The organism is Rhodopirellula sp. J20-39 (genome assembly GCF_057365095.1).
This window is the reverse complement of record NZ_CP195123.1, coordinates 7,255,119-7,370,461: the sequence shown is the minus strand read 5'-3', so window position 1 is coordinate 7,370,461 and position 115,343 is coordinate 7,255,119. Positions and strand designations below refer to the sequence as shown.

The following is a 115,343-nucleotide window of genomic DNA, read 5'->3' as shown; positions in this document are numbered from 1 at the left end:
TTGGGAACTTCGGTGCACCGCCGGTATATGGGAACTCGTCGAATTTCTCTCCGCCGCCGATGACGCGTGGGTCGCCAGTTGCCTCGAGTTCACTTGTCAGTTGGTTCGAGAGTCTCTTGAGAACCTCGGCATATTCAGGATTGGCGGCGAGGTTGTTTTGTTGAGCCGGATCCTTTGCGACATCATAGAGTTCGAATTTGGGGCGCTTTCCAAAGGAAAGATCGTAGAGTCTTTGGTGTTCAGCATCCTTCTTTTCGTTGTCGAACATGTAGGATTTCGTCGGGCCGTTATCGGTGTCGGATAACCACGCGTTTTTGATGTGGGCGTTCTTGTAATCACGAGTACCGGCGGGCCAGCGATCGGGTTCGAAGTTGTGAATCAACAAAAAGTCTTCGTTGCGAATCGCCCGGCAGGGATAGCCACCATTGTCGGTTCCCGCTTGGCTGGGGACGTGTCGTTCCTTGCCAAACAGAACGTGCTTACGACTCGGGTCGATCCATCCGCTGCGATGAGCCGACAGCAACGGAGCCAAACTCCGGCCGGTCATCACGCCTGGAATGACAACGTTCGCGATTTCCAAAAACGTGGGTGCTAAATCGGTGCTGCTAACAAAGTCTTGCACCCGGTGTCCGCCCTCGAAATGTCCGGGCCAGTGGATTGCTAGCGGGACCCGAGCCCCTTCGTCATAGATGTTGCTCTTGGCACGCGGGAACGGCATGCCGTGGTCGCTGGTCATGACCACGATGGTGTTGTCCAGTTCACCGAGTTTTCGGATTTGGTCGATGTGGTGACCGGATTCGCGGTCGAAGCGTTGGACCTCAAAATAGTAGTCCGCCACATCGCTTCGCACTTCTGGCGAGTCCGGGAAGTTGGGGGATAATTCGATCTCGTCTAGCGGTATGCCGCTTTCGGCGCCGGAGCCTTCTTTGTAGCCGCGGTGTGGATCAGTCGATCCGAACCAAAAACAAAAGGGTTTGTCGGTGGGACGCTGCTTCAAGAATGTCTTGAAGTCTTTGAACTTGTCGCCGGCAGGGTTTCTCGGTCGGTCGCCGTTTTTTCCCGGTGCCCAGCCCTTGCGGGTGTAACCGACGAAGTAACCATTCTCTTCCAGCAGATCGGGATAAACGGGAATGCTTTTGGCGAGCGGTCCGTAAAGGTTGGCTCCTGAATCGAGTCGCCAGTGCCATTGGCCCGTTAGGATTGCGGCACGCGACGGAGTGCAAGAAGGTGCGGAGACATAGGCGTGTTCAAACAGGATGCCTTCCTTAGCCAAACGATCGAACGTCGGAGTTTTGACAACCTTGTCGCCGTAGGCACCAGCGTGAACTCCCCAGTCATCAGCAATGCAGAAAAGAATATTGGGGCGCGGCTCGGATGCATGCAGAATTCTTGGCATTGCCAACGAAATGCAAATCACGATCACTCGGCTAAAATGGTTTGGCACAGTCGTTCCTAAGGGGCAATGGGGAATGTGGCACCGCTTCATGGAAACGCAGAGCGGCGGACACTGGTCGTCATTGTACTCGCCTCATCATCCATTCGTGCTTTACCGAAGGGTGTGAAACACTAGGCGAGTGGTCTTGCCTAATAGGCTATTGAAACAATACATCGCATTGTACGAGGTCCCTATTTGCGTGGGCGGTATGTTCAGTGTGCTTGTTCAGTGTTGTCGATATGTTCTTGCCGCGAGTATTCGTCTGCTGTGCTGCCAGTTGCTTGATTGTGTTGCTGTGTGGGATCGGGGGATGTCAGGTGTTGAAGCCTGTACCGATACCGGAGGCGGGTTACCACATCGCGCCGGAGTTGGTGGCGGCAAACCGCAAGCCAATCGAAATTGGGCAACCGCAACCAATCATCGACGCGGTGGGTTGGGTGTGGGGAATTCCTGACAAAATTCTTTTGTGGGATCGACGAGTTTCACGCCACAAAATATCGGAGCCAACGCTGCTGACGGTTGCCGAGTATGTTCAAGAAAACAACTTGCCGCACGTGAAAGTGCGAGCCAACCAGTACGCGCCTTGGCAGGATTGGAAGCGGCTTCCCAAGAACAAAACGGTGGCTTGGCCCTATCGCTACACCTTAGGCGTGTTGTCGGTCGCGGGCGAAGCCATCTTCCCTGGACGTATCTTTGGCGGCGATCATTACAACCCGTTCACACAAACGGTGCACCTTTACAGCGATGTGCCTGCGATCGCCCTGCATGAGCTAGGACACGCAAAAGACTTCACCCGTCGAGAGTGGCAGGGTACTTATGGACTCGCGTATTTAGTGGTGCCGTTGTGGCACGAGACACTTGCTAGCCAGGAAGTAATGGCCTACTTACACGCTCATGGTGACAACGCCGGGTTGGCGGAAGCGAATCGGATTTTGTATCCCGCGTACGGCACCTACGTTGGGGGAGCAATAGGAGACTTCGTCCCCGACTATGCGGTTCCCATCTACTACGGTGCGGTGATCGCCGGTCACATCAACGGGCGAATTTTGAATCGGGATCTGCCATCGAGTACAAGCTCGCATGGGTATGTCACAGCACAAGTTGCGTCGACTGAAAATCGGTCCATGGTCCATTTGACCAACGCGATCGATCGCACCGGATTTGACTGGGTTTCGCAAGACAATGCGTTAATCGCGGACACGCAATTGATCGAAGACGCGCCCTTGTTTCGGTAACGCGTTTAGCATGTTTGCACAACCATTGAGGTTGTCGATCGTATGTAGCCGTAAGCAAACTACTTAGCGACGACGTTTCTTCTTCTTTTCACGTCGATCGTTTTTGCGTTTCGTTTTGTAATTCGGTTTACGGCTATTCGTTTCCGTTCGGCTGGGTTCACCCGGTCGTGACGCTGTGTGGTTCTTGACGACCGATAGGTAGAGCTGCCGATCTTGAAGATCCACTTTGTCGACCCGAACGGTCAGTTGGTCACCCAAACGGAACCGGTTGCCTTGCTTGAACCCGATCAGCATTTGACCGCTGCGTTCGAACCGATACTTGTCATCGGGCAATGTTGTGACTGGAACAAAGCCATCGACCGGTAGCTTGGTGCAACGAGCGTGAATGCCGTCGGCAAACACACGGCTGATGACGGCTTCCAGTTTCTCCCCTATCTTCTTTTTTAAGAAGTGGAGCAGCTTGAGTTCAATCAGTTCCCGTTCGGCTTGTGCGGCGTTGCGTTCGGCGTCGCTGCATTCGTGGCCGAGCTTGACCAGTTCGGCGAATGAATCGTCAGGCGTCGATTTTTCCTCCAACAGCTTTTGCACAAGCCGGTGTACGGACAAGTCAGGGTAGCGACGAATCGGACTGGTGAAGTGGCAATAGTGCTCCATGTCCAATGCATAGTGTCCTTCACGATGCGGTCCATAGACCGCTTTGTTCATGCTTTTCAGCACGGCGAAGTTGACTGCGTTTTCCAGCGGCGTTCCTGCAACCTTGTCCAGCACTGCTTGGATTTCAAAGCGGCTTTCGACATTGTCGATTCCGAGACCAAGGTCTTTGACGAACGCGGTAAGCATGCGTAGCTTGCGACGCTCCGGCGGGGCGTGAATTCGGTGCAGGAAGTTCAGTTCCAGCTTGTCGAGCCAGAAGGCAACCGCTTGGTTGCCCGCCAACATGAACTCTTCGATGAGCTGGTGGCTTTCGGTGTGTTCGACAAGATGTGCCCCCCGGACCTTTCCTGATCGATCCAGTTCAAGCTTGATATCAGGCATGTCCATCGACAGCGAGCCGGCTTTGAAACGCTGCTTGCGCATCTTCATTGCCAGTTCATGCATGTGGTCGAGCAGCTCACAAACGGGCTGCCCCCAGTCATCGACGAACGACTCGCGAGCTGATAGGTATTGGTCGATTTGCTCGTAGTTAAAACGTTTGTCGCTGCGGATCACTGCATTGTGGACTTCGGTGTGCGTGATCGTCAGGTCGTCAAGCATTTCGATCTCAACCGTCTTGACCAATCGCCGTCGTTCAGGCTGCAGCGATGCCAAGTGGTTTGAGATGATCTCGGGAATCATCGGGATGACGCGATCGGGCAGATACACGCTGGTCGCGCGAAGTCGGGCCTCCACATCAATCGCTCCACCGACATGCACGAAGTGGCTGACGTCAGCAATATGCACCCACAACCGCCAGCGACCGTTCTCTCGCTGCAACGAAATGGCATCGTCAAAGTCGCGGGCATCAAAGGGATCGATCGTGATCGTTAACAGATCGGTGAGGTCCTTGCGACCTTCGGGCAGGACGTCTTCGTCGAACTCATCGGCGCGGACGCGGGCTTCATCCAAAACGGCTTGCGGGAACTCATCCGGCAATCCGTATTGTCGCATGATCGACAACGTGTCGATGGCCGGATTCTTGCTGCTGCCGAGTCGTTCCAAGATGACGGCCTCGCCACCGTGGCCGCTGTCGTCGGGGAAGTCGACGATTTCGACGAACACCTTGTCGTCGTCGACCAAGGGCAGACCGCGCACGTCACCGACACTAACGGGCGTGTCGAAGTGGACACCGTCGAGATAGACGACGGGACCTTCGGGCAGTTCAGCAGCGGAATCGGAAGAGCGATTGTCTTGGTAAGGTCCGGTTTCGGGAGCAATCGCTTTACTGCGGAAGGTGCCGGTGTACTGACGACGTTCTCGCTGGATGACGGCGACAACGACACCTTCGACGCCGCCCCGTCGTCCCGGGCTGATTTGGACCTCGACCAGATCACCTTCCATTGCCCCGCCGGTCGAACCGGGAGGGACGAAGACGTCTTCGGGCACGTCATCGGTGACGCCTGTACCACCACTGGATGGGCGTACAAAGCCGAAGCCGCCACCCATCGCGCGACGAAACTTGCCACGAATGCTGTCGCTGGCACCGCCCACTGCGGCTGCGGCAACGACAAGGTGGTTGCCGCCATAAACCAGCCGGCCTTCTAAAACGAGTTGTTTAATGACGCGGCGAAGTTCGCGATACTCGTCTAAATCGAGTTTTAAGTGGGTCGCGATTTGCTTTGGCTTGCTCGGGCGGTATTCCGCTGCGTGGACCCATCGAAGCAAACGATCGGTCAATTCTTGAGATACTTGCATGGCTCAAGGATAATCCACCCCGGCGGTGGAAAGTAGCAGGCATTTGCGAAACGGATCGAGCCAACTTACATCGCCATGGGCAAAATCGATGACATGATGATTGTGGTGATCAAGCCACCAAGTGAAAGCGTCGCTAGCAAGGGCGTCCACGACCGCAAGGCTTCCCCTTCGGTCAGACCACCCATCTTGGTGAATACCCAAAAACCGCTGTCGTTCATCCAACTTCCCATTAGCGACCCGCTGCCGACCGCGGTGGCGACGTAAACCATGTGAAATGGCGGTTGAGTATCGCCCAGGATTGCCGCGATCATTCCTGCCCCAACGATCATGGCGACGGTGCTGCTGCCTTGGGCAACCTTCAAAACAGCCGAAATTGCCCATGCGAGGATCAGGATGGCCACCCCAGCGGCTTGTTGGCCCGCAAAATAGTCCTGGATGGTTTGGCTAATCCCGGTCTGACTTAACATCGCTCCGAAGGCACCGCCCGCTGCGGTAATCAGGATGATGACTCCGCCGCTCATCAATGATTCTTCCACGTCGACGCCCAGTTCACGCCAGGTCAGCGAGCGGACAATTTTGAAAGTTAACATTGCCGAAAGGGCGGCCAGTAGCAATGCGAAGTTTGGATTGGACCACAGACCCAGTGACTGGGCCGTCTTTCGCATTGGGCTTTCCCAACGGTGTGGAGCGATCAACTCGGGGTAAGCCGCATCCAGTAGAGCTCGATTCATACGGCGACGATCGACTGGCTTCATCCGGATCTGATCCGCTTTCATCAGTTCCGTCGTGACTTCCGGTGTTTGCACATTGGCGAAAGCGGATGAATCATAGAAATCCTTCGCGAGCAGTGCCTCGTTGATGATGCCGACGATCTGTTGTTTTTCTTGATCGTTTTCCGGTGATGTCTTCAGTCGATCACGGTCGGCATCCGTCAGTACGGTGCTTTGAAGGATTTGTCCGGCGGGTGACTTGCGAGTCGCGTTGGCGAATTTGTCGGCAAGCATATCGAAGTTTTCGATGTCCGATGTTAGCAAGGCTGCTCGGTCTTCCCCATCGGCAAAAGTGGTGGCCAAGGTTCCGGCACCGATCAAGACCACAGGCAAGACAACCGGTAAAAGGGAAGACCATAGACTCGGCAGTTCGGATTCTTCGAGTGGCTTGTGTTTGTCTTCGTTGGCACCTAGCGGACGCATGGGAACCGGCATCTTTTTGTCTGCGATGATGGAAAAACACAATCCCAAGATCGCTGACGGGATCGCGACGGCGGCTCCAACCAACATCATCATGCCAATGTCGACACCCAGGATCGCTGACACCAACAAAGGACCCGGTGTCGGCGGAACGAGCGTGTGCGTGATCGCTCCACCGGTAGCGATTGCCATCAAGTATCGCAGGTAGTTTTTGTTGGTCCGGCGATGCAAGCTGCGGGCGAGCGGGACCAGCAAGTAGAACACGGTGTCAAAGAAAACAGGGATGGCCAGAATGAAGCCACTGATCATCAGTCCCAGCGAGGCCTTCTTTTCGCCGGTAGCATTAACGGCGGTTCGAACGATCCGGTCGGCGGATCCACTGTCGAGCATGCACTTGCCGATAATAGCGGCCATCGCGATCACGATTCCGACGCCCGCTGCCGAGCTTCCGAACGCCGATACCACCGCATTCATTCGGCTTCCTGAATCGGCCCCAGTGTCATAGCCAACGAGCAGGCTGACGATCAGTGCAGAAATGATCAGAGCCAGGAATGCGTTCAGCTTTAGCCCAATGATCAGGCCCAGCACACTGACGATCCCAATGATCACAAAGACGATCGGTGTGGAGTCAACGGTCGTTGCAAGGCTGTCCGCGGCACTACTCGATGCCACGTCTTGTGCGAATACGGAGCCGCCGCAGCAGATTGCTACGAGCACCAATACGAGTAGAAAACAACGTCGAAACGGCTGGGGGATTGGCATCGGTGAAATAGCGTTAGATGTGGGGAAGGATCGGGCTGGTTTGCCGCATTGGCTTAAACTACCCCGGGCCAAGTGACCTTGCGGACGCTGCAGTTTAGTACAAGCAGATGACGCTGTGTCGTTTCGAGTCATCCGTAGCGAAAAGTGACGCAATCGTAGCGTGGTCGAAGACTTGTTAGGCTTTTAAGCTGTTAACGCTGACTGTCTCTCTTTCATTTACGCTGCAACTGTTCGGAAAAGTCCTCGCCATTGACCGCTGATTGACACGCATTTGGTAAACCAAACTTTGCTTGGGTGTGAAAGTCACGAAATGCGTTCCCAAATCATGCAGCCCAATGGTTCTTGTCGCGGGTAGTGCGATGACTTGGGTTGCGGTGTTGTGTCGGTAACGACCGCCGGAACGTCAGCAGTTTCCGTCCATTGCTTTTTTGTCTTTCGCCAATGTCTCAATCCAGTACATCCTCGTCCCGTCCGGCATCGTCAGACCGTCCCGTACCCACGTTTCGCGTCGAGGTGGCTAAAGAACAATTTGTCTTTTCAGCCGCCCACTTCATCACTTTTGCTGGTGACATTTGCGAGCGGATCCACGGGCACAATTACGGGGTCAAAATCAGTGTCGAAGGTCCACTGGACGAGAATCAATACGTTGTCGATTTCATTGCGTTGCGAGATGCGGTTTTGAAGGAGACGCAGGCTCTGGATCATCACGTGATCTTGCCTCGTGACCACAAGGAAATTCTCGTCACGCAGGACGAAACGGAAACAACAGTCCGCTTTCGCGAACGCCGCTGGGTTTTCCCGAATGAGGACGCGGTCATCATGCCAGTCACCAACACGACGGCGGAAGAGATTGCTCGCGTGATTGCGGAGAATGTCCGCAGCCGCACGCGAGAGCAGTTCGGTGAGTCACTGTCGATGATCGAAGTCGGCGTCGACGAGAATTGCGGGCAGTGGGGCGTGTGCCGAATGCCTTGGTAAAGCACCCATTTCGATGGAAGCGGGCTGAGTTGTAGTGAAGTAGGGCCGGTTCCTACCGGCCACTCCCGGTTGAGCGTGCAAACAATTCACTCGACGCGTAACCCGTTGACCACTAGCTCCAGTGGTGTCGTTACAACCACATTCTGGCCGGTAGGAACCGGCCCTACGTGGTACAATTCGGTGATGCCAAACTGGAGTGAAGTAGGGCCGGTTCCCACCGGCCACTCCCGGTTGAGCGTGCAAACAATTCACTCGACGCGTAACCCGCTGGCCACTAGCTCCAGTGGTGTCGTTACAATCACATTCTGGCCGGTAGGAACCGGCCCTACGTGGTACAATTCGGTGATGCCAAACTGGAGACGTGCGATAGTGAAGTAGGGCCGGTTCCCACCGGCCACTCTCGGTTGAGCGTGCAAACAATTCACTCGACGCGTAACCCGTTGACCACTAGCTCCAGTGGTGTCGTTACAACCACATTCTGGCCGGTAGGAACTGGCCCTACGTGGTACAATTCGGTGATGCCAAACTGGAGACGTGCGATAGTTCCTGGCGGAACGTTCTTCTTTACCGTTGTGACCGATGGGCGTCGACCCATCTTTCAATCGGAGGTCGCACGCTCGATCCTTGGAAATGTGATGCGTGAATGCATCGCAACACATCCTTTCGATTGCCGCGCAATCGTTTTGCTGCCTGATCATCTACATGCGATATGGTGCATGCCGCCTGGCGACGCCAACTATTCTGGACGTTGGCAATGGATCAAGACGCAATTTACTCAGCAGTGGCTTGATGCTGGTGGCTCCGAATGCGAAGTCAGCGAAGGGCGAAAGAAAGATGGACGGCGTGGAGTCTGGCAGCCCAAATATTGGGAGCACACGATCGAAGAGGTCGAGGACTTTGAAAGCCATTTTGATTACATCCACTTCAACCCCGTGAAGCATGGGCATGTGCGGTGTCCGGTCGACTGGCGTTGGTCAAGTTTTCACCGCTGGGTGAACCGGGGTGTCTACTCAAGGGATTGGGCATGCGGAGATCGAAACCCCAAACTGGACTTTGGCCCTATAGAAAAGACAGTGGGAGAGTAGGGCCGGTTCCCACCGGCCACTTTCACTTAAGCGTGCAAACAATTCGTTCGACGCGCAACCTGCTGATTGCAACCTCCAGTGGCGTCGTTGCAATCACATTCTGGCCGGTAGGAACCGGCCCTACCGACTAGACGCAGCGTACTGGGAGGCTTCGCTCCCGTCGCCTCAAATGCGGCATCGCCCGCTTGGACTGAATCGGTGATGAACGTCAAGCTCAGCCGGCCAAGTGGTGTGACTTCTCCCGTAGGGCCGGTTCCTACCGGCCGCAAGTCATTCGTCGCGGCCGGTGGGAACCGGCCCTACTTCACTGGGGCTGAAACAGATCAATTTCCCATTGGCGCAAGGGAGAGTTTTCGGTTCTCGTGGTCAACAGGGGCATTCCATTGATTCCAGCGATGACCATGTAGCCTCTTGATGTGCTGCGATATCGTGTCTTTCCGAACACAATTTCCTGATCCGTCCAGGGGACTGGGTTACGTATTGTTTTGCGAAGTAGATCCACGATGACCAACGCAGATTTTTCACGGGATCGAACACGAATCCATAGGTTCCTTTGAACGTCCAGTTGGTGCCCAGTGATTTCTGTTTCCTGCGGCACTCGAAAGTAATAACACCCATTCTCCTTCATGCCCTCAAATTTCAAATCCTGGACGATTACAAAGTCGTGAGAGGCGTCGTTGTGTTTTGCTCTTGCACCTAACAACACACATTCGGTTCTACCCACACCGTAAAACACATCGTGACTGCCTGGAAAGGTGGCAAACTCATCGACGATAAAACGACGGATTGTTTCCATAGCGGCAACTTGAAACTTGTATTCTGCCACTGGAACTCTAGGCGAATACCGGTTGATAATAGAGAGCGAGTACTCGCCCACTTCATCCAGTGTGCAGTAGTCACTTAGGTTGAATGTCATTTCGATCGGAACGCTTTTCGGCAAACGAAAGAGATCAGCCGACGCGATCTTAGTGAGATTGACCGTGTTCAAATGGAAGTACCTTCCAGTCCATTGCAGATCATTCACTTCTCCATTTGGGTCACGCAACAACAAATGGACGGCATCCGGTGCCCCAACACGGTCCATCCGAAGTCGGCCATCGGGATCAAGCAGCCCTTTCGGGTCGGGAGCGGCATGGCTAGTGTACCGAATTCGTAGCGGCACAGCACCACCCAACGGAAAAACGGAGTGTTGATTTACTATTTCGATGCCGTAACTTAGGCGTGAACGAGGATCTTCTGAGAATCCAATCGACACCGGCATAGCTATAGCAAAGATCGCGATGTAAATGCAACTTGACATGCTATGACTGGGGTTCCTAGCAGTCCTGCTAGATGATGGCAACGCAATCATTCTACTGCTCCTCTTCCTGGCTCCGGTACATCATGCGTGAGATCGATGTCCAGGTGGGACATAGGAGTGCTTTCGGTGCGTGTTGTCAACAAAGGCTTTTCCTTAGTCCCGGCAATCACCATGAAACCGGGAACCGATTTCTGCATGCGTGTCCACCCGAAAACTACTTCTTGATCTGTCCATGGAATAGGATTGCGAATTGATCCACGGAGTAAATCCACGATAACCAATGCCGATTGCCCGTTTCTTTTCAAGTGAAGCCATAAGCTTCGCTGTCTATCAAGCTGGTAATTGGCAATCCGTGAGTCTTCAGGCACTCGGAAATAGTAATATCCGTCTTCCTTCTCATCGTAGAACTCTATGTCATTTACCACAATGAAGTTGTCAGCTGTCTTTGTGTTTTTCGCTTGGGCATGCGCAAGAGTAAGGTTGAGCGTACTAACCCCAGAAAGTACTTCGCCGTCGAATCCACCAGGCACTACAAATCCCTTCACTTTGAATGTTCTTAGGGTGTCGAGTTCTGCAATTGCAAATTCGTGTTTTGCAAATATGAAGCCCCTGTTTGTTGGATCCGTCAGTTCGATGACATATTTTCCAGGAACCAGGTCATCGAAATACACCCTTAGATCAATCGACATTCGGATTCGTGATCCGACCGGCATAAGAAAACCATCGCTCTGGGGGGGGAAGCTGTCTCCGGTTGTAATAAAAGACAACCTCTTACTTTGACGTGATTCGCGACGGTTACCATCAGGATAAATAAGCTCTATCCTGAGATATTTAGGAACCCCAAAACGCCCCATCACGAGTGAGCCATATCGTTCTAGCTTAGTGTTTTCTGCTGATTTAACGTTATTGGTATAATCGAAAACAAACGGTACCGGGCCACCATGGGGAAACACCGATTGTTGACTAACGACAAGGATATCGAAGCTGAGATCCCGTGGCATTTGCTGAGCAAATACGCAGGAGGTTAGTGGAGCAGGCAACAGAATTAGGAAGGCAAAGTAATATTGAATTGACACTGGGATGCTTTTTCGCGGTATAAAATACGCCATTCTGAGTGCGACTTCTGCACTCTCCAGGCGGCGGAGTCCCCCAGATATCTCCTGCCCTACGAATCAGAGAAGAAAAGGTGTCGGACACCGTTTTGGGGGAATGGGCAGATCCGTTCATCGTTTGAGTTTCTTTGGGCGGCCGCGCGGACGCATCGTTGATTCAAGTTCGAACTTGCGTGCAATGGATTCCACCCATGTTTCCTGACCAAACGGAACGCCGCGCCGGAGAAGAAAAGGTGTCGGACACCGTTTTGGGGGAATCGGAAAGCGAGGTGGAATGGGTCAACCGGCCGGCCAGATCAAACGTCCAGCCGTAGTCGGCCAAAACGCCGGTGCTGCCAGTCCCACCGTGCGTCAAGCCGGTTAAGCGTCCAGAGTCGTCATAAACGTAGTCGCTTTGCACGACCAGGTCCGTACCGGTCAGGTCCTCGTAACGCTCGACTTTCGCGAATTGATCGATGGCGTTGTAAGTGAAGTCAACACGTTTGCTATCGACCGCATTGCCGCCACTGACACCGTGTTGTTGGATCGAAGTCATGCGGTGCAGCGCATCATAAGCAAAGTCCGTGACGAAATCGTCGGTCGAATCCAACGTAGCGGAAAGCTGGGTTCGACGCCCGGCAAGATCGTATTGGCTATCCGTGGTCACGATCGGCATCGCTGTTTGGGTGAGGTAGTTTCGAACGGTTTGCGTCCGTCGATCCAGATCATCATAGACGAAATCGTAGCTCGCTTCATCACTATCGACACCGAGTAAACGGTTTGCGGCGTCGTAATCAAAATCACGAGATTCCTGTAGTGCCCCTCCAGCGTACCAGCTTTCCTGGATCATCCGATCCAGGGCGTCATAGGAATACTCAATCACTCGACCATTGCGATCCGTGCGGCCGACCAAGTTGCCGTTGGCGTCGTATTCGAAGTCACGCCAGTGGCCAAGTTCATTGGTATCGCGAATCACACGATCCAGGTCATCGTACGTCCACGTGGTGGTGTTTCCTTCGGGATCGGTCAGAGTCAAACGATTGCCGGCATCATCGAAGGTCCAACTGATCGTGCCGCTGAGCGGATCAGTCTGCGAGACGCGGTTGTTGTGAGCGTCGTAGGTAAACGAGACCGTATGGCTAAGCGGGTCGGTTTGCGACAACAGGTTGCCCATTGAATCGTAGCTCCACGAACTCACCGGTCGTGAGCTCAGGGCATCGGGTGCCGGCCCGGTCATGGTCACCAATCGGCCCAGATTGTCGTAGGCAAAATCGGTGGTCCGGCCAATCGCATCGGTTGAGGCAATCCGCTGGCCAGCATCATCGTAGAGGAATGTTTCGACCGGCGCGGACAGCGGGCCGCCGGCACCATCGGGATCGGGTCCGGTGATGGACACGAGTCGGTTGCGAGCGTCGTAGGCCATCGTGGTGACGTTGCCCAGCGGATCGGTTTGGCTGATTTGGTTACCGACCAGATCGTAGGCGTAACTGGTCACCGGCGCGGGTAGTGGCCCGCCGCCATCGGGGTCCGGCCCGGTAACGGAGACCAATCGGTTCAGTCCGTCGTAAGTGAATTGAGTTTGCCGGCCCAGCGCGAGGCGTGAGATCGCAGCGCTGCTATGTCGTCGCTGAACTAACGAGCCACTTTCCAGACGATCGAAACGATTCGGGCTGTCTCATCCCGACAAGGCATCGAACCGTGCTCGTCGGGCCAAAACACGAGAGAAGCAGTCAAGGTCATACCGCAAAGCGATCCAAGAAATTGAGTGCAATCCAGCCTTGAAAACCGAAAACCCAGCCTGACCCCCACGAAGCGTTCCCATCAAAGGAGCTTAACAAGACAAGATTGCCTAATCAACCAATTCGGTGTCCGACACCTTTTGCCCCCCCGGTCGATCCAATTTGGAGACCGACGTATCGGCCAGCCCGATAGATAGTTGGCGTGCAGCGGTGACTTAATATTCCAGTGATACAAACTGCACCATCGCCAAAATTCCGGACTTTCGCACAGATTCGCGGTGAAAGCATTTCGTTCAACATAACGACAAACCGTTAGGAAATGCTCATCACTTTGGACAGGAAACGATTTGAAACGCCCCTGGTACAAATGCCCCTCCCCGGCGGAATGATAGTGAGCGTGATATCGCTGGGTGTGCGTCAGGATCAGCCACTGCGCAAATCGGCCCATCTCACCATCGACGTTAGGACTGACAACCAAGTGCCAGTGATTCCCCATGATGCAAAAAGAGAACAATTGTACGTCAAACTTCCCTACCGCTTCGCAAAGGATCGACTCAAAGGCATCGTAGTCCTGATCCTTGTGGAAAATAGGTGCGCGGAGGTTTGCGCGGTTCAACATGTGATAGCAATGTCCCGCTGCATCTGCTCGTTTTGGTCGTCCCATCAAAGGAGCTTAACAAGACAAGATTGCCTAATCAACCAATTCGGTGTCCGACACCTTTTTCTCCCCCAACCTGATGATGCAACCACGTGAGCAACTACGGGCACGACTGGCTATCGGAGATAACTCGTTTGAAACGAAGTAGTTAAAGGAATGACTGTGCCATTCATGGGTGGCACCTACCATCCCTCGGTGCAGTGAATGGTTTATAGACTAATCGGTACCGGAAGCCTTACTCTTCTCCTCCGGAATTCGCTGATTTATTTGATGGCTTCTTCCCATGAACAGTAGGAGAACAGATATACTTAGTGGAGCAGCAAAGCAGGCGATTCCAGTCACCCCATTCGATAACTGAAAATATCTCTGAAAGAAAAGAGCGTTTCGAAATACGAGTACAAGAATAAACGCGTAGGCACCGCTCGATATCGCTAATTGAAATCGTAAACCTCGGTACAGAAACACGCAGATCGGGATGTAAACAACAGTTAGCAATACGGCGAAAAACAAGTTCATCCCCAGTCGCATCGGCATAGAGAACATTGATCTCCCGCTGTAGGCAGAGTCAAGCAACTCTGCGGTGATAAGGCCAGAATTAAACGCCAAAACACTCAGTACTAATGCTATCGCCGGTGACGTGGATCGTATTTTCGCAGGCTTGCTTGATGGCTCGTGACTTTCGGCTGGTGACAAGTAAGGGTTCAAGACTAATCGTTGACCTTCGTCGGCCCTTCACCACCAGGCTCCGCTACCCACCAGTCTCCCCAATTCCAGATCGCGTATAAACCGTCACCAGCATAGACGGGAGCTCCCAAGATGTTCGCAATGTCTTGCAGAAATTGCGAATCAGCACCTGTATAGCAGGTGCGAAAGTAGACATTGGACGGTTTCTTTCGAGCCAGTTCGTCAAGAAATTCCCTTAAAGCACCGTTCTGTATGTTCGTCGAATTAAACGGACCGCCAGAACTGGTGCTTCCATGACCTACGATTTGCACCTCACCTATATCGTCAGGATAGTGGTCACGGAGAATCTCAGTGACATATTGCCATTGTTTCGAGGACATTCTGGCATCAATCGACAACACCTTGTCATTGACCAAACATTGATAAGAGCCTCCCCAAAGCGGTCCAAACGCTTCACTGAATGGATTAACAGGATCAAAGAAACCGCGTCCATAATCAAAATTGATCGTAAGCGATGGCGCCTTTGTCTCAGCTGCTTGCTTCTTCGGTTTCCCAATACGAATCGCACCACCGGTTATTGGCAAACCTCCCCCGTCAATCGGAATCGGACCAGCATCCGTAGACGTTCCGAAAGGAAGCCCGGTCGGACCGTATTGCGGCGGTTCCAATCCACTCGGATCGGTCTTCGTCGTCGGTTGGTTTCCAACCATTCGATACAGGTTCGCATCCCCTGCGGCAAAGCCGATCGGGTCTTGGCTGAGCCACGTTCCCGTGGCCGGATCGTACCAGCGAGCGCGGTTGTGTTGGAGATCAATATCGGCGTCCCACTCGCGACCCGTGTAGCCGAACAGGTGGTCAACCGCGGGGGCCGAGTCGCTCGCGATCTCGCCGGTCGATGTGTACGTCAAGTGCTTCGCGACCGTGGCGACACCCGTGGTGGCGTCATACTCGGCAAGATCCACGACCGTGTTTTGATGGTCCGTCAACGCCCACAACGTCGTTCGCTGCCCCGTACCCGGCGTGATTTGCTCGTCAGCCAGAATTTGATCCACAGCGGGGCCGTGCAGATAACGGTTCGTCAAGGCACCGGTTTCATCCAAGCGAAGGATCAATTGGTCCCCCGCATTGCCCCGTTCACCGCGGAGCCCGTCATAAACATAGAACTCCGTATCAGTGACGCCGCCACTGGTTACTTCCTTCCAAATCTTTTGGTCCAAGGCGTCGTAGCCGTACTGCACCGTTTGAGTTGTCACACCCAATGAATCTTTCTCGACAACCGAGACCAGGTTGTTATGAAAGTCCCACGTGTACTCGGTCGTCTCGCCGGTGGCGATAAGAGTCTTGAGCGTGCGGTTGCCTTCGGCATCATACTGATAGTTGTACGTGCCATCGGAGAGCAAACGGTTGTTGTCGCCGATCGTCGTCGAGACGTCGTCCCGGTTCCCGTTCGAGTCGTAACTGTATGACTCATCCGAGGGCGGCGTGGTTTGGCCGGACGTGGTTGAATACGTCGCCGAGGTCAGCTGGTCAGTATCGTCGTAGCTGTACGTGACATCGCCATCGGAAAGCGAGGTGGAATGGGTCAACCGGCCGGCCAGATCAAACGTCCAGCCGTAGTCGGCCAAAACGCCGGTGCTGCCAGTCCCACCGTGCGTCAAGCCGGTTAAGCGTCCAGAGTCGTCATAAACGTAGTCGCTTTGCACGACCAGGTCCGTACCGGTCAGGTCCTCGTAACGCTCGACTTTCGCGAATTGATCGATGGCGTTGTAAGTGAAGTCAACACGTTTGCTATCGACCGCATTGCCGCCACTGACACCGTGTTGTTGGATCGAAGTCATGCGGTGCAGCGCATCATAAGCAAAGTCCGTGACGAAATCGTCGGTCGAATCCAACGTAGCGGAAAGCTGGGTTCGACGCCCGGCAAGATCGTATTGGCTATCCGTGGTCACGATCGGCATCGCGGTTTGGGTGAGGTAGTTTCGAACGGTTTGCGTCCGTCGATCCAGATCATCATAGACGAAATCGTAGCTCGCTTCATCACTATCGACACCGAGTAAACGGTTTGCGGCGTCGTAATCAAAATCACGAGATTCCTGTAGTGCCCCTCCAGCGTACCAGCTTTCCTGGATCATCCGATCCAGGGCGTCATAGGAATACTCAATCACTCGACCATTGCGATCCGTGCGGCCGACCAAGTTGCCGTTGGCGTCGTATTCGAAGTCACGCCAGTGGCCAAGTTCATTGGTATCGCGAATCACACGATCCAGGTCATCGTACGTCCACGTGGTGGTGTTTCCTTCGGGATCGGTCAGAGTCAAACGATTGCCGGCATCATCGAAGGTCCAACTGATCGTGCCGCTGAGCGGATCAGTCTGCGAGACGCGGTTGTTGTGAGCGTCGTAGGTAAACGAGACCGTATGGCTAAGCGGGTCGGTTTGCGACAACAGGTTGCCCATTGAATCGTAGCTCCACGAACTCACCGGTCGTGTGCTCAGGGCATCGGGGGCCGGTCCCGTCATGGTCACCAACCGGCCCAGATTGTCGTAGGCAAAATCGGTGGTCCGGCCAATCGCATCGGTTGAGGCAATCCGCTGGCCAGCATCATCGTAGAGGAATGTTTCGACCGGCGCGGACAGCGGGCCGCCGGCACCATCGGGATCGGGTCCGGTGATGGACACGAGCCGGTTGCGAGCGTCGTAGGCCATCGTGGTGACGTTGCCCAGCGGATCGGTTTGGCTGATTTGGTTACCGACCAGATCGTAGGCGTAACTGGTCACCGGCGCGGGTAGCGGCCCGCCGCCATCGGGGTCCGGCCCGGTAACGGAGACCAATCGGTTCAGTCCGTCGTAAGTGAATTGAGTTTGCCGGCCCAGGGAGTCGGTTTGGGAAACCACATTGCCGTTCGCATCCAGGGTCGTTTGGTAGACAGGCGACGAGAGCGAACCGCTTCCATCGGGATCCGGTAACGTTTGAGTGGTTGTTCGGGCAAGATGATCTATCGCTGTTGCAGTGACGCCACCCAGTGGGTTGGTGATTGATGTTTGGCGACCGAGGGAATCGTAGCCAAACGACCATACTGGAGCCGCCAATGGGCCGGCCCCATCGGGGTCGGCTGAAGTGATCGTTGACAACCGGTTTAGGACATCATAAGTCATCGTGGTCGTACGACCGAGCGAATCGGTGCGTGAGACGAGGTTGCCAGCGGCATCGAAGCTTTGTGAATCGATTGTAAGTTGACCGTCCCCATCATGATCGGGACGCGAGACCTGAATCGCGCGGCCGAATTCATCGTTCTGATAGGTGGTCACCCGACCGAGAGGATCGGTATGACTGATCATGAATCCGTTGCTGTCATACGCAAACAATTCCACGGGCGCTGCCTCGGGACCAGCCCCATCGGGATCGGGTCGCGAGATTTCAATCAAGCGATCCAGTCCGTCGTAGACATATTCAGTGCGTCGGCCAAGTTCATTGATTTGGGCGATGAGGTTATCGCGGGAATCGTATTCCCGTTCAATAGAGGCTTCGTCGGATGTGCCTTCGGCAAAAATGGTTTCGATCGGTAACCCGCGTTGGTTGTAGACAATGCGAGTGACCCGACCGAGCGGGTCGGTAACAGTTGAAAGCAGTCCGGCCGGCGGATCGGTACTGACAACGGGAGCAGGAGTGTAGGTGTACTGAACGGTGGCATTGATCCCGCCGACATCGGCCACGGCCTGAGAAACCAGCCCAGTAGCCGGGTCAACCGTAAACTGGGTGAGGTTGCCCAGGGGGTCGGTGTGGCTGGTGGGCACGTCGAACGTGGTGTGATAGGTCCACGATTCAACTGACCCATCGGGGTAGGTTACCGACGTGAGGTTGTTGTTCGCGTCGTAGCTCATCGATGTCACGGGGGCGGTCAACGGGCCGGCGCCATCGGGGTCTGGGTCGGTTCGCTTCGTCACCAACCCATCGGCATTGCGTTCAAAGGTGGTTGTGTTTCCGTCGGCGTCGGTAACCACAAGCGGATTTCCGAAACGATCCAGTTGGAACGCGTTTTCATTGCCCAACGCATCGGTGTGGGAGCCACCGGACTCTCCAGCAAGCAACAGTGAAGCGGGGTTGGAAGACGTGCCGACACCGCCGGCAAGATCGACCAAGCCATAATCTTGTGCTGCGCTGACGTTTTCTGTCTGGCCATCGACGCGAGTAATGCTCTGCAGCATTCTCATCGAGTTGTAGGTGTAGGAGCTCGTCTCCCCATTGGGATCGGATTGCGATACTAGAAGACCGGTTTGGGAGTCGTATCCGAAAGTACGTTCAGGCCGTCCCAGCGGACCAGCTCCATCAGGATCAGTACCGGTCACGCGAGTCAGTCGCCCGGAGACATCAAACTGAAAATCAGTTTTTCGACCGCTATCGTCAGTAATCGAGGCGATGCGACCTCCGACGTAGGCAAGCACGGCGATGCGTCCGACCGGATCGACGATCTGTGAAAGCTCGTCAATTTGCCCATCGCCATCAGCGTCCGTGTAGCTGTAAAGCGTTTCATTACCCAGCACATCGTTGCGGCGAGTCATCACGCCGATTGAGTTGAACTTGGCCGTGTTTCCCAGGCGATCGGTCAACGAGTAACCGCCCGAGACGCTGCTTAAGGTTGTTGTAGCCATCGCTCCAGTGGGAGACTGGAACGTCCCATCGCCGTTGTCGGCAAAGAAGTGCGAATTCCCGTCCCCTTGATTCAATAAGACGCCTTCCGCTTGGATATCAAGTCGGTCAAGTCCGTTCATCGCCCAGTCATTTCCGAACTCTGTGTCTTGCCGATCGTTGATATTTTGGAAGCCTTCATAGGTCCGGGAACGAGTTGAAGGCTGGCCTTGACCGTCGACGAAACTCTCGACGATCGTCATTTGCCAATCATGGCGTCCGCTCGACAAAGAGGGCGCATCGGCCTGCAACGCGAAGCGGTAATACTCGCCCGCCACTACCTGGGCGGTCGAATAATGAACCGCCGGACCGGTGACTCCGCCGAGCGTGAGTTGGGCTTGGATTCCGTCGCGTGTCAGTGTCGTGTCGTCGAAATCGACGTCGACGGCGACCACCGGTCGTTCTGTGGCGTTTGTCTTATGGTTGAGTGTTAATCCGCCGCTTGCGGCAACCTTGCTGTTGATTTTGACTTCCAGGCCACCGGTTTGGCTGTTGGCACTGGTCTGCCCGCCACCGCAGGTGCATGTGCATGAACAGTACTGGGCAGCATCGCTTTGGATGTCATTATCGAGAATGGTCCCGGTCGCGGAATCCACCGCAAAGGAGCCGAAGGTGGGCTGGGACAGTGCCACCGTCATCGTTTCGGTTTCTTCCGGATCGTAATCGTTGACCACGTTGATCGTAATTGTTCCGGTTGTACTCCCCGGCTCGATGGTCAGTGTGCCGGACGCAGACTCGTAATCACCCGGGGCCAATGCCGATCCATCCATGGTGGTGTACTGGACACTAACCGGGACAGTGGTTGGTTGCGACAACGTCACTGGAAACTGCAGTGTTGCTCCATTCTGCTCCAACGTTTCCGCCGGGCCAATTGAAATGTTCACGCTCGGTGGCGGGTCATTATCGACAATCGTTCCCGTGCCGCTGCCGTCACCGATATAGGCCCCCTGCGGGTACGAAAGTGTGACGTAAAATTCTTCTTCGTACTCGGCGATTTGGTCGTTTGTGATGGGGACCGTTATGGTGGCTGTTGTTTGGCTCGGGCTGAAGCTGACACTCCCGCCAATGCCGCTGTAATCGCTACTTGCTTCGGCAGTCCCGTCTGTAAGGCTATAAGAGGCCGAAACCGGGCCGTCGTAGGCGTGCGATAGCGTCACCGGGAAGGATGCGGTGCCGTGTCCCTCGTTTACCGTGACATCGCCGATCGAAATTGTCGGTGGGGGAACCAGGTTCACGTCGAACACCATGTCATCGTGATCCGGCTCCTTGCCTACGTGCTTGCTGGTCACCAGGTCCTCGACACTCAGGCCGTTGAAATGGGCATAGTTATCTGAGTTCAGGCTGCTATAGGGGTACCACGTTCCGTCGGGGCTGACCAAATACACCGAGAAGTAAGGCCAACTGTGCGGTACGTTCACCGACTCGGTGTAACCGGCGTTGGTTGAATGATTTGAAACCTCCGTTCCGTTGAAAATAAGTATGCTGTCCGAAATCGCTGAGCTGCTCGCATCGCCTGGGGTATCAAGGCGGCGAATGTAAAGCTTGTTGGTGTAGCCAGCCTCGCGGACATTCCAAACGAAGTCGTAACGAAAGCCGCCTTCCCAGACCAATCCGCCGCTTCCGCCGCCGTCTTGGATCATCGAGCTAGAACTACTCTCGAAGAATCGCATTGGTAGGTTGTCATCGTATCCCGACTCCGGGGCCACGATGGCTTGTTTTCCTGAGTTACCCGATGAAGACCTGAAGCTTGAAGCCGAATTGGCGTCTGGTGCATCGGATTGCGGCCCGTAGACAACCCCGGCGATTGGCTCGCCGGCAGCCGGAATCAGCACATCGCTTTGGATTTCACTGTCGTCATCAAGTTGATAGACGTTTAGCTCGTATTGCCGCCGAACATCCGTATCGGCTGAAATGAGCAGTTGATAGTCGCCCGGCAGTACATCGGCAACGAATAGGCTGCTTGTCGAACCTCGCCAATTGCCAGTCAGGTATTGAACATTAACGATGCGTCCGGTTTGGCTGACAAGCTTTACCAAATCGGGATCCAATCGACCGTCACCCTGACGATCGATCAAGTGAAACGCGAGTTGAGACTCAAGGTCTTGCCGTTCGTCTTTTCGTGAGATCGTAATATCAAATTTATCGACCTCGCCTGAATCATTCAGAATTCCGACAAACTCCGAAAGCAACTGATCTTCATGCGTGACTGTGCTGTCATTGCTCAAGATCGTCACTGTTGGCTGGGCAATGAGCCAATCTTCATTAGTCGAACTCACCACGCGAACGTCGAAAGTCTCGTCATTGAGGTCCCATGCATCTTCCACGATGGGGATTTCAACTTCGGCAAACTGCTGCCCAGGCAAGAAAGTGATGTCTCCTGCGAGCGGAAGGTAATCTTCGCCTGCCTTGGCTGTGCCGTTCAGTGTGTGGTAACTCACGGTCAACGGTTGATCCGTTTCGCCGATCAATTCAAACACAAGCGTAGCAGTTTCTGAACGCGGATCGACCATGATGTCTGGGACGGAAATCTGTGGGCTTGAATCGTCTTCGTTTACATAGCCTTCTGCCTGAATCCCATCTAGCGTTGCATTAATGGCGCGGTTGAGCCTGCCGGAAATGCTTTGGCCTGCTTCCAGCGGCAAACCGGATGGCCATGAAACCTGGACGACTTTACGGGTTTCCTCTGGCAAGAACACGACGGTCTCAAAATGTTGCGTCGTCCCCGCCCGCCCGTCGTTGAAATTTAATATTCCATAGAAGTCGACGCTGACCGTTTTTTCGCTGCGCTGCACTAGTTCAATTGTGAAATTCGTTGCGTTTCGATTGGGTAGATCTAGCGATCCAACGATTTCCACCGTGGGTATCGAGTCCTGGTCCTGGAGCGTGACCGTCCCGTGCGCCTTCGTGATCTCAATTATTTCGTCGCCAGTGACGGCTGAATCGAGCACCACATCAAATAGTTCGGTTGCTTCGTCAATAAAATCTTCGTTGATGAACACGCGAATCGTAGAAGAGCGATGTCCCGCAGGAATGACGAGTTGGCCATCTTGCACGGCCGCAAAATCTCGACCTCCTACCGCTGTTCGATCGAGTGTCCGATAGGTGACTTGGACTGGTTCGTCAGTCGGTTCGGTGAGTGAAACGGTTAACGTTGCCCATGTGCGGTCTTCGCCTGCCCGCTCGCCCTCACGGATGGTGATATCTTCAATTGAAAGCGAAGGAAGAGTGTTTTCTTCGGGGACGACACGGTGCCAAGTCCCATCTTCTGACTCGACGAATCGTGAAGCGTACGTGGTGTCGACATCGCCGGGGGGAACCACGGCGTTGACGACGTCGTCGCCATCAGCACCATCCTCGACAACGGGAACAAAACCAGCGGCGGTATGTGACACACTCCGCCTTTCATTTCGTCTCGCCATATTCAGGTCGAACATGGTAATGCGACCGTCTCCGTTTGCATCCCCGGCGCGAAGCGCATCGGTAGCAACACCTCCATAAGCTGCTTGCAGTATTTCTAAATCATCCCTGTCCGTGTCTGCGTCGCCGTCGACATCGCCGACCAAAAAGGAGGAAAGAGAAAATTGTGCTTCAGTGCTGATTCCAACGCCTGAAACATCAATTTGATACTGACCATCAGGCAAGTCCAACAGGACCACGCTAGATCCAACCTGGTCATTGCGACTGAAGACCGGCTCTACAATTCCACCGTCTGCACGGTGAAACACAGCTGGTTCAGGCTGCCATGATGAATTGCCGCCACTCTGGACAACGAATCCAAGCAAAGCCGATTCTCGGCTGATGTTTAATTCGCTACTCGTAACGACGACATCCAGTGATTTGTTGCCGTCGTTCCCTGCTGGATCAAGCGTCCCGATGAATTCAGCAAACGAGCCACCCACCGGTTCAGCCGCAAGCATGCAGCGTGCTTCAAGCGATTCAAGTAATCTTTTTCGATTGACTCGCCTGCGTTGGCCCTGACGCTGCTGTGGTTTTCGTGCCCGTAAGAACCGCATGCTTAATCTCACTCTTGTTAGTCAGCTTGCTGCACGCGAAACGCATGCAGCAATGTCGATCGAAACGTCGGATATCCACACTGGCAAATGCCCCGCCAGGGGGTTGGCGTATTAACCTACGAGGTTTGAATTTGGGATGCAATATTCTCGCATTCAAAATTGCCACTTTTCTTGGATTGGTTTATCGGTGATCAGTCCATTTGGTTAACTTAACTTTGTGCGTTAGCCGTACACTACGAATTGCGGAACGGTTATATTCAAGCCGGCCAAACCTTTCGGTTATTGCACCTTAAAGTTCGTCGCTCAGAAAAACTAAAAAGCTTGAATCGATGTATAGAGATAGGCTATTGCGCAGACTTCAATTCCAACGGTTGAACGACCGATTGCCTCTAGCGGGAGTTCATGGCTTTGTAACCCTTGATCAAACTCTGTCATCGGTTGAGTCAATAAAAGCAGACTTCGCCACGAACAAGTCGATGGGAACGCTCAAGATCGAAGGGAGTTCAAACACCGGAGAAATCAAGAGTTTTTCTTATCCCATCAGCAATCAAGCCGGGCCCCAGGGGGCGCCGCAATTGAGCGAACCGTCTGACGATGACACTTTGGCCGTTCGGAACGGAACGCAACCCGAACTATTGATTGCCGATGAAGCGATCCAACTCCCGTTGTCGGTTGCCAACGGCGTAGTGCAAGTGGACGGGGTGGCAACCGTTTACGGCATGAACGATCAGGGAGCACCGGCTTGGGTTGATGTCGTTATTCAGTCTCGCCAAGTTGGGCCAGTCCAGGCATTATTCGCTCCAAGTAACTGGGAGCCATCGGAAGCGTTTGTCGGCGAAATAGCAGCTGACAGTCTAAGCGTTGACGGAAATGACGAAGTGCTCTTCACCGTCCTGTACCTCCACAATGATGTGTCAACACTTGGCTACTGGAACAAGCAAACCGCAACCCAGGTCAACGCGATTGGAGTCGTCAGTGGTGTGGACATCGCGTCATCACGAGGGGTCACCGTTGCGGGTACCGATGAGGGGGCTGACATTCATTTTCAAGGCGATCTACAGGCGAATCTGATTAAGAATTCCGCGACGGAACTTGGGCCGACCGGGCAATTGATTGACTTTGGACAGTTTTTAGCGGATCAAGGCGTGGTGCTAAGCGACTTTGGTTTTAGCAAAATATTAACCGTCACTGATGTGGCTACCGATGGGATGACTGAGCTCTATCTCGCAGGCACCGCGATTACACCTAGCGAGCAGTTGGCTCCATTTGTGTTTTACGCTGTCAATGCGACTCCTTTCACCAATCCATCTGATCGATTTGATGTAAGTGGCGACGATGCAGTCACGGCATTCGACGCGCTTTTATGCATTAACCAATTGAATGCACTTGAATCCCCTGAACTAGGTTTTGCATCGTCGCCGGCAAAACCATTTGTCGATGTGAGTGGAGATTTGCTACTCACTGCTCTTGACGCACTCCAGGTCATCAACTTCTTGAATGAATCGGAGTCAGGCAGCAGAGAACCGCTGCCAATCGCAGCTAGTAGCCTAGCAACACGGGTCGAACTCATGCCTCATGTGCTGAATTCTGAACTCGCTGCCGTTGGGCTCTCAGAACTCAACACGATCGAACCATCCATTCGAAAGATTGGCACCAAAGGACCGTTTCAAGCCAGCATCGCCGCGAGTTTGCTCCTGCATGAGCCCAGTCGAGCCGGCGAGCCTGCTGGCGATTCCGGGGCGCGGACGCCACACTACCGACGGAAGAGGCAATGAGGAGCCTGAGATTGTTGGAGTAATGTGTTTGCAAAGTTCAGAAGGATGGACACTGAAATTTGGGATTGAGTTCTAATCAATGGCAGAGAACTATATCAAATCGTGCGATAATTGTGGAAAGCAAATTCGCATGTCCGAAATGAGCAATGGACAGTGGCTTCCGTTTGAGGCTGATGGTAGCGGAAAACATAATTGCTCTAGCGTTAGTACTGCTCGCTCCCGTGCGCAAACAGAAATGCGGCAAGGCACACCGTACGCAGATCCTAAGATTAGATCGGATCGCCCAATCGATAGGAGTAGCGAAGACTATGCACCACCCGAAACGGGGCCTATCCCGGGGCGGTTGGGTTGTGGTTGCTATTTGGTCGCTGTGGTCATCGCTATTGGTATCGTCGGCCTGTGGAGGCAGTTGGTAGCGGGGTAACCATCCCATGCACCGCGTTTGGGGGTGCTGCAAAATGAACGAACCAAGGAATCGAAATGGCCTAGCTGCTTCTGGTTTGAGCGGTAAGTCCTCGACAAATGAAATGACAGGACTCGTTTGGCGTCAATCCGTTTGTCGCTAATCAGCCGTTTTGGCACTAGCTACGGTTTCCTCGGATCAGCCGTCAAAACCGAGGAAGACAGTCAAGCGGCGAATGGTGGAATATTCACTAATTTGGAGTTGTTGATCTGATGCCATTACGGCATTGCAGCATGTTTGAGGAGACTAGCAGTCAAAGGTTTCGAGGCTTTGGACGCCATGGCTTCACGGGGTATTTGACTCTCGTGGCCTTACTGTAAGTCACGAGAGGTATTTCCGGCTTTGGAACATTTCTTGCGATACTTAAAGGCGAGCTTCGTTCTTGATGGCATCCGCTTCGATTGCCTCCGGCCAGTGCTGAACTTACCCGGAGGCTTGAAGTGATTATCGAGTGGTCCGTTAGCTGCCATGGATTCTCCTCTTGTTGTCTCGACAGCAACAAACTCCGGTGTGCTGCATCTATGCAATGAACCGAGACTTCGGTGCAGAAGTGCTTGGCAGTGAAGTTGAGCTGCGTTGCGCCGATGCAGGGCGACTCTGCACCAGTGGAGACCAGGTTTGCGTTGATGCAGAATCACTTTGCACTGGTGTTGCACTTCGCTGCACTGATCCAGGGCCGCGCCGTGGTGATGCCGAGTGGCATTGCATGGATGCAGCATGCGGCTACCGCGCGGTAAGGCCGCTGTGCACGAGGTTTTAGGTGCCGCAGCGAGCCTTTAGGTGCCGCAAGGCCGGAATGATCGTCTCAACCGACGGTCATCCCATGATTCCAGGAACCAGTTTTGATAGCAAATGTTTGACCGGGCGTTAACGGAACCCCACGTTGTCGGGGGTCCGGGAGTGTTTCTTGGCCCGCGTGATTGCTCTATCGCAGCAAACTTTCGCACCGTTTGGGTGTGACGCTTTTGCACGGGGATTCGAGGGCAGTTGCATCTACATACAATCCCCTTCGAAAAGGAAACCTGATATGCGAACGAGCTACTTACCTTCCACCTTGAATGGCTTCAATGATTTCTGCCGCGACTTCTCTACGGAGATTGCCAAGGATCCTACTGGCTACGGCCTGACGCAAGCTGACGCCGAAGATTATGCAGCGTTGCAAACGGCGTTTGAGACTGCTTACGACGCTTCGATCAGCCCGATGACACGGACACCTTACATCGTGACAACGGTGCGCCAATTACGCACCGAATTGACCAAGTTGACTCGTCGTTTGGTGGACCTTTGCCAAGCTTCGGCGGATATGACCGACGCGAAGCGACGGGCGCTAGGGATCACAATTCGCAAGAGTCCGACCCAACATCCGGTCCCGCAGACGTATCCATTGATCGAAATTCGTGCCCAACGTCACAACACGGTCAAGTTCAACTTGCGTGATGTGGAATTAAGAACCGGTCGTGCTCGTAAGCCCGGCGGCGTGACCGGTGCAATGGTTTATACACATGTGGGCAATCACGCTCCGGCTCAATTAAGTGACTGGACACTGCACGGCACCGAAAGCAAGACGACTTGTGAGATCACCCTGCCCGATTCCACTCCGTTTGGCTCGACCTTGTGGATCGCTGCAGCGTGGTTAAATACTCGCTTGGAATGTGGGCCTCTGGGCGATCCAATGTCAACTCGACTGGGCGGCGGGGTTCCGCAACTTGCCAGCGAAACAAATCTGGTCGCAGAAGTCGTTTAGTGGCATTGTGAAAATAGAGATTGATCAGGGGGAAGCTCGGCGAGCCGAACTTCCTTCTGATGTTTGTCTTATTTAGCTGCATGCAGCAGCATTCCGTAAAGAATCGACTGTTCTTGTTAGGGAGTCGGTTACGAGTTTTGTCGGTTGAATGCCTTGGTAGAACACCCATTTCGATGGAAGCGGGTTGAGTTGTAGGTCGTAGCTGTCTGAGTCTAAGGTCGTTTCTTCTTAAGTGCAGATCGTCGCCAATTCGTAGCTGGCCGAGGCCCTCGGTCAGATTTGCGATGCTGCGGACTGAGAGGCCTCAGTCCGCACGTGTTGGGAAACGGCTCCGCGTGCGCAGCGATTTGCGGACAAATTTGGGAATTTCGACCGGGTTGTCCAGGCGGACGCCCGAAGTGGGATTTCGGCTTCTTAGCTATGTCGACTCAGCTTGGGAGGGCGGTCGGACCATGGAATCGTCAGTTGGTTTGCGATTTTAGTAGGATTTTGCCAGAAATCCGCTTCGGTGGGCACATTTCGCCTTTTCGGGGTCGGGCGAACAGGCGAAATTTCAGAGACAGGGCTGATCGACCGATCTATCCTGTACATCAGTCGTTTTCCACCGCTCGCTCTCGATAAACCAGTCACCGCGATGCTTCAAACCGCCGAAAATCACAACGCTGCCATGACCGACCTCGCGTTTCAACGCTGCATCAACCCAAAATGCGGCGCCACCTACGAAACACACAGCGTTCGTACCGCCTGCGATAAGTGTGGTGATTTGCTGGACATTGCGTACGATTGGGACCGCGCCGCCGTGCCGGATCGGTTGAGCTACTTTGAGTCGATGTGGAGTCAGCGAACCAACCCGGTTCGTTTTTCGGGCGTGTGGCGATTTCATGAATTGTTGCCCTTCGCCCCACAAAACAAAATCGTCACCGTCGGCGAAGGCCAGACGTTGCTGCAACAGGCCAACCAAGTCGCCAAATACGTCGGGATGAACGAAGGGCAGTTGCATCTTCAGTACGAAGGCATGAACCCTTCGGGCAGCTTTAAAGACAACGGCATGTGCGCCGCCGTCACGCATGCGGCGATGATGGGGGCTAAACGTGCGGCTTGTGCCAGTACCGGAAACACGAGTGCGTCACTGGCTCTTTACTGCAGTGCAACGCAGTTAATGAAGGCCGTGATCTTTATAGGCAGCGGTAAGATCAGCTACGGCAAGCTCAGTCAGGCTTTGGATTACGGAGCGTTGACGGTTCAGATCGCCGGTGACTTTGATGATGCCATGATCCGTGTTCGCCAAGTTGCCCAAGAGTTGGGCATTTACCTGGTCAACAGCGTGAACCCATTCCGGTTGGAAGGCCAGAAGACGATCATGTACCGCGTGCTGGAAGCACTTCGCTGGGAAGTGCCAGACTGGATCGTTGTGCCTGGAGGAAACCTGGGGAACAGCAGCGCGTTTGGTAAGGCGTTTCATGAACTGAAGGAACACGGGTTGATTGACCGCATTCCACGACTAGCGGTGATCAATGCCAGCGGTGCCGACACGCTTTATGAATTGTTTGAACGAGGCGGCGTTCGCTGGAACGGCGGCGATGTCAACATGCAACCGATCGTTGAGCACAACGACCGCATGGACCGCGAGGGAATGCGAGCGGACACGATCGCCAGCGCGATTGAAATCAATCGTCCCGTTAATCTGAAGAAATGCTTGCGAGCATTGGATTGGATGGACGGTGTGGTGCGCCAAGTGGATGACCAAGAAATCCTGGACGCCAAGGCAAAGGTTGCTGCGGGTGGCTATGGATGTGAGCCCGCCTCGGCAGCCAGTGTGGCGGGTGCGAAGCTATTGCGTAGCGAAGGCGTGATCGCCCCCAGTGACAGAGTCGTTTGTATCTTGACCGGCCATGAGCTGAAGGATCCAACGGCGACGGTGGCTTATCACACGACCGACCAAGAGTTGTTCAACGAAACCCTCGGCAGTCGTGGTGTGACGAAAGCGAGTTTCGCCAACCGGGCCGTAGCGGTTCCAAACGACCTGGACGACATCATCAAAGCGATCCAGCTCTATTCGTAACGGGCAGATTCGTAACGGGCAGTATTCGTAGCTGGCAGTATTTGTGGCGGGCAGTATTTGTGGCGGGCAATGTGGCGACAAGTCGCCGCGTTGAGCCTGGAGATACCTCGCCCGCTTATACCGTGCCCGGCTTGGACATGCGTCGGCGGGTTCTGGAGTTCCCGAACCAAGGCTGGACGCCGACGCACAGTGCGATGAACACTGCGCCTGCGTAGAAGCCGATGTCGACGTCTTGATGATCTTGGAAGACAAGGGCCCCCAGCAAGATGCCGTAGATGGGTTCCAGGTTGTTGGCGAAGTTGATCGTGAAGACGGACAAGCGGTTGAGCAACTCGACGTATTCGCTGTAGGCATACACGGTGCAAACCACAGCCAGGATTATCAGGTATAGCCACTCGATTCCATTGGGCATGCCATACTCGGCAGCGTCGGTTGATCCGGCAACGACGGACAAGACCATCGCTAACCCGCAAAAGATACTGGCACCGGACATCTCGTAGGCGACGATGATGCGGTGGTCTGCTTGAGTCGCAAGCATGCCGTTGAAGATAGAAAACAATGCCGCGACTACCGCGCTGAAGATTGCCAACGTCAGGCCAGCGGGAAGGTTTGGATCGCTTTGAAACGATTCGCCCCGGAAGATCCAGTAGACCGCCGCAACAATGATCGCTCCGAAGAACAATTCGTCCCACCGGATTTTGCGACCGCGGATCAGGATGGGTTCTAACAACGCCGTCCACAATGAAATGGTTGCCATCCCGACCATGCAAACGGAAACGTTGGCAACCTTTGCGGAGGCGAAAAAGGTGACCCAGTGAAGCCCGATCAACGCTCCGTTGGCCACCATCGGCAATGACCGTTTGCGGCTAATTGAGAGCCGGCTGCGTAGCATGGCACCGATCACGAGTGCAGCGATGACGCTGCGAATGAAGACCACTTCCAGCGACGGAAGTTCGATCAACTTTCCTAGAATCGCGGTGAAGCCCCAGAGCAAAATAATGCAGTGCAGCTTGAAGTAGTCTCGACGACGTTGGTGATGGGGCAACGCGAGAACTCGTTACGCAAAATGTGGGGCAATCAACAGAAACAGTATTTTGGCCGGGGGCCATACTATTGATGTTGCAATTCTGTTGGAGCCGCGATTGAGAATTGTGGGCCAGAGGTGAGAAGTGCGGGCTAGAGGCCAGCTTCGCGATACTCACCGATCCACGATTGCAGGTCGGCTTCGCTCATGTAGCCCACTTTGTCGTCAACGATGGAACCGTTGCGAACGAGCATTAGGCGGGGAATGCTACTGATTTGGTACTGTTGGGCGAGTTCGGGGTTTTCATCGACATCGATTTTCAGGACTTCCACATCGGCCGGCAGGCTTGCGCTAAGCGAGTTCAGTTCCGCATCAACTTGTCGGCACGGTCCACACCAAGTTGCACCAAACTTGACCAGAACTAACTTGTCTTGACTGACCACTTGGTCAAATTTGGCGGGCGAGATTGCAGCCGCCGGTTCCGCTGGAGCGGGGCATCCCGTTAGCGAAACACAAACGAGCGAAGCGGCGAGAGCGACAATGGCGTATGAATTCATCGGATGTTCGGAGGGCGAGCGGGGAGGGATGAAGCTGGACTGGAGATTGAATGCAACAGTCCGCCGGCGGGAAGTCTTGGCTTACCACACTATTAAGATGAACGTCGGGTGGAAGTGCCCGCCAGCTTCCCAGCTTAGCAGACCGTGGGGGGTGTGGTAATCAATTGACTTGCAACGCAACTTGCGGAATAACGGTGCGGGGGGCTGAAAGTCACAACGCGGTAAAGGTCGCGGTTGGTCGCCTAAGCAACGAGCGAAGAACAAGTGTCGAACAGAAAGGGTGGCAAAGGCTTCCAGCATGTGTTTTGCACAATCACAGGCTGGAAGCCTATGCCACTTATTTTCCGCTTTGTCCTAACGCAAATACAGGCCTAACGCAAATGTGCGAAAGGTGACCTCGCGAACCAAAATCGGAAGTTGGCGTCTACGCCACCCACTCGAATACTTCGATTCAGACAATGACCGCGACTGTTTGGGCCGCGACTGTTGGGGCCGCAGTGGATTGATCAGCTAGGCAAGGGCAGCGTTGGTCGCCTAGGCCTTAATTAGCATTTTGGCCTGGGCTGTCATTTGGATCCCTGCTGTTGGCTGGATCCGATCGTTTACCTGGGTCCCCAGTACTCATTTGAAAGGCTTCCAGTGAATTGGGCCCTGCTTGATTGCTGGACCCAGGCGAATAGCTAGACCCAGATTACCAACTGGACCCTAGCTGCCAACTGGACCAGGCTGCCAACTGGACCTACGAGTAGAAGTTGTAGGTCTTGTTGTACGGGTCAAAATCCGCATCGGTCAGTCCGACATTCACCTGGAGGTTCAGGTAGTTGTACTCTTCAATCACGCTGCCAGGCGTGCCAGCGGTGGTCGGCCAGTCGTAGGCAACATAGCGAATCGGCATGTTGAGCTGGTCGTCCATGAAGACTTGAGCTTGATAGAATTCGGCGTCCGGATGACGGGTCGGTTGTGTCACTTCGAGGACTGTGCAAACGCGGTCTTTTAGCTTGGCACCTTTGCGGAATTCGCAAGTGACGTCTTCGTGACGCATGGCTTTCTCGCCACGTTCGATCAGTTTGACGATCATGTTCTCGACGCCGATTTCGGTCAGCGGATAACGCTGGCCACGCATCGCGAGCATGCCGTCGACGGGTAGGTTCACGGTGGGCAGGAACCGGCCTTTGAAACCGCCTTCGTGTGCCACCAATTTGCCATCGTTACGGTTTTCGACGTAGATGACTTCACGGCCTTTGACCGCGGCTGGTTTCAAGAAACCGATGTAGACGCTGAAAGGCTGGACCAGTTGTCCGCCGGACACTTTCCGGTTGCGAACTTTCAGTTGCATGTATTCGTGGTCGCCGGTGGTTTCACCGATGCGTTCGCGTTTAACCAAGATAGCGGTGTAATCGCGGATTTCGGCCTTGGAGACTTCGAGCGATTCTTGGGCCATTTGCAGCCCGCGACGAAGCGCTGTTTTGCCTGGCGAGTCCATTGGCACGGATGTCGATTTTGGAATCGACATCGCCGCGTTGGCGACCCGGTGAACTGGGTTTGCCCATTGCGGCTCTTGGCCGAATGATCGCGAAATGGTGGTGCCGGAAATGAGTCCAGCAGCAAGTCCCAAAAATTGGCGTCGTGGCGTATTCATGACAATCCGTTGTGCGAAGTCTAATGCGACGGTGCATCCATTCCCGTCAAGCGTCCTCCCGAGTTATCGACACGGGAGCGACCGCAGGGATAGTGAAGTGGTTTGTGCACCCGTTGATCGGGACAACAAGCAAAGCTTCCCATATCCGGGCAATCCGCTAGTGTCGTGAAACTAACAGGAAAGAGCCGTGTCGGACTAGACGAATCGTGCAGGAAGCGGCAATTTTCGCCATGGTTCGTGGCGGATTCAGTTGACTTGGGCCCTAGCGGGTGGCTAGCTTGAAGGGGTTAGGCAGTTTTGCTTGACCGGGCCTGGTGTTCATCGCTGCTCGAATTTAGATGCTTGAACCAAGAAAGTTGTCCCATGAAACGAAATTTCCTGAATCAGCGTTTGCTGTCATTCGCAGCAGTATTATTGGTGGCCACGGTGACCGTTGTCGCCAGCGAACCGATGACTTCCAGCGAACCGGCGTCGTCGGGTGAGAACAAGGCAGCCAGCGAGTTGGATTTGACCGGTGTCAAATGCGTCGTGGCACCCAAGGATGTCCAGGCCAGCAAATCCGCTGACTACAAAGGTGGAAAGGTCTATTTTTGTTGCGGGGGCTGCGCTGGCAAATTTGCCGCCAACGAAAAGAAGTACGCCACCCAAGCCAACCGCCAATTGGTTCAATCGAAGCAGTTCGAGCAAACCGGGTGTCCGATGAGCGGCAACAAGGTGAATCCAGAAACCTTGATTACCGTTGACGGCGTGAAGGTTGGGTTCTGCTGTGAGCATTGCCAAGCAAAAGCCGAAGCGGCCGATGCTAAAGCGAAATCTGATATGATCTTCGGTGCGAAGGCATTCAAGAAGGGCTTCAAAAAGAAAGCTGAAGATTCCTGAAGTTGAGTTCGCCAAAACTAAATTGGGCCGAATGAACGGCCCACGATCGAAGCCGCAAGGAGCGTCCTTGCGGCTGTTTTTTTGCGCCCCGGTCGGTTTCGCCCGACGGTCTTGCTGATCGAATGGTCTGGCTGACTGCAACGATCGCAGGAACGAGCGGCAATTGGGACGAGCCGGCAATGGCGTCGCGTTGGCAACCGGGATTGTCGCTGTCGCGGATTTTTCGTTACGAACCAGGCTGCCTTTGCCTGATTGAATATGCGAATTCCGTTCTCCTATCGCCGCTGTCACGTTTTCCCGATTGTTTTCGGCGGGGCAGTTGCTGTTCTTGTGTCTGGGTTTGCTCAACCCGTTCGGGCTCAATTGCCTTCTGGGATGACCAAGTCGCGGTGGGCGATGGAGGATCCTGACTACGCCGTGAAATATGCCGACGGGGCTGAGAAAACAGACATCCCTGGCAAGATCAAGCAGGCTGCCGATGCGCGCTTCTTGAAGGAATCCTCAGGGCTCTATTTTTCCGGTGGACTGACCGCGATCGGCGAATCAAGCAACCCTTTGGGAAGTCTTGAACTGGGCTACACCGGTTACCGGACTTCCTATTTCACCAATCGAATGGGTCTGATCGCGGCCGCCAACGATGATGACTATTTCTTGGGCGGTGAAGTCGGGATGCGATTCCAAACGCCTACACGTTTAGCGCCGTTTGTCGGTCTCGGGTTATTCGCGGGTGTCTCGAGCACGACCGAGTCCGCTGAAGATGACCACATCGACAATGACGATGATGGCAGTATCGATGAATTCGGTGAGGAAGAGCAATCGTTTGACGGTGCGTTGATGGCTGTCTATCCAGAAACCGGGATCCATTTCTGGTGGACGCCGCGGGTTCGGCTGAGTGGATTTGGACGCTACCTCGTCACCACGGAAGGCCGCGACGCAAACTCGTTGTATTACGGTTTCACGATCGCGGTCTTTTCCAAATAGCTGCAAACGCTAACTGGCAATGCCGGACGCCTTGTAGTCGGACGTCCTTGGTGTTGCGTTGACGGGGACGGTGCCGAGAGTTTTCGACTACGGTCGCGGTGAGTCGATAACGGATGTGGCCGCTTGACTGGTCAAGGCGGCAAAACGCCGCTTATGGATCTCTGCCAAGATCGATCGTTTCTCATCATTCGTAGCGACTGACCAGCGACCGATCTCGTTAAGAGATCGGAGGCATCCGATGCAGACGTCTTGTGAATCGATTTGGCAAACTCCAGTACACGGCGATCGCGGCACAGTTTGCGTTGTTCTGCTGGATCGGCTCACAGGCTCAGCTCGATTCGTTGGGAAAGCTCGTTGTCCAGGCCATCCCATTCACTGAGCACACTGTCGGAGGCAGACGGTGTGATTTCCATTTCGGCGAATAACCCATCACCGTTGGTGGGCTCCACTTGACCGACAACCTTGGCTTCGGACGCCTCGACGGTTGCAATGTCAGTTTGGCTTCCCAACGTTAACGGTTCAGCCGATGGGCTGGAGGTGATTGCCGTAGAGGTGACTTGCAGTTCGTCGCCCTCCGATCCGCTGTCAGGACTCTCATCTTGGCTGTCGTCCTGGCTTTCGAGATTGTTGAGATAATTGATCACCTGCAGTGCATCGAGAGCGGTCACGTGTCCGTCACCGGAAACGTCGTAGAAGTGCCCCACGATTTCGTCGATCGTCTTGGGGTCAGGAAGCTTAGCGGGTTCACCAGTATTTATACGGTTGATGACTCGGAGTGCATCAAACGAAGTGACCTTTCCGCTCGCATCCACATCGGCACGCAGCAGGTAGTTTTGCCACGGTAGTTCCGTCGAGACACTGACGTCGATTCCGCCACCTGTCAAATGCCCGGTTAGACGACCGTCATCCAGCGTCGGAAGTCCCAACTGCCAATCACCGGAAAGGCTGAGCACTTGGTTGGGAGACGTGACCAACTGTGGTGGCGTGTCACCAAACCATTCTTGCAGTTCATTGGAGTTCAGCTCAAAGCGGATGGAGGGACTGTTTGCTGCGTCCGTCGATCCCAGGACGATGGTTTCGAAACGAACGGCGCGGTGCCGAAGCCAATCCACTAGGTTGATTGACTCTCCGTCGGCGAGATCGTTGGGGGCAATGACGAGGGTATCGCTTCCGATGCCACCATCAATCAGGGTGAAGTTATTCGTTGATGCGATGACAACGTCGTCGCCACCGCCCGTGTTGATTTGGATCAAGCCTTGAGAGCCGACGAGCGGATTTATTGTGATTTGTTGTGCGGCGTCGTTCAGGTTCAGGATCACGTCGGTGCCGGGATCAAACTCAGCGAACACGATGCCGGTCGCGATGTCGCGTAGTCGGGTGATCCCTGCATCGGTAGTTAATTCCAGTTCACTGGGTTGATAATCCTGAAGGGATACCCAGGCGGTCGCATCGGCAAATGCATCGTTATCGGCCGATAATCGAATCGGAATGACCTGAGTTGGGTCCAGGTCCAAATCGATCAGCCCGGTCATGGTGACCGTTTGCGGTTGGTCCCAGTTTTCGGGTGTGAAGGTTAGCTCCGTGGTGGTGATTTCAATCTGGCCAGTCGCGATACCGCTATCGGTTGCCGCGTTGGTAATCGTCACAACCACATCGCTTTCAGGGCGAGCTTCGAGTTGAACCGAGAAGACTTCGGCGGTTTCGGTTTCGCCGAGATCGAAGTTGTCTTGGGAACCAGCGACAAGGATGCTTGGCAGATCATCGTTGACAACGGTCAGTGAAACGCTGGAAGCCAGCAGCGTGGATGGGCTGACCGGCGTCGCGGTCACGTTAATTTGCGAATCGGCTTGATAGCGGGCATTGTCGATCACGGTGATAGGCACCCGCACGCGGTCCACGCCAGCGGGGAAGGTGACCGTGGATGGAACCGTTGCGACATCAGGATTGTCGACCTCCAGTTTCACCGTCAATTCGCCACTCACGTCGGCGGTATTTCGGTGAATCGTGACCGACGGTGCCGCGGTGGGATCACGATTGACAACCACGTCGTCAATCGCGAAGTAGGCGGGCGTGTTCATGCCCCATTGGCCGACGTCGGACGATGTCCAGCTAAATTGAAGTTGTGACGCACCAGCCATGGATGACAGGTCGATCGTTGTCCAATCGTTGACGATGTAGTCCAGCGAGTTGTCATCAAAACGGTAGTCGGCTAGGTAGAAATCTTGGGTGGCGACTTGGGCGTTGTCCGCGTCGAAGCCGGTGATCGTCAACAGCAAGAAGTCGGGATCGTCGCCCGATTCCCCGCCAAACTTCTTGGCAAAGGCATCGCCCTGCAACATCGAAAGAGCGGTGTAGGTGGTGTTGGTGATCGAGATCGATTCGAACTGGGCCCCCTCAAAGGACTCCGGTAATGAAAGCGTCGGTGAGCCACCTCCACCGCCAATCGCGAACGTGGACGAGCCGTTTGCGCCACCGCCGGGTACCGCATCATCGACGTTGGCGTAAGCAGCGAATTGATTCCCGAAGCCTGCGGTCGTGACGTCGGTAACGTTCGATGCCGACCATCCGCTCCAGCTATTCCACGCCGGGTTATAAGACGTTGGGAACTGCAGCGAGCCGGCCTCAAAACCGCCGCGTTGGTCGGAGCCGTTGTTGAATGATTCGGCGGCGAAGCTTGCGCCAATATCCTCAAAGTCAATCGTTTGCGTTCCGCTGGCTTCGGCCAACGTGGTGTCCGAAACCGATACCGTCAGTGTGGCATCGGTGTCGTCGAGCAGGTCGATCGAATTTTGAGTCGAGTTGAAACCTTCTGCTGTTGCTGTAATTGTCAGTGATTCCGGTAGTTGAGCGAGGCTGTCTTGGAACCAAACCAAGGGGACGTTCACGCTAGATTGACCGGGTTGGAAGGTGACCGTAGCCGGTAGGCTGACGCGGCTTGAGTCCTCACCGAGCGTTACTTCGAGAGCTTCCGTGTTGTCGGCGTCTTGGCGAGTGATCGTTAGTGAAGGTTGCGATGCGGTTGGTGCCAAAGCCACGTTGTCGATTGCGAAATAGCCGGGCGTGTTCATCCCGAAGTCGCCGTTGTCGGACGACGATAGTTGCATCGAAAGAGTCACTGCATTCCCGATGGAACTGACATCGACGCTGGTCCACTGATCAACGATGTAATCCATGCTGTTGTCAGCGAAGCGATAATCGGCCAGGTAGAATTCGACTTGTCCCAACGAATTTCCTGCAGCGTCGAGGCCCTCGATTGTCAGCAGGAAGTAGTCTTCGTCGTTGCCGCTTTCGCCGCCGAACTGTTTCGCAAAGGAATCACCATCACGCATTGATAGAGCGGCGTAGGTGGTGTTGGTGATATCGAGCGATGCAAAGGGAGCCGATGATGCAAGCCGATTGATTTCAACCGCCGAACTCGCAAAGCCGATTCCGTAGGTAGATGACCCGTCGGCGCCCATGCCCGGATAAGCCGAGTACTGGTTGAAGAAGCCAGGCGTTGTGGAGTCCGTGTCACGACTGACGGAAAAGCCGGACCAGGAATCGAAACCGAAGGCATTGCTAAAGGAGTTTTGGAATGACAAGCCGTTGTCTTCGAAGACCCCGGCCGCACCCGCGTTGTTGTCGAATTCACCTAGTTGCAGACCACGGCCGAGTGCTTCAAAATCGGCCGTGACTGATGCGTCGGATTCGCTGAGTGACTCGCTGCCGAAGCTGATTTCGAGATTGCCAAGATCAGCGTTGTTGACCGTCAAAGTCGTCGTGGCCGATACGAATGAGTTTGCGTCAGCGGTAATCGCAAGGGTTGGGTTGAACGCGGCAATGCCATCGCTCGAGATGGTGTACGACGCGGTGGCTTCGCTTTGGCCACTGGCAATGGTGATCGTGGCTGGGCCGGTGAACAGGTCAGTAGACTGACCGTTGAGCAACGCGGTGATGTTGACCGTTTGAGGTTGGTCGGTTTCAACGCCACTGCGCCGAACAAGAACGTCAAAAGTCGTGCCTTCTAGAACGGACGTGATGGGATTGCCGGTGTCGTCCAACACCGTGACTTGCAGGCTTGCTTCGTCGTTGTCGGTGATTTCGATTTGGAAAGTTGACGATCCAAAGCCGGTTCCAGAGGCTTGAATGCTGTAAGCCAGTTGCGTGTTTTGCAGCCCATCGTCGATGACGCCAACTTCCACTTCAACGCTTGCTGCGTTGGCTGGGATTTCCACCGTCGCCGGTAGGGTGAACGGGCCTGCATTCAGTGCGGTGAGTGTGACCGTAACGGCATTGCTGACGTCAACAGTGTTGCGACTAATCGTTACCGTGCCCGTTGTTTGTGGCGAGTCCTCGCTTAGTTGCAAGTTTGCGGGGCTGGCTTGCAGGACAGCGGTGTCGTCTTCGGCGATGTTGATATTGACGCTGTCGGATTCTCGGCCAGAGACGCTTGCGGTGATGTTGACGCTTAGGTCGCCGGTGACTTGAGCGTCGTCGAGCACGTTGATCACGACGGTGGCTTCCCGCGAACCGGCTGCGAAAGTTGCAAAGCCAGGCACGCTTAGTAACGAAGTGGCATCGTGGGTGATCGATACCGACAGCGGGCTACTGACGTCAGCATCATTACGAGTTAGGACCAATGAAACCTGTTGTCCGGATCCTTCGGTGACGTTCACGGTAGCGTCATCAAACGCAAGTCCAAGTACTTCATCGTCCTGGATCGTTAATGACAGGGTTGTCGGAAGCAAGTTTTCCGAGGTCGCAACCAATTCGAGTGTTCGATCGGGTGAGACCAATCCATCATTGGTTGGTGTGATTTCGAACTCAACGAACGATGCTCCCGCAGGGATCGTCACGGTTTCGGGGAAGCTGACTTGGTCGGTTCCCTGGCCCGCTAAGCTGATCACCAATGGCAATGATGTGTCGGCTGTCGGGCGAGACACGCGAGCGGTTACCGATTGATCTTCGGAGGTGCTGGATCGTTCCAGGTCCATGGGGACGGTCGGTTTGACGAGCGTGACGTCATCGACGGCAAAGTAGGCGGGCGTCGTGATACCGAACTCATTCGTGCCGGTGGAGTTCATGCTGAATTCGAGCGACCGAGCGTCAACGAGCCTTGATACGTCAACGAAAGTCCATTCGTCGATGATGGTGTCTTGGCTGTTGTCTTCGAAGCGGTAATCAGCAAGATCAACTGTGACGCTGCCGACCGAGTTCCCGTTCGCATCCAGGCCAGTCACGATTAGTTGAAAAAGATCAGGCTCGTTGCCGGAGTTGCCTCCGAATGGATCAGCAAAACTGTCACCGTCTCGAATCGAATAAAAGGCGTAGGCCGTGTTGGTTACATAGAACGAATCGAATTGCGAATTGCTGGCGGGGTCGAGTGTGATCGTTGGCGGCGGCGCTGGGTCGGACTCTTTCACGTCGAAGAACCCGACAGCATAGGTGGGCGAATCGTCGTGCCCAATGCCCGTGATAGCACTGTATTGATTCAGGTAGTTGCTGTCGCCAAGGTTGGCGGTGTTGGTGCTTTTGGAAATTGCCCAACCAGTCCAAGAGCCGAAGCTTCCATAGTCGGTGTAGTTGTTGTTGAGCGAGATTTCGTCTTCGGTGAAGCCGTTTGTTGCTTGATTAGAGAATGACCCGTCGTTAATCGTATTGCCGATCGTTTCGAAATCGGTCGTTGTCTGGCCGGTCGTGGCGGCATGCAAGACTGCGACACCGTCGACGTCTAAACCAGCGGATTGAGCCGTTGGTGTGGGGTCATAGATGAAGTTGCCAAGAGAGTCTTGGGCTGACTCGTCCCCAATGATGTCAACCAGACGCACGTGGGTGACTGCCGTGACGTCGAGGCCGCTTTCACCACTGAGTTCGCTTAGGTCAAACGGAGTGCCAAATCCACCACGGTACTTGCCAGCAAGATTGTTCAGGTTGGTGGGATCTACGCTGCCGAAGGAGTTGACAGGCCCGTTCGTAAGTGAAACCGCATCAAAACGAAAGAAGTTAACGCCGTCGGAAGAGACTTCAACAAATCCCAGTTCCAAAAACGTGTCGGAGAATGAGTTTTCAAAGACAGCGAAGTCGGCACCCATCCCGTCACGAATGGGAGTTTCAAACGACAAGGTCAGTGACCCACCGCTGCCCAGTGACACGATGCTTCCGGGCAATCCTTCGGCTGGGCCGAGTGCGTTGCTGGATTGCTTCCAAGTCTCGGTGAGGTTGGCACCTTCGGTGTAATTGGTGACCGAAGTGGCCCAGCCCACGATTGCCGAATCATCTTTGGCGATCGCCGTGGAACCGACTTGGCCGGCGGCAGGGGCATACGGTCCCGCAGCAAGCAATTGGCGGTTTTCCAAGGATTGCACTAGCAAACGACGCGACACTGGACGGCGCGATGCGGTTTGACGACGAGTAATCGCTTGACGGTTTTTGAATCGCTTATGCATGTTGATTATTCAAGGTGATAGGTTTCGTGGCCGTTGCGCGTGCAAAAGGCCGCCAGGATTTCGAGGTCGATGTGGTCTGTCAAAAAGTAAGTCGATCCATCACATCGAAGTGACATCACGCCGGTCGGATGAAAACTGCGCATGTCGTTTTCAAAGACGGGTGCTTGATTGATGCCAAAGGCTTGGTCGAACAAATTGCGCCCGTTGATCCACTGACCATCGGGGAACGCAGCGTCTTCAGCGATCATCACGGTGTTGGAGCTGCCATCGAGAATGTCTCGGAAACCCAACGCACGATCGTGCAGCATCATTCCGTTAGGAGGCGTGTTCCGCGATACGATCCGTTCGCCATAGATGCCGCCATAATCGGTGACACCCATGCCGCCAATACGAGGTTCGGATCGCGGCGTGGACGGACAGATATAGGCCGCCACCATTTCGGCTGCCGCGTCTAGGTTGGCGGGGTCGTCAAACGGTCGATTGAAATCGATCCGCTCGGCCAACGCCGCCTGTTCCAGGTACGGCAAGATGAATGCGGACCAAGCGAATTGTTTTCCATCGGCCACTTGCGGTCGAACTTCGATGGCGCCAGGTGGGAACTTTCCAAAGGCGGCGTGATAGTTATGTAGGCCAAGGCCGATCTGGTGCAAGTTGTTTTGACAGGACGCTCGCCGCATCGCTTCGCGGGCGGCCTGGACGGCTGGTAACAACAGCCCAACGAGGACGCCAATGATTGCGATCACGACCAACAGCTCGACTAGAGTGAAGGCGGATCGACAGCGACGAGAGTGCACTGAAAGCATTGCGGACAAGATCACAGAACGATTTGTGCGATGACAGGCAGCGCCCATCAAAGTACAGATTCATCCCAACAGGAAAGGAAAAAGTTCCTGACGTTGACCTCACCCAAGAAGGTCGCCCAGAGCGATACCACGATCACCCAAAGCAGACGTCCAATACAAGGTAGGTCTTCTGACTCCCGATGCTTCCCACGTCTCGCCTTCTCGCCGCGAAGATCGGAGTGCTGTGAGCACTCGCAACCGGACCGGCAATGGCCAAGAAGAGATTTGGGTCCAGAACACGAATTGGCAAGCCACTAAAATCAGCAAACCATCCCGTCTTCAGGGCATCGGATACAGCGGCCGGGCCGTCTCGGAATCTCACCGAAGTTCCCTGTTCTCGTGACAATCAAGCTTGATCGCCACGGCACCCAGTATCGTTAGGTAAGGAGTATTGATAGATGGGGATCCGATGTCAACGCAAAACATTTCAGCGGTTCGCGTTGGTCGAAGTCTGCGATTGTTTAGAAAACGGTGACATTTACGGCCAATTTGCTCACTTTGGGGAGTGGGGGCCGGCGTTCGCTACTTGGTCCGGCGGCGTGGATCGGCACGCAGTGGGTAAACGTGGGCCTGGAATTTCCCGTTGAGGGCGTCAGACTGTTGGGCGGCTTAACAGGACATTTTGGTCTAAGGAGGGTCTAGCCCGTTCGAATGAAGAATATCGATGCGGCGGAAGACCATTCGCCTTGGCCAATGCGAAGGTTCGATGGTGTGAAGGTTGGATGAATTGTCCGTCAATTGGTTGCTGCGATCACGACCGATGGGCGTATAGTACGGCGAAGAACGGCTGCGTTTGGGGTGATCGCCCCCGAATCTTTTGCATGGCTTTGCGAGATTCTATTGGTCAGTTAGCGTGACGCCCGAAATCGGCACCTACTGAAATTCCTGGTTCCCGCCTCCTGTCCCGCAACTTCTGAGATGCTCGTTTGGTGAACACGCTTTTCCTGCCTGAACTTCGCGAGATGCTTGCCTTCGGCCAAGAAGCTGAATTGCAAGAGTTTTGTGTTGCCCTGAATGCTGGTCGAACGGCAGAATTCATGGAGGGGCTCAACGACAAAGAAGCCTGGCAGGTCTTGCAGTATGCGTCGCCGGATCGTCGTGCCGAGATCTTTGGCTATTTCGACGAAGAGCGACAACTGGCGATGCTGATTGCCGAACCAGCAGACGAAACCTCGCTGTTGATCGAAGAGATTCCCGAGGATGACCGGGTTGACCTGATTCATGAGTTGCCGGTCGAAACCGTCGATCAAATTCTGCCGCTATTGCCAGCGGTCGATCGTCGCAACATTGAGCGTTTGCGATCTTATCGGGAAGGCACCGCCGGTGCGTTGATGACCACCGAGGTCGCTAAGTTGGCTGAAAAGTTGACGGTGCGAGAAGCCCTTGATGAACTGGGCCGCCAAGCCAGCGATCTGGAGACGATCTATTACCTTTACGTTGTCGACGACAACAACGTGTTGCGAGGGATTGTTTCGACGCGGCAGTTGGTTTCGTCGTTGAAAGAACCAACCTTGACTCTCGGCGACATGATGGAAACCGACGTCGTCGTGGCGTTGACGGGTGAAGACCAAGAGTCGGTTGCTGAAAAGGTAGAACGTTTTAACTTGCTTGCGATTCCCGTGATCGATTCCGGGCGTCAAATGCTGGGTATCATTACGCACGATGACGTGATTGACGTCGTTCGTGAAGAACTTACCGAAGATGCTCAACGGATCGCGGCGGTGGCGCCGTTGGAAGATGATTTCTTACGCATCCGGTTGGGGCTGCTCGCTTATAAGCGAGGAATCTGGCTGACGATTCTGTTTTTTGCAGCTTTGTTGACTGCGTTTGCTTTGCGAATGTATGAAGCTGAACTGGAAATCTATGCATGGCTGGTTTGCTTCATTCCGCTGATCATCAGCGCCGGCGGCAACTCGGGAAGCCAATCGGCGACACTGGTGATTACCGCGATGACGGGCGGCGAAGTGGTTCCCGGTGATTTGCCGAAAGTCTTCGTGCGCGAAGTATTTGTGTCGCTGATGTTGGGAAGCTTCTTGTCGTTGATCGGGTTTCTAGTTGCGTTGTTTCTCGCCCCCAGTGCATGGGATGCACTGGTGATCCCGATCACATTGTTGTCAGTGATCGTTTGCGGGTGTTTGTGCGGCGTGGTGCTGCCGATGATGTTCAAGCGATTGGGGCTGGACCCTGCATTGATGAGCAATCCGTTTGTGGCCGGCATCGTCGATATCTTGGGGATTGTGATCTACATCAACGTCGCCCGAGTGATGCTGGGTTAGCTCACCGAATCTAGAAAAGCCAGGGCAGGGCAGCTGTCAAGTCTGGCTGCTTCGTTGGCTAGGTCAGGTCTTCGAAGTCGATGTCGTCCAGCGTGGTGCTGGGCGTTTGAGATCGACTGGGTGCGCCGGTTGCATCGAGTGGTAAGTCACGGTCTTGATTGCCGATCGCTTCGTCGCCGGGCTTCATGCCAGTGCTGGCTATCGCGTCAATCTCATCGGCGGTTGCCTCGCGTACTTGAAGCTTGCCACCGTAGAGCCGAACCACCTTCACCCATTGTCCCGCATCGATCGGAAGCCCAGTACTGACCGCGGTGGTCTTGTGCCCATTTACCTTAACTTGGCCGCTAGGTAACAAGCTCGAAGTGGCTTTGCCGAATTCACCCACCAATTCTTCCAGTGGGATCCCGTCAAGAGTTTTCGCTGGTGGGCCAGTCGGATCGGTTTCCAGTGCATCTCGGTTCAGCATCGAGCGGCCCAGTCGAGTCTTGGGCCAAACGTAAAGTGCGATCGCAAACAGAATCGGTGTGGTCAATAAGTACACCAGCAATAGCGTTGCGCCAAACGGAACGCTAACGGTGAAACCGATGATGACCGACGTGACCGCCACTACAACAGCGATCGCACCAAGAAGTCCGCCACTGGGGATGAACAGCTCAGCCAACACGAGCGCATAGAAAACGATTAGTAGTCCGAAGGCGTAATAGTTGGGCACTACGGTTCCACCGCTTCGACGACGATTCGGCTTCCTAACACTTGCAGCACTCGCACTTGTTGCCCAGGTTCCACCGACGACCCGTCGCTGACGACGGATACCAACGTGTCACCAAAACGGGCTTTTCCCGAGGGCCGCAATCGAGTGGCGGCGACGCCGGTTTGGCCAACCAAATGATCGTAATGGGCGATGCGTTCGACCTCTTCGAGTGATTCCGGTGGAACGTCCATCGCGAGTCCTGTGGCGGTAGCGGCTCTGGGTAAGAAGGCTCGCATGATGAATAGCCCGACGACCATCCCGATCATGGCCCCCATCGCCATGCCGATACCGTTGACGGCCTCCGCGGTTTGATAGGCATTCCGCGGCACGACAAAGGTTTGGCTCATCAGTACCACGCCCAGCACTGTGAGGACTAAGCCGCCGATCCCGAAGATCCCAAATCCGGGCAGCACGAAGATCTCTATCGCCAGACAGGCAATGCCGAGACCAAAGGCGAGCAGTTCGGCCCATTCCGCGGTGCCAGCAAGGAACTTGGTCCAAAAGAAGAAGGCAAAGCAAAGCATCGCCAGGAAGCCGGGAATGCCCAGTCCCGGAGCACTGGCCTCGGCTGATAAAAACATGAACCCAAGCAACAGAAGGGCGAAGGCCATCCCGTCATTGCGACCGATTTGTTCCACCCATCGCACTAAGCCTCGATCGGATAATTGCGGCGGGATGGCGTCCAAACCGATGGTGGCGGCCGCTGCGGATAATGTTTCGGATTCCGCTTCGGCAAGCCCAAGTTCGATTGCGGCTTGAGCACTGAGGCCTTCACCGAGTTCGATTCGCTGCTCACGCTTCCAAACACTCGAAACGTCTTCCGCGGGTGCAGCGTCTGGATCACCGTGAGCGGCTTGAGCGGATTCGGCTGCGAACTCCGCCGTCAATTCGCTAGGGACTGCGTACCGTACCCGACCCGTACGTCGATGAACGTAGCGATGCACGGCCAATTCTGGATTGAGCAAACCGCGAATGAGCGTTTCACTTCGGCCGGTCGATTCGGCGATCAGTGCGATGAGTTCTCGCTGGCGATCGACATCTTGGGCATCGATCGCTTGGGCGCCGGGTCCGCCCAAGGTTGCCTCGGGGTGCATGCTGAGTGGTTGGCAGGCTAGGGCAAGCAACACGGCATCACCCCGCGCTTCATGGGAAACGAATCCACCGACGCGGCGAATCGACGAGCCAGGGTCCGCCGCGACAGCTGCCATCGATGCGGTACCCGGAAGGTAGCCACCCGGTGAATCGATTTCGAACAACCAAGTGTTGGTTTCAGCTGAGTCGACCGTGGCAGCTAGATTGGCCTGCCAACGCCGAATTCGTTTGGCATTGATGGGTCCGCTGACTTTCAATAGGACCCCAACGGTTTGTTCGGTCGAGTCAACCGACTCGCTGCGAAGACGCGAAAGGCCCAGATGGTCCGCGACTTCGTTGGCACTGGTCACGATTGTAGTGGCCGCTCGAAGTTGTCGCAGTTGATCAGCCGAAAGGGTCAGAGGAGCTCCAGCGTCCGCCCAGATGGTTTCTTCGAGAATGTCGCCTGATTGCCTAAGCTCGGCGAGTTTGGGGCCGGTAGCGAAGAGCACCTTGCCATCGGAAAGTCGGACCCTGGCCAGTTCGGCATCCGAGTTTAATAAAGTCGCAACAACCGCATCGGGTAACAGCCCACGTCGTTTGGCGATCGATTGATAAATCAAACGGGTGGTCTCATCGATCGACCCGTTAGTCGATGCAGCGTTGCCCATCGAGCCCGCTTTCGAAACGACCATGGATTCGCAAGCCAACGCAACCAGGGTTTCGTGTCCGGTGACCACGCCGTCAATCCAAGCGATGCACCGGATGCGACGAAGCTCTTGTCCAGAGATCGCTCGGGCAAGCTTCAGCGCGTCTTCCAGTGTCGTGTTGCTGCTGGTGGAGGCGGAATTGGGTTGATCAAGCAATGGATCGTTCGGTCCTGAGCCGGCGAATCGCAGCACGACCGTGACGCGATCGTCTCGGCTGGCTTGAGCCAAGCGGTTCAGTTGCCCCAGTGTTCGTTGCACTTGGCGAGCAGACAGCGGGCTGGGGATTTCGATTTGAAAGCCTTCTCGCTGACGGTCCGAAACTTGGGATTCGGGGCCTTGATCTTCCTTGGGAGGGGCCGATGCCGGTTGTGCGTAAGCGGGCTGCGCTATTCCGGTTAGGAAACAGAGAAGCAAACAGGCCGTTAGAGCGATCAATCGAGTCATGGCAGAATTATAGGCGAGTCGTCGATCCGCGACACCAGAATGGGCTTCGTTGGGACGCGATTGAGTGAGTTGATCGTGGATGGGCTAGCCGCCGAGGAGGGAATGCACACGGCCGAGCCAAAATCAGATGTCCTGCCGTCCACTTATCTCGTCAGACGATCGAACACCTCCATCTTAAGACAGGTCCAGCTCACCGGAATTGAACGCGCCCGCTGAACTAAGCATGTCCGCCGAGCCAACTGCCGACCTAAACGCAGTGTTGCAAGTCTGGTCGACAGAGACATACGTTGCCGGGCGGGTGCGAGTTGGGTGGCAATTGAGAGCGGTTGCGGGATTTGGTCTCAATGGGAGGCGGTTTCCGTTTATCGCTTGCCTAATGGTTGTCTGGCGACCGTTCCGCTACGCTGGCGTAGTGACTATACTTCGGCCTATTCCCCTCCAACAGCCTTCCTAACTCTCACCCCAATCAGCTCATGGACAATCGCAAAAAACTTCTTACCGCTGGCATTTTAACGCTGGTCGCTGCCGGAATAGGCTTTGGTGTGCGGGGCGGTTTGCTCGAAATTTGGTCTGCCGAATTTGGCTTCACCATGACTGAATTGGGCAGCATTACCGGCGGCGGGTTGGTTGGATTTGGAGCCGTGATTTTGTTCGCTGGCTTCATGATCGACACGATCGGTTACAAGCGATTGTTGATGATTGCGTTGGTTTGTCACGTCATTTCCGCCGTGATGTTGTTTGCCGCGACGCCCGTCTTTAACGCCAGCGGGAAAGACGCGGTGTACACATTGCTGTACTGGTCGATGTTTATCTTTGCGGTGGGCAACGGGATCTGTGAGGGTGTCATTAACCCGTTGACGGCGGATCTGTTTCCGAAAGAAAAGACACACTACCTGAACATTTTGCACTCCGGTTGGCCGGCTGGTTTGGTGATCGGCGGTTTGATCGTGTTCGCCAAGGGAATCGTTGCCTGGGAAATCTTGATGGCGACCTTCTTGGTGCCTGTTGCGATCTACGGGTTCATTATCCTGTTTGAAACGTTTCCCAAGACGGCTGCCCAACAAGGGGCGACTTCTTATGGCGGAATGCTATCCCGTTTGCTCGGCCCGTTTTTCTTGATCCTGTTGCTTGCCCACGCTTGCGTTGGATACGTCGAATTGGGAACCGACAGCTGGATCAATAAGATCACCGGCAGCATTCTCAGCAGTGCCACGTTGGGAACCGCCCTGTTTATCTACACGTCATTGTTGATGACCGTGCTACGATTCTTCGCCGGACCCATCGTTCACAAGATTTCGTCGTTGGGTTTGTTGTTGGTCAGTGCCTTGATTGGTGCAGCTGGTCTTTACTTGATCAGCATCGGCGACAGCGTTCCGTTCATGTTCTTCGCTGCGACGATCTATGCGGTGGGTAAGACCTTCCTATGGCCGACCATGCTGGGCGTGCTGGGGGAACGTTTCCCACAAAGTGCCACGATCGGAATGGCGATCATGGGTTGCGTCGGAATGCTTTCCGCCGGAGCTCTCGGTGGACCGGGGATTGGGTACAAGCAAGACTATTTCGCTTCAGGTCAACTCCAAGAACAGTCGCCTGAAACTTTCGAGCGGGTGAAGGCACCTAACGAAAACACGTTCCTGTTCTTCCCCCCGATTACTGGGATCGATGGTTCCGCAGCGGCAATGCTGGGTGACAGCGGTGCAGCAATTGACAATGAACGCGAAATCGCGGGCGAGGCTTGGGAAGGCGAGAAGTTCGACGAACTTCGCAAGCAATACGATTGGTGGCAATCCAACAAGGAATTCGCCGCGGTTGATGCGGCTCCAGTCGCCGAAGCTAACCTGCACGGCAGTCGGATGGCGTTGCGGGTGACCGCGCTAGTGCCCCTGACGATGGCACTGTTGTACTTTATCCTATTGTTCGGTTTCAAACGGACCGTCGTCGCACATGACGAACCGGTCGAAGAACAGTCGGCGACTGACGACGAGGAACCACCAGCTACCTCATACTAGGACGTGAATTGTCATTTCTCGGATTTGTCTGCAAGAGTCTATTTCGACGTCCCTTCCGGACGTTTTTGACTCTTGCAGCGCTGGCGACAGCGATTGGTTCGGTGATGGCATTGGTCGGTGTGGCGGACGGGTTTGCGGATTCGTTTCGCAGTGTCTATGAGTCGCACCGAGTTGACGTGGTCGTGTCACGGCAAGGTTCTGCGGACCGCTTGAGCAGTTCGCTTAGCGATGATTTCGCAGAGAAGATTGCCGCAGTCGACGGTGTGCAGAAGGCGGCAGGTGTGTTGCTGGAAACCATGTCGATCGAAGACCGACAAATCTACGGCATCCCCGCGATGGGGATGCGGACCAATTCGTGGTTGTTTGCCGATTATGGTCTCGAGCCGGTGGCACCAGAGAATGCCACCGACCCAGGGGATGTGTTGTATTTGGGCCAAAATCTGGCTGATCGAATGCAGGCATCTGTCGGGGACGCCGTCGATCTTTTTGACGAGCCTTTTACCGTTGGCGGTGTTTTTCAAAGCGGTAGCGTTTGGGAAAACGGCTCGATGATCTTGTCGCTGAAAGCATTGCAGCGATTGACCGGGCGTGAAGGACAGTTGACGTATATCAACGTGGTTCTAGACGACACTGTGGATCAATCGGCATTGGATGCGGTTGTGCAGCGGATCGAGTCGGTGGACCCGAAGTTACTGGCTTTAGCCACCGACGAGTTTGTGCGAACCGATACCCGGATGCAGATGGCCTCTTCGATGGCGTGGATGACATCGGCAATCGCTTTGCTGGTGGGAGCGATCGGTACGCTCAATACGATGATGACCAGCGTGCTGGAACGCACCGGCGAGATCGGTATCTTGCGAGCAATCGGTTGGCCGACTCGCCGTGTCGCGGCGATCATCTTTTGGGAATCGGTATTTCTGTCTCTGGTTGCGACTTTGGTCGGCGGAATTGGTGCCGCTGCGCTGCTTTATCTGCTTTCCAACCATGCCGCCGCGGCGGGGATCCTGCAGCCGTCGATCGCCCCATCGGTTTGGCTGCGAGGTGCGATCATTGGATTGGGGATCGGCGTGATCGGTGCATTGATCCCGGCGTATCGAGCGACTCGGTTGCACCCAACCGAAGCGCTTCGCCACCAAGGCTAGATATTGCTGAAGTCCAGGCCTCAGCCTGTTTTTGATGAGCTGTGAGCTGTGAGCTGTGAGCGGCACGGTACGGTACTGGGCCGCCTCGTAATTAAAAGAACTGGTAGTCCAGTGGTGAATCGAAGGCTGATTCATAATGTTCGATTTGGGTCGGACGCGGTTCGTTCGTGGGCCACCAAACGGCGACGACGTCGAAGCGGCAGGAGATGCCCAGCAGCTTTTTCCGCTTCAGGTAACGCATCGCTGCGCGGGCAATACGGGCTTGCTTGTTCTCGTCGACTCGGTCCGCCGGATGACCGGGCCGCAGGGTGGCGAGGGTTTTGACTTCGACGAACACAATCAATCGTTTCTTGACGTTCATGGCGATCAAGTCGATTTCGCCGCCGCGATCGCTCTCGCTTTCGGCAATGACTCGCAATCCCTTGATGCGCAAATACCGGGCGGCGACTTGTTCACCACGACGACCCAGGCGAGCTTCAGGATCAAAGGTGCCGTATCGCCAATCGAGATAACGGTCGTAGAAACGCGTCAGCATGCGATCATTGATTCAAGTAATAGAGGACCATGCCGGCGAGGATTTTGGCGGCGTCGTCGGTGGGATAGCCGGGGCACTGAATGGAGTTCTGGCTTTCCAGTGCACAACTGAGATCCAACGGTGAATAGAACACGTTGTTGGACCGGTCAGTCTGGATCACCTGGATGATGGGTGGGTCGGTACGCTGTTGGATGGCGATGGGTGTTTGCGTTTGGGGTGCTTCCGCCGGACTACCAAAGACGCGTTTCTGTTGCGGGGTCCGGATCTTGACTCGGGTGATATCGTAGCCACCGAATTGCGGGCTAAAAGCGGGGTGATCGGGTGGTAATGGATCCAGTGAGTCGTTGTTGGTGAGGGATCGCAATTCCTTTTGGATCGAATCGGCAAAGGCCTCGTCGCCGCAAATCGGACTGGCGAAAATCATACCTTCGCGATCAATGAAGTTCTTTAGCGCTTGCCGAGCGGTCGCGTCGAGCGTGAAGGCGGTTTGTCCGGTCATGTAAAGCACACCGACTCGGTTGAGGGATTCGTCGGTTAAGGCGATTGGCTCGTCGATCGAAATGACTTCGATCGCCAGTTTCTCTCGAATGATCGCGGCGGCGTTGGGAAGGGCCCGGCTGACTTGGCGTTCTCCCGCACCCAACGCAGCCATCGCGATCGGGATCGCTCCACGCGTGGGCACCGGTGCGACGGCGGCTTGGGTTGCACGACCGGCGTCAAGTTTGTCTTTCAGTTCCCGACCGGTTGCGTACGCCAATATGTTTTCACCTACTGTGATGCCCGCTTTGACTTGCCCCGCAATCGCTTTGGGCAGGTCGAGGTTGCGCAGCAATGGACCGCCGTAGCCCCAGCGACACATCAAGCTTTGGGGTGAATAGAAAATGGGCGTGCGGCAACAAGACTGTATGCCTTCAATCGAAAATTGATTTCCGCTCTCGGAAAGTACGATCTTAGGGTCCACAAACTTTTCCGCGAACCAAACCGGATGCGTTGCTGGCAGGGGTTCCAGCGGTGATTGTGGATACCATTGTTTGCACAGTTCCGTCACGCTTTGACGAAAGGCACGATCATCCCCACATCCATCGCCAGCCAGGGCATCGAATAGAATCGTACCGCCTTGGTCGAGGTAGTCACCGAGACGCTTGATCAACGCGGCGTTGAAATCGAGCCGACCACGTGACGCGATGACCAGCACCGGAGTTTGCAAAAGGTCATCGGTGGTGGCTTGTTCCGCGGAGATGTTTTGCCAAGTGAGCTCACGCAGCCAGTCCTTTTCGACATGATGCACCAGCGTTTGCAGGCTGCCCGCGTGCGGTTGGGAGCCGGCCGAGTCGGCGCCTCGCTTGATTGCAATTTGATCGCCAGTGGCGACTGTATTGTCGCGCGTCGATGGGTGATCGAGTCGGCCGATGACGACTTGGCGTTTTCCTTTGGCAAGAAAAAGTAAAGCAAACGAAGTGGCTATATCTCGATTGGTTTCGACCGGACCACCGCCTTGCCAGAAACCTTGGAAGTCGTCCTGGAGCGAAACCAGTCGCTCGGCACCCTCGCGGTACCAGTCACGGTCGCCAATCAATCGTCGTCCCGATAGCCGCCCCACTCGCTCGACGGCATACAGGTAATAAAAATAGCTGAGCAGTTCGCCACCCGGGTTGGCTCGGACGGTAAACACCGTGCTAAGGAAGTCCATGCCACGCTGAACGGTGTCGTCTGAGTCGCTGTTGCCGCAGCAGTTGAGTTGTTGGTTTTGGTTGTCCAGATCGCGTAGGCTGCCATTGCAGATGATGGTTGATGCAATGCCGGCGCAAGTCATGGACCCCGACGGAGTGGGACCGCCATAAGACCAGCCGCCTCGTCGCAGTTGAATTTTCTTCCAGTATTCGGCGGCGAGTTGGAAGATGGTCGGGTCCACTTCGATCCCCAGGTCCGCTGCCGCTCCGAGAGCGAGTACGGCGAATTGGGCATTGGAGGGATCGCCATTCCCACGACCGTTACCGTACGTCCAGGCACCCGCGAAGCGTTCGCCAGCGGCCTTTTGTTGAGCGGATAACCAGGCCACGTTACGCCGAATTCGAGGAAAGTCCTCCGGTTGGCCAACTTGGCAGAAAACCAACGTTTGCAACGCAACGGAATAGGTCTGTTTGGGCTCAAAGCCGCGTAGGTATTCCAGGGCCTGGATCAGGTTGGGATCTTGGCGGGAAACTCCGGCGTTCACCCAAGCGAGGGTACACAACGCCGATAATCCACAAGATTGGCCACCGTATTCGTTCCATCCGCCTTGGGGCTTTTGCGTTTTGCGAAGATATTCAATCCCCCGGTCGATGGAACGTTGTACTGTCAGCGCGTCGATTTCTGCGCAAGCAGGGTTGCAGGCCATCGCAAACGCCCAAACCAACAGTGCAAGCATCAAAAGCCGAGACTGGATTCCCTGTCGAAGTGACCGGAATCCATGCCGAATCGGATTCAGGTTTCGGGCTCGAAAGCCTAGACTGGTAAGGCATCGTTGGTGTTGAGTATCCGTTTTTCTTTCAACCATTGTGTCGTCCTGGATGACTGATTCGCCTACGCCTTCTAAAAACACGTCGCCGGTGCCGACCCCGCCGCCGGTTCGTGACGCTGGGGCAGTGTCTCCCAAATCGAACCCAACCGCAAACGCGGGTGCCAAACCTCGGAACCTAGCCGACGTGTTGCGAGAGTTTGCCGAGCATCAACAAAAGATGCGAGACGAACTGGGTAAAGTCATTGTCGGCCAATCCGAAACGATTGAGCAACTGTTAGCTGCAATTTTTACACGCGGGCATTGTTTGCTCGAGGGTGTGCCGGGGCTCGCCAAGACGTTGATGGTCAGCACGCTATCGGACATTCTGGACGTGTCGTTCAAGCGGGTGCAGTTCACGCCAGACTTGATGCCGTCGGATATCACCGGGACGCAGGTTCTTGAAGAAGACGAATCGGGGCGCCGCAGTTTCCGCTTCGTAGAGGGACCGATCTTTACGAACATCTTGCTGGCTGACGAAATCAACCGGACGCCACCCAAGACCCAGGCTGCGTTGCTGGAAGCGATGCAGGAACGACAGGTGTCGGTGGGACGCGAAACGCATACTTTGCCCGATCCGTTCTTTACCATTGCCACCCAAAACCCGGTCGAACAAGAGGGGACTTACCCGCTTCCCGAAGCTCAGCTCGACCGATTCATGTTCAACATCAAGATCGACTATCCGACCGCGGAGGAAGAAGAACGTATCCTAACGGCGACGACTCGCGGTGAATCGGTGAGTGTGAACAAGGTGATGTCCGCTCGTGCGATTCTGACCTGCCAAAAATTGGTCGGCAGTATCGCGGCGGGGCCATTGGTGATCCGCTATGCGTCGCAGTTGGTGCGTGCGACTCGGCCCAGTGACGAGTCGGCTCCGGAATATGTTCGCGAATTGGTCGACTGGGGAGCAGGGCCGCGAGCAGGGCAAAACCTAATCGCGGGTGCGAAAGCAATGGCCGCCATGCAGGGTCGATTCAATTGCGAACCGGCCGACGTTCAAAGGGTGGCGTTGCCAGTCCTGCGGCACCGGATTGCGACCAATTTCCAGGCTCAAGCCGAAGGCATGAATACGGATGCCATCATCCGAAGACTATTAAAAGATATCGCCATCCCGGAACCACCAAAAATGACCGGGCAGAGTTCACCACGTCCAAGTAAGTAATGCATGACCTCGTCGTCAACGAATCCCTATCAAGTCAGTTCCGTCGAATCGGCTGCGGGGACGAGTGTCGAGGGATTAGATGATGGGGCCACCGAAGTCTCTTTTCGGTTGACCAAAGGTGTACTGCGACACGCGGTCGATCACTTGTTGTTGCACCGGCATCCACTGAGGTTGTCGATTGGGTCGTTGCTGATGATCTTCGGCAGTGGTGCTGCGATCCTTTGGGCGGTGTCGCAAGGCACGCTGTTCTTTCTGGGTGTTTTCGTCGGGACGATGGCGTTGGTGACGCTGATTTACACCGCTTTGGTCCATCATTCGAAAACGATCATCCGAAAACGTGTCGCCCAGTTAGGGATGATGCAAGATTCGGTTTGCGTGGTCGCAATCGAAGATAATGAGCTGGTGATCACCACGACTGGGGGCGTTTACCGATGGCCGGGACAGCAAGTGAAGCTGTATCGCACGCCGTTCGGTATCGTGGTTTGTCCGGAGCCGATGACCCCGGTTTATGTTCCTAAGAAGAACAACTCACCCGAGAAAGCGTTTCGAACCCTTCGCCAGAAACTGCTTCAGTGGCAAACCGAAGCTGCCGCGTGAAGAAGCCGGTGGGGTGGGTAAGCGTCCGCCGGTGAAAACGGCGAACGCTTGCGGTGCGATCGTCGCCAACTTGAATGCGGCTGCATAGCAACCAACCACCACGATCGGCATCACGATCCAGCAAGCCGTTTCGACGGGAAGTAATCTTGCCGAGATCTTTTCGACCACCGCCCGCAGCGGGAACTCATGGACGAGATAGACGAAAAACGACGCGCTGGAGACCTTTAGCAGAAACTCGTGACGCGTTCGGTAGGCGAGCATCATCACAGCACAACCGCCGACCACGATAGAAGATTGGTGCAGAATCAGGTCTAGCAAACCGTTGCGTGAGACGTACCAAATGTCAAAGTTGGGACGCATCCAGACGCGAATTGCCACCAAGACGATCCATGCAACCGAAGTGCGAACGATCAGCCTAGTAGAAGCGTTCTCAAAACGGTGCGTCCACCGCGTGTCTAGGGCCGCCAAGCAGCCGATCGAAAAGAAGAGCAGAGTTTCGATGTTCAGCAGGTACCAACCGGCGACGATTGGGAAAGGTTGCAGGTTCAATAGCCAAAGCCCACCAAGAATCGCTAGCCACCAAGGACGTTCCGTTTGGCGTAGGACAAAACGCCGAATCAATGGCGCGATCGTCACCAATACCATCAGGTCTCGTAGGAACCAGAGTTGTTCAGCAGGCGGACGCAGAAGCCAGGTCGTCAGCAGGTTGCCAGGTGTGAGTTCGCTGAACTCTTTTTCCAGCACTCGAATCCCGCACCAAACCGCAACGGCGATCAGTCCAGCAAGCAAATAGGGAACGCCAACAGTGAGCCCGCGTTGCCGTAGCTTTTTTAGATAGGTGACTCGGGTTCCGTCATCGCTGCGGAAGTAGAAGAGTCCCGCCAAGAAGGCGAAAAGGGGAACGGCGACTCGTGCGATTCCGCCAAAGAGGAATTCCTGTGCGATCTCGTTGGAGTTCAGATGCGAAAAAACGCTCGAACTGGGGACCGTTGATCGATAGTGGATGCCGACGACCAAGACCGTGGCTACGAGAGACACCACTTGAAAGGATTGTTTGCTTGGAAGCGATAGTTCCGTTTTTGACATGTCGACTTAGGTTCCAGCGAAAGAGAGTTCACTGGAAAATCTAGGTCACAAAACGCACACTGGCGGCACGCTTGCATGTCCGCTGGCCGTTAGCAATGAGGCGTCGTGGTTAGGCAAGTCCCGCCAATTCGGTAGCCCGTTTGACTCGCGAGATGCCAATCATGTAGGCCGCTGTTCTTAGCGAAACGTTGTGCTGCGATGCCATTTGCCAAACGTCTTCGAACGCCTCGTTCATCGTGTGATCCAGTTCTTGGCGAACCCGGTCGAGCGACCAACGATAGTGCTGGCGATTTTGCACCCATTCGAAATAACTGACCGTGACCCCACCTGCGTTGGCGAGGATGTCCGGAAGGATGGTTACGCCTTTTTGGTGAAGCATTTCGTCAGCACCGGGATGCACCGGGCCGTTAGCCGCTTCGATGATGACTTTGGCCGAAATCGCACTGGCGTTTTCCGTCGTGATCACGCCACCGAGTGCCGCCGGAATCAGCACGTCGACCTTGTCCAGCTTCAGCAGGGCATCTAGCGGAAGATGTTCGGCATGTTCGAAGCCTTCGAGCAAGCCTTTGGGGTGAGCAATTTTGTGCCTTAGTAACTCAGGAATGTTCAGACCATCTTGGTGGTAGTACGTCCCGGTGACATCGGAAACTGCAACGATCGGATACTGGGCTTCATGCAGGAACTTTGCCGCATGGGATCCCACGTTGCCGAAGCCCTGGATCGCGACCCGCGTTTTCTCCGACGCCATGCCGAGCCGCCGAATGAGCTTATTAGTGAGTGTGCCGACGCCGCGGCCGGTCGCTTCTTCGCGGCCTTTGGCACCGTATTCTTCGACGGGCTTGCCGGTGATCACGGCGGGGTGAAAGCCGTGGTACTTTTCCCATTGATTGCGGAACCAGCTCATGACTTGGTGATCGGTTCCCATGTCAGGGGCCGGGATGTCCGTGTCAGGACCGACGATATCATGGATTTGATCGACGAAAGCTCGGGTTAGACGCTCGATTTCGGCGCAAGAAAGGTCGTCCGGGTTCACACCGATACCACCTTTGGCACCACCGTAGGGCAAGTTCACGACAGCCGTCTTCCAGGTCATCAAACTGGCCAAGGCACGGGTTTCGTCCAGGTCGACTTCGTGGTGATAACGAAGCCCGCCCTTCATCGGACCGCGGCTATGGTCATGTTGAACGCGAAAGCCGACAAAGTTTGCCAGCTTTCCGCTGTCCAGCCGAATGGTGACCTGAACCTGAACTTCGCGATCAGGCATCATCAACGCCTCACGGAGTTCTTCGCTAATGTCGAGCTGGTCAGCGGCTTGATTGAAGAACAGCCGAGTTGCTTCGAACGCTTTCATAATGAACCTTCCCAATGAGACTAAAAGTCGATGAGTGTGAGACTAGAAGTCTATGAAGCCGTAAATACTTTTTCCGGCGAAGTGGTGTTGTCGGTAACTGGATTTGGATCGGCATCCACACGAATCCAGTGATACAAGAATCCGCCTAGTAATGCACCAGCGATCGGTGCGGTGAGGTAAAGCCACAAGTTTTCGAAGTAGCCCGCCGCAACGGCTGGACCGATGCTTCGAGCGGGATTCATCGAGGCTTTGGTGAGTGGGCCAGCAACGAAGGCTTCCATCGCGATCGTTGCCCCGACAGCGAGTCCAGCGGTGATCGACTTTTCTCTTGCTCCCGTCGAAACGCCCATGACGATCCACATCAAAATGGCTGTCATCATGGCTTCGACACACCAAGCCGACATCGGTGGCAAGATCGTCATCGTCGCACCAAGCTGTGCTTCGCCCAGTCCAAGGACCGCACGCAATGACAACGCGGCCAAGGTCGCGCCAATCGTTTGAAAGACGGCATAGCTGATCGCATCACGAAACGGGAAACGACCTAGTGCGGCAAAGGCAATCGATACGGCGGGGTTCAAGTGAGCGCCGCTGAGATCGCCGATGGAATAGATCATGGTCATCACGACCAGACCCCATACCGTTGCAATTCCCACATGGGTCAACGCCCCTGTTTGAGCATCAACGACCATCGCGCCGCAGCCCAGAAGCACCAAGCAGTAAGTCCCAATGAGTTCGCAAACACAGCGACGCAGCAGAGGTTGGTCCATTGCGGATACCTAAGAAAGGTGGTGATTCAGCAGAAAACACTGCAGGCCGACGAGCGTTTTGGAATCGCGGATTGAGTGGCTTCGTACGAGCTTTTCAATTTCTTGCCGATTAACCAATCGTGGTCGTATCCGCTCGGTGGTTTCCAGTTGTTGCTCGCCCGCGGTGAGATCTTGAGCCACGACGAGGTGCATCAGTTCGTTGCCCAGTCCCGGCGCGGAGTAGAATTCGCAAGCGACGTTCAGCTTCGTGGCGGAATATCCGGTTTCTTCCACCAATTCGCGAGCAGCGGTTTTCAATACCGGCTCGCCAACGTCTCGAGTTCCGGCGGGAAGCTCTAGCAGGGTTTCGCCGACGCCGGTGCGTTCGTTTTCAATCATGACGATTGTGTCAGGATCCAGCAGTGGCAAGAGTACCACTGCACCGGGGTGCCGAATGTAGGCGCGGTAGTGGGTTTGGCCATCGCGGGAGGGCAATTCCATTTCGACCACGTCGAAACGGCTCGTTTGGAGCAGCGTCCTGGTGTTCGTCAACTTGAATATTCCCATGGAAATGCCGGTTTCTGGGGCAGACCGTTCCCGTTTTGGCTGCCAGGCCACTTCGCTTCTGCGATGGCGAATTACCGATTCTGTAGTCGTTATGGAGCTAAATGGTAACCCCAGAGCAATTTTGGGGCACTGTTAGGGGGCTGTGTCGGTGTATGGCGAAGGCTCGGGCCGGCAAAATGTTACGTATTCAAAACGATAAACCACTAGGCTGCGTATTGAGCTTTACCTACACTGGTCGTCTAATCGCGAATCATTCTCAAATAGCGATCGGCCGTTGGCCGTGCTCATTGGCGAGGTCAGACGGAAGCCGCGACATGCGGAAATCCTTCGTCATCGATTAGGAATGCGTTGCGGAATTGACCTTCACGGGTCGCGGGCTTCTGAAATCAGAGGCTGCTGGAATAGCTGTTGATACCACGGTCCTCTGGAAAAACCTGACGACATGATTGAAACCATGCCCACCCAACGTGAACTCGGTGAATCAGCTAACTCGCAAATTGGGGAGCAAGCTACTCCACAAAGCGGGGAGTCAGCTTCTTCGGTTGGCAATGCTAATGAAACTTCGCTAAATCGATTCAGCGGAACTTGTGGGCAAATCACCCGTCTGGATGTTCCGTTGGCGTGTGCGATCCGGCTGAAATCTTTAGGCCTTTTTGAGGGTCAGCGGGTGCAGTTGGCTCGCGGTGGTAATCCAATGATCGTGAAGGCCGCTGGTGGCAAAATTGCTGTCGCTGGCGAGATTGCTCGTGGTATTTTCTTGAGTGTGGCACCTTCATGAGTCAACCGATTGAGTCGACTGATGCTGTCGTATCGGACGATCTTGATAATCGGGAATTAGATGGCGGCGATGGATCGGAGTTAGATGTTTCCACTGGGAAAGTGGTGGCGATGTTGGGAAATCCCAATGTCGGCAAAACATCCATCTTCAATCGACTAACGAATCTGTTAGCTAAGACGTCCAACTTCCCGGGAACAACGATCGATCGCCGGATTGGAAAAGTCGAGCTGCGTGCTGGCAAAGCGATCACGCTGGTCGATCTGCCAGGAATGTACTCGCTGGAAGCCAGTTCGCCGGAGGAAGAGGTCGCCCGTGACTTCATCGCTGGTCATACCGAAAAGGCTCCCGATGCGGTGTTGATCGTCGTCGACGGGACGCACTTGCAGCGAACGTTAGTGGTTGCGCGCCAAGCGTTGCAGCACGGTCGCCCGACGTTGGTCGCCGTGAACATGATCGAGTCGGCGCGAAAACGCGGTATCGATATCGATCTGACGCTATTGTCTAGAAAAATTGGTTGTCCCGTTGTCGGCGTCTCCGCTCGGACCGGCGAAGGGTTCGATCGACTCAAGTCACAATTGGAAATCGTTCTCGCGGGTCCCGCTTTGCCGGTATTGTTGCCAGGCTGCGAACCGGAAAGTGAGCCGACCGTTGCTGAAAATGCATTGGCGGTCGATTCGGATGATGAAGCTTGTGGGGCGTGCCGCGTTTGTCCCTATGCCGATGGTCATCAATGGGCGACCGCGTTAGCACGCGAAAGCACTCGAGGTGCCTTGGTAGCGTCCGATGAGGCGACCGACCGGGCTGACCGTATTCTGACGCATGCGTGGTTTGGCTTGGTGGTCTTCGCGGGCGTGATGCTCGCGGCTTTCTCGCTGGTCTTCTATTTCGCCCAGTATCCAATGGAATGGATGGATGGCGCTTTTGCGAGCTTGTCGAGCTGGGTAGGAAACATCTTGCCTGAAGGCGACTTTCAAAGTCTGGTGACCGACGGGATCATTGGTGGCGTCGGCGGCGTGATGATTTTCTTGCCGCAGATTTTGATCCTGTTCTTCATGCTCGCGATCCTGGAAGATTCAGGCTATTTAGCGCGAGCGGTTGTGGTGGTGGATCGATGGATGCGACGAGTCGGTTTGCCGGGCCAGGCGTTTGTGCCGCTCTTGGCCGCTCACGCGTGTGCGATTCCCGCAATCATGTCAACGAAAGTGATCGAGAATCGGCGCGATCGATTGGCCGCGATCATGGTAATTCCCTTGATGACGTGTTCGGCTCGTTTGCCGGTCTACTCGATGGTGGCCGCGATGTTGTTCCCGAGCCAGCCATTCTTGGCCGCCGGATTGTTTGCAGCCGCTTATGCGTTGGGAATGTTTGCCGCCTTTGCGGTCGCATTCGTATTGAAACTAACCCTCTTGCCGGGTGAACCTTCGCCTTTGATTCTGGACCTGCCGCCTTACCGAGCACCGTCGATCGGTAATGCGCTGCGTTACGCTTACGAGCGAGGATGGATGTTCTTGCGGGACGCGGGCACCGTGATCTTATTGATTTCGATCGTGATTTGGGTGCTGTCGACCTATCCCAAATTGTCTGACGAACGGTTCGAAGCGACGTTGGTGTCCAACGATGTGGTCGTGGAAACAATGAGCGAAGCTGAGCTGGAAAACATGCGTGCTTCCGCTGATCAGAAACACGCAATCATCGGCCGAATGGGCGAAGTGGTCGCACCAATCTTCAAGCCGCTCGGCTTTGATTGGAAGATCAGCGTTGGGGTGATGACCAGTTTTGCGGCACGTGAAGTCGTTGTTTCAACCTTGTCGGTGTTGTACGGACTTGGTCCGGAACCGGAAGATGAGTCTTCGCTTCAGCAGCGATTGGCGTCGGCGACCAATGATGATGGGACGAAGGTCTTCAGCACCGCAACCTGTGTGAGTTTGCTGGTATTCTTTGTGCTGGCGATGCAGTGCTTGCCCACCCAAGCGGTCACTAAGAAGGAAACTGGTTCTTGGGGATGGGCGATATTTCAGTTCGTGTACATGACATTGCTGGCTTATGGCGCCGCCTTTGTGGCATACCAAGCGGTTTCGTCGTTCACTTGATGGTTATTTTTTTACCGCCAAGTAGAGATCGGAAATCAGTTCGGGCTCGGGTGTCTTGCCTGGAAGGTTACGGTTAAGTTCGAAGCTTGGCGTCGAGCTGAGTTTGTTTTTCCGCCCTCGAGCAATCTGATAGATCGCCGACCAACTGTCGTCCAGGAATTCATAGCTTCCTACGTGCCGGATGTGGATCGATTGTTCTCCGCCAACTTGGTGCTTTACCAATCCGGCGGGGCAGGGCGTTTGTTCGGCGGTGACGTATCCGGTCAAGAATTCAAATCGCTGCTTTTTGAGATCGACTTTTTCATAGACGGTGACGACTTGATCCGCCAACGGGATGCCCGCTGCGGCAAGTTTGGATTCAGTGGACTCAAGCACCTTGCCAATCTCGCTGGCAACATCTGCCCATTTGCATTGCCCTCTTTGGCCCAAAAATGTGACCTTTTCGGGCACCACTAATCCTGGCGAGATGATCGCTTGGGCCGGGATGGATCCTGTCTCGATGAGTGCTTTAAGACGTTTAAGTCCGCGATGGTAATCCATGCTGATGAAGGTTGTCATTTGCTTCTTCATCCAGAACAGGAACAGCGGCCAAGATCCGTTCATGATCCAGTTGACCTGCGTCTGCTCGCCGACGGATTTGAATTCGAAAATGACTTCCGATTGTGAGCGGAATGGCTTGATGAATTTAAGTTCTTCAACCAGTCGGTTTGGGGATTCTACTTTGATATGAGTCATGGATCCCTGGCCGCAGATGTCGCCGTTCCACTGATAGCAACCACCCTCTCCGCTGGCCATACCGTCAATCTTGATTTCGCATTCAGGGTTGGCGACCAGCCAAGGCGACCATTCGCTCCATGTGCCGTAGTCTGCAACGGTATTGAAGACCTGTTCGATGGGAGCGTTGATCAGGATGGATTCGTTGACGTAAAGACTTGGCACGGATTCATTCCCCAGCGTGGTTAATTGGCTTGTTAGGTGGGCGGTTAGCTTGGTGGCTAGCTTGCTTGTCCATTTGGTAGTATACGCCCCAAACATCGAGAGTTGATGCCCCTACGTTGATCTCGAACTCGCCCGCTTTGCCCCACCCAGCCCACCTTGAGATCGTCATGGATTTAGCCCTGTCCCCAGTTAGTGACCCTTCGGTCATTCTTCGTTACCGCGATCGCCAGTACGCGGCTGATTTGATAGCGGCGGCAATCCTTGAGTTCGATCTCTTCTCTTATCTAGACCAGAATCCCGGTATCACGCTGGCTGATTTGTGCTCGCACTTCGGATGGTTGGAACGACCAGCCGATGTATTGATGACGCTGTGCCGAGCCAGTGGTTTTGTGCAAACGAATTCACAAGATTGTTCGACTTTGACGGTGGTGGGAAAGGAGTTCCTGACCGGGGATAGCCCTTGGTTTTTGGGCCCGTACTATAAGCCGATTGCGGATTCGCCAAAGTTGCTGGACTACGTGCAGATTCTGAAGACTGGCAAGCCTGCGAATTGGCAAGCGAAGTCCGACGGTGCCGACTGGCATGAATCGATGAAAGACGAATCGTTCGCCAATGATTTCACCAGTTTGATGAATTGTCGCGGAATTGCGTTTGGGCAAAAGCTAGCTGAATCGCTTCAAGGTGATATGAAGGGTTGCAAGCGGATGCTGGATGTTGGTGGTGGTTCGGGGATCTACAGCATGACGATGGTATCTCGGTGCCCTGGCTTGTTGGCAGTGGTGCTTGAGCAATCGCCGGTTGATGAAATCGCCCAACGGGAGATTGAGGAAAACGGATTGGCCGACCGGGTAGCGGTACAAACCGGTGATATGTTTGTGGATCCTTGGCCCAATGATGTGGACGTGGTTCTCTTGTCCAATTTGCTGCACGATTGGGGGCGGGAAGAAGCCAACGGCATCGTTCGGCGCACGGCAGAGGTTTTACCAGCAGGTGGCTTAATCATTATCCATGGCGCGATTATCAACGCTGACAAAACGGGGCCACTACCGGTCGCGGAGTATTCGTCGTTATTGATGAATATCACGCAAGGAAAGTGTTACAGCCTTACTGAATATGCGGAGATGCTTGCCGCTGCTGGTATGAAAGTGATTCGAGATGCGAGCACGATCGGAGATCGGGGATTTGTTTTGGCACGCAAAGAATAGGGAAGGAAAGTGTCGTGAAGCGAATCTTGGTCACAGGGGCTAGCGGGTTTATCGGTCGCCATTTGGTGCGTTACCTGAAGCAGCAAGGCTATGATGTTCGGTGCCTCGTTCGGGAAAGCTCCGAAACGTCGGAGCTTGAAAAGTTAGGCGTTGAGCTTTCGGTGGGATTGCTCGCACATGTCGAGTCACTGGAACAAGCCGTAACGGGGATGGATGCCGCGATCCATTTAGCCGGGCTGACCAAGTCGCTTAAGGTAAAGTCTTTATGGGATGCGAATGAAACCGGGGCTCGGAATCTTGCGATTGCATGTGCGAACCAAACTGTGCCCGTCGAACTGATCGCGGTTTCATCACTTGCCGCGGCAGGGCCTGTGCTTCCCGACGGAACCGGTTCGCAAGTCGGTTCACCTATTCGTGCCGACATCGATACGGTTTCGAGTCGATCTGGGGGCGATCATGTTGTGAGTTTGAGTGGGTGGCACGGCGATAGAATCGCGGGGTATCGAAAACGGAATGAGTTCGACGACCCATCACCGATTTCAGATTACGGACGCAGCAAGCTTGATGGTGAACGCGCGGTCCTCGCGATTGCCGATCGCGTCCCGATTAGTATCGTGCGACCACCGATTGTTTTGGGACCGGGCGATCGGGATGGACTGGATCTGTTTAAGACGATCGCCAAGCTAGGCGTTCATTTGGTCCCTGGGCTGGCACCCTCGTTGTTTTCCGTCATCCACGTAGAAGATCTGTGTCATGGCATTGAAGCTGTCTTGCTGAAAGGTAAGCGTGCGTCGGTGGATCAGCCAAGTGTGGGAACTTACTTTGTCAGTCACCCCAATGCCCTGCTGTATAGTAGGCTGGGCGAAATGGTTGGCGATGCTTTAGGACGCCGGGTACGTTGTGTTCCTGTTCCTAGCGGGGCGGTTCGAGTCACAGCGATCGCGAACCAGGTGATGAGCTACTTACGGGGCCGGCCGCATATCTTTGGTATCGATAAGTCGCGAGAAGCATCGTCGCGAGGCTTCGCATGCGAAGTGACCAAGCTCAAAGAGGAGTGCGGCTTCGAGGTTTCGGTTGATCTTGCGATCCGGCTTAAGGAAACCGCTGATTGGTATCGAGAGAAACAATGGCTGTAGTGTCTAAGTCGCAATCCAGTCGTGTGTTTTGGAACACCTGTCTGATCTGGGGAATCTTCACAATTGTGGCAACCGCTGCGATTCCGCTGTACATGTTTTTCTCCTCGCGTCAGTTTCCGGTTTACGGACGTGGCGTGGAGACGCTGATGATGTTGCCGATGTTGGTGTCATTGGTGACTTATTGGCAATTGGCCATATGGTGGCAGTGTCGATATCCCAAACGGCCAGATGTTTGGTTATTGGTTCTGTTCGCACTTGTTACGGTGTGCTTTGCAACAATCATTTCGGTGGCTGCGGGTTGGTTTAGCGATTCAAACTATGTTGAGTTTACGGATATCTGGTCGACCACGATTTGGAGTTCTTTGTGGGTCGCACTTAACATCCTTTCGCTGCGAGTCGTGGCACCCGTTTTCAGTTTTTGGCACGTCTCGCCAGGGGCTGATTCAACAACGCTTCGGTTGGATCGTTGGTCAATTAAGGCAATGATCGTTGTGACTGCTTTGGCGGCAGGTATATTTGCGATGGTTCGCTACCAAGCGGCGCGAGTGGAAGGCGATTCCGTGGTCATGATGCCGTCGCTGGAATACACCCTTGCGATATCCGTGTTGCAGTATGCGAGGATGCTGTTTGTCTTGTTCGGTGCCGCTTTGGCCGAAGTCTTACCGCGAGGTCGAAATCGATTGTTGGTTGTTGCCGCTTGTCTGTTTGCGGCAACAGCATGTGCCGTGGGTTATGATCAAGTCTTCAAGCACTGGCTCGAACGTAGGCCTGGCGGAGGCAACATGTCGTCGATGTCTACCGATTGGGGATCTCACGCGTATCAATCAGGCATTCTGTTTCTTGGTCATGCTTGGTTTCTAAAACGCTGGCGGAAGGCTGGTTTCCGGTTGCAATTGAGAGGGCTGGTACCTGAGTGGCTAGGCTCGGAATGGCTAGGTCCGGAATGCTTAAGTTTGGACCCCGTCACGATGCCAACCGAGAAAGAAGCCGGTGAGATCGATAATTCGGTAAGCTGACTTAACCAAGAGGGTTTCGCAAGGAACGGAGCTAGCCGAAGCGGCGATCATTGCATTGATCGCGAAAGGTGACAGCTAGTGAGATTCTGCCAGAGAAAATTGCTCGCTCAATAGTGGGGCGGTTTTTCGTCCTCGACCGTGCCCGGTTCGTCCATCTTGTTCTTCACTTCCTTGACCTGTTCGATGATGCGTTTGATCAACCGATCCCGTTCTTGCGCGTCAAGCGTCAGTTGTGTTACGACTTCGTTGAGTTGTTCGCAAGTTCGCTCGCTGTGCGCAAGCTGAATTTCAAGCTGAGTGACGCGGTCGTCGATTGATCGGTTGGGTGATGGTGGGGACATAGACGGCTCGAACAATAGAGGTTTTAAGTGCTATTGGAGCATAGGGCAGCATTGTCTGTAAGACAGGCGTGTCCGCAGTCGTTTCCCCACAAGACCATCCGAAAACGAATCGATGCCCGATATCGAATGGGCCATTGTTAGCCGTAACGACCGAATCGATCGCTGACGGACATCGGCGATGTTACGGGGCGGGCGATTGCGTGCTATCGAATCGCGGGAAGCGTCGTGCTTACCGGAACCCTGAGCCAGTCTGTGATTAGCACCCTCTGGACGACGGGTTCATCCAGGTGGGTCAGGACGACGTTCATCAGTTGTTCACGGATTTCGTTTTGCGATGGATCTGCCAACCAAGTTGCATCGACTTGGCGTAGCATCTGTTCGGTCGCCTCAATGATCTCCATCCGCGACTGGGTCAGCAATTGTTCGCCGCGGAAGTGATGGTTGGGATCCACAACGGCATGCAGTTGCAGTTGGTAGGTGAAGCCAGCTTCGTTGATGTTTTGGAATCGAAGATCACCAATTTCAACGGCGTTGCTTTGCAAATTGCTCAAGCGATTGACGCGACTACGGACGTACCCAATCACAGCGGCATGGATTGCAACCATGACGAGGATGATCGTGGGAGCCCAAAAGCGACGAAGCAAAGACACTGTATTCTCAATGTAATACGGAAATTCGGAGTCGGTTTCCAATCCATCGGTAAGCCAACCTTGAACAAGATTGACTCGGCAAAATAGCCATGAACGGATGTCGCTAGCAGACGTTGAACCTGTTGATGAGGTTTCGAGTGCTACGACCGCTATTGAGTCAGGTCGTACCTGGGTTTCCAGCGATTTCGTTCAAGCAATTTCTTCTCTGGGTAATGAATAGGTTGCGTTTTTCAGCCAGACAAACGGATTCAGGCATTTTTGCTTCGGTAATCTGTTTGGAATCCAGACTTTTGGCCGTCAAACCGCAGGACGCCGATTAGGAGTATGGCTGGCAAGTGTGGTTCGGTATCCGATCGGAACTGGCTAGGCTGATTAAACGCCGATGAATGGGATGTCGGCGAACATGGGAGCAAAATCTCGCTTGGTCGCTTCTCGTAACCTATGGTTTTCCGTGATTCGTCTCGATCGTAATGATTCGCTCGGCAAGCCGATTGGCCAGCTAAGAGTTTTGCGACGAGTCGATATTTTATAGGTGAAGGGCGGGCTGACGTCGAAAGCGGCGGATGGGATAGAAGGCGTGATCTTCCATTTATTCTGAACGTTGAACCTGGTCCAGTATTTCATTTGGTTAACTGATGACTCAGCTTGGCAAACTCGTGGTGGCGTGCTTCGTCTTTTTAATGACGGTGACGCTGTTGCATGCCCATTTCAATCTTGAGCTCTTCAAGCGTCCCGATACGGTTTCGATGGACGGTGAGACGGCGACGCGGAAGTCGCTTCGTGTAGGGCACTTGCCGGTGACCTGTCACTTAACTTGTCCGGTGACCAGTTGGGTTAGCAAGCATTCCGATCAGCATTCGGAATTCGAGTCGTGGCGATATACCAGTTGGCCAGCGATGACCGAAGACATTGACGCGGGCAATCTCGACGCCGCGTTCATTTTGGCTCCGCTCGCGATGGTCATGCAGCGTCAGGGAACGCCGGTCAAGATCGTACATTTGGGGCACCGCGATGGAACTGCCATCGTTGTTCGAGACGATTCGCCGATTCAGTCGTTCGAAGATTTGCGGGGTAAACGAATAGCGATTCCGCACCGATATTCCAACCAGCGAATATTGGTTGAGAAGCTGAAGGATGAGTTTCGGTTCACCAACGCGGATATCACGATGATTGACTACCCGCCGCCAGAAATGCCAGCGGGATTGAAGTCGGGGCAATTCGAAGCGTACATCGTGGGCGAGCCGTTTGCGGCGAAGGCCGAGATTGATGGGTTCGGTCGAGTCCTGTATTTCACCAAAGACATTTGGCCCGACTTCATTTCGTGCGTGTTGGTGGTGACGGAGCGATTGATCGAGCGGGACCCCGATTTAGTTGCTGAATTGGTGCAAGGGATTTCCGCTTCGGGCAAATGGATCGACGAAGGCGACAATCGTTTGATGGCGGGGCTTCGCGAAACGGGCAGTGAGCAGCCAGGCGAGGTGACGATCCCGGATGGATTTGGCAATTCACCCCGAATGCAGGCGGCGATGATTGCGGCTCGGCAAGAATACTACAACCAAGATCCAGAGTTGTTGAAGTTTGTGCTGACCAGACCGATCGATCGTGTTCGGTACACGCATTTGAACCTCGCCAAGGACGACTTTAAAGAGATTCAGCAGTACGCCGAACAGTTGGGTTTTTTCAGCTTTCGCCCGGTGACCGCTGAAGATCCGTTTGGGTTTGACGACTACTGCGATCCTTCGTTTGAGGAATCCGGAATGTGGACATTGCCGGTGGGCCAGGAGGCTCAAGAGTGATGTCGATACGTAAGATTCTGCTCGGCCTGACCGGCATCGGATTGTTTGTGCTCGCTTGGCACATTGCAACTTTGGGTAACAGCAGGACGGACGTGCCGGGGCCTTGGTTGGCGCTGACCGGTTTGTTTGAATTGGCTAGCCAAGGTGTACTTTGGCGATACGTGATCGCATCGGTTTTCCGGGTCACGTGGGGATTCTTGTTGGCGGTCCTGGTCGGCATCCCACTGGGGCTTGCGATTGGTTGGTCAAATTGGATTCGTGAACTATTGAACCCGTTGGTGCAAGCACTGCGTCCGATCTCGCCGATCGCTTGGTTGCCCATCGCGGTTTTGGTATTTGGCGGGATGCGTTGGTGGGAACCAAGTGATCTGTCAGCGATCTTTTTGATTTTCTTAGCGTCGGTGTTCCCCATCGTGACGGCTTCGACGTCGGCGGTCGAAGGCATCGATAGTAAGTACTTGCGAGCGGCGCAGAACTTTGGTGTTAGCGGTTTAGCTTTGTTGCGACTGGTGATCTTGCCGGCGGCACTACCCCAGATATTGACTGGATTACGACTGGCGATGGGGATCGCTTGGGTCGTGTTGGTGGCTGCGGAGATGTTGGGAGTGCAGTCGGGACTTGGTTTCCAAATTAACGATTCTCGCAATAACCTTCGTTATGATTTTGTGGTCGCGGCGATGCTTGTGATCTCGGTCATCGGGATGTTGTTGGACGCGGTCATGTTGCGATTGGAAAACATGACTTTGACTCGCAGTGGAGGGACATCGCGATGAGTGCTGAAACAGCCAAGATACAGTTGCAGGATTTAACGCTGGACTACTCACATGATGGCGGCGAGTCGATGCCGGTGTTGAGTTCGTTCAATCTAACGGTCCAGCAGGGCGAGTTTATATGCATCGTTGGCCCGTCGGGGTGTGGGAAGTCCACGTTGCTGAACATGGCATGTGGATTCTTGAAGCCGACGTCGGGTACGGTTTTGATTGACGGGGAAGCGGTCGTTCGTCCTGACCCGCGTCGCGTTTTTATCTTTCAAAACAATGCCGTTTTCCCTTGGTTGACCGTTCAGGAAAATATCGGGTTCGGGTTACTTGATCGGCCGAGTACCGAGCGGGAACGCACGGTTGCCCGCTATGTCGAGATGGTGGGACTGGCTGGATTCGAGCGGGCTTACCCGCGAGAGCTATCGGGCGGGATGGTGCAACGTGTCGAGATCGCTCGGGCGTTAGCAGCGGACCCTGATGTGTTGTTCATGGACGAGCCACTCGGTGCGTTGGACTTCTTGACTCGGATGAAGATGCGGGCTGACCTGGTCAACATCTGGCGACAAGAAAAGAAGACGGTGCTGTTTGTGACTCACGATGTCGAAGAGGCCGTGCAACTTGCTGACCGCGTGGTTGTGTTGAGTCCACGACCCGCCGCAATCCGCAAGATTCTGGACGTCAACCTGCCGCGTCCCCGTAACCTTGACGCTCCTGAATACTTGCGATTGAGAGACGAGATCTTTGAGACGATGGGTCTCGATTTTTCTGGCGCGTCTTGATGGTTAGATGAGAAAACGCACTGCCTGGATGCTCCTGCCTTGTGGACTTTGATGCTTGGCAGGCGGGAGCCTGGGTACCAGGCGGCCGGGTATGGGAAGTGGCGCGTATTGCCGCTCCCCCGGAAATCTCGCTGAACGCTCGCTTTCCGACCCCTCCTGCTGCGCGGGCGAGGTTCGCAGGATGCTGCCAGCATGCTATTTCGAAAACCGGCCGCTCTCTTTGCGGACGCGGTTTGTACAGCTTTACAGTCTCAGCGTTTAGAAGAGTCGCGAGACTTTGCGGTTACTGCAGCGGCCTTGCTCACTCTTCGATGACGGCTTCGGTTTTGCCCGCTTTGAGCCTAAGGAAGGCGTCGAAGAAGCCTTGCAGTTCGCTGCCGTTGAGGACGCTTTCGAAGTTGCCGACGTAGTGGCCGGTGCGTGAATCCTTGACCCGTTGATCAGGGTGCAAGAAGTAGTTACGGATTTGGCTTCCGAACCCGGTGCGAGCTTGGGTAGCGTACTTGGACGCGTCTTCGGCTTCTCGTCGTTCTTCTTCGATTCTAGCCATTTTGGCTCGCAGCATTTTCCAGGCGGTGTCCCGGTTCTGGTGCTGGCTGCGCTCGTTTTGGCACTGCACGACCGTGTTGGTGGGGATGTGGGTCAAGCGAACCGCACTGTCGGTTTTGTTGACGTGTTGTCCACCCGCACCACCGGCGCGGTAGGTGTCTTCACGAACGTCTTTCTTTTCGATGTTGATTTCGATGGAGTCATCGATTTCCGGCGACACACTGACGGCGGCGAAGCTGGTTTGCCGCTTGCCTTCACTGTTGAACGGACTGATCCGAACCAAGCGATGCATTCCTTCCTCACCCTTCAGGTACCCGTAAGCCATCGGGCCTCGAACGGCGATCGAGGCGTGGTTGATTCCGGCCTCTTCATTTTCTTGACGGTCGAGAAGCTCAATTTTGTAGTCCTGGCCAACTGCCCAGGCGGAGTACATTCGCAGCATCATGTCGGCCCAGTCGTTCGCGTCGGTACCGCCATCGCGCGCATTGATCGTGACGATTGCCCCGGCACCGTCGTTGGGACCGTTGAGCAAGGCTTTCAGTTCGAGGTCGTCCAGGACCGTCTCGAGACGAGTGATCTCGCTGCGGACTTCGTCTTCGATCGAGGCGTCTTCTTCGGCCATCTCAAAGAGGGCTTCGAGGTCCTCGACGGTCTGGACAAGGTCGTCCATGGGGCCAACGATGCCCTTAAGGCCCTTAAGCTGCATGACAACGGTTTGGGCTTTTTCGCTGTTGTCCCAAAAGTCAGGAGCCGCCATTTTGTCTTCGATAGACTTGATTGCGGTTAGTTTGCCAGCGTGGTCAAAGAGAGTCCTGCAGTTGTTTCAGGCGAGCTTGGATCGATTTGCTGCGATTGACCAGTTCTGCGTCCATGACGAATGGGCCTCTTTGGGTATGATGGGGTGGGTGACTGGATTCAGTCGAACTGGATCGATCACCATTTCTATTTTTCTAACCGAGTTATTTATACATGTCCCGTGTCGTTCTCGCGATGAGTGGAGGCGTTGATTCCAGCGTCGCAGCCCACCTGTTAACCCAGGCGGGGCACGACGTCATTGGTGTCTTCATGCGTCACGGTGAGGCCTCCGCTTCGGCCTGCCGAATTGATTCCGATGGCGAAAATAACGCCAATCCGTTGAACCTTCCGGTGTTGGGCAACGTCGCTGGATCGGCGTCGTCGGGCAAGCGAGCGGACCACAAACAGGGATGTTGCAGTGCGACCGATGCGGCGGACGCGCGGCGTGTTGCGATGTCGATGAACATCCCGTTCTATTCGTTGGACCTTCAAGAGGACTTTCGGCGGATCGTGGACTATTTCGTCGATGATTATCTCGCCGCTCGGACCCCCAACCCGTGTGTGAAATGCAATAACTGGATCAAGTTCGGTCGTTTGTTTGACTACGCGGACGGTGTGGATGCGGATTTCGTGGCCACGGGTCACTACGCTCGGATGGTGGTCCAGGGTGGCCAGCGGGAGCTACATCGGGGGTTGGACGGACATAAGGATCAGTCGTATGCGTTGTTTGGAATCGGACGAGAGCGTTTGTCGCGGATGATGTTGCCGGTGGGCGATTTCGAAAAAACAAAGATCCGAGAGATTGCGGCATCGATTGGACTTGGGGTTTCCGAAAAGAAGGACAGCCAAGAGATCTGCTTCGTCACTCAGGGGCACCACAGCGATTTTGTGAAGTCACGTCGACCCGACATGGTGGGAGCCACTGCGGGGGAGATTGTGTTGTCGACGGGGCAGGTTGTTGGCGAGCATGACGGATTTGAGGCGTTCACGGTCGGTCAGCGGAAAGGCTTAGGCGTTGCGCTCGGCAAGCCGCATTTTGTGATCCGGATTGAACCAAAGACCAAACGAGTCGTGCTGGGGAGCGCTGAAGAACTACTAGCCCCGGGGTTGTTGGCCGACCAGGCGAACTGGTTGATCGATCCCGCTGAGATGCCTGAACGTGTGCGGGTCCAATTTCGCTACAACGGTCAGCCTCACGCCGGACGGGTTGTGTTCGGCGAGTCCGACCCTGCCAGCTTTGAGGTTCGTTTCGATCAGCCCCAATCGGCGATATCGCCCGGCCAGGCTGCGGTTGTCTATGACGGCGAGCGGGTGCTGGGCGGCGGCTGGATTGTGGCGGCGACAACGGTCCAAGACGCCCTTGCCGAAACCGCATCGGATTGAACGGAAATCTTGGGTCCGTTATGGTCGGCATCGAAACAACGCACAGCGAATCCATGTAGCGTTTTCCCCATTTTCGAACCACTTGCTGAACAAGAAACATGAAAGTTGCCACCTTCGAAACCAATCGCGGCACCATCAAAATTGAACTCTTCGAGGAAAAGACGCCCAAAACCGTTGGCAACTTCGAAACGCTTTGCGAAAAGAAGTACTACGACGGTTTGAAGTTTCATCGCGTGATCCCCGACTTCATGATTCAAGGCGGGTGCCCCTTGGGGACTGGCACGGGCGGCCCAGGCTATCAATTCGAAGACGAGTTTGACCCTGAATTGCGGCACGATGGACCAGGCGTGCTGTCAATGGCTAACGCGGGCCCGAACACCAACGGCTCGCAATTCTTCATCACCCACACTGCAACGCCGCACCTGGACGACCGTCACAGCGTCTTCGGCAAGGTGATTGAAGGCCAAGATGTGGTCGACGCCATCGAAAAGGGCGACGAAATGACCACCGTTCGCGTTACGGAAGAGTAAACCGAAAACGCTTTTGAAAGCCGCCAGCGTCCCTTGTCCGATTTACCTGGACCGGGACGCTCTTTCGGGGACGAGAATCGCGAGCAGCGAATACGGCGTGGTTACAATCGGAATGCTTGCAAACACGCTAGTCATCACCCCACAGCTTCGAATTAGCGATCGCAAGCGGTCTCACAAGGAGCAGGGCAGGGCTCGATCAGCTCGCCGCATCCACTTTGGCATTTCGCCGCTGGAAGTTTGAGCTTGCAGCCGCCCGAACAGGCAACTTGACCGGGCTCAAGCAGGTTGTCGCATTTGTTGCATCGCCATGTGCCGTCCAGATGGGCACTTCGGTTCCGGCATCGTTCGCGAGTTTCTTCCGCATAGCCTTCCCAGACCGCTGAGTACGAATTGCGGCTACGGAATAGCTGCAAGAACGTGCTGGGGGGCGGAAGCGACGGGCTGCGGTGAGGCCGGCATTCGCTTTGGCCTACCTTGCGGCAGTCAGCTTGTCGCTCCAGAAGTTCACCGCAACCGGATTGGCAGCCGCATGAGCCGCTATTGCACTTCGATTGACCGCAGCTTGGTTGGCCGCATCCGCAGCTACCCGAAGATTGGCCGACGTATGGGTTAACGCTAGGCGATGGCGCCGCGTACAAGTTTTCAGGTGCAGTGGCGTGATGGTGACCGATGGAGGTTCCTGATCCACCATGATGCCCCGTCAGGGATGTTGCTTCACCGACTTGATGCGAATCCGCTTCGGTGGAGTCGATATCAGCTATCTGGATGTCCGTTGGCGAGGCCAAGGTCGAGTAGCCAGCCGAGCCGAATTCTCCAGTTTCCCCGGCAGAGGTCAGCGAAAGGTCGGAAGCCGAGGTCGATTCAGATTCGGAACTTGCCGCGTCAACCCAGTCGCCCAGTAGCGAGTCGAGGTCCGCATGCGCCGTTGGCACGCAGGCAACAGTAGCAAAAACGGCGAAAAACAGTGGCAGCGAACGTTTCATAAGTCACCCTGGGTGGAGTATCAGTCCAGTCGGTGTCGAAGGGACCCTCGGTGGTATCGGCTAACAACCAGACCGTGTTGTTGCCAAATTCCATGCCGGGTCATTTCCGGACTAACCGTTTCAATCGTTTCGTCGATTGACGATCACCCCAACTTTGGGGAAGCTACCGATTAGGGCAAATAGCGAACCTGATCTTTTTTCACCCTGAATCCACTGCATGACTACCTTGGACAAGCAACGACGCAAAAAACTACAGGCCTTGGTCGACAAGGATTACTACTACCGATCCTACTTTGATGACGACATCGAAGTCCGGTCTTCCGGCAAATGCGGGCACGGAGTTTATGCCGTTCGGCAATTCTTGCCGGGTGAATTGGTCATGGAAGTGACCGGTCAGTTGATCCCCAAGAAAGCCTACGTGGGCAGCGAGTACGTGATGGATCTGGACGAGGACTGGTATCTTGAGCCCAGTACCCCCGGTGCGTTCATGAATCACTCGTGCAGCCCGAACTGCGAACTGGTCCAATTGACTGAGTTTTCACTAGGTGTCGTGGCGATTTGCAACATCGAGCCAGAAACTCAGTTGACGTTTGACTATGCCTGGGAAGCATTCGACTGGAATCCGAAATGCCAATGCGGCGCCCGGAACTGTCGCGGCTGGGTCGTTGCCGAGGACGAAGTCAAGAAGATGAAGCAGATCGCAAAAGCCGAAAAAAAGAAGCCCCGGTGAACGCCTTTCGCTGGAATGCGAAACGCCGGTAGTTAGGCTGGTGAGTCTGTATTCTCACCTGTATCTCGAATTGTCCACTCGTGTCGCTGATCTATCTCGACTTCAATCGAACCACGCCTGTCGCCCCTTCGGTGATCGAGTCCATGCAGGCGTTTTGGTCGACTCACTTCATGTTGCCCTCGCAGTCGCATGTCCACGCGTCTGCGGTCAGTGAAGCTGTTGAAAATGCGCGCGAAGGTGTTTCGATGCTATTGGGGTGTGACCCGTTCGAGGTGGTCTTCACCAGTGGCGGCACCGAGGCGAACAACCTAGGCGTGCTGGGCGCCGCGATGATGTGCCACGCCGGTCGTCAGCCCGCCGACTTGGTCCCCTACTATCCTTGCAACAACGATGGACCCGCGCCGCACGCGTTAGTTTCCGAAATTGAAAACGAGTCGGTGCTCGCCGCGGCCCGACAACTTCGACACCTGGGCTGGGTGGTCGAGACCGTTCCGGCCAACGAGTATGGAATCGTGTCGCCCGAAGCGTATGCATCTCGCTTCCGTGAAACGACTCGATTGGCGTGTTTGCAATTAGCCAACCCGGTTTTGGGAACGATCCAGCCAATCCGCAAACTCGCCGATCTGTGTCACAACAAAGGGATCCGTTTGCACTGCGATGCGACCGCCGCGGTAGGACGCATTCCGATCGATGTGAACACGCTGCGAGTGGATACGCTTTCTTTATCCGCGCACAAAATTTATGGTCCCAAAGGATCGGGCGCCCTGTTCGTTCGCCGTGGTCTGGATCTGCATCCGATCTCTTATGGTGAATCGCGAGAGATGGGACTGCGAGCGGGCAGCGAGAATGTGCCAGGCATCGTTGGGTTAGGTGCAGCGGCATCACTCACCGCTCGCTGCGTCGATGAAGCCCAAGCGACCCTGTCGGAATTATGCGAGCGTTTGATTGACGGTTTGCGATCCACACTCGATGGCCGCGTGACCGTGCTGTCGGAACATCATGATCGGCTGCCCAATACGATTTGTATCGAGATGGGCTGCGAAGCGCGTCGGTTACAAAAGGCTGCCCGGCAGATCGTGGTCGCGTCGGCGCAATCAATCAGTCCGCCTGATGAAATGACTCGGACATTGCGGGCGATCGGTCGAACCGAAAAACAAATCGGTCGCACGCTGCGGTTCTCGGTTGGCTGGACCACAAGCCGCGAACAGATCGACAAGGTTGTTGCCTTGCTTGCCGAGGCTAGCGAAGGAATTCTTTCTTAGGTCTTTTGGCCAAGTCATTATGCTCGTTTGTCATCGAACGAGCGGATCTTTGGTGTGCTATGGCAACTTTGATTTGCCGGTCGTTTTCAATAGATCGTCGGAACAATCAATTGATCCGCGATCGGCTTACGGCTGTAATCGTCCGAGCATTTGCGTTCGGGAAGTTCGATCGTAGGACGTGGGACCTCCTGATAGGGAATCTGTTCCAACAAGTGGTGAATGCAATTCAGCCGCGCCGATTTCTTGTCGTCGCCCTTAATGATCCACCACGGCGCGTCGGCATGGTGAGTCCTTTGCAGCATGATTTCTTTGGCCTTGGTGTATTGCTCCCATCGCTTCCGTGACTGCAGGTCCATCGGACTTAGCTTCCACTGTTTCAGTGGGTCATGGATACGAGCTTCGAAGCGAGCCTTTTGTTCTTGATCGGTGATCGAGAACCAATACTTCAGCAAGCGGATTCCAGAGCCTGCCAGCATCTTTTCGAATGTTGGAACGGTATCTAGAAAGTCTTCGTATTGATCGTCGGTGCAGAAACCCATCACGCGTTCAACGCCGGCGCGGTTGTACCAACTGCGGTCAAACAGCACGATCTCACCACCGGCGGGAAGGTGGCTGACATACCGTTGGAAATACCACTGGGTTTGTTCGCGATCGCTTGGCGCCGGCAACGCCGCTACACGACAGATCCGCGGGTTGAGCCGCTGGGTGATACGTTTGATCGCACCGCCTTTGCCTGCCGCATCGCGTCCTTCGAAAAGCACGACGATTTTTTCTTTCTTCTCGACCACCCAATCTTGAAGCTTGACCAGTTCGCGTTGCAGCTTCAGCAGTTCGCGGAAGTATTTGACGCGTTCATGCTTTAAGAGTGCGGTCGATTCCGAAGTCGGAAGTTCATCGTGAAGATTCGCATTCAAACGCTGGTCGTCTAGCTCGATCTCCAGTTCTTCGTCCAGCGATTCCAGCCACGCATCATGAAGCTGGTCGGTTTCTTGATCAACACTCATCGGTCGGATTTTCCTATCAGCGGGTGGTGGCTCCAATCGCGTCCTGAGCTCAGCGAATGGTTAGCCACGCGAGACGATTGATAGCTGTCGACAAAGAAGCTACTCCGTCCCGTTCCTGACGCAATGAGTTGAATCGCCCAGGAGTCATTCTGTTCACCCATCGCAATGAAATTGGTAGTCCAATGACCGCGATTTATAGGTGAAACCCAGGGCGTGAAGATTGGGTTATTCTTCAAGGAAGATTCGGTAGGTCGTGGGTTCGTGCTGGCGCCTAGCTACTACACCCAGATGTCAGCGTCGAGATTGCGGTAGCTGATCGCTTCGGCGAGGTGGTCTTCTTCGATTGAGGGGCTGCCGGCGATGTCCGCAATCGTGCGTGAGACTCGCAGGATCTTGTCGTGGGCACGTGCGGACAGGCCCAGCGATTCAACGCCGGCACGTAAGAGTTGCGTTCCGGTCGGACTGAGTTCGCAGAACTCGCGTACCTGACGACTGGACATCTGCGCGTTGTAGCGGACCGGGCTGTCGCGAAAACGCTCCGCTTGAATCTCACGAGCTCTGACAACGTGCTCTCGCATGTTCTGGCTCGATTCCGTTGTCGCCTTACGGGCCGATAGCTCTTCAAACGGCACCGCCGGAACTTCGATATGCAAGTCAATCCGGTCTAACAAAGGACCGGAGATTTTCGACATGTACCGTTCGATTTGTGGTGGTGTGCAATTACAACTGCGTCTCGGATCGCTGCGATATCCGCATGGGCATGGGTTGGCGGCCGCGATAAGCATGAAGTCGGCGGGGAAGGTAGTCGATCGCAGGGCACGTGAGATGGTGACAATGCCGTCTTCGAGCGGTTGCCGCATGACCTCAAGGGTTTTGCGATTGAACTCGGGGAGTTCATCCAGAAACAAAATCCCGTTGTGTGCTTTGCTGATTTCTCCCGGTGAAGGTGGGCTACCGCCGCCAACCAATCCAGCATCACTGATAGTGTGGTGAGGACTTCGGAATGGGCGTGTGGCCAACAATGGTTGTCCAGCAGGAAGTTGCCCCACGGCGCTATAGATCCGTGTCGTTTCGATTGACTCGGAAGGTACCAATTGAGGCAAGATGGTAGGTAGCCGCTTCGCGAGCATGGTCTTGCCTGACCCCGGCGGACCTATCATGAGCAAATTATGGCGGCCAGCGGCGGCGAGGGTCATCGCTCGCTTAGCCATTTCTTGGCCGCGGACGTCGGCGAAGTCGACTTCGTATTCGCTGAATTGTTCGAAGAGTTCCTCGACGCGACTGGGGACCGGCGGGATATCGATTTCACCGGCCAGGAATGCAACGCACTGCGCCAGACTGTCGACTGCGATCACCTCCAAGCCTTCCACGACGGCCGCTTCGGGTGCGTTGGCGGTCGGGACGATGAACCCCTTCAATGACGAATTCTTGGCCGCTTCGATGGCGAGCGAGAGGGCACCTTTGACTGGCCGGGTGATGCCTTCCAACGCAAGTTCGCCAACGACCGCGTAGTGTTCCAGTCGAGCGGTATCGAGTTGGCCGCTGCCGGCAAGGACACCTAAGGCGACCGGCAAATCGAACGAGGGTGCCTGTTTGGGTAAATCACCAGGAGCCAAATTAATCACGACTCTATCTTGGGGCCGAATAAATCCGCTGTTGACGATGGCTCGTTCGACACGGTGGGTGGATTCTTTCACCGCTGTATCGGGCAGCCCCACCAGGATCGTCTTGGGCATCGCCGCCGGTGAAATATCGACCTCAACATCGACCGGCATTGCTTCGATTCCGAGCAACGTGAATGTCTTCAATCGTGCGAGCATAGTGCTGCCTTCCTCCGGGCCAAACGTCTTCCGCGTCAAGTCGCCCAAGTGTACTGACGCTTAGTCATCGTGACGCCCTGGAAAGCGCGATGCAACAGGGGAGAGAAGTTTCACTCGCAAGGCGAGTCACTTTGAGGTCACTCGGTCGCGGTTTGAGATGTGTGCCAGTAGCCGCAGAGGATTCTTTTGGCGTGTGGCAGGACTTTTAGAAAGTGAGTAGCGATTTGAGCGGTGCTTTGTTAGCTGTCGGCTTGGGTTGGGTATTCGGATGGATGCGGGCTATTGGGGAGGTTCGGACGTGGTGAGAACGAGCTTAGGTGGGTGACGGCCTTCTCGTGAACCAAACCAGATGTCGTCTTCACCGGATTTGTTGAGCGTTAGTATGAACGTGATCGGACCGGGCTGGATTTGCGCATCGGTGACGTCCAAATCAATGACTTGGCCGCGAGTCACGACGCCGCGGTACTCCGCCACGACCTGGGACGCGGCCGGTGCGATTGTCTGTTCCAAGTTGGATTCATTCCAATCGCTATGCTGTCCCAAGTGCACTTGAAGTAGGCCGGAACCGGTGTCGATTTCTTGGGTAAGGGTCAGGGTAGCCGAAACCAGGTGTTCCACTTCAGGGACGTCGAAGCGAAGGTACACGACTCGTCGATTCGCTTCGACTTTCAGCCGAAGATCCTGCGTCGCTTGCTTGCCTCGGTTCAGCGTAACGTCGTCCGTCGGTGCAATACTGGTTGTCGTTTGAGGAAGATTGGCAATCTCCTGTACCGCAAACTTCGTGTCTTGTGTCCATAGCCTTTGCTGTTCACCGACTACGACGCGTTTGCGATCTTGGTGCCGAATCATGCTGACACGGCCTTCGTAGACTTCTAACTTTGTTTGCCCGTCCTCCCTTAAACCGAAAACCGTTCCCATGACATCCACCGTTGAGTGTTTGGTATGGACCTGGAACGCCGGTGCATCTGGCTTGCGTCGAGTGACTTCGAAGAGGACTTCGCCACGGTCGAGCGTGATCTCGGGGCGTGTGGACATCAGACTCACCTGTGCCCCGTTGTCCAGTGAGAGGATGGAACCGTCGGACAGTCTTAGCATCGCGCGAGCATGATCGCCGCAGATGACTTTGTCTCCGATCCGAACAGGCGCGTCTGGTGATAGTGGGAAGACACGAGCGGCGCGTTGGATCTTTACCTCGCTGCTGCCTGACACGTTCACGCATACGCCCATTTCTGTTGCATGATTTGTTGCTAGGTCGGGATAGAAGTAGAGGCCCAGTGCGAGAAGCAGGACGGCCGCGTTCGCAATTGCAAGACGGGCGAACCATCGGCGTGTGGAAACCGTGGGTGCGGACACACTCTGTTGGATCAGGTTGATTTCGACTTGTTCCGCCATCGATTCTCGCAGCAAAACATGCAGACGAGTTTCCTCTTGAAATTGCGTACGGAATTTCGAAAAGGATTTTACCGCATTGAGCAGTTCAGCGATTTCTGCTTCTTCGAGCGTGCCGTCGAGGTAACTGGTTAACAGTTCTTGGAATGATTGCTCATCCATTCTTGGTGTCCTCATGGCGACGATGCGGTTTGGGACTGAATGCACTGGCGAAGTTGGCAACGCAATCTCGCTAACGTTGTGCGGATCGAGCCTACTCGGATAGACGCTTGGTCGGCCAGGGTTTTTCCTTTGATGTTGCGTCCGTACCGTAGCAGCATGAGACGCTGCATATGCGAAGGAAGCTTTTGGAAACAACGTCGTAACGCGACCCGTTCGCCACGCCACAATTCGTCGTCTCCCTCCACAGCGATCTCGGCGAGTTCAGACAGCATCGATGTTACCCCATTCGTTGCCATCTGTTTTTGACGTCGCCAATGCCGAAGGACCACTCGTTTGGCGACACCACAAGCCCAAGGCGGAAATGTCCGACTCGGGTCAAAACTGTCTTCGCTCTTCAATATTTCAACGACCGTTTCTTGGAACAGTTCTTCCGCTAAGTCGAAGTCGTGAACCATCGCGACGATCATGGCAAGAATGCGAGATCGATTTTCAGTGATGTTGAGATAGGACTGGAAAGATTGATCGTTCATCGAATGATCGGAGAGGCAGTTGGAGCTTGATTCATGGGGAAGATGTGGTCCAGCATTCCCCTTTTTTGCTTGGAGCTCAATTGCGGGTATTGGGGAACGAGCAACGAAAATGGGTATCGCGTCAATATCCGTATTGTCTAACAGCTGGCGACCGTGCACAGGAAAATTGAAAACCGGAGCGACAACGCAAAAGTTTTCGCTTTTTCTGTGCACGTTCGGGGGATTTTCGTGAATAGGTTCCAAAGAGACGTGAATTTGTTATTTCTGGTGAATCCTAGCGGTTGAGGAATGTAGCGTGGAACGATTGGCTTTAAGACTTGTTTGTTTTTGGGGAATTGCCTTTTCAATAGGTGGTGCCATGGTGACCGCGCACTCCGCCGAGCCGGCGTCCGCAGCCGTGACGGGGAAGCTCAGACAATGGCACCGGGTCACGTTAACGATCGATGGCCCGGAGGCTTCGGAAAACGGCACACCCAACCCGTTCACGGACTATCGAATGGAGGTGACGTTTCGCCATCCCCAATCCGGATTGACCTACCGGGTTCCTGGGTATTTTGCAGCGGATGGGGACGCCGCGAATACGTCGGCAACGTCGGGGAATAAATGGCGAGCTCACTTGTCGCCCGATCACACCGGCACGTGGACCTATCAAGTCGCCTTTCATCGCGGCAAAAATGTTGCTGTTTCAGAAGACTTGCACGAAGGCACTCCTGTTGAGAATGCCAATGGAGTCAAAGGAACGTTTGATGTTGCTGCGTCAGATAAGAAAGGACGAGATTTCCGTGGGAAGGGGCGCCTTCAATATGTTGGTAAGCATCATCTGCAGTTCGCGGGAACCAAAGAGTATTTCTTAAAGACGGGTGTCGATGCGCCCGAGAATTTTCTCGCGTACAAAGATTTTGATGGTGATTTTAAGACAGATGGAAAGAAGGATAACCTCGTGAAAACGTGGCAGCCTCATGTTCAAGATTGGAACAGTGGCGATCCGACTTGGCAGGGCGACAAAGGGAAAGGGATCATCGGTGCGATCAATTATCTCGCGTCACAGGGGCTGAATTCCTTTTCGTTTTTGACCATGAACATTGAAGGCGACGATCGCAACGTCTTTCCTTACACGAGCTACGAAGAACGTCATCGCATCGACTGTTCGCGGATGGATCAGTGGGAAGTCGTTTTCTCGCATGGCACAAACAACGGGATGTATCTGCACTTCAAGACTCAAGAAGCGGAGAACGTCAAACTTCTGGATAAGGGGAACACGGGGCCAGAACGAAAGTTGTACTATCGCGAGCTGATTGCCCGGTTCGGACACCATCTTGCGCTGAACTGGAACCTCGGCGAGGAAGTTGGATTGGGGCACAAGGCAAGCTATGAAGAGAAGCGTGCATGGGCTGACTACTTCGCGGCACATGACCCTTATCATCATCACATGGTCATTCACAATGGGCACAATCACTATGACTTGATGGGCGATGCGTCCCCTTTGACAGGCTTCTCGCTGCAAACCAATCGACCCGATTTTCGCTCCGTTCATAACCGAACGCTCGAGTACATTCGACGAAGCGTCAAAGCGGGGAAGCCGTGGGTTGTTGCTTGCGATGAACCGGGCGACGCGAAGCATTCGTTGATCACCGATGCTGAAAACCCAGACCACGATAACGCTCGCCAGAATGCACTTTGGGGCAACTTGTTAGCCGGTGGTGCGGGTGTGGAGTGGTACTTCGGATACTCTCACCCTCATAGCGATTTGACGTGCCAGGATTACCGGGTGCGTCAAAACATGTGGAAGCAGTGCCGTGCTGCCTTGGACTTTTTCGCCGACCACCAGATCCCGTTTTGGAATATGACCAATGCGGATGGCCTGCTGACCAATAAGGATGCCTTCTGTCTTCAGGACCCAGGTAAGTTGTATCTAATCTTTTTGAAACCTGGTGCTAAGACTTCGATCGATCTTGCCAGTGCTCAAGGCCGTTTTGAAGTGCAGTGGTTTAATCCTCGCACGGGAGGTCCGCTGAAATCAGGTTCGACGCAATCAGTCGTCGCTGGCGGATCGGTGTCCGTGGGCAACCCGCCGAATTTAGATGGCGGAGATTGGCTTGTGGTTCTACGATCAGGCGACCCAAAGAATAACTAACCACCGGCAGTTCTAGATCCGTCGAAGTTGAATGCCATGCTTCCTGAATTGGGAAGCGTGGCTGTGGTCGAGCCGGCTAGCATTCTGAGTGACGATCGAGCTGTAGGTTCCGAGTTGTCCTTCTATGGAACCAGCCGCGAGCGGGAGAGAACGCTGCCGGATGTTTCAGTGCGTTCAAAGTTGCTTTCGATGTCCAGACCTTGAGCCCCAACTCAATTCGTCAACGCTTGGCTACGTTCGCAGGCTGACCAAATATTGGCCTCCCGTACTGGCGATTTCGGTGTGCACGTTCAGATCGGGAGTGAGCCGCGAGAGCCGGTCAACCAGCCATGCTGCAGCGGTATCAGCGTCCGCTTGGGTGGGGCAGCGAGCCATGGCTTCGCGGCCTCCTTTTCGCTGGAGACGATCTGCAGCGGCGATGATTGGTGCCGGATCGACGACAATCAAGTGATCCGCCCAGGGTACGACTGGATCGTTCGCGCCCTTGCCGGTGTTGCAGCTCTTGTGAGCCAGACGTTCGGGTGGTAAATCACCCTTGTCTTGCTTTTTCTTTTTGGCACGACCTTTTGTGATTCGTGTATCCACGGTTGCGGCACGTGGGTCGTTGGGCGGCATCTCGCGGTCGACCGGTTCGTCGCATAGCCAACACCGCCAACCGTCGGCATCGCCTACGTCACTGAGTTGTCCCATCGGTTTGGTTCCTGGATTCGTGGGGAATGGATTGCTAAGGAATCCGCTAATTGTCGCGTTCAGCGTGGCAAATTGTTCGAGATCGATCCTGGAGGCTCCGCTTCATTCGTCATCGATCGGGCGCCTTGCAAATGATCATCGCGGGGCCAAACTCTCGTTCAGCACGCACAATGCGGCAGATTCGAGGCCCGGGTGGTCTTGAGAGCCTCTTTGCGACATTTACGACGTCATGTTAGGTTACGCCCGGGACGCGGTGTTAATCCAGGGACACTCTCTTTTCCTCATTTATCTCCTTTTTCACGCGGACGCTTCCCCGCTTTTAAATCGGTAACATCTTGAAAGTCCCTAAGCGTCTGCTGCCTCTGATCGAAGACGGGTTGGTCGATAAGGTCTTGGGCTCGCTGATGAGTGGTAAAGAGGCTCAGGTCTTCCTTGTGCGATGCGGCGACGAGACGCGTTGTGCCAAGGTGTACAAGGATGTGGCCAAACGCAGTTTCAAAAATGCGGGGCAGTATCAGGAAGGTCGAAAGATCCGAAATAGCCGTCGGCAAAGGGCGATCGACAAGCGTTCGAAATTCGGTCGTGATCAACAGGAAGACGTTTGGCAGCGGGCCGAAGTGGACGCGTTGTACAAGCTTGCTGATGCTGGCGTCAGGGTTCCCAAAGCCTATGGTTTTTTCGATGGCGTGCTCTTGATGGAATTGATCACCGATGGGGATGGCGGCGTTGCACCCAGGCTCAACGATATCACCATGTCGGCGGATCAAGCCGTGAAAGATCATGCCACGGTCATGATCTACGTGCTACGCATGTTGTGCGTCGGGTTGGTCCATGGCGACCTTTCCGAGTTCAATGTCCTGCAAGATGAAGCGGGGCCGGTCATCATCGACTTCCCGCAAGTCGTCAATGCATCCGGGAATAACAACGCCAAATCCATGTTGCAGCGTGACGTGCGAAACATCACACAGTACTATGCACAGTTTGCGCCGGAACTATCTGAATCTCACTACGCCGAAGAGATGTGGGCACTGCACGAAAAGAGTGAGCTGGAACCCGATTTGAAGCTGACCGGTCAGTTCACCTTTTCAACCAAGGCTGCTGATGTGAATTCCGTGATTACCATGATCGACCTCGCTTACGAAGACGAAATGGATCGACAGGACCGATTCGGTAAAGGTTGAGTCAGCCGTCGTCTACCAAGTCGTCCTGTTAAGGTGCTTCGATGGTCTTGCTTAATGGTAGGCTGTTATTTCGCACGCGATGGAAAGCTGAGTTCACCATCAACATCTGAGCCTGTTGCGGGGTTCGTGGGAGTGGGCGAGCCCGTGTCCAAGTATTCTTTTAGCGTTGCGTTGCGATCTGAAGTTGTCGAGTTCGGGGCCGGCAATGTCGAACTAGCGTCTGACGAACGGTACTGATCGGGTTCTACTAAGTCGTTGGGGCGAAGGGGATCATCGGCGAGTCGCATCCAACCAACACTGCCCGGTGGGATCATTGTGTTGGCAACACCCGGCATGGACCGGGCGGTGACGGTTGACGGATTTTGGCATGCCCGATTGCAGCCTGAGCATCTCGAGCACGTGCGGCTAGCTCGCCAAAACATCAACTCATCCATGCACGATCGTGACGAGACAAAAATGCGATCGCCCGGTTGGAGTTGATAGTTCGACGACGTGTTGCCCAGTTGAACGATCTCGCGATAACACACCGGTAATGTCACGCGACAATCACACGGGTCCGTCGGGCGGGCTAGCAGAATCTTGCATGGGTTCGAGCTGCTAGTTAAACCGCCGGCGGTGACAATCGCGTCCAGGACGGTTTCAAATCCCGAAAGTGGATACGCACCCGGCGCGTTGACTTCACCAAGAACGTAATAGCGATGGACGGGTTCGAGCATTCGAACGTTGATCGCGATCGCATCGCAGTCATCGGGTAACGATGGCGATTCGATCGTTTGTTGATCCTCTTCGCCAGCGTAAGGTTTGCATGAGTTCTGTTGCTGGCGTACTTGATACGCGATCTGTTGCTCGATCAACGTCTCAGCTTCTTCAAGATCTCGTCCAGCAACAATCACACGGCCGTAGGGTCCCATGTCGACGGTTCCGTCGGCCAAGACAATTTGATCAGCCGGGAGTCGCAGGTCTCGTTCCAGGTTGACTGGTTCAATCAGCAACGCGTCGCCGGGTTCGAGAGCATGCGGCGGTAGCACCGACTTGGCGTTCTCACGAGGCAATCCACGCGGAATACGGGAAGCATCGAGTACCGCTTCGGCTTCTTGGGTCAATGTGGAATTCGATGGGTACAGGGACAGCCCCAATGTGCTGCAACCACTAAGCAGGATGCAGCTCGCAACGCAGTTCAGCGTCCACAGAAGTCCGCGGTGGGTGTGCCGGAGGTCACTGCGTTTGCAAGTCATCTTGTTACCTGTGCCCATGAAATCGTTTCCATGAGAACAATCGGCTCAACACGCTCGACGATCACTAGTGATTCGACCGATGTGGTGCAATGGTTAGAACCCGTGTAACCCGACCTGCTATTGTCTTGAGGCGGTTCTAGTTGCCGTCGATGCTGTCGACCGTGCCGGCAGTAATGCCAGTCAGAATCAATCGCTGGCCCTCGCGTAGCAGGAACCGTGCGGCTTCTTCCCGGAAGGTTTGGACAGGCTGAATGCGTACGATTGGGTCCTGGAGCGTGCCCACGACGTGAACGACTAAAGTGCGGTCTCGCAGCAGTTCCGAGATGTCCAGGATCGCGGAAGCGGGCAGCAACGAACGCAGTGCGTACTGTTGTGCCAATTGGGCAAAGTTTGCGGCGATGTCGCGGTAGTCGCCGGTTGCGATGATCGCATTGAGATCCATGCGGCCGCTGCGAATGTAGACCTTTCCATCGGCTTGAACCAGCGCGGTGTCGGAGCCCACCCAAAACTCGTCGACCGTGATGGCCCCGCCGCCGATGATTCCTTTGACTTCGCCCACATCAAATTGTTGATTGACCAGCGAAACCGGTCCTAGGAACCGCGACACACCGACCAGACCCGGGATCGCGGCGCCTCGAGTTTGTCCCAGTGCGAAATTGAAGCGTCCATTGAGATCGTCAACGCCTTGGATTGATTTCCCATTGAGTGTCAAGTCGCCAGTGATCTCGCCGCGAGCCAGCGATGTGGAGCGTCCGATTTGTTGCACGAGTCGCGAGAAATCGACGCGTCGTGTTCGCCATCGGCTCTCCAGATCCACCCCGCGTCCACCGCGCCGTGTTGATGCCAATGAAAGTTCTCCTTCGACTTGCCCGCCGCCTTGGCTGGATCGGACCGACGGGAAGCGGACATTCCAACTTTGGCGACTCACATTGGCATCGGCAGCTAGTCCGCTATGGGCGTTCCCTAGCGGTAGACCGTAAAGAACGAGTTCACGTCCATCGGCGTTTCCTCGAACTCGGATCGAATCGTGATAACCAGAGATCGTTGCGGACACGGACGCTCGTCCTTGAAAGTCGTCAGCCGTGTCGCCCAGAAACCACAAGCCGCGGGCTAGGTGAACACGGCTGGCCGAAGCGTGGAGGTCTACTCGGGGACGCAGTGATTTGCTTTCGTCCAACAAGTGGACGCGACCCTTCACGCGTGCGTTGCCATCGGCATAATCGCCCGTCAGCGAAACAATATCGAAAACGTTGTTCCGCAACCGGCCCTCCAATCGCATCGCCCGCGAAAGCAGCCGCGATCGCTCACTGACACGCGATAGCTCAAGCCGGATGTCAGCAGATGGAAGCGAGACTCCAGATCGCGCGTCCTGGTTCCAATCGATGATGTTGAATTCGCCGGACGCGAGGCCTGTGATGTCAATTCGCGAGCCAAACGCAGTTTCGAAAAGTCGGTCGAAGGACACACCATTAAAACGGAAGTCGGTTTTTCCTAGTCGAGATATAACATCCGGCCATTCATCATTCGCCTGCAGATTGGAAGTGGTTTCCAGGGATAGAATTCCGTCGAACAGTTTTCCATTGGCGTTAAGTGAAAGGTTGCCGGCGTTCGCCGAAGCAGTCGCTTGCAAGTTGCCGATCGAGGCTTCGCCGATCGTGATACTTGTCAAAGCCAATTCCGCTTGGCCGCGGTGCTGGGCCGGTTGGTTGATCGATTCCATCGGCACCTGCCAATCAAGTTGGCCTTCCAGTGCACTGGAGACTTCAACTTGTCGTCCTGCAACAGGCAACTTGAAACGCGGCTTGATTCCGGCAAAGTTTAGATTTGCCTTCGCGGTACCTGACTCAATGAAAGGGAGTGTGACGGTGCCTGAAAGGCTGCCTTGGAAAAGTTTGGCATCCAGTTGGTTGATCGCCAGCGATTCGTCGCTGATCGAGTAGTGAGATTTCAATTCGCCGATTCGAAATGATTTCGGCAGGTCCGATAAATCACGTACTGGCTCGATGTTGAACTCTGTTGGCGTCAACTTGATATGGTGCTCCAGCGTTCCTAGGTCGACGCCAGCGATCGTCAGTTTGGGTGAAGCGATCGATCCATCGATGTTCCAGTTCGATTGCTCGATTTGTTCCGCCAGCCGTCCTGTTCCGCTTATTTGGAAATCAACCTTCCCGCTCGCTAGGGGAACGCTGTTGGGTTGGTTGGGTTGAGTGAGTAGTTCGATCGCGGTGCCTACGGGAATGTCGTCGCCGTACACCTCGAAGTTAAATTCACCGTTCGCCGATAATGGCAGCGTGGCGTTGCCGAGCAGGCGAATCGATTGTGGTGAGCGACCGGGCTTTAACGCGGCGAGTGAAAAGTCTTCGATGAATAAAGTTTGGTCCGCGATGCGTATACGCTGTGCATCGAAATCCGCGGGCGGAAGTGTCGCTACACGGAGACCGCGCCCACTGAGGTTGCCGTTGAGTTGGTAGGTCGCGATTTCGCCAGCGGTGTCTAGCGGGACTCGGAGGTCAACGGCTCCCGAAAAGACTCCGTCGCTGGGTAGGCTGTTGTTGGATGGCCCCAGGTACTTTGCAAGAAGAGCACTCAATGGCGCGACGGACAGGTCTTTCACAATGACTTCCGCGACAACATCCCCTCGTGGAACGAGCTCCGACGAGGCTTTGCCTTCGATCGACCCCGGTGGCTTTTCCGGCTGATCACGATCAATCACCGATGATTGCAAGTTTTCGAGCGTCGCTACGCCATCGCGATACATCACGCGGGTGCGTAGATCTTTCAGTTGCACGCCGTCAACGATTAGCGACGAACTCGTCAGGGTTCCATCGAACCGATACGCCGCGGCGTCTCGCAGTGACGTGATTGGAACGCCGACCTCGAATTGGAACGAGACTTTCCCTTGCAACTCCAGACCGGTTTGGATCCCAACAGATTCCAACCGGTCCGCCAGTTTCCCCACGTTCACGTCTTCAAAAGACCAGTTGGTGGTCCAGTAACGTGGCTGGGTTGGGGCTGGGGCGGCCTGGGGTTGGACAGCATTCTCCTGCTGGGCCGACGAAACCGTCGGAAACATTGCCAGCAAACATGCCATTCCCCAGTAACGCATGAGCAAAGCGGTTCCTTTCAGGCGGCAATGAAGCATGGCGGTGAATCGTTAACCTGAATTTTGGGGGCCGAAGATAGCAGCAATCACCCTGAGACGCGGCAATCGCGTGAAACAGAACGGTCCCAGGGAGTGTCGATTGAATCGTACCTAATCGGCAACGGCCACCGCCAATCAGATTTTGACGGCTTGTTTCATCGCTCGCGAGACTTTCTCACGGGTTCCAGGTAAGACGTCTTCGTCCTTCGCACATTTCTGTGGTTCGCAGGTCAATCCAAGTCTGAGTTCCGAGACTGGACTTCCGAAACCGACAGCGAAGTCAAGTTCTCGTACTCTTCTTGGGGGAGCCAAAATAGGTCGTTCCAGTAACCCGTGTCATTTGGTTGGCTCGCGCCAGGTGTGGTGCGGCCCCGTGTGACGATCTCGTTGGTCTTCCTTTCGAGTCGTTCCGCAATTTCGGGGTGTTGCTTAAGAACGTTGTTCTTTTCGGCTGGATCCGTAGCGAGATCATAAAGTTCCGCATCATGCTTTTTGCTTGGCAGAATCAGTTTCCAGTTTTGATCCGTGATGGAATAACGCGCGTCGTTACCGTGATTGATCAACGGCAATCGCGTGTGGGCTGGGGTTTTGTCCTTCAGCACTGACAAGAAACTCTGACTATCCTCGCCGGCGTCCGCTGGCAAGTCTGCACCGATCAGTTCCGCTACCGTCGACAATAGATCGACCTGGCCCACGAGGCCGTCGTATCTTCGTGACGGCTGTTCAATGCCCGCGGACCATCGCACCATGAAGGGAACCCGGTGCCCGCCCTCATAGACATACCGTTTGCCTTCGCGATATCCGCCACGACTGTCGTGCTGGTAATTCTGGAGACTTTGCCTCCAGTGATAATCAGGACCATTGTCGCTTGTGAATACGATGAGTGTGTTGTCATCTATATTGCGGTCTTCCAAGAACTTCAAGATGCGTCCGATGTGATGATCCGTTTCGATCACGAATTCGCCGTACGCCCCGCATTCACCTTGACCGTGAAATTCAGGACGCGGGCAAACCGGATAGTGTGGTGATGTAAAAGGCAGGTACAAGAAGAACGGCTTGCCCTGCTTGGCATCCTCCGTCTGGTTGGACATCCACTGAATGGCTTTATTAGTGAAACGCATTAGGCATTCGTTGTCGACGAAGTCCGGGGCAATTTCAAAACCGGGTTGGCCCCATTTCACTTTTGTCTCGGCGGGTGTCGCGTCATAGGGTGGCATGATGCGATAGTCCGACATTCGCTCGTTTGGCTTTTTGTTAGTGAACAACGTTGGGGGGACCGCAGCATACCGTCCTTCAAACCACGCCAAGATTCCGTAGTTCAACGATGCTGGAATGCCGTAGTAGTAATCGAACCCTTTATCCAAAGGCATATTCAGAACCGGTTGGGTCCAATCGCGATCTTTGGGGGGCCCGGGGAAATCCATTCCAAGGTGCCACTTGCCAACCATGGCGGTGTCGTAGCCATTCTGTCTAAGCAGGGACGCAAGGGTTATTCGCTCGTCCGTGATCAGACATTCGCCCTCGGCCAGCATTACATGCTGCTTCATCCGGGTTCGCCAGCAATAACGTCCGGTCAGCAATCCGTAACGAGATGGTGAGCAAACAGAGTCTGAGCTGTGTGCGTTAGTAAAGGCGATGCCCTCGTCAGCCAAGCGATCCATGTTGGGAGTCCGGAACTTCGCATTTGGATTCAATGCCGATACGTCGCCATAGCCCTGGTCATCGGTGTAGATGACGATGATGTTTGGCTTCGCAGTGTTGTGCGCCAGTGATGTGATCTTTGGCGTAGCCGTTTCATCGCTCGCGTAAGTACTGCAAATGTGCGGTTGGATTAGCAGCAATGCAAGAATGGAAGCGAATCGAAAACTCATGGTTGGGTCCGACTGGGTAATGGGGGCGGTAGTTTCGAGCATAGCGTTATGTCGCTTTCTGGCGATCCATTGAAACAGGTGCTGGATCTAAAAGTCTGTCAAGCAAACTTGGTCGATGTCGCTATGCTCTCTCCCCCCATCGGACAGCCGTTTAGTCTCACAAATAAGATTTGTGTTCTCGTTGAGTGCAACTTCAGGCAACCGAAGGAAACGCGAGAACCCAACGGGGGGAAGCGTACTGTTAATTCGGATGCCGAGCCAAGCAAGTTGACCATTGGGTACCCACCCGAGAGTAAGCGTTAGAGCCGAGAGGATAACGACAAATGGATTAGTCGCTTGACCTTCATGGTAAATTTGTAAGTTTTGTTTGCAAAAAGATGGACTGGAGAATGCGGCGTTTCTAGGCAAGTTGCGGAGGGGGTTGCTCAGTGCTGTTGCACATTTGCGCTGAAGGAATAGTGCATGTTAAAGTTGTAGGTTTCGAACGTATCGGTGAATTGAAGGAGACGCTGGGAGTTAACGCCCCTTTGATGGACAGTGAAGCGGTAGAGGTTCCCGTAGTTTTGGAGCGGTGGTTGGTTTTCCGGATTTGGCGCGTGCTATGCGTTGGTGGACCAGGAAGGCAACGGCAGTGGAGCAGTCGACGGTCCGGTCATGAATCGTAAATCATCGATCGTGGCGGTTCAGTCATCTCGACGGACATGCTCAAGTCGTTGGCGGAGACACCTGTTTAAATTGAACCTCCCTTTAGTGTTGAATGAAGCGTACGTGCAATGAAATTGAATCAGATTAGAAAATCCCTAGGGTTCACCCTCGTCGAGCTATTAGTGGTGATCGCTATTATCGGAGTTCTTGTAGGACTATTGCTTCCAGCGGTGCAATCGGCGCGCGAGGCAGCGAGGCGAATGAGTTGCAGCAACAACTTCAAGCAGATTGGCCTGGCACTCCACAATTACCATTCGGCATTCAGGCAGTTGCCGATGCAGGAAGGTGGCACAACGAACTCCGCCAATGCGGACTCGCCTAGTCCAGAAACTACCATCGCGACATCGCACAACCGTCTGCGACTGAGCTGGCTTGTGCCTTTGACCGCCTTCATTGAGCAACAAGCTCTTTGGGAGCAAATTTCCAATCCGCTGGATCCCAACGAAGATGGTGTCGCTCCCTACTTCCAAGCGATGGGTTCGTCGCCAGCGACTTACTTGGCTCAATACACAGCCGGGTCCGAGTACAAGCCTTGGCTTACCGATATCGTTTCTTTTCGTTGTCCCAGCGATCCAGGTCGTGGTTTGCCATCGCAGGGACGTACTAACTACGCCGCATGTCTTGGTGATGCCGTTCACCAGAACTCCCGGGGAGCTCAGCTCGACACCGGTGCAGCCTGGGGGGCTTACGAGGCTAACCTTTCATGCCGAGGAATGTTCAAGGCTCGTCGTGCAATGCAGTTTCGTGACGTGCTCGACGGTCTATCAAACACGATTGCGGCCGGTGAAATCATGACGGATTTGGGGATCAATGACATTCGTCAACGCCCAATCGTTCCTGCCTCTGGAAACGTTCGCACCGATGGGATTGGATTTTGTAAAACACATATCAATGATTCGGATCCGATTGTTTTCGATGAGCAGTTGACGACTGTCGTGAGCAACGAACAACGCCGCGGTTCACGCTGGGCTTACGGCCGGCCGCTTTACACTGGTATGACGACCACCCTTCCACCCAATAGCGAGCTGTGCATGCACTCCTTCTTGGATGGTGATGGGGATGGTGTCGTGCCGCCGAGCAGCCACCACCCCGGCGGCTGTCACGTTCTGATGGGCGATGGTGCAATCCGTTTCATCACGGATAGTATCGAGGCAGGTAGCCCCAGTAACAAACCGGCGTCTTGGGCGAATATCAATCCGTCGCAAAATCCGTACGGTCTTTGGGGATCTCTGGGGACTCGTGCGTCCAGGGAAGTCATTAAAGGGGAATTCTAAAACCGTTGAGTTGGTGGCCGCGTTGCAGTGTGACGTGGCTGCCAAACGGTGCTGAATTTCCAGCCTTGTTTGTCCTAAATATCTGAAACCATTCTTGTTAAGCGAGTGAATTTGATGAAGACCTACCTAACGTTGTTTCTCGTTGCGATTGGAGCCCTAGCGACAACCGGTTGCGGCAGCAGCGAAAACGCTCAAGTAGCCGGTGCTGACGAAATTGCGGAATACATCCAAGCCAACCCAGAAGCGGCCACACCGCCGAAAGTTTTCGACGCCAAAGAAAGCCCTCGCAGCTAGACGCTGACCCAAGGCCGTGAATGAACGTCTTGGTTCCGGTGAACCGCATGGATCATGACTTCACCGTTGTTCGATTTATCGATCGTTGGTTGGGTGCTGAATCCTGGGGGCGATTACGTCGGTGATCAGTAATCCAGCAACGATCGAAACGGCAGTTAGCATCATTGTCGTGATCAAGCGAATGCCACTGGGGAGGTCTTGGTGGAGCATGATTTCGGTCATGCCAGAAAAACCAAGGCTTCCCGGCACGAGCAAGATCAGTGCGGGCATCAACATCACCGCAGTAGGAAGTTGCAGACGATCCGACACGTGATTGCTGAAGACTCCGGCAACTACCGACGCGATCCAGACCGCTGCAAAGGGGCTGAAAAACTCTCCAGCAATTCGCATCGTTCCGTAACCGACCACGGTGGAAACCAGCAACCAGGGAATGTCTCGATAGCGTGTTCGGAATAAAACTGCCAAGCCAAGTCCGATAGGAACGGTGGCGATGAGTGCCTGCAAATGTGAAGGGGTTTTCGGAGCGATTGATGGCGGAATCTCCGTCAACGCACTGACGAATCCGTATCCCATGTAAACACCGAAGATCAGTGTTAGCAATGTGGTCATCGCACCGGCAAGTCGAGCCGAACCCGAGGCAAGGTTTTGTGTGACTAGTTCGTTGACGCTGATTGTTAGATGCAGCCCTGGAACCAAGACGATTAGTGCGGACAAGGTGGTCAGTTCGAAATGACCAGGCGCGATCCAAGCCTGAACCGAACACGCGACCGCGCTTGCCACAAATCCCGCGATCACGTTGATCAGGTGAGTCTGGTATTCCAGTTGAGTGAGGCCGAGGACGAGCATGCCGATGACTAGGCCGATCAGTCCGGACGAAACCACCACGGATAGGTTGCCCCCCACCAGTGCACCGACGCAGGATGCGGCCATTCCAAAGGAGGCAATCGAAGCGACCGCGTGGTAGCCATTGGGGCTTAAGTTGATCGCTTGCAACCTTCGCCATGCTTCTTCGGTTGTCAATGCATCATCACGGATGGAGCGTTGAAGATCGAAGAGTTCCGCGTACCGCCCCAGGTTCGTATCGCAGGGATAAACGCGTATCAAACGGGTCGATTTTACATCGTCATTAAACGTGACGAAGAGTGCAGTCGGTGTGGAGAAAAAGGTTGCCGATTTGCCTAGCGATTCGGCGACCTGTTCCATGTTTTGGTCTAGCTCATACGCGGGCGACCCACACGCATGTAGGCTGCGCGCGAGTTCCAGAATCAACGTCTCGGATGCGGTGTCAGACAGATCGGGGCTCCTGTGCCGAAACAGTTATCGGTTGTGAAGGGGGCACGGTAAAAACGAAGGTGGCCAAGATCATGCCTCTTTGTCACATTCGACGGAACCCCAAGGAAGCGATCACACGTGTTCTCGGTGACTCGAGTTTTCGGTGACTCGAGTTTTCGGGGACTAGAGGCCGGGGCACCCGTTCAGGCGGTCTCGGTTGAATCGCCAAAAAGCCCGCGGATGTCTTCCAGAATCATGTAAAGACAGGGCACCAGGACCAGAATGATTCCGGTCGCAAAGAGAATTCCGAAACCAAGGGAGATCGCCATCGGGATGATGTATTGGGCTTGGAGCGACTTTTCAAAGATCAGGGGAATCAACCCGCCAAACGTGGTCAGTGTTGTTAGCAGAATTGGTCGAAACCGCCGGATGCCCGCTTGGGTGATGGCGTCGTAGGCGGAGCAGTGTTTGCGACGCCGGTTGGCGTAATCGATCATGATCAACGAATCATTGATCACAACACCTGACAACGCGATCACGCCCATGAAGCTAACCAGCGAAAGGTCGTAACCGAGAACGATGTGCCCGAGTACCGCACCGACAATTCCAAATGGAATCGCGACTAACACAATCAAGGGTTGCACGTAGCCTCGGAATGCGACGGCGAGCAGCGAGTAGATAACTGCAAGGGCGAGTCCGAACGTGCTCCACAGCGACGATGTGGCACGGCGCAGTTCCGCGTCGCTGCCTTCGAAGGTCCATGTAATTCCGGGGAAGTCTTGACGAAGTCGCGGCAGTTCTTCGCTTTTCAATACCGAGATTAGTTGGGTAACGGCACGCTTTGGTTCGGCGTCCATCGATACATTGATCACACGCCGCCCGTCACGCCGATTGATGGAAGAAAACGCATCGGTTTTAGTCACCGTGGCCACGTCCATCAGCGGTACCTCGGCACCTGACGGAGTGCGGATGATGAGGTCTTCGAAATGGTAAACGTCTTCGCGTTGTTCTTCGGGCAACTTAACGCGAACTTCGATCTCATTGGTCCCACGCAGCAAACGCAGCGCGAGCGATCCAAAGAAGGCACCTCGAAGTTGACTGCCAAGTTCTTCTTCGGTCAATCCGAGCGCGCGACCTTCGGGACGCAAGCGAACGTCGAGTTGCGTTTTGCCCTTGTTGTAATTGTCGCTAACATCGCGCACGTTCGCGTAAGACTTGGTCCGTTCCACAAACGCAACCGCAGCCCTTTCCAGAACGCTGATATCACTGTGGCTTAAGTCGATACTGATCGCTCGACGATGCCCACCGGGCCCGCTTTCAGCTTCGAATGTTACTTGGTTGACACCAGGGAGATCGCCGATGGAATCACGCCACAATTCGATCACCTGATTCGCCGTCATGTCACGCTCGTCTGGCGGTTTCAGCACGATTTCGACGTCAATGAAACTTTGTCCGCGAACGTTAGTCTTGATCCCTTCGGCGACTTTATACAGGTCATGCTCGTCAAACATTTTTAAGCTCGCCCGTGTCACCGCTTCGGCGATTTCAGCAGCTTGATCTTGTGTCGTCCCAACTGGCATGCGCACCCCGGCTTCGATTTCATCGGCGGACACTTCCGGCATTAAGATCAGTCCCATGTGTGCGCTGGTAGCGTAGCCGACTACGACAGCGAACAAGGCAACTGCGAACGTGGCGGTGATGTACCGAAACCGTAAACAGATCGCGAGCACAGGAGCGAACGCGATTTCAACCAGTCGATTGAATGCCCGGCTGAATTTCTGTTGGATTTCATGAAGTCGGCCTCGCACGCCAGGACGGCGTCGCGGGATTTTGCGAACGTGTGCCAGGTGAGCGGGCAGGATGAATAACGACTCCACTAACGATAGCAACAAAACGACGATGACGACGATCGGCAACGGAGCCCAAAACTTGCCGGTTTCCCCCGGGATGAACATCAGTGGTACGAAAGCAACGATGTTAGTCAGGATGCTGAAAGTGACCGGTCCAGCAACCTCGCGGGTGCCTTCGATGGCTGCCAGTTCGTCGCCGCATCCCTCTTGGCGTTTTTCGTAAATGTTTTCGCCGACAACAACCGCGTCATCGACAACGATGCCAAGCACAACCAAGAACCCAAACAAGGATATCATGTTGATACTGACGCCAACGGCAGGCAAGAACAGCACTCCGCCGACAAAAGAAACGGCCATTCCCATCATGACCCAAAACGCCAATCGGAATTCAAGGAACATGGCCAGAATCAACAGCACGATCACGACGGCGAGGACCGCGTTTTCGAGAACCAAAAAGAGTCGGCGCCGGAATTCTTCAGCGTTGTTGCTATCGATCCGCCACTTCACACCCGGTGGCAAAACGGATTCAAAGCCTGCCATCGTTTCTTCCACTGCGGCAGCGACCTCGATCGGTGATTGAGATCCAACCCGAAAGACATCGAGTTCGACTGAGGGTGTGGCGCTGAATTGCGAATGGAAGCCGACATCATCGAATCCGTCACGAATCGTGGCGATGTCACCGAGTAAAACCGATGGTCCGGAATCCGCCGAAACGACTTCGATCTTGGCAAACTCGTCGGCCCATTGCTTGCGAGCTTTCACACGCAACAAAATCTCACCGGCTGTGGTCTGGACGCTACCCGCAGCGACGTCGCGACTGGCCGAGCGAATGATGTCGGCAACATCAGGCAACGTCAGCCCGTATTGCCGGAGGGTTTCGCGAGGGATTTCCACGTGGGTGACGTAGGCGGGGACCCGGCGTAATTCGACTTGGGTAATGTCTTCGTGAGCTTGCAATGTGTCACGAAGTTGCTCGGAGAGTTTCCGCAACGCCCAGATTTCGATGGGGCCATAGAGTGCGACCTGAACGGCCTCTTGTTGTTGCGATTGCAAACGAACTTCGGGTTGTTCAATGTTTTCGGGGAACGTTCGAATTCGATTGACCGCTTGGTCGATGTCTTGAAACGCTTTCATGCGTTGTTGGCCAGCGACGATCTCAATCACTACCTTGCCGCTGCCTTCGCGTGCTTCGCTGACGATCGACCGGATCCCCTCAACGCCACGGACGGCGCTCTCGATCGGTTGCAAGATGCCCTGTTCCACTTCTTCTGGGGCCGCGCCGGGGTAGTCGACGGACACTTCGACGATGTCGAGCTCGAATTGCGGAAAGACTTCTTTCTGCATCAAGGCCGCGGTCCAAATACCACCACCCAGTAAGATGACCATCAAAAGGTTTGCGGCGATGGAATTATGCGCCATCCACGCGATTGGACCTCGCGGGGAACCTATTTGCGAATCAGTTCGTGTGTCGGCAGACGCGTTGTTTGATACGTCGCTGGTCACGTCGGCTGGTGACGTTTGCTCAGGCGATGCTTCGGATGGTTCTTCGGGGGGGGGCTTCGGACTCATGATGCATCACGGTCCGGCGATTCGGTACTCGGTTCGTCTTCCGTGTTCGATTCGTCTGCGGTGTTCGATTCGTTTTCTAGTTCGGACTGGGTATCCAGGTCCGGTTGCGTTTCGATCCGTTTCAGGCCGACTCCTTCGGCGACGGTTGCGAGCGTCGTGATCACAATTTCATCGGCGTCATTGAGACCTTGGTTGATGTAGGCATAATCGGCGTCACGGAAGACGACCTGGCAATTGCGAATTTCAAGCTTGTCGTCTTTCATCACCCAAACAGTGTCTTTGTCGTGAACATACTCCCGAGGCAGTCGTACAACGTTGTCAATCAATCGGCCTTCAATTTCGACCTGCAGCAACGATTGCAGGATCATCGGTGGAGCGTCCGTCTTTCGTCCCAGAGGATCGTTCACCTCGATTAAGACACGGGCCAACCGGGTTGAATCGTCAACGGTTCCGATCATTCGTGTTACTCGTCCGGTTCGTACGGTACCGGGCGGCCAAGCGTCGTTGTTTCGCAAGTTCACGGTCGAACCCGCTTGGTTGTCATCAGGGAACCGGACCCATCGCAAGCTGCGAACCGGCAGCGCGGCCGAGACCCAATATTGATTCGTTCCCACCAATCGTGCGAGCTCATCACCGGGTGATACCTGCGACCCGACGTTGACAGATTGAGAAATGATTTGTGCATCGAACGGAGCGACAATGGTTGCGCGATCTAGGTCTAACTGTGCACGTTCGACGGCTGCCTTTGCGGCGCTGACTTGGGCACGGATCGACGCGATTTGAGGGCCACGCAATACCAGTTCGCGATCGGTCTCTTCGATCGTGCTTTCGAGTAGCTTCAATTCTTTCTTGGCGAGACTTTGTCGGCCCTGTTCGATCTGCAGCGATGCCACGGCTTGTTCTAATTCGCTCACGCGAATTGAGAGTTGGTTTTCAAAGTCGGCCGCGTCGATCTTCACCAATACCTCGCCCTGGCGAACCATTCCGCCGGGCACGAAAGATTCAGAGACCTCCATCACCTGGCCGCTGATTCGCGGCCCCAGGATGATATCGCGAGCGGGTAATACGGTACCGAGCACACTCAGGCGAGGTGAGTAGTCATCTCGCTTGACGATCATCGTTTCCACTAAGGCAGACGATTTTCGGGTCGCGTTGATTTGTTTCGCGGTAGGCTCGGTTCGGTTGATAACGACGATCGCCGCAGCGGCGGCAGCCAGAGTCCCGGCACACACAAGCATGGTGGCCAGCACTCCCAACCAACGCCAGCGGCTGGCCGGTTGGGAGTTATTCATCGGTCATGGAACGCAGCAGATCGCCGAGCCTCCGTTGGGACGCCTCTTCGCCATTGTCCAGTTGTTTTAGCCAATCGATCAGTTCCAAATTCTTGTTCCCATCGTCGTTTGCATCGGCCGGTGTGTCGCCAGCGTTCACGGCTTCCAAGCCGTCACCAGTACCCGAAATGGCGGCCTCGGCCCCGTTTTCTGGTTCGGAATCGTCCGTGGCGAGATTTGCGTCGGAAACCGTGAAGACCGTTGTCGCTTGTGGAACCGGATCAAATCCACCGGCGAGTGCGAGGTAAAGCGAAACCCGGATTAGCCGTAATTCTAATTGGGACGCCAGCACTTCGCGCTGCAATCGTTGTTTTCCCGTGATTGCAGTCAGGACCGCCAGATAGTCCGTATCGGGTTCCAGCAGATATTGTTCGCGCAAACGCTCAGCGGACTCGTCGGCCAATTCCAGTTGCGCCTGAAGATGTTCGAGTCGTTCACGTTGATACCGCTCTTGAGTCAGGCCGTCTTCGACCTGTTGAAATGCAATCAGGGTCGTTTGCCCGTAGCGATTAAACAGCTCGCAAACAACCGCCGATGTGCGAGCGACTTCCGCTTTGCGTTGGCCTCCGTCGAGCAGCGGTGCAACTAGCGATGCACCGATCGAAACAAACCAATCGCGGAAGATGGTTTCTGGACGATCGGCCACATTCAGCAGCGATCCCGTTAGGTTTAGCCGGGGATACTGGTTGGCGATCGCCGACGCCAGGTCTCGGTCAGCAGCCTGGAATGCAATGAAATCTCGTTGTACGTCGGGTCGTCGCTGCAGCAATTGCGATGGCAGCCCGGTCGATGGAAGTGGCGGCATGTCCGGCAAATTTTCGCCGGGTTGGTATTCGGCGGTTTGCGGCATCGAGCCGACCAACACGGCGAGTTGATGCTCCAGAACTTCAATGCGTGATTTGGCAATCGCCTTTTGTTCCAAAGTCGCTTCCACCAGTTGACGTTGGCGCAGCACGTCAGCACTCCGGATCAGTCCGAGTCCGAAGCGGGCTTCTTGCAGCGCCAGTCCGGTTTCGTTGGTGCTGATTTGTTCATCGAGCAAGCTGACCTGGGCGCGGGCTTCGATCAGAGAGAACCAAACGTTCGCGATTTCGGCCGATAGGTTGAGCCCGACCGCTCGGTAATCTTGCTGTTCGGCTGCCGCTCGCAAGCGTTCGGCGTCGACGCGCGATTCGATTTCGCCCCACAGGTCGACTGGATACGAGGCATCGAGTCCGAAAATGTAGCCTTGTTGGTCTCGACCAGGACCGAATGTGTACCCCGCATCGACAATTCCGTTGACGTCGCCGAACAGGTCGGATGCCTCTCGGCGTGCGACTGCCCGAGCCGCTCGAAGTCGTTGTCGAGCGGCCGAAAGCGTGAAACTGCTGCCGAGGGCCAGATTGATTTGATGGTCCAGTGCCGGATCACCAAACGTGGTCCACCAACGCTCGGCAACGTAAGCCGGGCCTGAGTCGGAAAATGGTGGGGCCGGTTGTGTATTGAAGTTTTGTGGGGTTTGGGGACTCGCGCAGCCGACCGCGATCGTCAAAGCAATAGCAGCTAAACGTTGAGATTTAGTCCGTTTTCTGATCGTAGACCCGGGCATGGGCCTATTCATATCATTTTACGCGGTTGCATCACAAGTTCGCTAAAACATCGCTGGCGCAACTTAAGGAACCCCGAGGTTACATCCACCTCGCCCATCCCCCCCTAGCCGTGACACCGGCGATGAAAGGACTGACCTATAGGTGTACGAAAGAGGGGGCTTTCAAAATCGTTTCACACGCTGAGTTTGGTATGATATTGGGATGGACATTGTGACTCACGCAATGATCGGCATGGCTTCTTCCGCTGGGATCATGCCATCGCACCCCGCACTGGCATGTGGGGTAATTTTAGGGAACGTTGCGCCAGATCTTGATGCCTTCTCACGTCTCGGCGGCAAGCACGCATTCTTGCGATTCCACCAGACCTACACTCACAGCGTCGCGGCAATATTGACTCCGGTGGTGATCGCAGGTTGGCTGTGGATGTCTCAGAGCGAGGTGTGGTCCGAATTGGCGTTGGGCCTTGCTTTGGGCATGTTCATGCATGTCGGGTTGGATTTGACCAATTCATACGGAGTGCGTTGCCTGTGGCCATTTTCATCCAAGCGGTTTGCATTGGACTGGATCTTCTTTATTGATGCTCCGATTGTTTTGCTGACCATGGTCGCTTTAATTTGGGCGTGGATGTCGGGCGAACATATCAACCGGTTGCAGATGGTTTCAGTCGCCTATCTGGTATCGCTCGGGCTAGTCGTGGTGATTCGAGGCTGGATCGCAGTAAGAGCTCGCCAGTCTCTTGGACAAAGGCATTCCGGTAACTCACCAACGTCGATCATTCCGACCACATGCTCGCCTTTTCGCTTTCTGGTTTGTCGCCAAGATGGTCGAGAAATTCAGACGTTCGAACTCAATGCGATCGACGGCAACGCGGGGAACTTCAGAGCCGTTCGAGATCTGGACGATGAAGCGCCGGTTTCGATTGGGGAAACACAAGAGTGGAACGTGATGCGTGAATTGTCACCGCATTATCATGTCGTGGAGATTTCTTCAGTCGACGGAGTTAAAACATTCGTGTGTCGTGATTTGCGTATTCGAAATTTTGATACCCAGTTCGGAACACTGACCTGTCAGGTCGACCAAGCTGGCCGCATTCTCTCCAAGAAGTGGGACGTTTGATGATCGTGAAATGGAAGCATCATCCCACACATGGTTTTCGTTTTTCGGCAACGGACGCGTTGGCGATCGTTGTTTGCGTTTTAGCGACCGCGTGGGGTTTGAGCCAAATCGGGAGCACGGCCTGGATCTTTCCGTTTGTGCTTGGGCACTTCTTTTTGTTTTGCAACCTCTTTCGGGTACCGCGGGGTCCTGAATTGGTTTGGGCTGGCTGCTTTCTGTTGATTGCGACGGTCTGTCTTGTTGCTGATGTTTCGGTTTTGCATGCGATGTGGTTGGTACTTCCGATCACGGTCGGCGTCCTGAGTTACTCAATCTGTTTGCCGACTTACCATGGGATCGGTTCATCGACTAAAGCGACGTTGGAGTCGGCAACTTTGCAGCCCGACTCGAGCGAGAAGATTGATGAGACTCAAGCGGACTAATGTCATCAACTAGCCTACGCGTGGGCTTCCATGAGACGGGAATGCTGGTGGAAATCGTCGTTGGTCTGGGTGGGGTGATTGGATGCTGGCGCGGAGTGTACCGGTTGTGTGGATTGAGGGACGGCAAGGCAAGGCGAAGTTCATCGTATGCGTCATGAATTTTGAATTGTGAGTCGAAGACAAGTTTTGTGAGGAGCTAGGTGCCGGAGGTTTTGACTCGCGGATGAATTAATGAAGTTTGGATTGCGTTTTGCTTTTGGCTTGGCCTGTCTGGCCTTGATGCCACACTCTTCGCACGCGGATGGCTTTGACGCTTTTCGATCTCGTGCCGACAAGCATGCACCAGCGTCAATCATGGGTGACCATATGCATGCACCCGGTGAGTGGATGGTCGAGTACAAGTACATGAATATGTACATGGAAGACAATCGTGCGGGATCCCGGACGTTGAGTGACGCAGCGTCATTCACGTATGGGGACGGATCCACGCCGGTAACGAACCAAGGTGCCACACCGACGCAAATGACGCATGAGATGCATATGTTGCATATCATGCGAGGTGTGACGGAGGACATCACGGTCTACACGATGTTGATGTTGCCTAGCATCACGATGGACCACGAGCGTCGAGCTGATAATTCCACGTTCACCACGCACAATAGTGGCTTTGGCGATACGACTTTTGGTGCTTTGTTGCGCCTCTACAGCGACGTCGATGATGACCTGATTTTGAACGTGGCCGGCTCGGTTCCAACCGGGGATATCTTCCGGACGACTCGGATTCCCTCGCGTGGAGTGTCTGATCAAGCGCTACCTTACCCGATGCGTTTGGGATCGGGCACTTTCAACGCGAAGCCTGGGATCACTTGGAAGCACTATCTGGAATCAGGTTCCTTTGGAGTGCAGTTCCAAACGGATGTTCCAATTGGACGCAACTATCGAAACTATTCGGTCGGTGACGAGTTTCGTTTGAACACTTGGTACAGCCACCTACTGACCGACCATTTCTCAACGAGTATTCGTCTTGAGAATTTGTGGCGAACCAACTACGACGGTGCGGATTCAGCGACACCGGACGCGATGATCAGCACCAATGTTGAGAGCTTCCGTGGTGGATATTCATTGAACCTGGGCCTCGGCGCGGCGGCATTGGTCAAAGGCCATTTGTTGAACGTCGAGTTCGTGCCGACACTGTATCAAGACTTGGACGGTATTCAGCTCGAAACGGATTGGTCGCTCGCAGCGAGTTGGTCGAAGAGCTTTTAGCAGGCCATCGGAACTACTTCAAATGGCGATCCGCTAGGGCGGGACTTGTGAATAGGCGGGACTTGTGTGACGCTTTCAGCCTCGCACACCCCTTTTGTCTATTTCGTTTGTCTGCTCATGATCGCCGGTTGGCCTCCTGTTGAATTGATCTGTTTGTGCCTTGGTGCTATGGGCATCGGCGTGTCAAAGTCAGGATTTCCTGGCATCAGCATGCTGCATGTGGTGTTGTACGCCTTTGTGTTCGGGGCTTTGGAATCCACCGGCGTTTTGTTGCCGATGCTGGTGGTCGGTGACTTATGTGCGATTGGCTTTTTCGGTCGCTCGGCCGATTGGAAGCACGTTCGTCGGCTGTTGCCACCCACCGTCGCGGGTATTTTGATCGGCTGGTTGATGATGGACCGGCTCGATGCAGAGCAATTCAAATGGATCGTCGGCGGCATTATTCTCACGCTGACCATCGTGCAGATGGTCCGCACTTATCGTCCCAACGCGTTCGATTCGGTGCCGCATCAGGCTTGGTTTGCGATCGTGCTAGGGTTGCTCGCCGGAGTGACCACGATGCTGGCTAATGCGGCTGGGCCTGTTGTCGCCCTGTATCTACTGGCGGTGGCACTGCCCAAGTGGGAACTGATCGGAACGAGCGCCTGGTTGTTCTTGGTATTGAACGTATTGAAGCTGCCGCTGAGCTACGATTTGGGATTGATCAATAGCTCGACATTGTTGACCGGGGCATGTTTCGCTCCATTGATCCCGATCGGCATGTTGGGCGGGCGTTGGTTGGTCGCACGGGTTTCGCAGAAATGGTTCAACCTAATCTTGTTAGGTTTTACTGCGATCGCGGCAGTCCGATTAATGGGCCTGCTTTAGTTTAGGATCCGCTTTCGGTCGCGATGGGTTCATCGGGAATCGTGACACCGACCACGGCGGCACCAACGCTATCACCGAACACGTTAACGGTGGTTCGAAAGCGATCCAGTAGCCAGTCCACCGCAAGGATCAAGCCAATGTATTCCAGTGGTAATCCCACGGCGCCCAAGACAATCAACATCGTAACCAAGCCGGCTTCCGGGATACCCGCGGCGCCGATGGCAGCCAAGGTCGCAGTGACAGCAATGATCACTTGCTCGCCGAAGGTCAGTTCGAATCCGATTGCCTGGGCAATGAAAATAGCTGCGGCGGCTTCGTAGAGTGCCGTCCCATCCATGTTGATGGTAGCACCAAGAGGAATGACGAATTCAGTTGAACGCTTTGAGATACCCGCGGCTTCTGCACATTCCAGCGTTACGGGCAACGTTGCGGAGGAACTGGCGGTTGAAAAGGCGGTTAACAACGCTTGACTCATCGCGGCGGCAAAGCGATAGGGGTTCTCTCGCCGGATGATCCAAAAGATCAGTGGCAAGACAATAAAGGCGTGAATAGCCAGTCCGATTAACACAGCGGCGAAGTACCAGCCGATTTGTCCCAGTTCGTCTAAGAATCGACCTTCGGCTTGTGCTTTGCCGAAACGAGCGGCCACCAGACAGAAAATGCCTAGCGGGGCGACTTTCATCAACGCCATCACGAAACTCAACAAGGCGTTGTTGGCTTCCGTAACCAGTGTGGTGATCGTGCGAGTTTCGTAAGGCATCGTCGTCAGCAATGCTCCAAAGGCGATCGTGAAGACGATGATCGGTAGCAGTTGAGTTTCAACGGCGGCGCCAAACAGGTTGTCGGTAACCAGCATCAAAGCGAGGTTTTCGAGGATAGTTTCTACGCCGGGTGGTTGATCGCTGCCAACTTCCAGTTCGGGGAAGACATCGCCGATCAGTTCTTCCGAAAGACCACTCGATTCGGCCAGAGTTTTGCGAAGGACTTGTTCGGGCTGGGTGTCTTGGTTGACGAACTTATCGAGCTGCGCCTGGTCCACGGTGCCAACGCCAGGGCGGATAACGTTGACGACAACCAATCCAATGATGACAGCCAGGATGGTGGTGCAAAAATAGTAGCTAACGGCGGCGGCACCAGGCTTACCAAGTTTTCGGACATCGCCGAGCCCCAGAATGCCGCACATGACGGAAGTGAAGACCAGCGGGACGACGATCATTTTGAGCGCCCGCAAGAATAATTCGCCGCCGATTTCGAAATGCACTGCAACATTCGGTACAGCCAGTGCGACTGCGATTGCCGCTACGATCGCACCGGCAATCCAATACGTCAACGTGTTGCTGTGATGGGGCTTCTTGCTCTCGGAGCTCTTCGTGGCGTCGCTCAAGGTTCCGTTCCCGTTGGGTTTGGTCGCGTTCATAGCTGTGACTTTGGTCAAAATAACGCCTTGACCGCTAGTAGTGTGCGCTTGCTCAGCAAACGCGAGCTAGTTTTTGAATGAAAATACACCTTTCCCTTTACTTCCCCAATCGGGATCCATTGCCATGGGCCTGTTACGACCAACCCACAAAACCCGTTCTGGTTTCCGCCACGCTTCCTTAGGAACGCTGCTGCTGATTGTTGGAGGCATTTCCGGCTTGTTCATCGGTATGCCAAAGCTGCAGCAATCGATGACGGCTGAACAGGTACCGCAGCAATTGACTTGCGTCGAGTTGTTGCAGGGCGGGATCCCCGAGGGCACGGCTTTGGTGACGCTAACGGACGCCGAGATCCATCCACCGGGAAAGATCAATACTGAAAACCTGGACGGTAAAAACGCGGTTTCGCCCGCGATCGCGAGTGTCGCCAAGCTGCTAGCCGATCCACGCGCTGAAAAGCTAGTCGACCGTTTGGTTCGAGGGGACGTCTTGCCTCGTGGTATTCCCAAGCGTGGAGATTACCAACCGCTGAAATTGAGTTTAGGACGCCAAGTTGCTGACATAGCACAAGAAGAAGTGGAGCGAACAGGAACATTAACAGTGCACGTGAGTGCGGATCCAACGAGCCAGTGGGTCAGCAAAGCGGCCGATTGGTTGGAATTAGAGCTTCCGGAAAAACTTGCCAAACAAGCCAGCATGCCGGCTTACACCTTGCAGCCAGCCAGCCTAATCGGTTCTCGCCAAAACGCGATGATCTGGGTGGGTGGTGGTGCCATTGCGATGGTGTTGGGCTTCGTCCTTTGCGGAAGTGCTCCGCTAGGTTGGTGGATTTTAGTATCGCCAATTGGTGCAATCTTGGGATTACCCGGGATCTTCTTGCGATCGGGGCGCGGCAACATCTTGACGTGGTTGTTAGGGCTGGTTGTGGGAGTGGCTTCGCTCGCGGGCAGCTATCATTTGGCCGTGACCATGGGTGGACTGGGACAAGCCAGTGGCACTTGGTGGCTATCGGCGACCGGTTTGTTAGTGGGATGTTTGGGAGTCGCAGCGATTCTAGGAACGTGCTTGAGTTTTCGAAATCGAAGTCGTGGTGGTTTGGATGCCGACCAGCTTGCGAACTTAGAAGCGGATTCGCATCGCGGATCACGACGAAACAAAACTCCGCAAACCAACGAAGTTAGCAAGCCAGTGCAGCTTCAGTCGATGATTGCGAAGCCTGAATTCACTCGTCGCTATTTGGATCCAAAGCTTAGTGTTTCGATCGAAATGGAAACGATGGAAGAAGTGGCAACGCAGGCCAAGAGTCTAGAAAAACTACAGTTTGATGCTCCGCTGATTATCGAAGTGTGTGCGGGCGAGCATACATGCACCGGGACGGTTCAAGTCGGATGCCGAAACATGGTGATGGCAACCACGGACGAATATGAAGGGGACATGCATATTCGAATGACCAGCGTTCTGGAGGACGGACATCTCGTCATCAGTAGTGACGGACGCGATGGACGGTTAGTCCAGCCAATGGATGGTGACGCAGCGTCGGTGCGTATCTATGAGATCACCAAGGCGGCGAAGTTGGTGACGAAGCATTTGGAAGAAGCGGCCAAAATTGCCGAAAAACGGAAGACCACCTTGGCGGTCCTCGATCCAAGCGAATGGCGTGACATTATTCACTACAGCGAGCGATGCTTGGCCGCGACGCTGCACGAAGCCCATCTAGAAAAATGGGATGTGGCGAACGCCCATTACGGACGTTTCAACTTCCCACCGACTCCCGTCACCATGCCCGCGATGGTGTAGAAGTCAGCGATCTAGAGAACACTCGTGTCGAAGCGATTTGTCCGTCTAGGCGTTTACGAACCGATGTAGATCTGTCGGCACTGGACCGTGATCGCATTGACCGATTCATCGAACGACGCATTACCAACGGCGATCACTCGGTCACCGTTGCGTAGACCTAACAGCGTTTGAGCGTCCGTAGGCACGATCTCGCCATCGGCATCCACGATTTGGACAATTGCCTTAGGAGCATTGGCGGCTCTTCGTTTACAGAACGGGCAATTGTCCTCATGATCCGGGTCATCGATCCCATGTCCATCGGCTGGCAACTCGCTCAGCATGAAGGTTGCTTGATCGGACTCGAAAGGCGAGAAGTCGCCAGCGTCGATCTTGCCAATCAAGGTGACCGGCATGGTTTCCTCGCCGAGATTCTCTGACGCTTCGGTCAACGAGATTGCACCCTCAGGTAACGCTTCCAAACGATATGGTGAAGCTTTCAACTCGCGGGTTTCGGAAGCAGTCGTTTGGCCGGTTGGCGGTCCCGATTGCGGACAGCCTGTCATACAGACCGTCAGGCCGCTAATCGCGAGACCGCCGAGTGCGATTCCCATGCGTGAGTAGTTGCGAATCATCATTCGTTAGGCTTTGCTTCGGTGAGGCTATTGAGCGTGTTGACTGCATCGTCGATTTTCTTGGATACGTCGTTGTAGTCTTTTCCTTTTTGGCCGTGAAGCTTGGCGTCGACATCACCGTATGCTTCGAACAATGCATCCACCGCTTTGGCAGCTTCTTTCTTGGCATCGGCGGACAGTTCACTGGAATCAGCGAGCATTTCGATGTTTTCCAAAAGCACACCCACGGAATGCAGTTCGTCGTGGATGGAATCGACGTCGTCGTTGGCGAAACCGGTGGCGACCTTGTCCTTGATCGCACTCAGGTCATTGACGCCGGCAGCGAAGGATTCCGGGGCTGGAACGCTTTCAATCGGCATTAGACCCGCGATATCGATCTCGCCATCATGATCGTGAGCATCATGGTCATGGTCATGGTCATGGTCGTGGTCGTGGTCGTGGTCGTGGTCGTGGTCGTGGTCGTGGTCGGCGGTTTCGGTTGCCGGGGCGGGTGGCGTGCTAGCGGGTTTGCAGCCGATGGAAAGGCTGCTAAAGGCGATCACAGCCGCATAGGCGAGCAGGGTGATGCTGTTGAGGCATCGGCTGGTGGCATTGAAGGGGAACCAACTGGACATCGCCGTTTTTCCTAATAGTGAGGTTGTGGATTTGTCGCGAAAAGATGACCGCTCGGCGACGCTGCGGTAATACGCATCAAAGACTTGGTCGGTTCGTAGTTCTTCTGGGGTGATTTTTTTCGAAAGGCGGCGGGGGGAGTGGCTGGGGTGGATTTGTTGCCGGCGAGCATGACGTCGCGTCGACTCGTCGTTAAACTGGCATGTTGGCTGAGGCTATTGGCGAGTGAATTTGCTTCCTGGAATGAGTCGCTTGCTCGCCTAAGCCCTGTATCCCTCCCACACACCTCCCGCCCGCTTCCTTCCATCGTCTGGAACCTGCCTGATGCGATTTGCCGATCTATTTCGGGCTCGCGACGTTAATCGGATCGCCACGTTGCGGTTGGTCGCCAAGCAGGCTGTGGAGGGTTTGACCGCGGGGCGTCATCGCTCGCCGCATCAAGGTTCGAGTGTCGAGTTCAAAGAGCATCGGCCGTATGTGCCCGGAGACGAGCTGCGGAACATTGATTGGAAGGCGTTTGGAAAGAGCGACCGACTGTATATCCGTGAGTTCGAAGAAGAAACGAATCTGCGATGCATGCTGTTGGTGGATCAAAGTGGCAGCATGGCCTATGGGGGCGATCGAGCTCTCTCGTTAACACGCCAGGTTGACCGCCTAGGAAGTAGCGAAACGTCGCGGAGCGAATCTCGGCAAACGGCGAAAACAACCCGTCCTAAATCGGCTTGGTGGGAGGGCACGAAGCAGGAGTACGCGTGCGGATTGGCTGCCGCGATGGCGTACTTGTTGTTGTCGAGTCAAGATTCAGTGGGGGCGATGACTTTCGATAATCAGGTTCGTGGGTTCGTACCTCCGCGAACGCTGCCTTCCCATTTGCAAGTTTTGTTGACCACTTTGACCCAAGATCGTCGTGGAGGTGAGACTGATTTGGGAACCGTTCTGCGGCAGGCGTCGGTCAAATTGCCCAGACGCGGATTAGTTGTTTTGATTTCTGATGGGCTGGGCGACGTTGAATCATTGGGACGCTCGCTCGCTCTGTTACGTGCAACCCGCCAGGATGTGATCTTCATGCAGGTCTTGGATCCCGATGAGATTGATTTTCCGTTTCAAGAACGGGTGGAGTTTCGGGATCTTGAAACAGCGGACAATCGAGAGGTTGTCGATGGTCGTCAGTTGCGGCCTTTGTATTTGGAGTCTTTGCAGCGACATAACGCAAAGATTGCGTCGGCTTGTCGGCGTCATCACGTGGACCATCTATTGATCTCGACGGATCAACCTTTAGTGGAAACACTGGCTCGTTTCGTTGCGATCCGGCAGCGAGGAGGCGTTTCGGCATTGACGCCCTCATCGAACGCTTCAGCGGAATCCTTCCCGCAATCGGGGGCGATGCAGTGAGTTTTCTCAATGCGATAATGGCTTTAGGTGCGGTCGCGTTCGTAGTGCCCTTGGCGATCCATCTGTTGTTTCGCAGTCGATTTCGAAGCGTGGATTGGGGGGCGATGTTCTTGCTTCAGAACATCGTGCAGGCCAATCGACGCCGCATGCAGTGGCACCAGTGGATTTTGCTCGCTTTGCGATGTGCGATTCCGATTTTGCTTGCCTTTGCGATGGCACGCCCGTTGATTTCGGCGATGCGAACGATGGCTGGCTCAGAACCGATTTCGTTGATCCTGGTCGTTGACGACAGTCGATCAATGGCGGCAGTCCAGCGATCCAGCACGACGATGCAGGCGACGACGGAGTTGCTTGAATCCTTATCCCGGAAAGATGAGGTAATCGTAATCCCAACCAGTCAGTTGAGTGCATTGCCGGAGGCCGGCGCAGCACAAGATGCACGGGCAAAGCTTCGCGGTCTGCGATTTGATGGTGCTCCGGTTAGTCTCGACGAGATGATCGATTCCGGCTTGGCGGCGTGTGACACCGCCTCGCATCCGTTTCGTCGCATTGTCGTGTGCTCTGACTTCCAAGAGGGCATCCTTGCGCAGATGTCCGGTCGATCAGAGCAGGCCTTGGTTAACCGTCGTCAGCAAAAACAGGCGGACGTGGATCTCGACTTTCTGAATGTGTCTTCCGGAGAGGAGCCGGCACAGTTGGGGAATGTTTTCGTGGAGTCAATCGATTACGATTCGCCTTCGATCATGGTGGATCGACCGGTCCGCTTTTCGGCCACAATCCGGAACCTGTCTGATGCAGCGATCTCAGGGATGCGGTGCATTTGGTCGGTTGACGAGGTCAATGTTGAGGAGACTGAAGTCTCGATTCCTCCACGCAGCACCGCTCAACTGCACTGGAACCATTCCTTTGGTCAGACAGGAGGTGCGAGTGTTGCCCTCTCAGTCGAGCACCAAGATGCTTTGTTAGCCGACAACCGGCGGCGGTTGGCGGTTGATGTTTTGCAGCACATTCGGGTTTGGTTAGTCGATGGGGATCCATCGAGTCAGCCACTTCGAAGCGAGACGGACTTCCTGAAAGTCGCACTCAGTCCGTTCGCGTTTCGGTCGGTAGATGCAATGGGCACCCATAGCGGATTGCAGCGATCACGCGAGAATGGCTCGGGCCGCGACATCGTGTCCACTCGCGTGTTGTCTTCGTCAGCCTTCGTCAAAGCGTTCGAGCAACTCGGTGGACGCGGTCAATCGCAAGAGCGGGGCGATGCCGAAGAATTGACCGACATCCCCGATTTGATTGTGTTGGCAAATTTGAAGTCGCCACCGGGTGGCGGGCTTCGAGACGCATCCGGTCGAACGTTTTCAGAGTTCATTTCCGGTGGTGGCAATGTCGTTGTCTTCGATGGAGACCTCGTTGATGTGACGGCGTGGGACAAGTGCCCTTGGTTGCCTGCGATCCCCAGTGAAACGATCCCCAGTGAAACGATCTCCATTGAAACGATCTCCAGTGAAACGATCTCCAGTGAAACGGTCGTCGGGGAAACGATCCAGAGTGACGCTTCGGTGATGCGGCTCCAGCCGCCCGGTGCGATGTATTCGGCATGGTCGGTGTTGGGGCGTGCGGGAGACTCTTTGTTAGATACAGTCCAGATCCGGCGACTTAGAAGACTGCAGTTGGGGGCTGAAACCAAGGTCATGTTACGCACCGAGTTTGGTCAACCGGTCGTCGTGCAAGACGCTAGCGGGCATGTGGTGCAGTTTGCGATTCCCTGTGACACGGCATGGTCGAATTTACCACTGCGGCCGGTCTTTTTACCCATGGTTCAGCAGTTGGTGCTCGATCTCGCCGGCGGAACCGAATCACTTAATGGAACCCCTGGGACAACGCTTCGGATTTTCCCGAACAAGCGTTTGGAAAGGGAAGCTGAAGCGAAACCTTCGGATCTGGTTTGGCGTGTGACCCGACCGGGGAATCAGGTAGTGACGCGTACGACGAGTGGCGACGATCCGCTAGTGTTTGGGAATACTGCGGATGCTGGCGTCTATCGCTTCGTAACGGCAACGACGCCTGATGGTTCAGCTAGTGACGAAGAACTGGATTTAGCGGGTGAATCAGCTACTGCAGCTGTACGTGTGATAGAGGTCCCCGCATCGGAGTCGAGATTGCGAGCCGTCGAGAGTGATCAATTGATGGCGATCAGTGAATCATTAGACGCCGATGTCTTTGAAACCGCCAAGAGTTTGGTCGCGTCGACGAAGCAGGATCGTTTTGGATTGGAAATTTGGCGTCCTTTGATGTGGCTGTTGTTGTTAGTCATGGTGGTGGAAATCTTGTGGCAGCAGCGAGGTTCGGACCGATCAAGACTATTCGCTAGCCAAACGATGGCGGGCCGGACACCGCCGGAATTCCAAGGTCGCTCCGGTGGAGGTGCGGGGCCTGGTGAGGTAGGCGTCGCAGCTGCGGGGCAGCACGGTGTTGCGCCGGGGGTGAAGTCATGATGGTTCGCGGGCAAGTCTTCGAGATGGCGTTAGGCCAGTTGCGGCTGACAACGGATTGGCCAGTGTGGTTGATTGGCTTGATCGCCATCGGGCTTGGTGTTTGCGTTTTGTTGCTATATCTGCGTGAGACGCGTAGTCTTTCGACGCCCTGGTCATGGCTGTTGCCGGCGATTCGCAGTACGGCGGTGGTGCTCGCATTTTTGTTGCTGGCTGGCCCGGTTTGGCATCGCCGACAGATCATTGGAACGCCCACGAAGGTGGTTTGGGCCGTTGATCGATCGTTGAGCATGAGTGAGCGGGACTCTCAATCAACCAGTGAATTGTCTGATGAAACGCAGAGTTCACGCACGCCGCCGAGTCGGTTACGGCGTGCTACGGACCGGCTTTGGGGTGGAGAGAATCAAACAGGTTGGATTGAGGATTTGGCTTCGACTCATTTGATGGACGTCGTCGCGTTTGACGAGATCTCGCGACGGGTGTGGAGTTCAGAAAGTCGGGATGAGGCATCCGAAAACGTACAGGACGTTGCCTCGTCTGGGGCTGCAGGCCTCGGCAAACGTGGGCAGGATACACCCTGGTTGGAAGTGGCCGACGGGATTCGAACAAATTTGGGAGCACCGCTTCGAGATGCTGCTGAACTGACCACGCGTGACCGCAAGTTGGACAGTGAGAATAACGCAAATCAGTCGAATAAGGTGGGCCCTAACCGTGTTTTGGTGATGATGTCCGATGGGCGTGATAGTGATGGGAAGGCAAATGCGTCTGAGATAGCCAGCCAACTTGCCGAAGACGGATGGCAGGTACACGCAATCGGATTTGGAAGTCTAGACGAAGCATCTGATCTGGGCGTGGTGCATGTGGACGCTCCCCAACGTGTTGCCGATGATGGACGTTTGGCTGGCCAAGTTTGGGTGAAGCACTATGGAATGGGAAAGCAAGTGCTTCGTGTGCAAATTCGTGGTGGCGATGCAGTCGTTTGGACGGAAACTGTTGACATCGAAACGGATGGGAAGACGGCGGTGTCATTCGATTTTGCAGTCGAGACCTTGATGGAATCGATTAAGTCAGGTGACCTGCGGGGTGTTGATCGAGACAGTGTCGTTTTGTCGCTGACGGCGGAAGCTTCCATTTTGCCTGCGGCTGAGTCAGGTTTGGATTCCATCCCGGCGATCGATCTGAAGCCGGGAAACGACCGGTTCGACTTTCGAGTTGCCGCTGCGAGTCGAGATCGTCGATTGCTTATCCTGGATGGATCATCACGTTGGGAAACGCGGTACCTGCGAAACCTCTTTTCACGGGACCCGGCTTGGAGAGTTGACACCATTTTGTTTGGCGAAGGTACCGATGCATTGATCGTCCAACGAGGCGAATTGCCGGGCCAGTTACCAGAGTCTTCGCGTGCTTGGGGTCGGTACGATGCCGTGGTGTTGGGGGAAATTCCGCCTGACCAGTGGACGAAGGAGGATGCGAAGTACTTGAGTGAGTTCGTGGCACGCGGCGGTGGATTGATCGTTATCGATGGCCGGTACCAGCGGATTGGAACTTGGATCGATGACGGACTTGGGATTCGCAATTCCCAAGTTCGAGCTATGCCGGATGGTGGTGAGAAGCTTGATGGAAATGCTGGTAAAGAAGTGAGTTTCGGGTCCACAATGGCTCAGTTAATACCGGTTCGCACTGCAGAGGAAAGCGGCGAGTTGTTGGATCAGAAAACGGCGGCCAGCTATCACCTGGAGCCGACCGATGCTGGGCGATCGCACCCTGTGTTGCTATTGGAGTCGGATTCAGTGACCGATATCTGGGAAGATTTACCCGGTCCCAGTTCCGTGGTTCAGGTTCGGGCGTTGGAGGATGCTGAAGTTTGGGTGCACGCAGTGGACGACCGTCAGCAAAGGACGCCGTGGTTGGTGACCCGTTTGTTTGGTTCAGGACGTGTGTTCTATCTGGCTGCCGATCAAACTTGGAAA

Annotated in this window: 79 protein-coding genes and 1 riboswitch (2 of these 80 cut by a window edge); of the genes, 37 read left to right on the top strand and 42 right to left on the bottom strand. The window is 54.7% G+C overall.

Annotation, left to right across the window (positions count from 1 at the left end; all coding sequences use genetic code 11):
• A protein-coding gene (locus ACR3ZL_RS26675; RefSeq protein ID WP_486173102.1) for a sulfatase family protein crosses the window boundary here: on the bottom strand, positions 1-1,444 show its 5' portion. 20 nt of this gene lie to the left of the window's left edge; the window shows 1,444 of its 1,464 coding nt (coding positions 1-1,444); the start codon lies at positions 1,442-1,444; its stop codon lies off the left edge, out of view.
• Positions 1,445-1,752: 308 nt separating this feature from the next.
• Between ACR3ZL_RS26675 and ACR3ZL_RS26670 the strand changes: the two genes are divergently transcribed.
• Positions 1,753-2,670 (top strand): hypothetical protein, encoded by a 918-nt coding sequence (locus ACR3ZL_RS26670; RefSeq protein WP_473650055.1) that lies wholly within the window; start codon positions 1,753-1,755, stop codon positions 2,668-2,670.
• Between the two features lie 63 nt (positions 2,671-2,733).
• Here the strand turns inward: ACR3ZL_RS26670 and ACR3ZL_RS26665 are convergent, their stop codons facing one another.
• The gene (locus tag ACR3ZL_RS26665; protein ID WP_486173101.1) at positions 2,734-5,061 is read right to left on the bottom strand and encodes a ribonuclease R family protein; all 2,328 of its coding nucleotides are present in this window, start codon (positions 5,059-5,061) and stop codon (positions 2,734-2,736) included.
• Positions 5,062-5,126: 65 nt separating this feature from the next.
• Positions 5,127-7,013 (bottom strand): GntP family permease, encoded by a 1,887-nt coding sequence (locus tag ACR3ZL_RS26660; RefSeq protein ID WP_473650056.1) that lies wholly within the window; start codon positions 7,011-7,013, stop codon positions 5,127-5,129.
• Between the two features lie 441 nt (positions 7,014-7,454).
• Between ACR3ZL_RS26660 and ACR3ZL_RS26655 the strand changes: the two genes are divergently transcribed.
• Both ACR3ZL_RS26655 and ACR3ZL_RS26650 read left to right on the top strand, forming a co-directional pair.
• Positions 7,455-7,991 (top strand): 6-pyruvoyl trahydropterin synthase family protein, encoded by a 537-nt coding sequence (locus ACR3ZL_RS26655; RefSeq protein WP_473650057.1) that lies wholly within the window; start codon positions 7,455-7,457, stop codon positions 7,989-7,991.
• Positions 7,992-8,509: 518 nt separating this feature from the next.
• Complete coding sequence (locus tag ACR3ZL_RS26650; protein ID WP_473650058.1) at positions 8,510-9,076, top strand: REP-associated tyrosine transposase; 567 nt, start codon at positions 8,510-8,512, stop codon at positions 9,074-9,076.
• 304 nt (positions 9,077-9,380) lie between these two features.
• On the opposite strand, the gene ACR3ZL_RS26645 is transcribed toward ACR3ZL_RS26650, so the two are convergent.
• From ACR3ZL_RS26645 to ACR3ZL_RS26625, 5 genes are all read right to left on the bottom strand, one after another.
• A complete protein-coding gene (locus ACR3ZL_RS26645) occupies positions 9,381-10,376 on the bottom strand; it encodes a hypothetical protein (protein ID WP_473650059.1) in 996 nt (331 codons plus the stop codon).
• Positions 10,377-10,423: 47 nt separating this feature from the next.
• Positions 10,424-11,452 (bottom strand): hypothetical protein, encoded by a 1,029-nt coding sequence (locus ACR3ZL_RS26640; RefSeq protein WP_486173100.1) that lies wholly within the window; start codon positions 11,450-11,452, stop codon positions 10,424-10,426.
• A gap of 193 nt (positions 11,453-11,645) precedes the next feature.
• The gene (locus ACR3ZL_RS26635) at positions 11,646-13,016 is read right to left on the bottom strand and encodes a hypothetical protein (RefSeq protein ID WP_473650061.1); all 1,371 of its coding nucleotides are present in this window, start codon (positions 13,014-13,016) and stop codon (positions 11,646-11,648) included.
• A 272-nt stretch (positions 13,017-13,288) separates the two neighbouring features.
• Positions 13,289-13,870: a transposase gene (locus ACR3ZL_RS26630; RefSeq protein ID WP_473650062.1), complete on the bottom strand. Its 582-nt coding sequence runs from the start codon at positions 13,868-13,870 to the stop codon at positions 13,289-13,291.
• Positions 13,871-14,571: 701 nt separating this feature from the next.
• On the bottom strand, positions 14,572-23,151 hold the full coding sequence (locus tag ACR3ZL_RS26625) for a Calx-beta domain-containing protein (protein WP_486173099.1): 8,580 nt from the start codon (positions 23,149-23,151) through the stop codon (positions 14,572-14,574).
• Between the two features lie 572 nt (positions 23,152-23,723).
• Here ACR3ZL_RS26625 and ACR3ZL_RS26620 point away from each other — a divergent pair.
• The 3 genes from ACR3ZL_RS26620 to thrC all read left to right on the top strand — a co-directional run bounded on the left by ACR3ZL_RS26620 (position 23,724) and on the right by thrC (position 29,291).
• The gene (locus ACR3ZL_RS26620; protein ID WP_486173098.1) at positions 23,724-25,022 is read left to right on the top strand and encodes a dockerin type I domain-containing protein; all 1,299 of its coding nucleotides are present in this window, start codon (positions 23,724-23,726) and stop codon (positions 25,020-25,022) included.
• A gap of 1,490 nt (positions 25,023-26,512) precedes the next feature.
• Positions 26,513-27,229, top strand: a complete 717-nt coding sequence (locus ACR3ZL_RS26615; protein WP_473650067.1) for a hypothetical protein — start codon at positions 26,513-26,515, stop codon at positions 27,227-27,229.
• 634 nt (positions 27,230-27,863) lie between these two features.
• The gene (thrC, locus tag ACR3ZL_RS26610) at positions 27,864-29,291 is read left to right on the top strand and encodes a threonine synthase (protein WP_473650068.1); all 1,428 of its coding nucleotides are present in this window, start codon (positions 27,864-27,866) and stop codon (positions 29,289-29,291) included.
• A gap of 115 nt (positions 29,292-29,406) precedes the next feature.
• On the opposite strand, the gene ACR3ZL_RS26605 is transcribed toward thrC, so the two are convergent.
• The 3 genes from ACR3ZL_RS26605 to ACR3ZL_RS26595 form a co-directional block, all read right to left on the bottom strand.
• Positions 29,407-30,336, bottom strand: coding sequence for a DMT family transporter (locus ACR3ZL_RS26605; RefSeq protein WP_473650069.1), 930 nt, complete (start codon positions 30,334-30,336; stop codon positions 29,407-29,409).
• Between the two features lie 131 nt (positions 30,337-30,467).
• The gene (locus tag ACR3ZL_RS26600; RefSeq protein WP_473650070.1) at positions 30,468-30,872 is read right to left on the bottom strand and encodes a thioredoxin family protein; all 405 of its coding nucleotides are present in this window, start codon (positions 30,870-30,872) and stop codon (positions 30,468-30,470) included.
• 739 nt (positions 30,873-31,611) lie between these two features.
• Entirely contained in the window at positions 31,612-32,511 is a 900-nt protein-coding gene (locus tag ACR3ZL_RS26595) for a DUF1571 domain-containing protein (RefSeq protein WP_473650071.1), read from the bottom strand.
• Positions 32,512-32,874: 363 nt separating this feature from the next.
• Here ACR3ZL_RS26595 and ACR3ZL_RS26590 point away from each other — a divergent pair, with 363 nt between their 5' ends.
• Positions 32,875-33,390, top strand: a complete 516-nt coding sequence (locus ACR3ZL_RS26590) for a hypothetical protein (RefSeq protein WP_473650072.1) — start codon at positions 32,875-32,877, stop codon at positions 33,388-33,390.
• A gap of 375 nt (positions 33,391-33,765) precedes the next feature.
• Complete coding sequence (locus ACR3ZL_RS26585; RefSeq protein ID WP_473650073.1) at positions 33,766-34,371, top strand: hypothetical protein; 606 nt, start codon at positions 33,766-33,768, stop codon at positions 34,369-34,371.
• 87 nt (positions 34,372-34,458) lie between these two features.
• On the opposite strand, the gene ACR3ZL_RS26580 is transcribed toward ACR3ZL_RS26585, so the two are convergent.
• The 3 genes from ACR3ZL_RS26580 to ACR3ZL_RS26570 are packed head-to-tail and all read right to left on the bottom strand — an operon-like array spanning position 34,459 to position 41,599.
• Positions 34,459-34,743: a DUF1289 domain-containing protein gene (locus tag ACR3ZL_RS26580; RefSeq protein WP_473650074.1), complete on the bottom strand. Its 285-nt coding sequence runs from the start codon at positions 34,741-34,743 to the stop codon at positions 34,459-34,461.
• A complete protein-coding gene (locus ACR3ZL_RS26575; protein WP_473650075.1) occupies positions 34,692-40,796 on the bottom strand; it encodes a DUF4465 domain-containing protein in 6,105 nt (2,034 codons plus the stop codon). Before ACR3ZL_RS26575 ends, ACR3ZL_RS26580 begins: the two co-directional genes overlap by 52 nt.
• Before the next feature lie 5 nt (positions 40,797-40,801).
• Positions 40,802-41,599: a DUF1559 family PulG-like putative transporter gene (locus ACR3ZL_RS26570; protein WP_473650076.1), complete on the bottom strand. Its 798-nt coding sequence runs from the start codon at positions 41,597-41,599 to the stop codon at positions 40,802-40,804.
• A gap of 142 nt (positions 41,600-41,741) precedes the next feature.
• A riboswitch (cobalamin riboswitch) is annotated at positions 41,742-42,025 on the bottom strand.
• Between the two features lie 539 nt (positions 42,026-42,564).
• Between ACR3ZL_RS26570 and mgtE the strand changes: the two genes are divergently transcribed.
• Positions 42,565-43,914, top strand: coding sequence for a magnesium transporter (mgtE, locus tag ACR3ZL_RS26565; RefSeq protein ID WP_473650077.1), 1,350 nt, complete (start codon positions 42,565-42,567; stop codon positions 43,912-43,914).
• A gap of 58 nt (positions 43,915-43,972) precedes the next feature.
• Here the strand turns inward: mgtE and ACR3ZL_RS26560 are convergent, their stop codons facing one another.
• Both ACR3ZL_RS26560 and ACR3ZL_RS26555 read right to left on the bottom strand, forming a co-directional pair.
• On the bottom strand, positions 43,973-44,626 hold the full coding sequence (locus tag ACR3ZL_RS26560) for an NfeD family protein (RefSeq protein WP_473650078.1): 654 nt from the start codon (positions 44,624-44,626) through the stop codon (positions 43,973-43,975).
• A complete protein-coding gene (locus ACR3ZL_RS26555; protein ID WP_473650079.1) occupies positions 44,626-46,890 on the bottom strand; it encodes an NfeD family protein in 2,265 nt (754 codons plus the stop codon). The genes ACR3ZL_RS26560 and ACR3ZL_RS26555 overlap by 1 nt, the downstream gene beginning before the upstream one ends.
• A 473-nt stretch (positions 46,891-47,363) precedes the next feature.
• Here ACR3ZL_RS26555 and ACR3ZL_RS26550 point away from each other — a divergent pair, with 473 nt between their 5' ends.
• Positions 47,364-48,899 carry an MFS transporter gene (locus ACR3ZL_RS26550; protein ID WP_473650080.1) on the top strand — a complete coding sequence of 512 codons (1,536 nt, stop codon included), beginning with the start codon at positions 47,364-47,366 and terminating at the stop codon, positions 48,897-48,899.
• 8 nt (positions 48,900-48,907) lie between these two features.
• On the top strand, positions 48,908-50,041 hold the full coding sequence (locus tag ACR3ZL_RS26545) for an ABC transporter permease (RefSeq protein ID WP_473650081.1): 1,134 nt from the start codon (positions 48,908-48,910) through the stop codon (positions 50,039-50,041).
• Positions 50,042-50,132: 91 nt separating this feature from the next.
• On the opposite strand, the gene ACR3ZL_RS26540 is transcribed toward ACR3ZL_RS26545, so the two are convergent.
• A complete protein-coding gene (locus ACR3ZL_RS26540) occupies positions 50,133-50,576 on the bottom strand; it encodes a YraN family protein (protein WP_473650082.1) in 444 nt (147 codons plus the stop codon).
• A gap of 4 nt (positions 50,577-50,580) precedes the next feature.
• Positions 50,581-53,112 carry a DUF4159 domain-containing protein gene (locus tag ACR3ZL_RS26535; RefSeq protein WP_473650083.1) on the bottom strand — a complete coding sequence of 844 codons (2,532 nt, stop codon included), beginning with the start codon at positions 53,110-53,112 and terminating at the stop codon, positions 50,581-50,583.
• A 148-nt stretch (positions 53,113-53,260) separates the two neighbouring features.
• Between ACR3ZL_RS26535 and ACR3ZL_RS26530 the strand changes: the two genes are divergently transcribed.
• Both ACR3ZL_RS26530 and ACR3ZL_RS26525 read left to right on the top strand, forming a co-directional pair.
• On the top strand, positions 53,261-54,274 hold the full coding sequence (locus ACR3ZL_RS26530) for an AAA family ATPase (RefSeq protein ID WP_473653448.1): 1,014 nt from the start codon (positions 53,261-53,263) through the stop codon (positions 54,272-54,274).
• 3 nt (positions 54,275-54,277) lie between these two features.
• The gene (locus ACR3ZL_RS26525; RefSeq protein WP_473650084.1) at positions 54,278-54,871 is read left to right on the top strand and encodes a hypothetical protein; all 594 of its coding nucleotides are present in this window, start codon (positions 54,278-54,280) and stop codon (positions 54,869-54,871) included.
• Here ACR3ZL_RS26525 and ACR3ZL_RS26520 read toward each other — a convergent pair.
• The 4 genes from ACR3ZL_RS26520 to ACR3ZL_RS26505 all read right to left on the bottom strand — a co-directional run bounded on the left by ACR3ZL_RS26520 (position 54,803) and on the right by ACR3ZL_RS26505 (position 58,555).
• Complete coding sequence (locus ACR3ZL_RS26520; RefSeq protein WP_473650085.1) at positions 54,803-55,957, bottom strand: acyltransferase family protein; 1,155 nt, start codon at positions 55,955-55,957, stop codon at positions 54,803-54,805. The genes ACR3ZL_RS26525 and ACR3ZL_RS26520 overlap by 69 nt on opposite strands.
• A 109-nt stretch (positions 55,958-56,066) precedes the next feature.
• Positions 56,067-57,308: a Glu/Leu/Phe/Val family dehydrogenase gene (locus ACR3ZL_RS26515; RefSeq protein WP_473650086.1), complete on the bottom strand. Its 1,242-nt coding sequence runs from the start codon at positions 57,306-57,308 to the stop codon at positions 56,067-56,069.
• Between the two features lie 50 nt (positions 57,309-57,358).
• Positions 57,359-58,075: an MIP/aquaporin family protein gene (locus ACR3ZL_RS26510; protein ID WP_473650087.1), complete on the bottom strand. Its 717-nt coding sequence runs from the start codon at positions 58,073-58,075 to the stop codon at positions 57,359-57,361.
• A 9-nt stretch (positions 58,076-58,084) separates the two neighbouring features.
• On the bottom strand, positions 58,085-58,555 hold the full coding sequence (locus ACR3ZL_RS26505; RefSeq protein ID WP_473653449.1) for an NUDIX hydrolase: 471 nt from the start codon (positions 58,553-58,555) through the stop codon (positions 58,085-58,087).
• 508 nt (positions 58,556-59,063) lie between these two features.
• On the opposite strand from ACR3ZL_RS26505, the gene ACR3ZL_RS26500 reads away from it, so the two are divergent.
• Both ACR3ZL_RS26500 and feoB read left to right on the top strand, forming a co-directional pair.
• The gene (locus ACR3ZL_RS26500; RefSeq protein WP_486173097.1) at positions 59,064-59,399 is read left to right on the top strand and encodes a FeoA family protein; all 336 of its coding nucleotides are present in this window, start codon (positions 59,064-59,066) and stop codon (positions 59,397-59,399) included.
• A complete protein-coding gene (gene feoB, locus ACR3ZL_RS26495) occupies positions 59,396-61,489 on the top strand; it encodes a ferrous iron transport protein B (protein WP_473650089.1) in 2,094 nt (697 codons plus the stop codon). The genes ACR3ZL_RS26500 and feoB overlap by 4 nt, the downstream gene beginning before the upstream one ends.
• A 3-nt stretch (positions 61,490-61,492) precedes the next feature.
• Here feoB and ACR3ZL_RS26490 read toward each other — a convergent pair whose 3' ends face one another.
• A complete protein-coding gene (locus ACR3ZL_RS26490; RefSeq protein WP_473650090.1) occupies positions 61,493-62,428 on the bottom strand; it encodes an SRPBCC family protein in 936 nt (311 codons plus the stop codon).
• Between the two features lie 167 nt (positions 62,429-62,595).
• Here ACR3ZL_RS26490 and ACR3ZL_RS26485 point away from each other — a divergent pair, with 167 nt between their 5' ends.
• The 3 genes from ACR3ZL_RS26485 to ACR3ZL_RS26475 are packed head-to-tail and all read left to right on the top strand — an operon-like array spanning position 62,596 to position 65,785.
• Positions 62,596-63,633, top strand: coding sequence for a methyltransferase (locus ACR3ZL_RS26485; RefSeq protein WP_486173096.1), 1,038 nt, complete (start codon positions 62,596-62,598; stop codon positions 63,631-63,633).
• 14 nt (positions 63,634-63,647) lie between these two features.
• On the top strand, positions 63,648-64,769 hold the full coding sequence (locus tag ACR3ZL_RS26480; protein ID WP_473650093.1) for an NAD-dependent epimerase/dehydratase family protein: 1,122 nt from the start codon (positions 63,648-63,650) through the stop codon (positions 64,767-64,769).
• Positions 64,760-65,785 (top strand): hypothetical protein, encoded by a 1,026-nt coding sequence (locus ACR3ZL_RS26475; protein ID WP_473650094.1) that lies wholly within the window; start codon positions 64,760-64,762, stop codon positions 65,783-65,785. Before ACR3ZL_RS26480 ends, ACR3ZL_RS26475 begins: the two co-directional genes overlap by 10 nt.
• 107 nt (positions 65,786-65,892) lie before the next feature.
• Here the strand turns inward: ACR3ZL_RS26475 and ACR3ZL_RS26470 are convergent, their stop codons facing one another.
• Together ACR3ZL_RS26470 and ACR3ZL_RS26465 are read right to left on the bottom strand one after the other, a co-directional pair.
• Positions 65,893-66,126, bottom strand: a complete 234-nt coding sequence (locus tag ACR3ZL_RS26470) for a SlyX family protein (RefSeq protein ID WP_473650095.1) — start codon at positions 66,124-66,126, stop codon at positions 65,893-65,895.
• A 203-nt stretch (positions 66,127-66,329) separates the two neighbouring features.
• Entirely contained in the window at positions 66,330-66,776 is a 447-nt protein-coding gene (locus tag ACR3ZL_RS26465) for a hypothetical protein (protein WP_473650096.1), read from the bottom strand.
• 635 nt (positions 66,777-67,411) lie between these two features.
• Between ACR3ZL_RS26465 and ACR3ZL_RS26460 the strand changes: the two genes are divergently transcribed.
• Genes ACR3ZL_RS26460 through ACR3ZL_RS26450 form a run of 3 tightly spaced genes read left to right on the top strand, consistent with a single transcriptional unit; the run spans position 67,412 to position 70,112 of the window.
• Positions 67,412-68,572: an ABC transporter substrate-binding protein gene (locus ACR3ZL_RS26460; RefSeq protein WP_473650097.1), complete on the top strand. Its 1,161-nt coding sequence runs from the start codon at positions 67,412-67,414 to the stop codon at positions 68,570-68,572.
• Positions 68,572-69,345: an ABC transporter permease gene (locus ACR3ZL_RS26455; RefSeq protein ID WP_473650098.1), complete on the top strand. Its 774-nt coding sequence runs from the start codon at positions 68,572-68,574 to the stop codon at positions 69,343-69,345. The genes ACR3ZL_RS26460 and ACR3ZL_RS26455 overlap by 1 nt, the downstream gene beginning before the upstream one ends.
• Positions 69,342-70,112 (top strand): ABC transporter ATP-binding protein, encoded by a 771-nt coding sequence (locus ACR3ZL_RS26450; RefSeq protein WP_473650099.1) that lies wholly within the window; start codon positions 69,342-69,344, stop codon positions 70,110-70,112. The genes ACR3ZL_RS26455 and ACR3ZL_RS26450 overlap by 4 nt, the downstream gene beginning before the upstream one ends.
• 301 nt (positions 70,113-70,413) lie before the next feature.
• Here the strand turns inward: ACR3ZL_RS26450 and prfB are convergent.
• Positions 70,414-71,533, bottom strand: a protein-coding gene (gene prfB / locus ACR3ZL_RS26445; protein WP_486173095.1) for a peptide chain release factor 2 whose coding sequence is annotated in 2 segments (ribosomal slippage) — positions 70,414-71,463 and positions 71,465-71,533 — 1,119 coding nt in all. Because the reading frame shifts where the segments join, the coding sequence is not laid out codon by codon here.
• Between the two features lie 97 nt (positions 71,534-71,630).
• Here prfB and mnmA point away from each other — a divergent pair.
• Positions 71,631-72,839: a tRNA 2-thiouridine(34) synthase MnmA gene (gene mnmA, locus ACR3ZL_RS26440; RefSeq protein WP_473650101.1), complete on the top strand. Its 1,209-nt coding sequence runs from the start codon at positions 71,631-71,633 to the stop codon at positions 72,837-72,839.
• A 98-nt stretch (positions 72,840-72,937) separates the two neighbouring features.
• On the top strand, positions 72,938-73,369 hold the full coding sequence (locus ACR3ZL_RS26435; RefSeq protein WP_473650102.1) for a peptidylprolyl isomerase: 432 nt from the start codon (positions 72,938-72,940) through the stop codon (positions 73,367-73,369).
• A gap of 152 nt (positions 73,370-73,521) precedes the next feature.
• Here ACR3ZL_RS26435 and ACR3ZL_RS26430 read toward each other — a convergent pair whose 3' ends face one another.
• Positions 73,522-74,352 carry a hypothetical protein gene (locus tag ACR3ZL_RS26430; RefSeq protein ID WP_473650103.1) on the bottom strand — a complete coding sequence of 277 codons (831 nt, stop codon included), beginning with the start codon at positions 74,350-74,352 and terminating at the stop codon, positions 73,522-73,524.
• A 217-nt stretch (positions 74,353-74,569) separates the two neighbouring features.
• On the opposite strand from ACR3ZL_RS26430, the gene ACR3ZL_RS26425 reads away from it, so the two are divergent.
• Positions 74,570-75,082, top strand: a complete 513-nt coding sequence (locus ACR3ZL_RS26425; protein WP_473650104.1) for an SET domain-containing protein — start codon at positions 74,570-74,572, stop codon at positions 75,080-75,082.
• An 80-nt stretch (positions 75,083-75,162) separates the two neighbouring features.
• Positions 75,163-76,344: a cysteine desulfurase family protein gene (locus ACR3ZL_RS26420; protein WP_473650105.1), complete on the top strand. Its 1,182-nt coding sequence runs from the start codon at positions 75,163-75,165 to the stop codon at positions 76,342-76,344.
• 86 nt (positions 76,345-76,430) lie between these two features.
• On the opposite strand, the gene ppk2 is transcribed toward ACR3ZL_RS26420, so the two are convergent.
• The 4 genes from ppk2 to ACR3ZL_RS26400 all read right to left on the bottom strand — a co-directional run bounded on the left by ppk2 (position 76,431) and on the right by ACR3ZL_RS26400 (position 81,249).
• Positions 76,431-77,348 carry a polyphosphate kinase 2 gene (gene ppk2 / locus ACR3ZL_RS26415; protein WP_473650106.1) on the bottom strand — a complete coding sequence of 306 codons (918 nt, stop codon included), beginning with the start codon at positions 77,346-77,348 and terminating at the stop codon, positions 76,431-76,433.
• Between the two features lie 278 nt (positions 77,349-77,626).
• On the bottom strand, positions 77,627-79,168 hold the full coding sequence (locus ACR3ZL_RS26410; RefSeq protein WP_473650107.1) for a YifB family Mg chelatase-like AAA ATPase: 1,542 nt from the start codon (positions 79,166-79,168) through the stop codon (positions 77,627-77,629).
• Between the two features lie 279 nt (positions 79,169-79,447).
• Positions 79,448-80,719, bottom strand: coding sequence for a FecR domain-containing protein (locus ACR3ZL_RS26405; RefSeq protein ID WP_473650108.1), 1,272 nt, complete (start codon positions 80,717-80,719; stop codon positions 79,448-79,450).
• Between the two features lie 11 nt (positions 80,720-80,730).
• The gene (locus ACR3ZL_RS26400; RefSeq protein WP_473650109.1) at positions 80,731-81,249 is read right to left on the bottom strand and encodes a sigma-70 family RNA polymerase sigma factor; all 519 of its coding nucleotides are present in this window, start codon (positions 81,247-81,249) and stop codon (positions 80,731-80,733) included.
• A 358-nt stretch (positions 81,250-81,607) separates the two neighbouring features.
• On the opposite strand from ACR3ZL_RS26400, the gene ACR3ZL_RS26395 reads away from it, so the two are divergent.
• Positions 81,608-83,383, top strand: a complete 1,776-nt coding sequence (locus tag ACR3ZL_RS26395) for a DUF5060 domain-containing protein (protein ID WP_486173094.1) — start codon at positions 81,608-81,610, stop codon at positions 83,381-83,383.
• 231 nt (positions 83,384-83,614) lie between these two features.
• Here ACR3ZL_RS26395 and ACR3ZL_RS26390 read toward each other — a convergent pair whose 3' ends face one another.
• The gene (locus ACR3ZL_RS26390; RefSeq protein WP_473650111.1) at positions 83,615-84,073 is read right to left on the bottom strand and encodes a hypothetical protein; all 459 of its coding nucleotides are present in this window, start codon (positions 84,071-84,073) and stop codon (positions 83,615-83,617) included.
• Between the two features lie 335 nt (positions 84,074-84,408).
• On the opposite strand from ACR3ZL_RS26390, the gene ACR3ZL_RS26385 reads away from it, so the two are divergent.
• Positions 84,409-85,254 (top strand): PA4780 family RIO1-like protein kinase, encoded by an 846-nt coding sequence (locus ACR3ZL_RS26385; protein WP_473650112.1) that lies wholly within the window; start codon positions 84,409-84,411, stop codon positions 85,252-85,254.
• Positions 85,255-85,319: 65 nt separating this feature from the next.
• Here ACR3ZL_RS26385 and ACR3ZL_RS26380 read toward each other — a convergent pair whose 3' ends face one another.
• From ACR3ZL_RS26380 to ACR3ZL_RS26370, 3 genes are all read right to left on the bottom strand, one after another.
• Positions 85,320-86,507 (bottom strand): polysaccharide biosynthesis/export family protein, encoded by a 1,188-nt coding sequence (locus tag ACR3ZL_RS26380; RefSeq protein ID WP_473650113.1) that lies wholly within the window; start codon positions 86,505-86,507, stop codon positions 85,320-85,322.
• A 118-nt stretch (positions 86,508-86,625) separates the two neighbouring features.
• A complete protein-coding gene (locus ACR3ZL_RS26375) occupies positions 86,626-89,631 on the bottom strand; it encodes an AsmA family protein (protein ID WP_473650114.1) in 3,006 nt (1,001 codons plus the stop codon).
• Positions 89,632-89,861: 230 nt separating this feature from the next.
• On the bottom strand, positions 89,862-91,502 hold the full coding sequence (locus ACR3ZL_RS26370) for a sulfatase family protein (protein ID WP_473650115.1): 1,641 nt from the start codon (positions 91,500-91,502) through the stop codon (positions 89,862-89,864).
• Between the two features lie 773 nt (positions 91,503-92,275).
• Between ACR3ZL_RS26370 and ACR3ZL_RS26365 the strand changes: the two genes are divergently transcribed.
• Positions 92,276-93,481 (top strand): DUF1559 domain-containing protein, encoded by a 1,206-nt coding sequence (locus tag ACR3ZL_RS26365; RefSeq protein ID WP_486173093.1) that lies wholly within the window; start codon positions 92,276-92,278, stop codon positions 93,479-93,481.
• Positions 93,482-93,595: 114 nt separating this feature from the next.
• On the top strand, positions 93,596-93,775 hold the full coding sequence (locus ACR3ZL_RS26360) for a hypothetical protein (RefSeq protein WP_473650116.1): 180 nt from the start codon (positions 93,596-93,598) through the stop codon (positions 93,773-93,775).
• Between the two features lie 75 nt (positions 93,776-93,850).
• Here ACR3ZL_RS26360 and ACR3ZL_RS26355 read toward each other — a convergent pair whose 3' ends face one another.
• From ACR3ZL_RS26355 to ACR3ZL_RS26340, 4 genes are all read right to left on the bottom strand, one after another.
• Positions 93,851-95,044 carry a threonine/serine exporter family protein gene (locus tag ACR3ZL_RS26355; protein WP_486173092.1) on the bottom strand — a complete coding sequence of 398 codons (1,194 nt, stop codon included), beginning with the start codon at positions 95,042-95,044 and terminating at the stop codon, positions 93,851-93,853.
• Between the two features lie 206 nt (positions 95,045-95,250).
• Positions 95,251-98,316 (bottom strand): efflux RND transporter permease subunit, encoded by a 3,066-nt coding sequence (locus ACR3ZL_RS26350; protein WP_486173614.1) that lies wholly within the window; start codon positions 98,314-98,316, stop codon positions 95,251-95,253.
• Positions 98,317-98,462: 146 nt separating this feature from the next.
• Complete coding sequence (locus ACR3ZL_RS26345; protein ID WP_473650118.1) at positions 98,463-99,758, bottom strand: efflux RND transporter periplasmic adaptor subunit; 1,296 nt, start codon at positions 99,756-99,758, stop codon at positions 98,463-98,465.
• Complete coding sequence (locus ACR3ZL_RS26340; protein ID WP_486173091.1) at positions 99,751-101,328, bottom strand: TolC family protein; 1,578 nt, start codon at positions 101,326-101,328, stop codon at positions 99,751-99,753. The genes ACR3ZL_RS26345 and ACR3ZL_RS26340 overlap by 8 nt, the downstream gene beginning before the upstream one ends.
• 268 nt (positions 101,329-101,596) lie before the next feature.
• Here ACR3ZL_RS26340 and ACR3ZL_RS26335 point away from each other — a divergent pair, with 268 nt between their 5' ends.
• The 4 genes from ACR3ZL_RS26335 to ACR3ZL_RS26320 all read left to right on the top strand — a co-directional run bounded on the left by ACR3ZL_RS26335 (position 101,597) and on the right by ACR3ZL_RS26320 (position 105,057).
• Positions 101,597-102,502, top strand: a complete 906-nt coding sequence (locus tag ACR3ZL_RS26335; protein ID WP_486173090.1) for a metal-dependent hydrolase — start codon at positions 101,597-101,599, stop codon at positions 102,500-102,502.
• Positions 102,502-102,924: a hypothetical protein gene (locus ACR3ZL_RS26330; protein WP_473650121.1), complete on the top strand. Its 423-nt coding sequence runs from the start codon at positions 102,502-102,504 to the stop codon at positions 102,922-102,924. Before ACR3ZL_RS26335 ends, ACR3ZL_RS26330 begins: the two co-directional genes overlap by 1 nt.
• Positions 102,925-103,155: 231 nt before the next feature.
• Positions 103,156-104,190, top strand: coding sequence for a transporter (locus tag ACR3ZL_RS26325; protein ID WP_473650122.1), 1,035 nt, complete (start codon positions 103,156-103,158; stop codon positions 104,188-104,190).
• A gap of 117 nt (positions 104,191-104,307) precedes the next feature.
• Entirely contained in the window at positions 104,308-105,057 is a 750-nt protein-coding gene (locus ACR3ZL_RS26320; RefSeq protein WP_473650123.1) for a sulfite exporter TauE/SafE family protein, read from the top strand.
• Between the two features lies 1 nt (position 105,058).
• Here ACR3ZL_RS26320 and ACR3ZL_RS26315 read toward each other — a convergent pair whose 3' ends face one another.
• On the bottom strand, positions 105,059-106,474 hold the full coding sequence (locus tag ACR3ZL_RS26315; RefSeq protein ID WP_473650124.1) for a dicarboxylate/amino acid:cation symporter: 1,416 nt from the start codon (positions 106,472-106,474) through the stop codon (positions 105,059-105,061).
• Between the two features lie 124 nt (positions 106,475-106,598).
• Between ACR3ZL_RS26315 and ACR3ZL_RS26310 the strand changes: the two genes are divergently transcribed.
• Positions 106,599-108,269, top strand: a complete 1,671-nt coding sequence (locus tag ACR3ZL_RS26310; protein WP_473650125.1) for a hypothetical protein — start codon at positions 106,599-106,601, stop codon at positions 108,267-108,269.
• 53 nt (positions 108,270-108,322) lie between these two features.
• On the opposite strand, the gene ACR3ZL_RS26305 is transcribed toward ACR3ZL_RS26310, so the two are convergent.
• Both ACR3ZL_RS26305 and ACR3ZL_RS26300 read right to left on the bottom strand, forming a co-directional pair.
• Positions 108,323-108,883, bottom strand: a complete 561-nt coding sequence (locus ACR3ZL_RS26305; RefSeq protein ID WP_473650126.1) for a hypothetical protein — start codon at positions 108,881-108,883, stop codon at positions 108,323-108,325.
• A complete protein-coding gene (locus tag ACR3ZL_RS26300) occupies positions 108,880-109,494 on the bottom strand; it encodes a hypothetical protein (RefSeq protein ID WP_473650127.1) in 615 nt (204 codons plus the stop codon). The genes ACR3ZL_RS26305 and ACR3ZL_RS26300 overlap by 4 nt, the downstream gene beginning before the upstream one ends.
• A gap of 322 nt (positions 109,495-109,816) precedes the next feature.
• On the opposite strand from ACR3ZL_RS26300, the gene ACR3ZL_RS26295 reads away from it, so the two are divergent.
• The 3 genes in view from ACR3ZL_RS26295 to ACR3ZL_RS26285 are tightly spaced (each overlapping or abutting the next) and all read left to right on the top strand, a layout consistent with a single transcriptional unit that may run on beyond the window.
• Complete coding sequence (locus ACR3ZL_RS26295; RefSeq protein ID WP_473650128.1) at positions 109,817-110,884, top strand: DUF58 domain-containing protein; 1,068 nt, start codon at positions 109,817-109,819, stop codon at positions 110,882-110,884.
• Positions 110,881-113,376, top strand: a complete 2,496-nt coding sequence (locus ACR3ZL_RS26290; protein ID WP_473650129.1) for a BatA domain-containing protein — start codon at positions 110,881-110,883, stop codon at positions 113,374-113,376. Before ACR3ZL_RS26295 ends, ACR3ZL_RS26290 begins: the two co-directional genes overlap by 4 nt.
• On the top strand, positions 113,373-115,343 hold the 5' portion of the coding sequence (locus tag ACR3ZL_RS26285) for a VWA domain-containing protein (protein ID WP_473650130.1). 654 nt of this gene lie beyond the right edge of the window; 1,971 of the gene's 2,625 nt are visible here — the first part of the coding sequence; its start codon is at positions 113,373-113,375; its stop codon lies beyond the right edge, outside the window. Before ACR3ZL_RS26290 ends, ACR3ZL_RS26285 begins: the two co-directional genes overlap by 4 nt.

What these genes read in the sequence shown, in the direction of transcription:
- ACR3ZL_RS26665 (WP_486173101.1), bottom strand. Translation starts at nt 5,061, where the DNA reads ATGCAAGTATCTCAAGAATTGACCGATCGTTTGCTTCGATGGGTCCAC.
- ACR3ZL_RS26660 (WP_473650056.1), bottom strand. Translation starts at nt 7,013, where the DNA reads ATGCCAATCCCCCAGCCGTTTCGACGTTGTTTTCTACTCGTATTGGTG.
- ACR3ZL_RS26655 (WP_473650057.1), top strand. Translation starts at nt 7,455, where the DNA reads ATGTCTCAATCCAGTACATCCTCGTCCCGTCCGGCATCGTCAGACCGT.
- ACR3ZL_RS26650 (WP_473650058.1), top strand. Translation starts at nt 8,510, where the DNA reads ATGCCAAACTGGAGACGTGCGATAGTTCCTGGCGGAACGTTCTTCTTT.
- ACR3ZL_RS26645 (WP_473650059.1), bottom strand. Translation starts at nt 10,376, where the DNA reads ATGTCAAGTTGCATTTACATCGCGATCTTTGCTATAGCTATGCCGGTG.
- ACR3ZL_RS26630 (WP_473650062.1), bottom strand. Translation starts at nt 13,870, where the DNA reads ATGGGACGACCAAAACGAGCAGATGCAGCGGGACATTGCTATCACATG.
- ACR3ZL_RS26625 (WP_486173099.1), bottom strand. Translation starts at nt 23,151, where the DNA reads ATGCTTGCGGCTGAACCGGTGGGTGGCTCGTTTGCTGAATTCATCGGG.
- ACR3ZL_RS26620 (WP_486173098.1), top strand. Translation starts at nt 23,724, where the DNA reads ATGGGAACGCTCAAGATCGAAGGGAGTTCAAACACCGGAGAAATCAAG.
- ACR3ZL_RS26615 (WP_473650067.1), top strand. Translation starts at nt 26,513, where the DNA reads ATGCGAACGAGCTACTTACCTTCCACCTTGAATGGCTTCAATGATTTC.
- thrC (WP_473650068.1), top strand. Translation starts at nt 27,864, where the DNA reads ATGCTTCAAACCGCCGAAAATCACAACGCTGCCATGACCGACCTCGCG.
- ACR3ZL_RS26600 (WP_473650070.1), bottom strand. Translation starts at nt 30,872, where the DNA reads ATGAATTCATACGCCATTGTCGCTCTCGCCGCTTCGCTCGTTTGTGTT.
- ACR3ZL_RS26595 (WP_473650071.1), bottom strand. Translation starts at nt 32,511, where the DNA reads ATGAATACGCCACGACGCCAATTTTTGGGACTTGCTGCTGGACTCATT.
- ACR3ZL_RS26590 (WP_473650072.1), top strand. Translation starts at nt 32,875, where the DNA reads ATGAAACGAAATTTCCTGAATCAGCGTTTGCTGTCATTCGCAGCAGTA.
- ACR3ZL_RS26585 (WP_473650073.1), top strand. Translation starts at nt 33,766, where the DNA reads ATGACCAAGTCGCGGTGGGCGATGGAGGATCCTGACTACGCCGTGAAA.
- ACR3ZL_RS26580 (WP_473650074.1), bottom strand. Translation starts at nt 34,743, where the DNA reads ATGGGATGGCCTGGACAACGAGCTTTCCCAACGAATCGAGCTGAGCCT.
- ACR3ZL_RS26575 (WP_473650075.1), bottom strand. Translation starts at nt 40,796, where the DNA reads ATGCATAAGCGATTCAAAAACCGTCAAGCGATTACTCGTCGTCAAACC.
- ACR3ZL_RS26570 (WP_473650076.1), bottom strand. Translation starts at nt 41,599, where the DNA reads ATGCTTTCAGTGCACTCTCGTCGCTGTCGATCCGCCTTCACTCTAGTC.
- ACR3ZL_RS26555 (WP_473650079.1), bottom strand. Translation starts at nt 46,890, where the DNA reads ATGACTCGATTGATCGCTCTAACGGCCTGTTTGCTTCTCTGTTTCCTA.
- ACR3ZL_RS26550 (WP_473650080.1), top strand. Translation starts at nt 47,364, where the DNA reads ATGGACAATCGCAAAAAACTTCTTACCGCTGGCATTTTAACGCTGGTC.
- ACR3ZL_RS26540 (WP_473650082.1), bottom strand. Translation starts at nt 50,576, where the DNA reads ATGCTGACGCGTTTCTACGACCGTTATCTCGATTGGCGATACGGCACC.
- ACR3ZL_RS26535 (WP_473650083.1), bottom strand. Translation starts at nt 53,112, where the DNA reads ATGGTTGAAAGAAAAACGGATACTCAACACCAACGATGCCTTACCAGT.
- ACR3ZL_RS26525 (WP_473650084.1), top strand. Translation starts at nt 54,278, where the DNA reads ATGACCTCGTCGTCAACGAATCCCTATCAAGTCAGTTCCGTCGAATCG.
- ACR3ZL_RS26520 (WP_473650085.1), bottom strand. Translation starts at nt 55,957, where the DNA reads ATGTCAAAAACGGAACTATCGCTTCCAAGCAAACAATCCTTTCAAGTG.
- ACR3ZL_RS26515 (WP_473650086.1), bottom strand. Translation starts at nt 57,308, where the DNA reads ATGAAAGCGTTCGAAGCAACTCGGCTGTTCTTCAATCAAGCCGCTGAC.
- ACR3ZL_RS26510 (WP_473650087.1), bottom strand. Translation starts at nt 58,075, where the DNA reads ATGGACCAACCTCTGCTGCGTCGCTGTGTTTGCGAACTCATTGGGACT.
- ACR3ZL_RS26505 (WP_473653449.1), bottom strand. Translation starts at nt 58,555, where the DNA reads ATGGAATTGCCCTCCCGCGATGGCCAAACCCACTACCGCGCCTACATT.
- ACR3ZL_RS26500 (WP_486173097.1), top strand. Translation starts at nt 59,064, where the DNA reads ATGATTGAAACCATGCCCACCCAACGTGAACTCGGTGAATCAGCTAAC.
- feoB (WP_473650089.1), top strand. Translation starts at nt 59,396, where the DNA reads ATGAGTCAACCGATTGAGTCGACTGATGCTGTCGTATCGGACGATCTT.
- ACR3ZL_RS26485 (WP_486173096.1), top strand. Translation starts at nt 62,596, where the DNA reads ATGGATTTAGCCCTGTCCCCAGTTAGTGACCCTTCGGTCATTCTTCGT.
- ACR3ZL_RS26475 (WP_473650094.1), top strand. Translation starts at nt 64,760, where the DNA reads ATGGCTGTAGTGTCTAAGTCGCAATCCAGTCGTGTGTTTTGGAACACC.
- ACR3ZL_RS26470 (WP_473650095.1), bottom strand. Translation starts at nt 66,126, where the DNA reads ATGTCCCCACCATCACCCAACCGATCAATCGACGACCGCGTCACTCAG.
- ACR3ZL_RS26460 (WP_473650097.1), top strand. Translation starts at nt 67,412, where the DNA reads ATGACTCAGCTTGGCAAACTCGTGGTGGCGTGCTTCGTCTTTTTAATG.
- ACR3ZL_RS26455 (WP_473650098.1), top strand. Translation starts at nt 68,572, where the DNA reads ATGTCGATACGTAAGATTCTGCTCGGCCTGACCGGCATCGGATTGTTT.
- ACR3ZL_RS26450 (WP_473650099.1), top strand. Translation starts at nt 69,342, where the DNA reads ATGAGTGCTGAAACAGCCAAGATACAGTTGCAGGATTTAACGCTGGAC.
- mnmA (WP_473650101.1), top strand. Translation starts at nt 71,631, where the DNA reads ATGTCCCGTGTCGTTCTCGCGATGAGTGGAGGCGTTGATTCCAGCGTC.
- ACR3ZL_RS26435 (WP_473650102.1), top strand. Translation starts at nt 72,938, where the DNA reads ATGAAAGTTGCCACCTTCGAAACCAATCGCGGCACCATCAAAATTGAA.
- ACR3ZL_RS26430 (WP_473650103.1), bottom strand. Translation starts at nt 74,352, where the DNA reads ATGAAACGTTCGCTGCCACTGTTTTTCGCCGTTTTTGCTACTGTTGCC.
- ACR3ZL_RS26425 (WP_473650104.1), top strand. Translation starts at nt 74,570, where the DNA reads ATGACTACCTTGGACAAGCAACGACGCAAAAAACTACAGGCCTTGGTC.
- ppk2 (WP_473650106.1), bottom strand. Translation starts at nt 77,348, where the DNA reads ATGAGTGTTGATCAAGAAACCGACCAGCTTCATGATGCGTGGCTGGAA.
- ACR3ZL_RS26410 (WP_473650107.1), bottom strand. Translation starts at nt 79,168, where the DNA reads ATGCTCGCACGATTGAAGACATTCACGTTGCTCGGAATCGAAGCAATG.
- ACR3ZL_RS26405 (WP_473650108.1), bottom strand. Translation starts at nt 80,719, where the DNA reads ATGGATGAGCAATCATTCCAAGAACTGTTAACCAGTTACCTCGACGGC.
- ACR3ZL_RS26400 (WP_473650109.1), bottom strand. Translation starts at nt 81,249, where the DNA reads ATGAACGATCAATCTTTCCAGTCCTATCTCAACATCACTGAAAATCGA.
- ACR3ZL_RS26395 (WP_486173094.1), top strand. Translation starts at nt 81,608, where the DNA reads ATGGTGACCGCGCACTCCGCCGAGCCGGCGTCCGCAGCCGTGACGGGG.
- ACR3ZL_RS26390 (WP_473650111.1), bottom strand. Translation starts at nt 84,073, where the DNA reads ATGGGACAACTCAGTGACGTAGGCGATGCCGACGGTTGGCGGTGTTGG.
- ACR3ZL_RS26380 (WP_473650113.1), bottom strand. Translation starts at nt 86,507, where the DNA reads ATGGGCACAGGTAACAAGATGACTTGCAAACGCAGTGACCTCCGGCAC.
- ACR3ZL_RS26375 (WP_473650114.1), bottom strand. Translation starts at nt 89,631, where the DNA reads ATGCTTCATTGCCGCCTGAAAGGAACCGCTTTGCTCATGCGTTACTGG.
- ACR3ZL_RS26370 (WP_473650115.1), bottom strand. Translation starts at nt 91,502, where the DNA reads ATGAGTTTTCGATTCGCTTCCATTCTTGCATTGCTGCTAATCCAACCG.
- ACR3ZL_RS26365 (WP_486173093.1), top strand. Translation starts at nt 92,276, where the DNA reads ATGAAATTGAATCAGATTAGAAAATCCCTAGGGTTCACCCTCGTCGAG.
- ACR3ZL_RS26360 (WP_473650116.1), top strand. Translation starts at nt 93,596, where the DNA reads ATGAAGACCTACCTAACGTTGTTTCTCGTTGCGATTGGAGCCCTAGCG.
- ACR3ZL_RS26350 (WP_486173614.1), bottom strand. Translation starts at nt 98,316, where the DNA reads ATGGCGCATAATTCCATCGCCGCAAACCTTTTGATGGTCATCTTACTG.
- ACR3ZL_RS26345 (WP_473650118.1), bottom strand. Translation starts at nt 99,758, where the DNA reads ATGAATAACTCCCAACCGGCCAGCCGCTGGCGTTGGTTGGGAGTGCTG.
- ACR3ZL_RS26330 (WP_473650121.1), top strand. Translation starts at nt 102,502, where the DNA reads ATGATCGTGAAATGGAAGCATCATCCCACACATGGTTTTCGTTTTTCG.
- ACR3ZL_RS26325 (WP_473650122.1), top strand. Translation starts at nt 103,156, where the DNA reads ATGAAGTTTGGATTGCGTTTTGCTTTTGGCTTGGCCTGTCTGGCCTTG.
- ACR3ZL_RS26320 (WP_473650123.1), top strand. Translation starts at nt 104,308, where the DNA reads ATGATCGCCGGTTGGCCTCCTGTTGAATTGATCTGTTTGTGCCTTGGT.
- ACR3ZL_RS26315 (WP_473650124.1), bottom strand. Translation starts at nt 106,474, where the DNA reads ATGAACGCGACCAAACCCAACGGGAACGGAACCTTGAGCGACGCCACG.
- ACR3ZL_RS26310 (WP_473650125.1), top strand. Translation starts at nt 106,599, where the DNA reads ATGGGCCTGTTACGACCAACCCACAAAACCCGTTCTGGTTTCCGCCAC.
- ACR3ZL_RS26305 (WP_473650126.1), bottom strand. Translation starts at nt 108,883, where the DNA reads ATGATGATTCGCAACTACTCACGCATGGGAATCGCACTCGGCGGTCTC.
- ACR3ZL_RS26300 (WP_473650127.1), bottom strand. Translation starts at nt 109,494, where the DNA reads ATGTCCAGTTGGTTCCCCTTCAATGCCACCAGCCGATGCCTCAACAGC.
- ACR3ZL_RS26295 (WP_473650128.1), top strand. Translation starts at nt 109,817, where the DNA reads ATGCGATTTGCCGATCTATTTCGGGCTCGCGACGTTAATCGGATCGCC.